At 67.5% G+C, this 83,007-nt stretch carries 93 protein-coding genes and 2 pseudogenes; 40 read left to right on the forward strand and 55 right to left on the reverse strand.

Annotation, left to right across the window (positions count from 1 at the left end):
- Together ACZYZ5_RS16025 and ACZYZ5_RS16030 are read right to left on the reverse strand one after the other, a co-directional pair.
- A partial coding sequence (locus tag ACZYZ5_RS16025; RefSeq protein ID WP_463903139.1) for a DUF7402 domain-containing protein occupies positions 1 to 468 on the reverse strand: 468 nt, incomplete at its 3' end.
- Positions 350 to 1,510 (reverse strand): PIG-L family deacetylase, encoded by a 1,161-nt coding sequence (locus ACZYZ5_RS16030; protein WP_463902999.1) that lies wholly within the window; start codon positions 1,508 to 1,510, stop codon positions 350 to 352. The genes ACZYZ5_RS16030 and ACZYZ5_RS16025, both read right to left, overlap by 119 nt.
- 261 nt (positions 1,511 to 1,771) lie before the next feature.
- Between ACZYZ5_RS16030 and ACZYZ5_RS16035 the strand changes: the two genes are divergently transcribed.
- Entirely contained in the window at positions 1,772 to 2,179 is a 408-nt protein-coding gene (locus ACZYZ5_RS16035) for a sterol carrier family protein (RefSeq protein WP_463903000.1), read from the forward strand.
- 16 nt (positions 2,180 to 2,195) lie between these two features.
- Here the strand turns inward: ACZYZ5_RS16035 and ACZYZ5_RS16040 are convergent, their stop codons facing one another.
- The 5 genes from ACZYZ5_RS16040 to ACZYZ5_RS16060 all read right to left on the reverse strand — a co-directional run bounded on the left by ACZYZ5_RS16040 (position 2,196) and on the right by ACZYZ5_RS16060 (position 6,412).
- Positions 2,196 to 2,957: an SDR family oxidoreductase gene (locus ACZYZ5_RS16040; RefSeq protein ID WP_463903002.1), complete on the reverse strand. Its 762-nt coding sequence runs from the start codon at positions 2,955 to 2,957 to the stop codon at positions 2,196 to 2,198.
- A gap of 94 nt (positions 2,958 to 3,051) precedes the next feature.
- Positions 3,052 to 3,360 (reverse strand): hypothetical protein, encoded by a 309-nt coding sequence (locus ACZYZ5_RS16045; RefSeq protein ID WP_463903004.1) that lies wholly within the window; start codon positions 3,358 to 3,360, stop codon positions 3,052 to 3,054.
- A gap of 72 nt (positions 3,361 to 3,432) precedes the next feature.
- Positions 3,433 to 4,143 carry an HAD family hydrolase gene (locus ACZYZ5_RS16050; RefSeq protein ID WP_463903005.1) on the reverse strand — a complete coding sequence of 237 codons (711 nt, stop codon included), beginning with the start codon at positions 4,141 to 4,143 and terminating at the stop codon, positions 3,433 to 3,435.
- Positions 4,144 to 4,186: 43 nt separating this feature from the next.
- Positions 4,187 to 4,495, reverse strand: coding sequence for a YegP family protein (locus ACZYZ5_RS16055; RefSeq protein WP_463903007.1), 309 nt, complete (start codon positions 4,493 to 4,495; stop codon positions 4,187 to 4,189).
- 123 nt (positions 4,496 to 4,618) lie between these two features.
- Positions 4,619 to 6,412: a glycoside hydrolase family 15 protein gene (locus ACZYZ5_RS16060; protein WP_463903008.1), complete on the reverse strand. Its 1,794-nt coding sequence runs from the start codon at positions 6,410 to 6,412 to the stop codon at positions 4,619 to 4,621.
- Positions 6,413 to 6,546: 134 nt separating this feature from the next.
- Here ACZYZ5_RS16060 and ACZYZ5_RS16065 point away from each other — a divergent pair, with 134 nt between their 5' ends.
- Both ACZYZ5_RS16065 and ACZYZ5_RS16070 read left to right on the forward strand, forming a co-directional pair.
- Positions 6,547 to 7,302: a DUF72 domain-containing protein gene (locus ACZYZ5_RS16065; protein ID WP_463903009.1), complete on the forward strand. Its 756-nt coding sequence runs from the start codon at positions 6,547 to 6,549 to the stop codon at positions 7,300 to 7,302.
- A 59-nt stretch (positions 7,303 to 7,361) separates the two neighbouring features.
- Entirely contained in the window at positions 7,362 to 8,432 is a 1,071-nt protein-coding gene (locus tag ACZYZ5_RS16070; RefSeq protein WP_463903011.1) for an App1 family protein phosphatidate phosphatase, read from the forward strand.
- Here ACZYZ5_RS16070 and ACZYZ5_RS16075 read toward each other — a convergent pair.
- The 4 genes from ACZYZ5_RS16075 to ACZYZ5_RS16090 all read right to left on the reverse strand — a co-directional run bounded on the left by ACZYZ5_RS16075 (position 8,429) and on the right by ACZYZ5_RS16090 (position 12,140).
- Positions 8,429 to 9,250, reverse strand: a complete 822-nt coding sequence (locus tag ACZYZ5_RS16075) for a hypothetical protein (protein WP_463903013.1) — start codon at positions 9,248 to 9,250, stop codon at positions 8,429 to 8,431. The genes ACZYZ5_RS16070 and ACZYZ5_RS16075 overlap by 4 nt on opposite strands.
- A gap of 87 nt (positions 9,251 to 9,337) precedes the next feature.
- Positions 9,338 to 10,885, reverse strand: coding sequence for a glycoside hydrolase family 1 protein (locus ACZYZ5_RS16080; protein WP_463903015.1), 1,548 nt, complete (start codon positions 10,883 to 10,885; stop codon positions 9,338 to 9,340).
- A 121-nt stretch (positions 10,886 to 11,006) separates the two neighbouring features.
- Positions 11,007 to 11,396: a hypothetical protein gene (locus ACZYZ5_RS16085; RefSeq protein WP_463903017.1), complete on the reverse strand. Its 390-nt coding sequence runs from the start codon at positions 11,394 to 11,396 to the stop codon at positions 11,007 to 11,009.
- 318 nt (positions 11,397 to 11,714) lie between these two features.
- Entirely contained in the window at positions 11,715 to 12,140 is a 426-nt protein-coding gene (locus ACZYZ5_RS16090; RefSeq protein ID WP_463903140.1) for an Hsp20/alpha crystallin family protein, read from the reverse strand.
- A 167-nt stretch (positions 12,141 to 12,307) separates the two neighbouring features.
- Between ACZYZ5_RS16090 and ACZYZ5_RS16095 the strand changes: the two genes are divergently transcribed.
- Positions 12,308 to 12,631 carry a MerR family transcriptional regulator gene (locus ACZYZ5_RS16095; RefSeq protein WP_463903019.1) on the forward strand — a complete coding sequence of 108 codons (324 nt, stop codon included), beginning with the start codon at positions 12,308 to 12,310 and terminating at the stop codon, positions 12,629 to 12,631.
- A 3-nt stretch (positions 12,632 to 12,634) separates the two neighbouring features.
- On the opposite strand, the gene ACZYZ5_RS16100 is transcribed toward ACZYZ5_RS16095, so the two are convergent.
- A complete protein-coding gene (locus ACZYZ5_RS16100) occupies positions 12,635 to 12,949 on the reverse strand; it encodes an MmcQ/YjbR family DNA-binding protein (protein WP_463903021.1) in 315 nt (104 codons plus the stop codon).
- A gap of 51 nt (positions 12,950 to 13,000) precedes the next feature.
- The gene (locus ACZYZ5_RS16105; protein ID WP_463903023.1) at positions 13,001 to 13,783 is read right to left on the reverse strand and encodes a phosphatase PAP2 family protein; all 783 of its coding nucleotides are present in this window, start codon (positions 13,781 to 13,783) and stop codon (positions 13,001 to 13,003) included.
- 121 nt (positions 13,784 to 13,904) lie between these two features.
- On the opposite strand from ACZYZ5_RS16105, the gene ACZYZ5_RS16110 reads away from it, so the two are divergent.
- Positions 13,905 to 15,011 carry a DNA alkylation repair protein gene (locus ACZYZ5_RS16110; RefSeq protein WP_463903025.1) on the forward strand — a complete coding sequence of 369 codons (1,107 nt, stop codon included), beginning with the start codon at positions 13,905 to 13,907 and terminating at the stop codon, positions 15,009 to 15,011.
- Between the two features lie 93 nt (positions 15,012 to 15,104).
- On the forward strand, positions 15,105 to 15,314 hold the full coding sequence (locus ACZYZ5_RS16115; protein WP_463903027.1) for a hypothetical protein: 210 nt from the start codon (positions 15,105 to 15,107) through the stop codon (positions 15,312 to 15,314).
- 126 nt (positions 15,315 to 15,440) lie between these two features.
- On the opposite strand, the gene manD is transcribed toward ACZYZ5_RS16115, so the two are convergent.
- From manD to ACZYZ5_RS16150, 7 genes are all read right to left on the reverse strand, one after another.
- Positions 15,441 to 16,670 (reverse strand): D-mannonate dehydratase ManD, encoded by a 1,230-nt coding sequence (manD, locus tag ACZYZ5_RS16120; protein WP_463903028.1) that lies wholly within the window; start codon positions 16,668 to 16,670, stop codon positions 15,441 to 15,443.
- A 110-nt stretch (positions 16,671 to 16,780) separates the two neighbouring features.
- Entirely contained in the window at positions 16,781 to 17,791 is a 1,011-nt protein-coding gene (locus ACZYZ5_RS16125) for a sugar kinase (protein WP_463903030.1), read from the reverse strand.
- The gene (locus tag ACZYZ5_RS16130; RefSeq protein ID WP_463903032.1) at positions 17,788 to 18,474 is read right to left on the reverse strand and encodes a bifunctional 4-hydroxy-2-oxoglutarate aldolase/2-dehydro-3-deoxy-phosphogluconate aldolase; all 687 of its coding nucleotides are present in this window, start codon (positions 18,472 to 18,474) and stop codon (positions 17,788 to 17,790) included. Before ACZYZ5_RS16130 ends, ACZYZ5_RS16125 begins: the two co-directional genes overlap by 4 nt.
- A gap of 5 nt (positions 18,475 to 18,479) precedes the next feature.
- Positions 18,480 to 19,628: a galactonate dehydratase gene (gene dgoD, locus ACZYZ5_RS16135; protein WP_056430100.1), complete on the reverse strand. Its 1,149-nt coding sequence runs from the start codon at positions 19,626 to 19,628 to the stop codon at positions 18,480 to 18,482.
- Positions 19,629 to 19,635: 7 nt separating this feature from the next.
- Positions 19,636 to 20,556: a carbohydrate ABC transporter permease gene (locus tag ACZYZ5_RS16140; RefSeq protein ID WP_463903034.1), complete on the reverse strand. Its 921-nt coding sequence runs from the start codon at positions 20,554 to 20,556 to the stop codon at positions 19,636 to 19,638.
- Complete coding sequence (locus ACZYZ5_RS16145) at positions 20,553 to 21,521, reverse strand: carbohydrate ABC transporter permease (protein WP_463903036.1); 969 nt, start codon at positions 21,519 to 21,521, stop codon at positions 20,553 to 20,555. The genes ACZYZ5_RS16140 and ACZYZ5_RS16145 overlap by 4 nt, the downstream gene beginning before the upstream one ends.
- A gap of 111 nt (positions 21,522 to 21,632) precedes the next feature.
- The gene (locus ACZYZ5_RS16150; RefSeq protein ID WP_463903038.1) at positions 21,633 to 22,928 is read right to left on the reverse strand and encodes an ABC transporter substrate-binding protein; all 1,296 of its coding nucleotides are present in this window, start codon (positions 22,926 to 22,928) and stop codon (positions 21,633 to 21,635) included.
- 140 nt (positions 22,929 to 23,068) lie between these two features.
- Between ACZYZ5_RS16150 and ACZYZ5_RS16155 the strand changes: the two genes are divergently transcribed.
- Complete coding sequence (locus ACZYZ5_RS16155) at positions 23,069 to 23,869, forward strand: FadR/GntR family transcriptional regulator (protein ID WP_463903040.1); 801 nt, start codon at positions 23,069 to 23,071, stop codon at positions 23,867 to 23,869.
- A 34-nt stretch (positions 23,870 to 23,903) separates the two neighbouring features.
- Here the strand turns inward: ACZYZ5_RS16155 and ACZYZ5_RS16160 are convergent, their stop codons facing one another.
- Both ACZYZ5_RS16160 and ACZYZ5_RS16165 read right to left on the reverse strand, forming a co-directional pair.
- A complete protein-coding gene (locus tag ACZYZ5_RS16160; protein WP_463903042.1) occupies positions 23,904 to 24,935 on the reverse strand; it encodes an aldo/keto reductase in 1,032 nt (343 codons plus the stop codon).
- Positions 24,936 to 24,946: 11 nt separating this feature from the next.
- Positions 24,947 to 25,819: an NAD-dependent epimerase/dehydratase family protein gene (locus tag ACZYZ5_RS16165; RefSeq protein WP_463903044.1), complete on the reverse strand. Its 873-nt coding sequence runs from the start codon at positions 25,817 to 25,819 to the stop codon at positions 24,947 to 24,949.
- Between the two features lie 202 nt (positions 25,820 to 26,021).
- On the opposite strand from ACZYZ5_RS16165, the gene ACZYZ5_RS16170 reads away from it, so the two are divergent.
- The 4 genes from ACZYZ5_RS16170 (at position 26,022) to ACZYZ5_RS16185 (ending at position 28,609) form a co-directional block, all read left to right on the forward strand.
- Positions 26,022 to 26,153 (forward strand): hypothetical protein, encoded by a 132-nt coding sequence (locus ACZYZ5_RS16170; protein WP_463903046.1) that lies wholly within the window; start codon positions 26,022 to 26,024, stop codon positions 26,151 to 26,153.
- Positions 26,150 to 27,058 carry a hypothetical protein gene (locus ACZYZ5_RS16175; protein ID WP_463903048.1) on the forward strand — a complete coding sequence of 303 codons (909 nt, stop codon included), beginning with the start codon at positions 26,150 to 26,152 and terminating at the stop codon, positions 27,056 to 27,058. Before ACZYZ5_RS16170 ends, ACZYZ5_RS16175 begins: the two co-directional genes overlap by 4 nt.
- Positions 27,055 to 27,753: an SRPBCC family protein gene (locus ACZYZ5_RS16180; protein WP_463903050.1), complete on the forward strand. Its 699-nt coding sequence runs from the start codon at positions 27,055 to 27,057 to the stop codon at positions 27,751 to 27,753. The genes ACZYZ5_RS16175 and ACZYZ5_RS16180 overlap by 4 nt, the downstream gene beginning before the upstream one ends.
- 124 nt (positions 27,754 to 27,877) lie before the next feature.
- On the forward strand, positions 27,878 to 28,609 hold the full coding sequence (locus ACZYZ5_RS16185; RefSeq protein WP_463903051.1) for a hypothetical protein: 732 nt from the start codon (positions 27,878 to 27,880) through the stop codon (positions 28,607 to 28,609).
- Positions 28,610 to 28,717: 108 nt separating this feature from the next.
- On the opposite strand, the gene ACZYZ5_RS16190 is transcribed toward ACZYZ5_RS16185, so the two are convergent.
- From ACZYZ5_RS16190 to ACZYZ5_RS16210, 5 genes are all read right to left on the reverse strand, one after another.
- Positions 28,718 to 30,073 carry a phosphoribosyltransferase family protein gene (locus tag ACZYZ5_RS16190; protein WP_463903052.1) on the reverse strand — a complete coding sequence of 452 codons (1,356 nt, stop codon included), beginning with the start codon at positions 30,071 to 30,073 and terminating at the stop codon, positions 28,718 to 28,720.
- A 222-nt stretch (positions 30,074 to 30,295) separates the two neighbouring features.
- A complete protein-coding gene (gene efeB / locus ACZYZ5_RS16195) occupies positions 30,296 to 31,576 on the reverse strand; it encodes an iron uptake transporter deferrochelatase/peroxidase subunit (RefSeq protein WP_463903054.1) in 1,281 nt (426 codons plus the stop codon).
- Positions 31,573 to 32,760: an iron uptake system protein EfeO gene (efeO, locus tag ACZYZ5_RS16200; protein ID WP_463903055.1), complete on the reverse strand. Its 1,188-nt coding sequence runs from the start codon at positions 32,758 to 32,760 to the stop codon at positions 31,573 to 31,575. Before efeO ends, efeB begins: the two co-directional genes overlap by 4 nt.
- A 46-nt stretch (positions 32,761 to 32,806) precedes the next feature.
- Complete coding sequence (gene efeU, locus ACZYZ5_RS16205) at positions 32,807 to 33,673, reverse strand: iron uptake transporter permease EfeU (protein ID WP_463903057.1); 867 nt, start codon at positions 33,671 to 33,673, stop codon at positions 32,807 to 32,809.
- Positions 33,674 to 34,086: 413 nt separating this feature from the next.
- The gene (locus tag ACZYZ5_RS16210; protein ID WP_463903058.1) at positions 34,087 to 34,326 is read right to left on the reverse strand and encodes a hypothetical protein; all 240 of its coding nucleotides are present in this window, start codon (positions 34,324 to 34,326) and stop codon (positions 34,087 to 34,089) included.
- Between the two features lie 151 nt (positions 34,327 to 34,477).
- On the opposite strand from ACZYZ5_RS16210, the gene ACZYZ5_RS16215 reads away from it, so the two are divergent.
- The gene (locus tag ACZYZ5_RS16215) at positions 34,478 to 34,750 is read left to right on the forward strand and encodes a hypothetical protein (protein WP_463903059.1); all 273 of its coding nucleotides are present in this window, start codon (positions 34,478 to 34,480) and stop codon (positions 34,748 to 34,750) included.
- Positions 34,751 to 35,075: 325 nt separating this feature from the next.
- Here ACZYZ5_RS16215 and ACZYZ5_RS16220 read toward each other — a convergent pair whose 3' ends face one another.
- Complete coding sequence (locus tag ACZYZ5_RS16220; protein ID WP_463903060.1) at positions 35,076 to 35,846, reverse strand: potassium channel family protein; 771 nt, start codon at positions 35,844 to 35,846, stop codon at positions 35,076 to 35,078.
- 244 nt (positions 35,847 to 36,090) lie between these two features.
- On the opposite strand from ACZYZ5_RS16220, the gene ACZYZ5_RS16225 reads away from it, so the two are divergent.
- The 4 genes and pseudogenes from ACZYZ5_RS16225 to ACZYZ5_RS16240 all read left to right on the forward strand — a co-directional run.
- Complete coding sequence (locus ACZYZ5_RS16225; protein ID WP_463903062.1) at positions 36,091 to 36,411, forward strand: carboxymuconolactone decarboxylase; 321 nt, start codon at positions 36,091 to 36,093, stop codon at positions 36,409 to 36,411.
- Between the two features lie 63 nt (positions 36,412 to 36,474).
- Positions 36,475 to 36,930: an LURP-one-related/scramblase family protein gene (locus ACZYZ5_RS16230; RefSeq protein WP_463903063.1), complete on the forward strand. Its 456-nt coding sequence runs from the start codon at positions 36,475 to 36,477 to the stop codon at positions 36,928 to 36,930.
- Positions 36,931 to 37,134: 204 nt separating this feature from the next.
- Positions 37,135 to 37,278, forward strand: coding sequence for an SRPBCC family protein (locus ACZYZ5_RS16235; RefSeq protein ID WP_463903064.1), 144 nt, complete (start codon positions 37,135 to 37,137; stop codon positions 37,276 to 37,278).
- Between the two features lie 359 nt (positions 37,279 to 37,637).
- Positions 37,638 to 38,087 (forward strand): annotated as a pseudogene (locus ACZYZ5_RS16240) (CoA transferase); the annotation flags it as partial.
- Between the two features lie 120 nt (positions 38,088 to 38,207).
- Here ACZYZ5_RS16240 and ACZYZ5_RS16245 read toward each other — a convergent pair.
- Entirely contained in the window at positions 38,208 to 39,830 is a 1,623-nt protein-coding gene (locus tag ACZYZ5_RS16245) for an MFS transporter (protein ID WP_463903066.1), read from the reverse strand.
- Positions 39,831 to 40,046: 216 nt separating this feature from the next.
- Entirely contained in the window at positions 40,047 to 40,565 is a 519-nt protein-coding gene (locus ACZYZ5_RS16250; RefSeq protein ID WP_463903068.1) for a DUF1269 domain-containing protein, read from the reverse strand.
- 536 nt (positions 40,566 to 41,101) lie between these two features.
- On the opposite strand from ACZYZ5_RS16250, the gene ACZYZ5_RS16255 reads away from it, so the two are divergent.
- Positions 41,102 to 41,347, forward strand: a complete 246-nt coding sequence (locus tag ACZYZ5_RS16255) for a DUF1214 domain-containing protein (RefSeq protein ID WP_463903069.1) — start codon at positions 41,102 to 41,104, stop codon at positions 41,345 to 41,347.
- A 48-nt stretch (positions 41,348 to 41,395) separates the two neighbouring features.
- On the opposite strand, the gene ACZYZ5_RS16260 is transcribed toward ACZYZ5_RS16255, so the two are convergent.
- The 7 genes from ACZYZ5_RS16260 to ACZYZ5_RS16290 all read right to left on the reverse strand — a co-directional run bounded on the left by ACZYZ5_RS16260 (position 41,396) and on the right by ACZYZ5_RS16290 (position 45,956).
- Complete coding sequence (locus ACZYZ5_RS16260; RefSeq protein WP_463903071.1) at positions 41,396 to 42,247, reverse strand: YhjD/YihY/BrkB family envelope integrity protein; 852 nt, start codon at positions 42,245 to 42,247, stop codon at positions 41,396 to 41,398.
- A gap of 20 nt (positions 42,248 to 42,267) precedes the next feature.
- On the reverse strand, positions 42,268 to 42,690 hold the full coding sequence (locus ACZYZ5_RS16265) for a hypothetical protein (protein ID WP_463903073.1): 423 nt from the start codon (positions 42,688 to 42,690) through the stop codon (positions 42,268 to 42,270).
- Positions 42,691 to 42,911: 221 nt separating this feature from the next.
- Positions 42,912 to 43,142 (reverse strand): hypothetical protein, encoded by a 231-nt coding sequence (locus ACZYZ5_RS16270; protein ID WP_463903074.1) that lies wholly within the window; start codon positions 43,140 to 43,142, stop codon positions 42,912 to 42,914.
- Between the two features lie 610 nt (positions 43,143 to 43,752).
- Positions 43,753 to 44,037, reverse strand: coding sequence for a DUF1540 domain-containing protein (locus tag ACZYZ5_RS16275; protein ID WP_463903075.1), 285 nt, complete (start codon positions 44,035 to 44,037; stop codon positions 43,753 to 43,755).
- Positions 44,038 to 44,179: 142 nt separating this feature from the next.
- Positions 44,180 to 44,863, reverse strand: coding sequence for an esterase/lipase family protein (locus tag ACZYZ5_RS16280; protein ID WP_463903076.1), 684 nt, complete (start codon positions 44,861 to 44,863; stop codon positions 44,180 to 44,182).
- Entirely contained in the window at positions 44,860 to 45,669 is an 810-nt protein-coding gene (locus ACZYZ5_RS16285) for an alpha/beta fold hydrolase (protein WP_463903077.1), read from the reverse strand. The genes ACZYZ5_RS16280 and ACZYZ5_RS16285 overlap by 4 nt, the downstream gene beginning before the upstream one ends.
- Before the next feature lie 77 nt (positions 45,670 to 45,746).
- Positions 45,747 to 45,956, reverse strand: a complete 210-nt coding sequence (locus ACZYZ5_RS16290; protein ID WP_463903078.1) for a hypothetical protein — start codon at positions 45,954 to 45,956, stop codon at positions 45,747 to 45,749.
- A 181-nt stretch (positions 45,957 to 46,137) separates the two neighbouring features.
- Here ACZYZ5_RS16290 and ACZYZ5_RS16295 point away from each other — a divergent pair, with 181 nt between their 5' ends.
- A complete protein-coding gene (locus ACZYZ5_RS16295) occupies positions 46,138 to 46,383 on the forward strand; it encodes a hypothetical protein (protein ID WP_463903079.1) in 246 nt (81 codons plus the stop codon).
- A gap of 81 nt (positions 46,384 to 46,464) precedes the next feature.
- Here the strand turns inward: ACZYZ5_RS16295 and ACZYZ5_RS16300 are convergent, their stop codons facing one another.
- Together ACZYZ5_RS16300 and ACZYZ5_RS16305 are read right to left on the reverse strand one after the other, a co-directional pair.
- A complete protein-coding gene (locus ACZYZ5_RS16300) occupies positions 46,465 to 46,872 on the reverse strand; it encodes a VOC family protein (RefSeq protein ID WP_463903080.1) in 408 nt (135 codons plus the stop codon).
- A 141-nt stretch (positions 46,873 to 47,013) separates the two neighbouring features.
- Positions 47,014 to 47,580 carry a type 1 glutamine amidotransferase domain-containing protein gene (locus tag ACZYZ5_RS16305; RefSeq protein WP_463903081.1) on the reverse strand — a complete coding sequence of 189 codons (567 nt, stop codon included), beginning with the start codon at positions 47,578 to 47,580 and terminating at the stop codon, positions 47,014 to 47,016.
- A gap of 285 nt (positions 47,581 to 47,865) precedes the next feature.
- On the opposite strand from ACZYZ5_RS16305, the gene ACZYZ5_RS16310 reads away from it, so the two are divergent.
- The 3 genes from ACZYZ5_RS16310 to ACZYZ5_RS16320 all read left to right on the forward strand — a co-directional run bounded on the left by ACZYZ5_RS16310 (position 47,866) and on the right by ACZYZ5_RS16320 (position 49,991).
- A complete protein-coding gene (locus ACZYZ5_RS16310; protein ID WP_463903083.1) occupies positions 47,866 to 48,117 on the forward strand; it encodes a DUF2630 family protein in 252 nt (83 codons plus the stop codon).
- 18 nt (positions 48,118 to 48,135) lie between these two features.
- Positions 48,136 to 49,113, forward strand: coding sequence for a CapA family protein (locus tag ACZYZ5_RS16315; protein WP_463903085.1), 978 nt, complete (start codon positions 48,136 to 48,138; stop codon positions 49,111 to 49,113).
- A gap of 143 nt (positions 49,114 to 49,256) precedes the next feature.
- Positions 49,257 to 49,991 carry a GAF and ANTAR domain-containing protein gene (locus tag ACZYZ5_RS16320; protein ID WP_463903086.1) on the forward strand — a complete coding sequence of 245 codons (735 nt, stop codon included), beginning with the start codon at positions 49,257 to 49,259 and terminating at the stop codon, positions 49,989 to 49,991.
- A gap of 31 nt (positions 49,992 to 50,022) precedes the next feature.
- Here the strand turns inward: ACZYZ5_RS16320 and ACZYZ5_RS16325 are convergent, their stop codons facing one another.
- Positions 50,023 to 50,775: a GAF and ANTAR domain-containing protein gene (locus tag ACZYZ5_RS16325; RefSeq protein ID WP_463903088.1), complete on the reverse strand. Its 753-nt coding sequence runs from the start codon at positions 50,773 to 50,775 to the stop codon at positions 50,023 to 50,025.
- A 199-nt stretch (positions 50,776 to 50,974) separates the two neighbouring features.
- Here ACZYZ5_RS16325 and ACZYZ5_RS16330 point away from each other — a divergent pair, with 199 nt between their 5' ends.
- From ACZYZ5_RS16330 to ACZYZ5_RS16340, 3 genes are all read left to right on the forward strand, one after another.
- The gene (locus ACZYZ5_RS16330; protein ID WP_463903090.1) at positions 50,975 to 51,199 is read left to right on the forward strand and encodes a hypothetical protein; all 225 of its coding nucleotides are present in this window, start codon (positions 50,975 to 50,977) and stop codon (positions 51,197 to 51,199) included.
- A 64-nt stretch (positions 51,200 to 51,263) separates the two neighbouring features.
- Positions 51,264 to 51,581 carry a DUF6221 family protein gene (locus tag ACZYZ5_RS16335; protein WP_463903091.1) on the forward strand — a complete coding sequence of 106 codons (318 nt, stop codon included), beginning with the start codon at positions 51,264 to 51,266 and terminating at the stop codon, positions 51,579 to 51,581.
- Positions 51,582 to 51,820: 239 nt separating this feature from the next.
- On the forward strand, positions 51,821 to 53,146 hold the full coding sequence (locus ACZYZ5_RS16340) for a S8 family peptidase (protein ID WP_463903093.1): 1,326 nt from the start codon (positions 51,821 to 51,823) through the stop codon (positions 53,144 to 53,146).
- Positions 53,147 to 53,166: 20 nt separating this feature from the next.
- On the opposite strand, the gene ACZYZ5_RS16345 is transcribed toward ACZYZ5_RS16340, so the two are convergent.
- The 3 genes from ACZYZ5_RS16345 to ACZYZ5_RS16355 all read right to left on the reverse strand — a co-directional run bounded on the left by ACZYZ5_RS16345 (position 53,167) and on the right by ACZYZ5_RS16355 (position 56,562).
- Positions 53,167 to 53,775: a DnaJ family domain-containing protein gene (locus ACZYZ5_RS16345; protein WP_463903095.1), complete on the reverse strand. Its 609-nt coding sequence runs from the start codon at positions 53,773 to 53,775 to the stop codon at positions 53,167 to 53,169.
- 189 nt (positions 53,776 to 53,964) lie between these two features.
- On the reverse strand, positions 53,965 to 55,653 hold the full coding sequence (locus tag ACZYZ5_RS16350; RefSeq protein ID WP_463903096.1) for a long-chain-fatty-acid--CoA ligase: 1,689 nt from the start codon (positions 55,651 to 55,653) through the stop codon (positions 53,965 to 53,967).
- A gap of 129 nt (positions 55,654 to 55,782) precedes the next feature.
- Positions 55,783 to 56,562: an SDR family NAD(P)-dependent oxidoreductase gene (locus ACZYZ5_RS16355; RefSeq protein ID WP_463903097.1), complete on the reverse strand. Its 780-nt coding sequence runs from the start codon at positions 56,560 to 56,562 to the stop codon at positions 55,783 to 55,785.
- 83 nt (positions 56,563 to 56,645) lie between these two features.
- On the opposite strand from ACZYZ5_RS16355, the gene ACZYZ5_RS16360 reads away from it, so the two are divergent.
- From ACZYZ5_RS16360 to ACZYZ5_RS16375, 4 genes are all read left to right on the forward strand, one after another.
- On the forward strand, positions 56,646 to 57,251 hold the full coding sequence (locus ACZYZ5_RS16360; RefSeq protein WP_463903099.1) for a TetR/AcrR family transcriptional regulator: 606 nt from the start codon (positions 56,646 to 56,648) through the stop codon (positions 57,249 to 57,251).
- Positions 57,252 to 57,384: 133 nt separating this feature from the next.
- Positions 57,385 to 57,846, forward strand: a complete 462-nt coding sequence (locus ACZYZ5_RS16365; RefSeq protein WP_463903100.1) for a TspO/MBR family protein — start codon at positions 57,385 to 57,387, stop codon at positions 57,844 to 57,846.
- A gap of 55 nt (positions 57,847 to 57,901) precedes the next feature.
- Complete coding sequence (locus tag ACZYZ5_RS16370) at positions 57,902 to 58,393, forward strand: YidH family protein (RefSeq protein WP_463903101.1); 492 nt, start codon at positions 57,902 to 57,904, stop codon at positions 58,391 to 58,393.
- Between the two features lie 2 nt (positions 58,394 to 58,395).
- The gene (locus ACZYZ5_RS16375) at positions 58,396 to 58,740 is read left to right on the forward strand and encodes a DUF202 domain-containing protein (protein ID WP_463903102.1); all 345 of its coding nucleotides are present in this window, start codon (positions 58,396 to 58,398) and stop codon (positions 58,738 to 58,740) included.
- A gap of 116 nt (positions 58,741 to 58,856) precedes the next feature.
- Here ACZYZ5_RS16375 and ACZYZ5_RS16380 read toward each other — a convergent pair whose 3' ends face one another.
- From ACZYZ5_RS16380 to ACZYZ5_RS16395, 4 genes are all read right to left on the reverse strand, one after another.
- A complete protein-coding gene (locus tag ACZYZ5_RS16380; RefSeq protein WP_463903104.1) occupies positions 58,857 to 61,064 on the reverse strand; it encodes an alpha-galactosidase in 2,208 nt (735 codons plus the stop codon).
- 139 nt (positions 61,065 to 61,203) lie between these two features.
- On the reverse strand, positions 61,204 to 62,544 hold the full coding sequence (locus ACZYZ5_RS16385) for an ABC transporter substrate-binding protein (protein WP_463903105.1): 1,341 nt from the start codon (positions 62,542 to 62,544) through the stop codon (positions 61,204 to 61,206).
- 47 nt (positions 62,545 to 62,591) lie between these two features.
- The gene (locus tag ACZYZ5_RS16390) at positions 62,592 to 63,518 is read right to left on the reverse strand and encodes a carbohydrate ABC transporter permease (protein WP_463903106.1); all 927 of its coding nucleotides are present in this window, start codon (positions 63,516 to 63,518) and stop codon (positions 62,592 to 62,594) included.
- 10 nt (positions 63,519 to 63,528) lie between these two features.
- Complete coding sequence (locus ACZYZ5_RS16395; RefSeq protein ID WP_463903107.1) at positions 63,529 to 64,485, reverse strand: carbohydrate ABC transporter permease; 957 nt, start codon at positions 64,483 to 64,485, stop codon at positions 63,529 to 63,531.
- Positions 64,486 to 64,696: 211 nt separating this feature from the next.
- On the opposite strand from ACZYZ5_RS16395, the gene ACZYZ5_RS16400 reads away from it, so the two are divergent.
- Together ACZYZ5_RS16400 and ACZYZ5_RS16405 are read left to right on the forward strand one after the other, a co-directional pair.
- Positions 64,697 to 65,902, forward strand: coding sequence for a Gfo/Idh/MocA family protein (locus ACZYZ5_RS16400; protein WP_463903109.1), 1,206 nt, complete (start codon positions 64,697 to 64,699; stop codon positions 65,900 to 65,902).
- 1 nt (position 65,903) lies between these two features.
- Positions 65,904 to 66,941, forward strand: a complete 1,038-nt coding sequence (locus ACZYZ5_RS16405; protein WP_463903111.1) for a LacI family DNA-binding transcriptional regulator — start codon at positions 65,904 to 65,906, stop codon at positions 66,939 to 66,941.
- Between the two features lie 66 nt (positions 66,942 to 67,007).
- Here ACZYZ5_RS16405 and galK read toward each other — a convergent pair whose 3' ends face one another.
- Together galK and galT are read right to left on the reverse strand one after the other, a co-directional pair.
- A complete protein-coding gene (galK, locus tag ACZYZ5_RS16410) occupies positions 67,008 to 68,192 on the reverse strand; it encodes a galactokinase (protein ID WP_463903112.1) in 1,185 nt (394 codons plus the stop codon).
- A complete protein-coding gene (galT, locus tag ACZYZ5_RS16415) occupies positions 68,189 to 69,364 on the reverse strand; it encodes a galactose-1-phosphate uridylyltransferase (protein ID WP_463903113.1) in 1,176 nt (391 codons plus the stop codon). Before galT ends, galK begins: the two co-directional genes overlap by 4 nt.
- Positions 69,365 to 69,527: 163 nt before the next feature.
- On the opposite strand from galT, the gene ACZYZ5_RS16420 reads away from it, so the two are divergent.
- The 3 genes from ACZYZ5_RS16420 to ACZYZ5_RS16430 all read left to right on the forward strand — a co-directional run bounded on the left by ACZYZ5_RS16420 (position 69,528) and on the right by ACZYZ5_RS16430 (position 71,554).
- Positions 69,528 to 70,319 carry a DeoR/GlpR family DNA-binding transcription regulator gene (locus ACZYZ5_RS16420; protein ID WP_463903115.1) on the forward strand — a complete coding sequence of 264 codons (792 nt, stop codon included), beginning with the start codon at positions 69,528 to 69,530 and terminating at the stop codon, positions 70,317 to 70,319.
- A gap of 161 nt (positions 70,320 to 70,480) precedes the next feature.
- Positions 70,481 to 70,828, forward strand: coding sequence for a hypothetical protein (locus ACZYZ5_RS16425; protein ID WP_463903117.1), 348 nt, complete (start codon positions 70,481 to 70,483; stop codon positions 70,826 to 70,828).
- Between the two features lie 81 nt (positions 70,829 to 70,909).
- Positions 70,910 to 71,554 (forward strand): 4a-hydroxytetrahydrobiopterin dehydratase, encoded by a 645-nt coding sequence (locus ACZYZ5_RS16430; RefSeq protein ID WP_463903119.1) that lies wholly within the window; start codon positions 70,910 to 70,912, stop codon positions 71,552 to 71,554.
- 107 nt (positions 71,555 to 71,661) lie between these two features.
- On the opposite strand, the gene ACZYZ5_RS16435 is transcribed toward ACZYZ5_RS16430, so the two are convergent.
- Positions 71,662 to 72,093, reverse strand: coding sequence for an SRPBCC domain-containing protein (locus tag ACZYZ5_RS16435; RefSeq protein WP_463903120.1), 432 nt, complete (start codon positions 72,091 to 72,093; stop codon positions 71,662 to 71,664).
- A 204-nt stretch (positions 72,094 to 72,297) separates the two neighbouring features.
- On the opposite strand from ACZYZ5_RS16435, the gene ACZYZ5_RS16440 reads away from it, so the two are divergent.
- Positions 72,298 to 74,970: a PEP/pyruvate-binding domain-containing protein gene (locus ACZYZ5_RS16440; RefSeq protein WP_463903122.1), complete on the forward strand. Its 2,673-nt coding sequence runs from the start codon at positions 72,298 to 72,300 to the stop codon at positions 74,968 to 74,970.
- Between the two features lie 9 nt (positions 74,971 to 74,979).
- Entirely contained in the window at positions 74,980 to 75,747 is a 768-nt protein-coding gene (locus ACZYZ5_RS16445; RefSeq protein WP_463903123.1) for an SDR family NAD(P)-dependent oxidoreductase, read from the forward strand.
- 49 nt (positions 75,748 to 75,796) lie between these two features.
- Here the strand turns inward: ACZYZ5_RS16445 and ACZYZ5_RS16450 are convergent, their stop codons facing one another.
- From ACZYZ5_RS16450 to ACZYZ5_RS16460, 3 genes are all read right to left on the reverse strand, one after another.
- Positions 75,797 to 76,141: a YqfO family protein gene (locus ACZYZ5_RS16450; protein WP_463903125.1), complete on the reverse strand. Its 345-nt coding sequence runs from the start codon at positions 76,139 to 76,141 to the stop codon at positions 75,797 to 75,799.
- Positions 76,142 to 76,234: 93 nt separating this feature from the next.
- Positions 76,235 to 76,486 carry a hypothetical protein gene (locus ACZYZ5_RS16455; protein WP_463903127.1) on the reverse strand — a complete coding sequence of 84 codons (252 nt, stop codon included), beginning with the start codon at positions 76,484 to 76,486 and terminating at the stop codon, positions 76,235 to 76,237.
- Between the two features lie 50 nt (positions 76,487 to 76,536).
- On the reverse strand, positions 76,537 to 76,950 hold the full coding sequence (locus ACZYZ5_RS16460; protein ID WP_463903129.1) for a nuclear transport factor 2 family protein: 414 nt from the start codon (positions 76,948 to 76,950) through the stop codon (positions 76,537 to 76,539).
- A 159-nt stretch (positions 76,951 to 77,109) separates the two neighbouring features.
- Here ACZYZ5_RS16460 and ACZYZ5_RS16465 point away from each other — a divergent pair, with 159 nt between their 5' ends.
- From ACZYZ5_RS16465 to ACZYZ5_RS16485, 5 genes are all read left to right on the forward strand, one after another.
- Positions 77,110 to 77,682 (forward strand): MOSC domain-containing protein, encoded by a 573-nt coding sequence (locus ACZYZ5_RS16465; RefSeq protein ID WP_463903130.1) that lies wholly within the window; start codon positions 77,110 to 77,112, stop codon positions 77,680 to 77,682.
- Between the two features lie 253 nt (positions 77,683 to 77,935).
- Positions 77,936 to 78,139 carry a three-helix bundle dimerization domain-containing protein gene (locus ACZYZ5_RS16470; protein WP_463903131.1) on the forward strand — a complete coding sequence of 68 codons (204 nt, stop codon included), beginning with the start codon at positions 77,936 to 77,938 and terminating at the stop codon, positions 78,137 to 78,139.
- 343 nt (positions 78,140 to 78,482) lie between these two features.
- Positions 78,483 to 78,755, forward strand: coding sequence for a hypothetical protein (locus ACZYZ5_RS16475; protein WP_463903133.1), 273 nt, complete (start codon positions 78,483 to 78,485; stop codon positions 78,753 to 78,755).
- 130 nt (positions 78,756 to 78,885) lie between these two features.
- Complete coding sequence (locus tag ACZYZ5_RS16480) at positions 78,886 to 80,820, forward strand: pyruvate kinase (protein ID WP_463903134.1); 1,935 nt, start codon at positions 78,886 to 78,888, stop codon at positions 80,818 to 80,820.
- Positions 80,811 to 82,106, forward strand: coding sequence for a cation:proton antiporter domain-containing protein (locus ACZYZ5_RS16485; RefSeq protein WP_463903135.1), 1,296 nt, complete (start codon positions 80,811 to 80,813; stop codon positions 82,104 to 82,106). Before ACZYZ5_RS16480 ends, ACZYZ5_RS16485 begins: the two co-directional genes overlap by 10 nt.
- Positions 82,107 to 82,128: 22 nt before the next feature.
- Here ACZYZ5_RS16485 and ACZYZ5_RS16490 read toward each other — a convergent pair whose 3' ends face one another.
- The gene (locus tag ACZYZ5_RS16490; RefSeq protein ID WP_463903137.1) at positions 82,129 to 82,512 is read right to left on the reverse strand and encodes a hypothetical protein; all 384 of its coding nucleotides are present in this window, start codon (positions 82,510 to 82,512) and stop codon (positions 82,129 to 82,131) included.
- Between the two features lie 274 nt (positions 82,513 to 82,786).
- A pseudogene (locus ACZYZ5_RS16495) lies at positions 82,787 to 83,007 on the reverse strand (DUF3618 domain-containing protein); the annotation flags it as partial.

Raw genomic sequence — 83,007 nt, forward strand, 5'->3', positions numbered from 1 at the left:
GACCGGGTGGCCGGCGATCACGCCGTCGACGGCCTTCGCGGCGGTCTGGCCCGAGGTCGTGTTCTGGGAACTGGCGGTGACCGACGCCGTGGCCGCGACGTTGGCGGCGGTGGGGACTGGGGCTGGCGCGGGGGCCGCCGTGCCGGGGTAGGCCTGGAGTTCGGCGAGTCCGACGTTTCTGGTGGTGCCGCTGACGGTGGTGACGGTCAGCCGCAGGCTGGTGGTGGCGCGGTCGGGGAAGCTGATGCTGGTCGCCTTGCCGGCGTTGTCCAGGGCAGGGACCGGGACGGTGGTTCCGTCGGAGAAGGTCAGGGTTGCCCCGGTGACCTGGTCGCTGCTGTTGGGCCGGTCATAGAGCACGACCCTGTTGAGGGTGACGGCGGCGGGGAAGGTGAGGTTGAGGTAGCTTCCGGCCCGGCCGCCGACGGTGGCCCATTCCCGGGTGGCGTCGACCGGGTGACCGGCGATCACCCCGTCGACGGCCTTCGCGGCGGNCGGTCGTGTTCTGGGAACTGGCGGTGACCGCCGCCGAGGCCGCAATATTGGCGGAGTCGCCCGCGACGTTGGTGGTTTCCGTGCCGGCCGCCGGCGGCACTGCGGGCGGCGCGACGGTGTAGGACCGGGACAGCCATTTGCCGACCGAGTTGTCGGAACATTCAAGGGCTGTGGTGCAGGTCTTGGAATCATGCTGGGCGTAGGCCAGGAAGGCATCGGTCTTGGCCGTCAGATCGGGATCGACCACATTGGACGGGCGCTGGGAGATTGGGTAGCCCTGGTAGCCGGTGATCGTGTGGGGCACGGTGTAGAGCTGCTGCGCGGCGAGCACGAGGTAGGCGACGGTGTGGTGGTCGCTGTGGTCTCCGTCGCCGTAGCTGCCGGCGAAGTCCAGCGTGGCAATCTGGTCCGGCCGGTAGCTGTTCATCAACGCCAGCAAAGTGCCCCGGAGCTCCGGGAGGGTGTATGAGGAGGACCGGTTGACCGCGGTGATCGTGCTGATCGCGCCACTGTAGAGCTTCTGCAGGCTCTGGTAACCGGAGACGGACCCGCCCCTTCCATCGCGGTATCCGTCCGGCAACCGCATGAAGGCCAGCGAGAGTTGTTTTGCCCCGTCCAGGGTGGCCACCGGAATCGGGTGCCCAGCGATACCGGCATCCGAAGTTGTCCAGGAGTCGGCGACCCCGGCGAGGTGGGCATAGGCAGCCTTCACCCCGTCCTCCCGCGAGCCCCAGTAGTCCGCGTCGTCGTTGGCGTCGCCGGCCGTCAGATAGACGGTGCGCACGCACAGCCCGTCGCGGATGGCCGAGAGGAGCCCGGGGCCCTGGAACAGCAGGTCATCATCCTGGTGGGCGACGACGTTCAACGCCGTGCCCGCGCGGCACCCGGCGTCAGCGGAGGCGTCCGGTGCGGTCGCCATGCTCCCGGTGAGCGCTGCGACTAGCGCTACCGCCAGCAGAACCAGGGACCCTCTACGCGGCCGGGAAAACGGCATCTGGCTCATCCTTACTGTCATGGCGTCGCCCTGTCGGTCATGACAACACGCGCGGATTCCGCTGGGGCCACCCGCAATAGGGCAACCCGCAAAGCAAAACTACATCCCTTTTACTTAATATTCAAGCTACATGCTTTTCGACATAGTTAATCGGCCCGGACGCCGCGGGCGGCCGGGCTCCGGCGGAAGGGGGAGGGTAAAAGGGGAGGGTAAAGTGGATGAAAACGCGGCCTGACGAGCGCCTTGCCGCTAACGCTTTTTGATCAGCCGGGAGGCAAAATAGTGGTGGTTGCGCGACGTCGAATCGCCCTCGACGAGGGGCGCGCAGCCCTTACCGCCTGGCAGGCAGCCAACGCCCCCGGGCCGGATGCCGCGAATGCCGCCAGCCCCGGGGCGGGCACGCAGGTCCCCCGCAGCACGCTGGCGACGGCGGTGCGTTACTCCCTGGAGGAGGTCACCGCCCGGGCACCCGGGAATTCAGTGGAGGTCCGCGTCCCGCCGTTCGGCGTCACGCAGTGCGTGGAGGGTCCGCGGCATACCCGCGGCACCCCTCCGAACGTCATTGAGTGCGACGCCGCCACCTGGCTGGCGATGGTCAGCGGCCAGTTGAGCTGGGCGGACGCCGTCGATGCCGGACGGGTGGCCGCCTCCGGGCTGCGCGCCGACCTGTCCAGCCTGCTGCCGCTCTAAGCGGACTGCGCCCGGGCTACCCGCGTCCGATGAACGGCATCCCGGCGGCGGTAATCACGATGGATCCGACGCTGGCGGAGGGCGGCATCCCGGCCATCAGCAGAACCGCACGCGCGGCGTCCTCGACCGGGAACATTGGCTCCACGCGGCTGCTGCCGTCGGCCTGGACGGCCCCGGAGCCGACGCCGATCGTGTCCATCAGCTCCGTGGCCGTGTTGCCGATGTCGATCTGGCCGCAGCTGATGCCGAAGCCGCGGCCGTCGAGTTCGATGCTCTTGGTCAGCCCGGTCATGGCGTGTTTCGTGACGGTGTAGGCGACCGTCCGGGGCCGGGGCGAGTGGGCGGCGATCGAGCCGTTGTTGATGATCCGCCCGCCCTGGGGTGACTGCGACTTCATCGCCCGGACAGCGGCAGCTGCGCACAGCATGGAGCCGGTCAGGTTCACCGCCACGGTGGCGTCCCAGTCCGCGAGGCTAATCTCGTCCACGGAAGCCGCCGGCCCGAACACGCCAGCATTGTTGAACAGCACGTCCACGCGTCCCCATTGCTCCAGGGCGGCGGCGAAGAGCCGCTCGACGTCGTCGCGCACGGTGACATCGCAGGCAACGGCGAGCGCCTGGGCATGCCCGGCCCCGGTCTCCAGCAACTGAGCCTCCCGCCGGCCGGCCAGTACCACCCGGTACCCGTCCGCGAGCATGAGCCGGGCGACCGCCCGGCCGATCCCTGAGCCTGCGCCGGTGACCACGGCCACTCGGCCGGGCAGGTGATGTCGTGTCATCCGGCTAGCGTATGCCGAGATCCCGCACCAGGACAGTGTTCCGCGCCAACATTGCGGCGAAGTGTCGCCGGGCGAAGTGCCGGCCCTCCCCGCATCAGTGGGGGTGTCGGCGGGAGCGCCTGCCCGCGAGGACGCCGGACCAGAAAGCGAGCGTCAACAGTCCGAGGCCAACCAGCACGACGCCCGCCCATTTCTCCGCATCCATGACCAACAGGCCCGGGAGGGCAACGGTCTGCTGGGACAGCGGTGCATAGGCAAACCAGCCGAACTCCTCCTGCCGCACCGGCAGCGACAGGAGGACCGCCCCCGCCGCCAGCAGGACCGCGCCCAGCAGCGGCACCGCGAGCCAGATCAGCCGCCTCTGCGGGGACGGTCCGGGTTCCTTCGCCCCGAATGGCTTCATGGACACACTGTAACCGCTGGTCAAGGCGGTGGACGCGGCCGGAATTCGCGGCCTGCGGCCCGCTCCCGGCTCCTAGCCCGGACGGACCCGGGCGGCGAGCCGCCCGATCGCGCTATCCCCGAGGTTCTGCAGCAGCTCCCGGGGGCTGGTATAGATTTCGACGGCGCCGGCCTCCCGGAGTTCCGCTTCACTGGTGCCGCCGCACGTCAGTCCGATGGCCGGGATGGCGAGCTTCCCGGCGGCGTAGATGTCCCAGACGGCGTCGCCCACGTAGACGGCGTCGGATGCCTGCACACCCACTGCGTTGAGGGCAGCGACCAGGATGTCCGGCGCCGGCTTGCTCTCCTTCGCGTCAGCCGAGCTCGTGGCCGCGTCAATAAAGGGGTCGGCGCCGATCGCGGCCCGCAACACTTCAAGGTCGCGCTTCCGGGCCGAGGAGGCGAGCGCAACGGCGAACCCGCCCTCGTGGCATCGCGCCAGCAGCTCGCGGGCGCCATCCAGCGGGCGCAGGGCGGGCCAGAAGGTGGCGAACACGGCGGCGTGCGAGGCCATGATGGTGCCGTCCTCGTTCCGGTCCCGGTCGTCCGGCAGCAGCCTGGCGAGGACCCTGTCCCCGCCCATGCCGACACTGCGGTGGATGCTCGCCATCGGAACGTCATGACCGGCCTGCCGGAACGCCTGCCACCAGGCGAGGGTGTGAAGGTAGGCGGAGTCGACCAGGGTGCCGTCGACGTCGAACAGGACAGCGGCACGGCGCCGGTCAGGGAGCGGGGCGGCGGTCATGCGGTCTGCGGGGCGGGGGCGGGGGTGGCTGACGGGATTCTCATCAGTGGTGGGCGCGTGATCGTTTTCCGGCGGCCAGCGCTCCGCCGGACAGGGAGCTTCCTCGGCCGGCGCCTCCGGCGGTCCTCCTGGAGGCCCTGGAGAGTGGTCCCACCGGCGCGGCCTGCCCGCCGGCGCTGCGGTCCCGGATGAGCCCGGTGCCGGCAATTTCGCGGGCCTGGGCAATACCGGCCACAGCTGCCCGCTTTGTGGGAAACGTGACCGAAATAGCCATCAGGCTTCCTGCTCCGTCAAGCATCCGAATCCGGTAGCCGCCGTCGGGCGCGTCCACGAGCTCGAAGTATCCAGCCATCGCTCACTCCTTATGTTTTTCACCCCCACACCGGGGTATTAGTAAGTATACTTATCTAAGGTCTGGACGAAAACCTTGGCCCGCGGTAACTGAGAGACGGCTTCGCCCTTGCCGCGTTGTTGATCAGCGCCCCGGGGGCGCCGAGTCGCTGCGCCGCACACCGTCCTCGTGCAGTTCCAGGGCGCTCATTACGAGGGCGAAATGGCTGAACGCCTGCGGCGTATTTCCCAGCTGCCGCCCGGCCTCGATGCTCCATTCCTCGCTGAGGAGTCCGACGTCGTTGCGCAGCGCGAGCAGCCGCTCGAACAGTTCCCGCGCCTCGCGGTGCCTCCCTGCCCCCAGGAGTGCCTCGACCAGCCAGAACGAACAGGCCAGGAACACTCCCTCCCCGCCCGGCAGCCCGTCGTCGCATTCTTCCGGCTTATAGCGGCGCAGGAAGCCGTCATGGGTCAGTTCCCGCTGGACGGCATCGATCGTTCCGATCACCCGCGGGTCATCCGGGGCCAGGAACCCGACGCGCGGGATGAGCAGCAGGCTCGCGTCGAGCTCCGGCCGCCCGTAGGACTGCAGGAAGGTGTTTCTGTCGGCGTCGAACCCTTTGGCCATGACGTCGGCGCGGATCGTGTCCCGGAGCTCCTCCCAGCGGTCCGCGGGGCCGGTCAGGCCGAAGTCGCGGACGCCCTTCACCATACGGTCCGCCGCAACCCACGCCATCACCTTGGAGTGGGTGAAGTGCCTTCGGGGCCCGCGCATCTCCCAGAGCCCGTTGTCGGGCCGGTCCCACGCGGTCTCGAGGTGTTCCATCAGGGCGAGCTGCACGTCCCAGGATTCGTCGGTGCTGGTGAGCAGCGAGTTCCGGGTCAGGGACAGGCAGTCCAGCACCTCGCCCCAGACGTCGAGCTGAAGTTGCCCGGCCGCGTCGTTGCCAGTCCGGACCGGGGCGGAATTCTCGTACCCCCTCAACCAGGGGAGTTCCACTTCGGGAAGGCGGCGCTCGCCATGGATGCCGTACATGATCTGCAGGTCCTTGGGGTCACCCGCGACTGCCCGGAGCAGCCAGTCGCGCCAGGAGGCGGCCTCCTCCGTGTACCCGGCCGCGAGCAGCGCCTGGAGCGTCAGGGTGGCATCACGGAGCCAGCAGAACCGGTAGTCCCAGTTCCGTTCGCCACCGAGCTGCTCCGGCAGGGAGGTCGTCACGGCCGCCACGATCCCTCCGGTAGGGGCGAATGTGAGTGCTTTCAAGGTGATCAGCGAACGCTGCACGGCCGAGCGGTAGGGCCCGGTGACCGTGCACTTGGCAGACCAGTGCCGCCAGAAATCCTCAGTCGAAGCGAGGACCGGCTCCGGGTCCACGGCGCGGGGTCGGCCCAGATGGCTCGGCGCCCAGGTCAGCACAAACGGCACCCGCTCCCCTGCCGTGACGGTGAAGTCGCTGATGGTACGCAGGCGCTCGCCCCGGAGCGGCGCCTCGGTCACGAGGTACGCGGCATCGGGACCGGCGATCGCGTGGATGCCCTGATCGTCGTGGCGGACCCACGGCACAATGTGGCCGTAGTCGAAACGCAGGACCAGCTCACCGCGCATCCTGACCGTTCCGCGGATGCCCACGACGATCCGCACGATATCCGCTACCGCGTCGCGGGGCGGCATGAAGTCGATGACCTTGACCTTTCCCGAGGGGGTCTCCCATTCGGTTTCCAGGATGAGAGTGCCCTTGCGGTAGTGCCTTCGGGTGCATTCACCGCCGTCCTCCGGCGCCAGCAGCCAGCGCCCCGCCCGGGGAGTGTCGAGCAGGGCGTTGAAGCAGGCCGGCGAGTCGAAGCGCGGCAGGCAGAGCCAATCGATCGAACCCTCGGTGCTGATCAGGGCGGCAGTGTGCAGATCGCCGACCAGTGCGTAATCCTCAATGCGAGCCATGGACTCACAGTGCCACAGCGGTTTCCCCGGGACTAGGATCCATAGATGCTGTAACGGAACTTCGGAATAACGTCCCCGCAGGCCGCCGAGCGGGCGGGGGAAGCCTAGGAAGGGCCGGGAAAGGGGATTGCTGGATGGACCACGGCGCGACCCAGTATGGACCAGCGCACATCGGCACCAGCGGCTGGAGCTATGACCACTGGGAGAACGTGCTCTACCCGCCGGGGCTGCCGGCGCGGGAGCGGCTGGCGCACTACGCGGCGCGCTTCACGACGGTGGAGCTCAACGCCAGCTTCTACCGGTGGCCCCGGGACACGTCCTTCGCCAGCTGGCGCCGGCGGCTTCCGCCGGGCTTCCTGCTGACCGTCAAGGCCCCCCGTGGGTTGACCCACGGCAAGAAGCTCTACGCCCCAGAGGTCTGGATCGAGCGGATCGCCCGCTGCTGGCACGAACTCGGGGAGAAACGCGCAGTGCTGCTGGTCCAGCTGCCGCCGGATTTCGCCCGGGACGACGCGCGGCTCGAGTACTTCCTGGCGGCGCTGCCCGACTGGATCCGGGTCAGCGTGGAATTCCGCCACCCGAGCTGGGATGCGCCGGAGGTTTACACGCTGCTGGAACGGCATGGCGCGGCCTACTGCGTCATGAGCGGAGCCGGACTGCCGTGCATCCTCCGTGCCACCGCGGCATTCGTCTACGTCCGGCTGCATGGCCCGGACTGGGAGCACCTCTACGGCGGCTCCTACTCGGACGATGAGCTGCGCTGGTGGGCGGACCGGATCCGCGAATGGCAGGCGGCCGGCAAGGAGGTCTTTGTGTATTTCAACAACGACGGCGGCGGGAACGCCGTGCGTAACGCCACGGTCCTGAGGGATGTGCTGGGCGTCGACTGAAACGTGGCGTTTCCGGACACGGTCCGCGGCGGGACTGACCCTTGTGGGAGAGTGGAGGCATGGAATTGGCGTCACAGGAATCTCCCCGGCAGCAACCAATCACCGGCAACCGGGCGTTTCGCCTGGCGCACCTGGTCTCGGACACCGTTAACCGTGCCCGTCTGAAAGCGGCCCGGCGCTGGGACTTTGTCCCGACGACCGTTGCCTATCAAGGCTACGGATCCACCACGTGGGTCCGGGTCCTCGGCCGGGTGGTTCTGACCACCAGGCCCAACCCCGGCAGCCGAGGTGAGCGGGCAGCGCAAAACGGCAACCAAAACATCCGCGGCTGGCGGGCGTTCACGTCCGTCCCGATCCAGTACTCCGAGGTGGAGATCGAGATCGGCGGTGTGACCGCGCGGGTGCATGCGGACCGCGGCGGACTCGTGGACACCGTCGTGCAGGTGGAGCTCACCCCGGGCTGGCACACCGCGGTGCTGCGCGCCGAGGGGACAGAGCCGGCTTCGGCAAAGATTTTCATCATCGCCCCCGACACGAAGCTCGGGATCGTGTCCGACATCGATGACACGATCATGGTCACGGCGCTCCCCCGGCCGTTCCTTGCGCTCTGGAATACCTTCGTGCTGAACGAGCGCGCCCGGATGGCGACGCCCGGGATGGCCGTGCTGATGGACCGGATCATGGTGGAGTACCCGGAGGCCCCGGTTATTTACCTGTCCACCGGGCCGTGGAACGCCGCCCCCACCCTGGCGCGCTTCATCACCCGCAACATGTATCCCTCCGGCGCCCTGCTACTCACCGACTGGGGCCTCACCCACGACCGCTGGTTCCGCAGCGGTCAGGAGCACAAGCGCCGCAACCTGGAACTGCTCGCCGAGGAGTTCCCGAACATGCGCTGGTTGCTCTTCGGGGACAACGGCCAGCACGATGAAGCGATCTACTCACACTTCGCCCAGCAGCATGGCGACCTGGTGGCCGCCATCGGCATCCGGCAGCTCTCCGCCAGCGAAGCTGTCCTGGCCGGCGGGCACTCCGAGACCGGGGACCATACAGGCTCCAACGTTCCGTGGATCTACTCCCCGGACGGTGCAGGCATGGCAAAAAGCCTGCAGGAGCTGGAGATTCTCTAAGCGCCGGCCGTCACCCGCGCGTCAGCCGGTGCCGGCTCCGCCTGCCAACACGTTTCATAATTGATGTCGGTGGCTCGTGATGAGATGTTCTTATGGATCTCGGAAGAGTCTGGAGTGTGGAGAGCAGGGAGGCGCTGGCGGGCGTCGCGGCTTCCGTTGCTGAGCTGGCTGCAATCAGCAGCGCCGGGGATGACCCAGTTGATCAGTCTGGCATTGATCCGTCCGGCATTGATCCCTTCCGGGACCATGCCGGTCCGTCCCGGGAGTCCGAGGCTGATCCACGGGCTCGGGAAGTTAGCCCGGAAGGAGGCCCGGTCCGCGGCGCTGAAGGTGCGGCTGACCGCGGAGTACGCGGCGGCGACGAGGGCCCTGGCGTCCCCGACGGCATCCCTGCGGGACCGCACCGTCCGGGAGATGGCGATTGTCGCCGAGCTCGCGTGTGTCCTGACGGTCAGCGAACACGCCGCCGGAGCCCTGCTCGGCAACAGCCAAGCGATGACAAGTTCGCTGCCGCTGACCCTGGACGCGTTGCAGGCCAGGACGATCTCCTGGGCCCACGCCCGGATCATGGTCGACGAAACCGGTGACCTGGACCCGGCCGGGGCGGCGGCACTGGAGGCGCACTTCCTGGACCCCACGCGCCCAACCCGGCCCGCGGATGCCCGGCCGGGGAACTCGTCCCGGGACGCTTCCGCGCCAAGGCCCGCACCTGGCGCGAACGCCACCACCCGGTCAGCATCGAAGCACGCCACACCAAGAGCGCCGCGGACCGGCGGGTCGAGTTCGGGGCGATCAGGGCCCGGGCCATGGACGGCCACCCCACCTCCCGGCCCCGAACACGAACACGGAGCCCGAAAGCCTCCCGCTCCTTTCTGCGTGATCAGCTACGAATTCTGCATGATCGACTACGAGCCTGCGGGCTGGGGGTCGGCGGTGTCGGGCGCAACCGTTACAGCACCGGACGCGACCTGCTCGGAATCGGCGCCAGAATCGGGGGTCTCCGGGACGGCGTCCCGGTGCCGGGCCGCGAGGACTTCCTGGAGCCAGTAATACGAGGACTTCTTGGTGCGCTCCTGTGTTTTGCGGTTCACGTGCAGCAGTCCGAATTGCTGCTTGTAGCCGCCCGACCATTCGAAATTGTCCATCAGGGACCACACGTAGTACCCGCGCAGCTCGACCGACTCTGCAGCGCCCCCGGGCAACGTCGCTTCGATGGCGGTGGCAATGTGGTCCGCCAAGTAGCGCACGCGGCGTTCGTCCGGGATGATCAGTCGGCCGTCCGGGTCCCGGATCTCAAGGTCTTCGAAGCTCGCCCCGCCCTCGGTAATGTAAACCGGCGGAAGGGTCGGGTAGCGCTCAGCCATTTCCGCGAGCGCGACAGACATGTACTCCGGTTTGATGGGCCAGCCGTACGCTGTGGTCTCGGTGTCCGGGAACTCGACAATGTGGAACGGGGAGCCGGGTGCGGTGCCGCTCAGGTCATCGCCCATGGCCTCGGCCATCCCCTTGGGCACCGCTCCCTCGCCCGGGCCGGACGCCACCCGCGTTGGCATGTAGTAATTGAGCCCGTAGAAGTCCAGGGGCTGCGAGATCAGCTTCATGTCTTCGCTGGACGGGCTGAAGGAGGAGAAGAAGGTGGCGGCCCGGATGGCATCGGGGTACTTGCCTAGCAGGACGGGGTCTGCGTAGAGCCGGTTCTGCGCCATGTCCATGAGACCGGCGCTGAGCTTGTCCAGCGGGTTGATCGAGGCCGGCACCATCGGCGAATAGACATTCGTGATCCCGATGTCGCCCGGCACATTTGCGGCCCGGAGCGCCTGCAGCGACAACCCGTGGCCCAGCAGTTGGTGGTGGACGCTAGGCAGGGCCTTCAGCATGAGCGCTTCGCCCGGCGCGTGCATCCCCAGCATGTAGCCGTTGGTGCTGACCGTGGCGGGTTCGTTGACCGTCACCCAGCGGGTTACCCGGTCCCCGTACGCGGCCGCTGCGATCGCGGCGAACTCTCCAAGCCGGTAGGCCGTGTCCCGGTTCATCCAGCCGCCAGCCTCATCCAGCTCCAGCGGCGTGTCCCAGTGATACAGCGTGGCCATCGGTGCGATCCCGTTGGCCAGCAGCAGGTCGATCAGCCGGTCATAGAAGTCGAGGCCCGCGGGATTGACCGGACCGCTGCCGCCGGGCTGAATGCGTGACCAGGACAGGGAGAACCGGTAGGAGTCGACCCCGAGTTCCTTCATCAGGGCCACGTCTTCGGGCATCCGGTGGTAGTGGTCGCAGGCAACTGCGGGGCTGTGGTCCCCCACGATCGCACCTGGCCTGGCGGCGAAGTGGTCCCAGCCCGAGGGGCCGCGTCCGTCCTCATCCAGGGCACCTTCGATCTGGAAGGCTGCAGTCGCCACGCCGAGGGTGAAACGCGGCGGGAGCAGGGCGGCCAGGTCCTGGGCTGATGCTTTCATCAGTGGAATCCCCTATGTAGTTTCGGGCAGTTGACTGATTTTAGGCCGCGGCGCAGCCCCGCGCCACGACCGGCGCCCGCGTGCCCGGCCGGACCGCTGTCGGACCAGCTCCCGCGGAACCTCAGTACGCCGCGGCCTCCGGCCCGAACAGGAATTCCTTGGCGTGCGCCACGGCCTTTGTGAACGCATCGTTCCGCAGCGCGAGCAGCGGTTCGGTCTCACCCACGGTGGGCTCCAGATAACTCGTGTACCCCGGCCGCAGCACCCAGATATCGTCCCCGGGCGGCAGGTAGAAGACACCGAAAGAGCGGTGCTGGCTGTCATCGGCGGTCCAGATCGGGACGACGGCGAGCGCGGCCCCGGTGTCGATGTTGATCCACTGGGCCCGCGGCAGCGGTGCTTCGTGGGCTTCCGGGTCAAGGAACGGGGCTGTGCCCTTGCCCCAGCGCACCTCGAAACGCTCGTGGAAGACTGGCATCAGGTGCGAATCGTAACGGCGCCATGCGCTCATGGCCGCCCTCCTTCTCTTGTGGTGCTTGGCCTGGTGCCGGCAGTGCCTGACGCGGCAGCCGCTGCCGCTGTCGCTGGATAATTTGCGGCCGCTTCGACGTCGGGATGGCGGAGGCGCATCAGCGCCGGAAGCGTGCTGGATCTCGGCCACCGTCGCAACCGGCGTCACGTGCAGGACCGCGTAGTAGCCACGGGGGTCGCGATTCGTCGATTCAGGGCATGGACGGACCGGACGGGGACCAGAGGACGCCGGCTGCGGCCGGTGCCCTCTGGTCCCCGCGCTAATCGACGGCTCGACGGTGTGCGTCCGCCGCCGCCGCTACGTCCCGATCTCCTGCATCTTGTCCTGTGTGTGCGTGATTTCAATCTTCCGCGGCTTGGCCTGCTCCCGCACCGGAATGCGGAGCGTCAGGACGCCGTCGGCGTAGGACGCCTTGACCTTCTGGGTGTCCAGGGTGTCGCCCAGGATGAGCTGGCGGCTGAAGACGCCGCGCGGCCGCTCCGAGGCAATCAGCTCTACGTTGGGCTGGGTCGGGTCGCGCCGTTCAGCCCGGACGGTCAGGACGTTGCGCTCAATGTCGAGGTCCACCGAGTCAACGTTGACGCCGGGTAGATCGAAGGCGACGACGAATTCGCCGTCTTCCTGCCATGCGTCCATCGGCATGGCAGCGGGCCGTGCCGCCGTTCCGAAGACCTGCTGGGTCAGCCGGTCCAGTTCACGGAACGGGTCCGTACGCATCAACATCATTTCCCACTCCTTCATGCGAGAGTTCTGTCCTTTTCATGTATCCAGCCAGCCTGATTATCTGTTGTGATGGATATAGATTTTTTATAACACCGGTGCGACACTGATGCAAGAGGAAAAGTCTCGGCACGCCGGAACCGGCGTCTGGAGTCTGCGAAGGGAGCACTGTGACGGAACGTGGACAGGAGCTGGGCTTGTACGCGATCTCCGTGGTGGCGCAATTGGTCGGGACCGGGCAGCAGAACATCAGACTTTATGAGCGGAAGGGCCTGCTGACGCCGGACCGCACCGCCGGGGGAACGCGGCAGTACAGCAACGCGGATTTGGCTGTGCTGCGGCGGATCAGCGAACTGCTGGAGGAGGGGCTGAACCTGGCCGGAGTCGCCAAGGTGCTGGAGCTGGAGGCGGTCAACGCCCGGCTGCAGGGCGAGCTGACCCGCCTCCGCTCGCGCCGGAGCCAGGGACTACGGAGCCAGAGACTACGGGGCTAGGAACTACACCTGGGGCTTCCGGCCCCCGGCGAGACGGTGGGATTCCTCGAGGAGTTCGGCCAGTTCCTCGGTATCGATCCGGTCCAGCCGCACCAGCACAAGCTGCGGTGAACGCTCGTGGTGCGGGGTCCAGAAGAAGGTGTCCGAGTCCGTTCCGGCGAGGGCTTCGCGTTCCTCGGTCTTGACCGTGAGCACGCCTTCTTCCCAGATCCTGGCCATCAGGGTGGCCGCGAACCAGGCCGGCTGGCCCCAGCTGGGCCGTTCGACCACGCCCGGCAGGGCCAGGGCAGCGCGGCGGACATCATCTTCGGTGGCCATGGCCCCACTGTGGCACCGGCGCCCGGGCGGGACAAGAGGCGGCCGGGGGTTCTAGGTCTGGCTGGTGTCGGATTTGGAAAGCATTCCGGTGATCTGCTCACCGCGGATGCGGGCGGTCCGCCAGGTGTCCAGGGCGATGACGCCGCCAAGGATCACGAACGAGATGGACAGTGCGGCCAGCGCGTCGGTCAGCCAGTGGTAGCCCAGGTAGAGCCGGCTCACCGCGGCGAAGAAGATCCCGACGCCGGCCAGCAGGAACCCCGCGACGGCGGCCAGGCGGTTGTTCCGGCGGGAGAAGATCAGGAAGGTGCTGACCAGCAGGAAGTCGCAGGCGCCGAGGACGTGACCGGACGGGAAGGAGAAGGTGTAGTCGGCGCCGAAGAGCATCAGGTCCACGGGCGGGCGCTGGCGCCCGATGGTGCGCCCGATGATCTGGGCGAGGATCACCCCGGTGAGCATGGCGCCGGCCAGGAGCATCGGCCGCCAGGCGTGCTTTGCCAGCAGGCCCCAGGCCACCGTCACCACGAGGATGATGATCGGCAGGGCAACGGGGCCGAAGACGATCGCGAGGATGATCATGCTCGTCGTGAGCGGTTCGGAGCGGAGGGTCAGGAGCCAGGAACGGACCGGTTCGTCGCCCGCCGTGAGGCCGTCGTGCTGGAGGACCCCGGCAAGGATCGAGAAGAACAGCACGGCGCCCAGAATCACAAGGCCGACGGCGATCCGGTACAGGTTCTTCCGGTCCCGCTCGCTCATGTAGCGTTCCTCCACCACGAACTTGTCGTGGAACACCCGCCACCGGCCGGGCGATTTCCCGGTATTTTCCTCTGCCATTCCCGTCCCCGCCCTTGCGCCGTGTGGTTAGTCCCTTCCTGAAGAATATCCCGGTTCCGGTGCCGCCGGGGCTGGGGCTTCCCGGCCGCCCCCGTGCCGGGCGCCCCGGTAGCCTGAAGCCATGGGCGTTATGAATGAACTGATCAACCCGGGTGCGGTCCGTTCGCTGGAGCGGATCCTCACCGCGGCCGCTCCCGGCCGCAGCTTGACCCGCCTCGCTGCAACGGCCGGGGAACTCGACGAACTGAGCCTGCGGGAACGCACCGACCTCCTGAGCCGCGCCCTGCTGGCTGACCTGCCGGGAAACTACTCCGGCACCGCAGTCATCTTCCGCCGGGCGCTGGATGATCCGGACTTCACCGGCTGGATGATCTGGCCCGTGACCGAGACGGCGGCCACCCTCGCCTTGGCCCGCAAGGAAACCGGCGATTTCGAGGATTGCCTGGCGCTCCTCGCTGAGCTGACGCCGCGGCTCACCTCGGAATTCGCGATCCGGCGGCTCCTCGCGGCCGATCTGGACCGCGCACTGGCCGTCATCCAGGGCTGGAGCTCCCACCCGGACTGGCAGGTCCGCCGGCTCGCCAGCGAGGGCACCCGGGCCTACCTGCCGTGGGCGATCCGCGTCCCGGAGATCACCGACCGGCCCGCCGCGACCCTGCCGATCCTCGATGCCCTGTACCGGGACCCGGTCGAAGATGTCCGGCGCTCGGTGGCCAACCATCTCAACGATCTGGCCCGCCACGCCCCGGACGAGGTCGTCGCCACGGCGGCCCGATGGCTGGCTGCCCCGGACGCGAACACGCCCAGGGTGGTCCGGCACGGGCTGCGGACCCTGCTCAAGAAGGCCCACCCGGGCGCACTGGAGCTGCTGGGGTTCCCGCCGGCGTCGCTCGCCGTGACGCCGCCGCGGCTGGACCGCACCGTCGTCGAGCTTCCCGGAGAGCTTGCCTTCGATTTCGAGGTGTCCAATATCGGGCCCGCGGAGGCCCGGCTCGCCGTCGACTACGTGGTGCACTATGCCAAGGCGAACGGCACCCGCGCGGAGAAGGTATTCAAGCTCGGAACGTCCGTCCTCGGGCCGGGCGAGTCAAGGCAATTCTCGAAGCGCCATGCCTTCCGCCAGATGACGACGCGGCGCCATCATCCGGGCGCGCATGTACTGGAACTGCAGGTCAACGGCGTGCGGTACGCGTCGACCGAATTTTTGGTGCGGACCGACACCGTTTAGGGCCAGAGCGGTGATTTGACGGGCCGATAAATATGACGTTATTGTCGCTTCAATCATTGGGGCCGACGAGTAAAACCCAAGAAGGACAGAGCGATGACCATAGCAACCGAGTGCATTGAGATCCAGGTCGACAGCCGTCAGGTCCTTGACGAACGGCTCGACGACGCCGTCCGCGGGCTCCAGCAGATCGCCATGGGAACCGGGACGCAGGGCATCCTGCTCACCCGGCACAAGGCCGGCCACTACACGGCGGCGCTATCCGACCAGGTGCCATTCGGCATGACCCGGGAACTCATTAACTGAACCTGGCTGAGCCTAGGTGCCTGACGTAGGCGCCTGCCTGCAGCACAAATAGCCAGGTCCCGGGCGGCGGAGCATCGACTCCCGCCCGGGACCTTTTTGGTGCCAGCCCGGTTCAGGCGGGGCGGGTCACCAGTCGTGGACCGTTCCGTCGACGAGGCGGTTGTAGGGCAGGTAGGCCTGCTGGTAGGGGTAGGCCGCGGCGGCTTCCTCGTTGAATTCCACGCCGATGCCGGGCGCCTCGCCCGGGTGCAGGTAGCCGTCGACGAACGTCATGGACTGCTCGAACACCGTGTTCGTCGCGTCGGAGTGCTGCATGTATTCCTGGATCCCGTAGTTGTGGATCGCCAGGCCCACGTGCAGCTGCGCGGCGAACCCGACCGGGGAAATGTCCGTAGGGCCGTGGAAACCGGACTTGATCTGGTACTGCGCGGCGAAATCCATCACCTTCTTCAACGGCGAGATCCCGCCGAAGTGCGTCGACGCGGCCCGGACATAGTCGATCAGCTGTTCCTTGATCAGGGTCTGGAAGTCATAGACGGTGTTGAAGATCTCCCCGATCGCCAGCGGCGTGGTGGTGTGCTGGCGGACCAGGCGCAGCGCGTCCTGATTCTCCGCCGGGGTGCAGTCCTCCAGCCAGAACAGGTCGTACGGTTCCAGCGCCTTGCCCAGCTTCGCGGCCTGGATCGGGGTCATCCGGTGGTGCCCGTCATGCAGCAGCGGCAGCTCCGGGCCGAACTCGTTCCGCACCGCCTCAAAGACCGAAGGCAGGTGCCGCAGGTACGCCCGGGTGTCCCAGTCCTCCTCCGCCGGGAACGCCCCCCGGCCGGCCGGCTCATAGTCATACCGCTCCCCCGAGGCCTGGGCCTGCGCCGCGACCCCGTACACGGCCTTGATCCCGGGCACCGCGGTCTGGATCCGCACCGACTTGTACCCGAGTTCCAGGTGCTCCCGGACCGAATCAAACAACGACTCCAGGTCCGCGCCCGAGGCGTGCCCGTAGGCCCGCAGCCCGTTCCGCGAGGCACCGCCCAGCAGCTGGTACACCGGCATCCCGGCCATCTTGCCCTTGATATCCCACAACGCCATATCCACCGCCGCGATCGCGGCCATCGTCACCGGACCCCGGCGCCAGTACGAGGACCGGTAGAGGAACTGCCAGGTGTCCTCGATCCGGTGCGGGTCCTTCCCGATCAGCAGCTGCGCGACGTGTTCCTTCAAATACGCGGCCACCGCGAGCTCACGCCCGTTCAGGGTCGCATCCCCGATCCCGGTCACCCCGTCCTCCGTGGTAATCCGCAGGGTCACAAAGTTACGGGACGGACTGGTCACAAAGACTTCCGCGGCAATGATTTTCACTTTTGGTCCAGGCTTTCCGTGTTGGTCTATGTTTGGTCAAGAATCGGTCAAAGTTTGTTCAAGATTCGGTCGAAGTCGGCCGAAGGCGGGGAGCGCTGCCGGACGGGGCCCTAGCGCTGGGTGGTTCCGCTGGGTGTGGCCCCGAGGAGGGCGAGCTCGCCCCGGCGGGGCAGGCCTTCCCAGTCGCCGGCAGTGCTGACGGCAAAAGCTCCCGCGAGGGCGCCGCGCTGCAGGCGGCCGGCCACGTCCTCACCGTCGAGGAGGGCGGAGAGGTAGCCGGCGGTGAAGGCATCGCCGGCGCCGACGGTGTCGATGCTGGTGACCGGCACGGCGGGGGTTTCCCACCGGCCGGAGGCGGTGTGGACCCCGGCGCCGGCCGCGCCGCGCTTGACCACGACTTCCCGGACCCCCCGGTCCAGGAGTTCGGCGGCCATGGCCGTTTCGGCGTCGTCGGCCGGACCGGCCCCGGCGGAACCGGCAGGGCCGCCGGCGGCAACCAGCCCGAGTTCGTCGTCCGAGGCGATCAGGATGCTGGCGTACCGGGCCAGCGGGGTGAGGACGGCCCGGGCCTCGTCCCTGGACCAGAGCTTGCTGCGGTAGTTGACGTCGAGGGATACCTCCAGGCCTTCGCCGGCCGCCCGGGCGGCCGCATACTCGACGGCCCGCCGCGCCTCCTGGCTGAGGGCTGCGGTGATCCCGGTGAGGTGCAGGACGCGGGCGCCGTTCCGGAAGGCAGCGTCGACGTCGTCCCGGTCCAGGGTGGATCCGGCGGAACCGGCGCGGTAGTAGAAGGCGCGGGTGACGTCGGCGGTGCGCTGCTCGAGGAACATCACGCCGGTGCCGCGGCCGGCGTCCTCACGGTGGTGCACCGCGATGCCCTCGCTGCGCAGCTGCCGCAGGATGAATTCGCCATGCGGGTCGGCGCCCACGACCCCGGCCCAGCCCACCCGGTGCCCGAGCCGTGCGACGCCGACGGCCACGTTGGACTCCGCCCCGGCCACGTGCATGCCCAGGGAGCCGCCGGCGGACAGCGGTCCGGCGGAACGCAGCGAGACCATCGTTTCCCCGAAGGTCAGGAGCTCAGGAATCCCCGGGACGGGAAGCACAGGGTCGGGCGTCACGGCCGGCGCTCCGCGGCGAGCCGGCGGTCGAAGTCCGCGGCGAGCGCCACGAACCGGCGGGCACGTTCCCGCACGGGATCCAGGTCGCCGCCGGAGCCGGCGTCCCCGAAGAGCGGTCCGCCCAGGCCGACGGCGACGGCCCCCGCCTGCCAGTAGCCGGCCGCCTCGTCGAGCCCGACGCCGCCGACGGCGATGAAGGGGATCCCGGGGAACGGGTCGCGCAGCGCCTTGAGGTACCCCGGGCCGCCGATGGACGCGGGGAAGAGCTTGACCGCGGTGGCGCCGCGGGTCATGGCCTCGTAGGCCTCGGTGGGCGTCAGCGCCCCGGCCAGGACCGGGATGCCGCGGGCTGCGGAAGCCTCGATCGATTCGGCCAGCGCCGGCGTGACCATGAACTGCCCGCCGGCCTCGGCCACTTGCTCGACGTCCTGCGCGGTGAGCACGGTCCCGGCGCCGACGAAACAGCCGGCCGGGGCGGCCGCGCGGACGTCGCGGATCGCAGCGAGGGCATCGGGGGTGGTCAGGGCGATTTCGACGTAGCGGAAGCCCTCCTCCATGGCCGCGAGGGCCGCTTTCGCGGCGGCGCCGCCGTCGGTGCCGCGCACAATGGCGACCAGCCGGGTCTCCCGGATTCCGGCCAGCAGGGCTTCCGGTGTCAGGTCTGTGGTCAGCTCGTCCGTCATGTCATTCACCATTCTGCGAAGGCTCCGTCGGGGTGCCGCCAGACGGGCCCGCGCCAGGCGTGGCCGCGCTTGTCCGCGGCGCGGACCACGGCCTCGTCGATTTCGATGCCGAGACCCGGGCCGGTCAGGCGTTCGATGTGGCCGTCCACGAACTTCAGCGGGGACTTGTCCACCACGTAGTCCAGGACTTCGGCGCCCTGGTTGTAGTGGATGCCGATGCTTTGCTCCTGGATCAGGAAGTTCGGCGTCGCGAAGCCGACCTGCAGGCAGGCGGCCAGGGCCAGCGGTCCCAGCGGGCAGTGCGGGGCGAGCTGGACCTCGTAGATCTCGGCGAGCGAGGCGATCTTGCGGACCTCGGTGATGCCGCCGGCGTGCGAGAGGTCCGGCTGGGCCACGGCGATGCCGGCCTGCAGCGCGGGCAGGAATTCCTGCCGGCTGTAGAGCCGCTCACCCGTCGAGACCGGCGTCGTGGTGGAGGAAGTGAATTCGCGCAGCAGGTGGGTGTTTTCCGGGACCACGGGTTCTTCCAGGAAGAAGGGCCGGTACGGTTCCAGCAGCGGCGCCACCCGCCGGGCGTTGGCCAGGCTGAAGCGGCCGTGGAAGTCGACCGCGACGTCGCGGTGGTCCCCGAGGACCTCGCGGGCGGCGGCGACGCGGCGGACGACGCCGTCGAGCTCCGCCACGGAGGCGATGGGGCTCATCCGGCCGCTGGCGTTCATCTTGACGGCGGTGAGCCCGACCTCGAGCTGCGCACTGATCTGGTCGGCGACCTCGTTGGGCTCGTCACCGCCCACCCAGCCGTACATCCGGATCCGGTCCCGTACGTGGCCGCCCAGGAGCTGGTGCACGGGGGTGTTGAAGTGCTTGCCGGCGATGTCCCAGAGGGCCTGGTCGAGCCCGGACACGGCGCTGGCCAGGATAGGACCGCCGCGGTAGAAGGAGCCCTTGGTCATCACCTGCCAGTGGTCCTCGATCCGCAGCGCATCGTTGCCGATGAGCAGCTCGGAGAGCTGGTCGACCGCGGTGCGGACGGTTTCGCTGCGGCCCTCGCAGCTGGCCTCGCCCCAGCCGACGATCCCGCTGTCGGTCTCGATCCGGACGAAGAGCCAGCGCGGCGCGACGAGGAACGTTTCAATCCTGCTGATCAGTGTCATCTGTTGCCTAGCCCTTGGTCGCGCCGGCGGTCATGCCGGAGACGATGTACTTCTGCGTGAAGAGCGCAATGATCATGATCGGGATGGTAACCACGGTGGCGGCCGCCATCAGTCCGCCCCAGTCGATGCTGGCGTAGGAGACGAAGTCGAAGATCGCAACCGGGAGGGTCTTGGTCTTGGAGCCGGAGAGGACCAGGGCGAACATGAAGTTGTTCCACGAGAAGATGAAGGACAGGATGCCCGCGGTGGCCATGCCGGCCACGGAGAGCGGCAGGGTGATGCGGCGGAAGGCGCCGATCGGGGTGAGCCCGTCCACCTGCGCGGATTCCTCCAGCTCCAGCGGCAGCGAGTCGAAGTAGCTCATCATGATGTAGACGATCAGCGGCAGCGAGACGAACATGTGGCTGAGGATCAGCACCTCGAAGCCGCCCACCATCTTCAGGTTGGAGAAGACGTAGTACCAGGGCACCAGCAGCGAGACACCGGGAATGACGCGCGCCATGAGCACGACGAGGGCCGAGCGGTGCATGGTGAAGCGGCTCATCGCGTAGGCCGCCGGAACGCCGAGGACCAGGGACAGCGCCGTGGAGACGAAGGCGACCCAGAAGCTGTTGAGGATGAAGACGAAGTAGTTGTTGCGCTGCAGCACGTTCGCGTAGTTCTCGCCCGTGGGGGTGAAGAAGAACGACTTGCCGGAGTCGTAGATGTCCACGTTGGTTTTGAAGGATGCCAGCAGCATCCAGAACAGCGGGGCCACCAGGAAGACCACGACGGCGATCAGCGCGGCGATGCGGAAAGCTTTGTAGGCGCGGACGCCCAGGGGCTTGCGGCGGCGCGGGGCCGGCGCGGGCCGGCCGGTCGCGGCGGTCTGGGGTTCGGTGTCTTCAGTGTTTTCGGTGTTTTCTGCTTCTTTTGTCAGGCCGGTCATTTGCTTACCGCTTTCTTGCGCATGGTCAGCAGCCACATGGAGCCGATGATGATCATGAAGAACAGGATCAGCACCGCGGAGGACAGCCCGTACTGGTTGTAGTCGAAGCTCAGGCCGTAGGCGTAGACGTTGAGGGTCTCCACCTCGTGGAAGGACCCGCCGCCCTTGCCCTTGGTGGCGTAGAGGATGTCGAAGGTTTTGAGGGCATCGATGCCGCGGAGCAGGATGGCCACGATCACGGTCGGCATCATGAGCGGCAGCGTGATGAGGAAGAAGCGCTGGAAGGCGTTGGCGCCGTCCATCCGGGCCGCCTCGTCGGGCTCCTCGGACAGCGAGGTCAAACCGGCGAGCAGGATCAGCACGACCATCGGGGTCCACTGCCACACGTCCATGAAGATCGTGGTGCCCAGCGCGGTGTCCTGGCCGGAGAGCCACGGCTGCGGCGGAATGCCGACCATGCCGAGCAGTTGGTTGACGAAGCCGATGTTCGGATCGAAGATCAGCCGCCACATCATGCCTACGGCCACCGGGGTGGCGACGAGCGGCAGGAGGATGGCCACGCGGACCCACTTTTCACCGCGGAACGGGCGCCACAGCAGCAGCGCGATGCACATGCCCAGCACGACCTCGCAGACCAGGGCAACGCCGGTGAAGGACAGCGTGCGTCCGACGGCGGGCCAGAAGCGTTCCCCGTCGGACAGGACCGTGAGGTAGTTTTCCAGGCCGACGAACTCGGAGGCGGCCCGGACGGAGCCCTGCGAATCGGTCAGGCTCAGGTACAGGGTCCAGGCCAGCGGGAAGATGATCAGCACGCCGACGAAGATCATCGCGGGGGCGGCGAACAGCCACTTGCGGTGCCGGTTGGCCCAGGCGGAGAAGTTCTCACGGGCGCCCGGGGCGCGGCCGGCGTTGCGGCCGGACGGCGGCTCGGACTGCGCGCTGCGGGGAGGGGTCAGTACAGACATGGTTCACCTAAGGAGTCGGGGGTGAAGTGAAGAGCTTGCCGGGCGGGGCGACGGACGGGCCGACGCCCCACCGGGCGGTTGAGTACTCAGGCGCAGGGTGCGCCGGGCGTGCTACTTCTTTTCGCTGTCCAGGAATTTCTGGAAGGCCTCGTGGGCCGTGTCGGCGGCGGAGGAAGCGTCCTCGCCGGTGATGGTCGCAACGATCGGGGCACCCACGATTTCGCGGGCCTTGCCGACCGTGACAACCTCGGGACGGTCGTGGCCGACGCCGTTCTTGGCACTGGCGGCGATGGCCTCGGCCAGGTCCGCCGGGTAGGTGGACGTGCCGGCAGGGTCAGACCAGACGGAGGCGCGGGGTCCGGGGACGCCGGCCTTCTGGGCTTCCAGCGTGCGTTCCTTGCTGGTGGCCCACTGGATGAACTTCCAGGCGTTGTCCTGGTTGCCGGAGGCCTCGTTGACGGCCAGGCCCCACGACGGGATGTTGTACGGCTTGGAGCCGGCCGGGCCGGCGGGCAGTGCGGCGAAGCCGACGGTGTCGGCGACCTTGGACTTGGCCGGGTCGGTGGCGTTCTTGTAGAGCGAGTCGGCCTCGGTGTAGAAGGCGGCCTTGCCCTGGGTGAAGATTGCCATCGCCTCGGGCCAGCTCATGTCGGTGCTGACGTTGGCCGGGCCGTAGTTCCGGATCAGGCCGCCGTAGTAGGCGTAAGCCTCCTTGGCCGCGTCGGAGTTGACGGCGGACTTGCCGTCGGCATCCGTGAAGTCGCCGCCGAAGCTGTACAGGAAGCTGGAGAACTGGGTGACGGCGGCGGACTTGCCGGTGCGGGCCACGAAGCCTGCGGTGTCCGGGGAGGAAGCCTTGATGGCCTTGGCTGCCGCTTCGAGCTCTTCCATCGTCTTGGGAACTTCGAGGCCGGCGGCCTTCAGCAGGTCCTTGCGGTAGTAGAGCACTTCACGTTCGGTGATGATCGGGACGCCGACCACTTTGCCGTCGGCCGTGGTGGCCTTGACCGGGCCGTCCTGGTAGTCCTTCCAGTCCCAGCCGGAGTCCGAAGACACCTTGGACGTCAGGTCGGCGAGGTAGCCGTTCTTGGCGAACGATTTGCCTTCCTGCAGCGGGCGGTACATCATGACGTCGATCTCGTCGCTGCCGGCGTTGAGCTTGACGTTGTACTGGTCCGAGAGCTGGTCCTCGCCGAGTTGGGTCAGTTCGACCTTGAGGCCGCTGGACTTCTCGAATTCCGGAATGGCGGCCTTGATGCCTTCGGTCCAGACGTGGTTCGCGAGGGTGACCCGGACCGTGCCGGCGGCTTTGGCGTCGCTGCTGCCGCTGGCGCCGCCGCAGGCGGTGAGGCCCAGCGACAGGACCGCGGCGACAGCCGCGTACTGCATGATCGAACGTCGCTTCATTACGACTCCCTTGTTCTTTGAGGGGCTGGGCGCACTGTCCAGCCAGCCGCAAATGCATCTTTACATCTGCTCTGGAAGCGATCATAGGTAAATAAAGCAGACTTAAACAACCCCTTGTGCCACACCCGTATGATTTATTTATGAAAACCCCAAAGGCGGAGTCCGCAGCCGACCTGCATTCCGTGCTGGTCCACAACCTGGGACTCGCCATTGCCGAGGGGACGCTGGCGCCGCACACAATCCTCCGCCTGGACGAACTCGAGGCGCAGCACGGGGTATCCCGCTCGGTGGTCCGGGAGGCCACCCGGGTGCTCTCCTCCAAGGGCATGCTGGAATCACGACGCCGGCTGGGGACGGTAGTGCAGCGGGAGGAGTCCTGGAACGCCTACGACCCGCAGGTGATCCGCTGGCGGCTTGCCTCCTCCAGACGGCTTGAGCAGCTGCAGGCGCTCAACGAACTCCGCGGCGCGATCGAACCACAGGCAGCCCGTCTCGCCGCCGAGCGCGCCTCCTGGGATGCCGGCAGCGATCTCGTCTCCCAGGCCGCGCGGCTCTGGGCGGCGGGCCAGCGCGGGGAGCGCGACGAATTCCTCCGGCTGGACATCCAATTCCATGCCGCGGTGCTCAAGGCCTCCGGGAATCCCATGTTTGCCCAGCTGCACAACCTCGTCACCGAGGTGTTGACCGGGCGCACCGAGCACGGCCTGATGCCGCACCTGCCGGACCACGAGGCACTTCAGCTGCACGTGGATGTGGCCAGCGCCATCCAGCGCGGCGAGGCGAACGCGGCACGCGCCGCGATGAGCCGGATCGTGGAGCAGTCCACGGAGGAGATGGGCGACATCTGGTCCCGCCACCAGCAGCCCCCCGCCCCCGCACCCGCGTCCGCCCCCGGGACTCAACGCGGGGATCCTCCGCGCCCATCCCCGGCGGTGGGATAGGCGCGGAGTGACTGTGAGGATTGGGGTGGATTGGCTAGCGGCCGCCGGTGAGCTTCCGGCTCCGCTGTTCCTGGGCCATCGGCCCGTACGGGTAGGCCCCGACGCGCGGCCGGCTTACTTCGCTCAGCCGCATCAGCTCCCCCTCGGTCAGTAGGAGGTCCGCGGCGGCGAGATTGTCGGCGAGCTGTTCCGTGCTGCGGACCCCCAGGATCACCGAGGTCACGGCCGGCTGTTCCGCCAGCCAGGCCAGGGACACCTGGGCGGCGCTTGCCTCGTGCCGCCCGGCGATGTCATGCACCGCCTCCACGATCTCCCAGGTGCGCGGGTCCGCGTTCCTGGCCTGCCACGCCTCCATGCCGCGCTCTGGGTTTTCGCCCAGCCGGGTGGCGCCGTCTGGCCGCTGGTCCCGCTTGTATTTGCCGGAGAGCCAGCCACCGCCCAGCGGCGACCAGGGCAGCAGCCCGATCCCGGCGTCGAGCGAGGCCGGAACGATCTCGGACTCGATCTCGCGGACCAGCAGGCTGTACTGCGGCTGCAGCGTCACAGGTCCGCTCCAGCCGTGGGCGCGGGCCACGTGGACGGCCTTCGTCAGCTGCCAGCCCAGGAAATTCGAGAAGCCGTAGTAGGCGATCTTGCCACTGCAGACGGCGTCGTGCAGGAACCGCAGGGATTCCTCCAGCGGCGTGACCGGATCCCAGGCATGCAGCTGGTACAGGTCGATCTGCTCCACGCCGAGGCGGCGCAGCGAGTCGTCGAGCGCGCGGTTCAGGTGCCGGCGGGAGGTGCCGACGTCGTTCGGGGCCTTGCCGGTCGGGAAGCGGCCCTTGGTGGCGAGCACCACGCGGTCCCGGGCCTCCGGACGCGCGGCGAGCCAGCGGCCGATGATCTCCTCCGAGACTCCCGCCGCGTAGACATCGGCGGTGTCGATGAAGTTGCCGCCTGCCGCGAGGTAGTCATCGAGGATCGCGTGGGATTGGTCCTCGGTGGCTTCGGCGCCGAAGGTCATGGTGCCCAGCGCGTAGCTGGAGACGACGGCGCCGCTGGTGCCCAGGGTGCGGTATTGCATGGGACTCCTCTTCAGTCTTCGGTGGGAGTGGTGCGCAGCGGGTGGTAGTTTCGCCAGCTGTGCTCAGGCGCGTAGCCCAGCAGCCGTTTGGCCTTGTCGATCGAGAGCAGGGTTTCGTGCTCGCCGAGCTCCTTGACTACAGGCGCGTTGGGGAACACCTCCGCGGCGAGGCTGGCGCTGGAGCGGCTCATCACCGTGTCCGCGTTGGCGATGATGAACGCCTCGAACCCCGGGGTGCCGTGCTCGAGGGCGCGGGCCACGGCCTGCGCGCCGTCCCGGCCGTCGATGTACCCCCAGAGGTTCCATTTGCGCAGCCTGGCGTCGGCGTCGAAGCCGGGGAACTGCTCATAGTCTTCCGGGTCCATCACGTTGGAGAAGCGCAGGCCGGTGATGCTCAGTTCCGGATCCCATCGGGTGAGCTGGATGGCCATCTGTTCCTCGAGGTGCTTCACCAGGGAGTACGTGCTTTCCGGCCGGGCCGGGTATTCCTCGTCCACCGGGATATAGGGCGGGTCGACGTCGAACGGCAGTCCCAGCACCGTCTCGCTGGATGCGTAGACGATTTTCTTAATCCCGGCGCGGCGGGCCGCCTGGAATACGTTGTAGGTGGCCTGCATGTTGTTCTCGAAGGTTGCAGCATCCGGGGCATGGCCGGGGGCAGGAATCGCGGCCAGGTGCACCACCGCGTCGAACCCCGCGTGCCGGTCCTCCAGGCCCAGGAGCACGTCCACCACTTGGCCGTAGTCGCGCAGATCCACTTCGGTAAAACCGAGCCCGCGCGTGCCGGTGCGGTCCAGGTTGGTGACCTCGTGCCCATCCTCGCCCAGCCGCCGGACGACGCTCCGGCCCAGCTTTCCGCTTCCTCCGGTAACAGCAACTCTCATCAGTACTCCTCGCATCGTGGGGTGTGTGGGGTGTGTTCCACCCTAGAGGGGGCCGGTGACGGTGCACACCCCCGGGCCGGCCCGCCCTCGAAACCGGAGCCCCGGGACAGGGCTCCCCTTCGGCGGCGAGTCCAGCTGCGGGCGGCTCCGCGCGTGACTTTCGGCCCTAGGCTCGGCCGGGCGGACCGGTCAGGCTGGGGCCATGAACGCTGATCAGCGGTTAGTCGTGGGCGTGGACGGTTCCGTCTTCCCGACGAAGGCGCTCCACCTCGCCGGCCGCGTGGCGGGCAGACTGGACGCTCCGCTGGAAGAAAAACGCCAGGCGGGGGAATGAACCGCGGCCGGTGGCCGGTGCGGGCTCTCTGGACGCTCACCGGTGTGCTGACCATCCCCGCCGCCGTGGCGGGGCTGCTGTTCCCGGAGATCTACCGGGGCGTCGTGGCAGCGGAACTCCTGCCCGGCGCGGTGTCCCAGGACCTGATGTCCGCCGTCGCCGGCGTCGCCCTGCCGGTCCTGGCCCTCGCCGACCGGCGGGGGTCTCCCAAGGTGCAGCTCGTGGCGCTGGGAATCCTGGGCTACCTGTTTTACGCCTACGGCATCTACTCCATCGAGCGGACCTACAACGGCTTTTACCTCGTCTACCTGGCCGTCTTTGCCCTGTCCTTCTGGGGAATGGTCTACACGGCTTTGGAGCTCCGGGCGGACGGGCCGCGGCGGGCGCGGCTTCCCAAAGGAATCCGGGTGCTGTCCGCCTCGGGCGCGCTCCTGCAGCCGCTCATCTTCTATCCGCTGTGGATCGCCATGCTGCTGCCGCTGATGCGGACCGGCGATCAGATCGATTCCCTCTACTCCGTCTTCGTCCTGGACCTGTGCTTCATCATGCCGGCGTTCCTCATCCTCGCCGTCCTGACGTTCCGGGGCCGCTGGCCCGGGCTGGTGTTCCTGCCCGCGCTGTATCTGCTCGGCTTCACGCTGATCTTTTCCCTGACCCTGGGGGAATTGTTCAAGCCGCTTTTCCACATCCCCGTGTCCGCGTTGTCCCTGTGGTCCTCCGTACTGCTCTCGGCCTTGTTCCTGGTGCTGGGCGGGCTGCACATCTGGAAGCTGGACCTGAATCCCGGCGGCGGCGCGGCGCGCCGCACCCGGACTCCCCGACCCCAAGCAGCGGATGCCGACGCCGTTCCCGGCCCGGGCATGGGCGCGGGCACGGGCGCGGGCGAAGGAAGCCGATTCCGATGACCCGGCCCCCTGCCTCCCTCCGGCTCCGCGGACCGTTGGCTGCCCTGGCAGCGGCAGCGGTTGCCGCCGGCTACGTCCTCGCCGTCCGTCCCCGGATCCTGCACTGGGGTGCGACCGCCCAGGAGACCGCCGCCCCGCTCCCGGGCGATGAGTTCGTGCGGACTCCCCGGATGCAGAGCACACGGGCCGTCACGATCAACGCGCCGGCCGCGAGCGTCTGGCCCTGGCTGGTCCAGCTGGGGGCCGGACGCGGCGGCATGTACAGCTACGACCTGCTGGAGAACGCCGCGGGCCTCGGCATGCACAGCGCCGACCGGATCCTTCCCGAATACCAGCAGCTCGACGTCGGCGATGTCATCCCGCTAGTGTCCGGGAAGGGCCCGGATCTGGGAATTCCGGTCCGGCGCGTGGAGACCGGGTCGGTGCTGGGTCTCGGCGGCACGATGGATCCGCGCACCGGGCAGATCAGGCCGTCCGGCGGTGCTCCCGCGGGGCCGCGGGTGGAGCTTGGCTGGACCTTTGTGCTGAAGCCTGTCAACGGGCGCAGCACGCGACTGCTCTCCCGGACACGCTACGACTATTCCCCGCTGCCCGTGGGGCTGATCCTTCGGCCGGTGCTGGAACCCCTGCAGTTCATCATGGAACGGCGCATGCTCCTGAGCATCAAGTCCCGGGCGGAGGGCCTTGGCCGGTAGCTGGGCGCTGGCTGGTCGACCGACGGCCTCCATGACCTTGTGCCCTACGCCGGCTGCCCGCGCAGGAATAGCCTGAGAGTCCAGTGGCGGTGTGCGGCCGCCGCCGAGTTCCGGGAGGCAAACGGTGAAATCGGCAAATACCACCATCATCGCCGGCATCGTCTTGGTGGCGGCCGGTGTCCTGCTGCTGCTGGATCTGCTCGGGATCCTGGACAGCTCGGCCATCGTGTGGCCGCTGATTTTTGCTGCGGTCGGGACCGCTTTCGTGGTTCTGTTCGTCCGCAGCCGCGACAACTGGTGGGCCGCCATCCCCGGCTCGGTGTTCCTGGGCCTGGCGGCGGTCATTCTGATCACCCAGGTCTGGCCTGGGCCGGCGGCGTATTGGGCCGGCGCCTTCCTGTTCCTGTTCATGGGTGCAGGCTTCGGTGCGGTGTTTGTGCGCGAACGCTCCAACTGGTGGGCCTTAATCCCCTGCGGGGTGATGCTGACGCTGGCCCTCGTGGTTGCCCTCCCTCCGGCCTGGGAAGGTATGCCGGTTGCCGCCGTGCTGTTCCTGGGCCTGGCTGCCACGTTCGCGGTGCTTTCACTGGTTCCCGTCCTGCCCGAACACCGCCCCGGCCAGCCGGCCGCCGTCGCCGGCCAGCCTGGGGATTCGGAACCGGCCAGGATGAAGTGGCCCCTGATTCCGGCCGCGGTCCTGGCCATGCTGGGGCTGATCTTCGCTGTGCAGGCCTCGGTCTGGCTCACCGCGGGCGAGTACTTCGTCCCGGTGCTCCTGGTGCTCGCCGGCGTGGCGCTGCTGGTCTACGCCTACCGCCACCGCACCGGCGGCCACCACAATGTGCACCGGGCCTGAGGGATCACGGACCTGACGGATCAGTTGCCCCCGGCCAGTCCGGCCGCCGCACGCGCCTTATCGACGGCGTCCACCCAACTCAGCGGGACGACGCCGTGTAGGTGTGGCTCATGCTGTTGCACCCGGAGCGGTCCTGGCCGGCAGGAGGTAGTCGACAAACCAGTCCCTGGCGAGGATGGCGGCCGCGGCCAGCGTACCCGGTTCCTCGAAGAGATGCGTGGCGCCCTGGACCACGGCCAACTGGTTGGGGCAGCGCATCATGGACTTCGCCTTGCGGTTGAGTTCCAGCACATCGTGGTCGTAGCTGCCCACGATGAGGAGCGTGGGCGCCCGGACGGCGGACAGCCTGGGGCCGGCCAGGTCGGGGCGGCCGCCGCGGGAGACGACGGCGTCGATCCTGGCGGTTGGCTCGGAGGCGGCCCAGAGCGCGGCGCCGGCACCGGTACTGGCCCCGAAATAGCCGATCGAGCAGTCGGCCGTGTCCTGCCGGATGGCGAGCCAGTCCGTGGCAGCGGACAGCCGGCGGGCCAGCAGTTCGATGTCGAAGACGTTGGCCCGGTTTCGCTCCTCCGCCGGGGTCAGCAGGTCCAGCAGCAGGGTGCCTAGCCCGGCCTGCTGGAGCACTCCGGCCACATACCGGTTCCGCGGGCTGTGCCGGCCGCTGCCACTGCCGTGCGCGAACAACACCACGCCGCGGGCCGGGACCGGCAGGTGCAGCTGGCCCTGGAGCCGGACTCCGCGCGACGGGATCTCAACTTCATTATCGAGCTCCGCAGCGACCTGTGCGGCCGTGGCAGGCGACCGGGACGCCGGCTGCGAGTTCTGCAGGCGCTTGGCCGCGGCGTCGAGCAGCTGGACCACCTCGTCGTCTTCGGTGGGCGAGAAATCGCGGTAGTGGTAGCCGACCGCGGAGAACGGGTGCGGCGTGGCGAGGCAGACCACCTCGTCGGGCTCGGTGAGGCTCCTGAGGGTGTCGGCGGGGGCGACCGGAACGGCCAGGATGACCCTCGCGGCACCGAGCTTCCGGGCGGTCCGGCAGGCGACCCGGGCGGTGGATCCGGTGGCGATCCCGTCGTCGACAATGACGGCGATGCGCCCGGTCAGGTCCTGCCGGGTCCGGCCCTTCCTGAACCGGATCACCCGGTTCTCCAGTACGGCGCGTTCATGGTCTTCGACGGCCTGCAGCTCGGCGTCACTGACCCGGGCATGGGCCAGGACATGTGATTCCAGCACGCGGGCGCCGCCCTCCCCGATCGCTCCCATGGCAAGCTCCGGCTGGTACGGAAGGCCAAGCTTTCGCACCACGATCACGTCCAGCGGCGCGTCCAGGGCGGCGGCGACTTCGAAGGCCACAGGGACGCCGCCGCGGGGCAGGCCCAGGACCACGATGTCCTGGCCCCGCAACTCCGCGAGCCGCCTTCCCAGCTGCCGGCCGGCGTCGACCCTGTCTTCGAAAATGGTCATCGGTATGGCTTTCCAATCGGGATCTCGGCCATGGCATCATCCAGGCGTGCGCTCCGCAGGCTGGGAAATTGACCAGTTGGCCGCTCCCTCCCACTATCTGTCAGGAGGCCCTGGGATGTGAGGGCCTTTGTGCCCGGATTCGCCGGCGCCCCATCCCGGTCGGGGGCCGGATGGGGCGCCCGCCAAGGAAGCGGCACCATGGCGGAGGATGCAGGAGTCCGTTCAGGCTGTGAACAGCCCTTCGCCGATGTATCCTCCGGGCTTCACCCCGGGGGGGACGGCGAACAGGCCCGATCCGGTGTGCTCGAGATATTCCACGGACAGGGTGTCTTGCCGGGCCATGGCCGTCTGCATGGGAACGTAGTGCGTCCGCGGATCTTTGACGAAGGCAATGAAGAAGAGGCCCGCGTCGAGGTGCCCAAGGCCGTCCGAGCCGTCCGTGAAGTTGTAGCCGCGCCGGAGCATGTGAACGCCGTTGTTGTGCGAGGGGTGTGCGATCCGGACGTGGGCGTCGGCGGCGATGAGCGGTTCGCTGGCAAGTCCGCTGGCTTCGAAGTCGGGGTCGGTGAATTCGGTGCCGCCTGAGAGCGGAGCGCCTTCGGATTTGGTTCTGCCGATCAGGGCTTCCTGCTCCCGCAGCGAGGTCCGGTCCCAGATTTCGATGTGCATGCGGATACGCCGTGCCACGAGGTAACTTCCGCCCTCCATCCAGGTTTCTGCGGGTGAGGCGCCGGCCGCAACCCAGACATGGTCGTCCAGCAGGGTCGTGTCTTCGGCCTTGACGTTGCGGGTGCCGTCTTTGAAGCCGAAGAGATTCCGGGGGGTCTGTTGCGCCCGGGAGGTGGAGGACGTGCGTCCGAACCCGAGCTGGGACCAGCGGATGTGCGCCCGGCCGAAGGCAATCCGCGAGAGGTTGCGGATGGCGTGCACGGCCACCTGCGGGTCGTCCGAACACGCCTGCACCACGAGATCCCCGCCGGTCCGCCGCTCCTGCAGCTGGTCTCCCGGGAAGTGCGGCAGGTCGATTAGGGCGACAGGCCTCCGGCCTTCGAGCCCGAACCTGGCTGCGCCGTTCTTTTCGAAGAGGCTCGGACCGAAACCGAAGGTCAGTGTCAGGCGTCCCGCACTCAGTCCGAGAGCCTCACCGGTGTCTTCCGGGGGTGCGTCATAAGGCCCGTTTACGGCTCCGGTGGCGCCGGCCTCACGCCCCGCCGTCATCGCTGCGGCTGCCTCGGTCCAGTCCTTGAGGAGGCGGATGAGCTCCTCCCGGTTTTCGGTGGTCACGTCGAAAGCGGCCATGTGGAGCCTGTCCTGGGCCGGTGTGGTGATGCCGGCCTGGCGCTCACCGTAAAACGGCACCGTTTCAGGGCCCGGCTGGTTCTGGTCGGACGCGGCGACGATCGCATCGTGACCGAGGAGCCCCGCTGTCAGGCCGGCGGCCGCACCTACACCCCCGGCCCCTGCCAGCGAAAGCAGCCGCCGACGGGAAACCGTGGAGCTCATAGCACCACGGCTGCCGTCAGCTTGGACAGCGGTTCACCCAGGGCATCCACCAGCATGGCCAGGTCTTGGACCTGCTGCGGGGTGAGCTCGTCGTAGTAGATGAACGCGTCTCCCTTGACGTATCTCGTCAGCTCCGCCTGCAACGCTTCGAACCTCGTGTCAAGCTCCGCGGCAAGCGCCGGGTCCTTTTGGTCCAGGATCGGGCGAAGGCTCTCGAAGGCGATTCGCGCGCCGTCCACGTTGGCCTGAAAGTCCCAGAGATCGGTGTGGGACCAGGCTTCTTCCTCACCTGTCACTTTTCCGGTGGCCACTTCATCGAGCAGTTCCTTGGCGCCGTTGCCGAGCTTGTCCGCGGTCAGGGTCACGGTCCGGGTGCGCTGGTAGAGCTCTTCGGTGTCCGCGACCAGCTGGCCGGAGAGCTCGGCGCGCTCGGCTGCCGTCAGGGGCGTGTAGCCCTCCGGGGGGAAGAGGTCCTTTTCGGCGCGGTGCCAGCCGGTCCAAGCCTCATCCGGCTGCAGATCCGCCTCGCGGAGGTCCAGCTTCGGGTCAAGGTCGCCGAAGGATTCCGCCACCGGTTCAATCCGTTCCCAGTGCATCCGCGTGGCGGCATACAGGCTGCGGGCCTTTTCGGCGTCCCCGGCTGCGAAGGCCTCGGCGAAGGTCTTTGTACCTGCGAGGAGCTGTTCGGTTTGATCCTTGACGTAGGCCGTGTATTGCGCGGTGGCCGTGTCCACGAGCTTCTGCTGGTCCGCGTCAACAGCTGCTGTCGTTCCGGATTCCGTGACGGTGAACCCGGCCCGGATGCCCTCCCCCACCATGCCCGGCTTGCACGCGGTGAAGTACTTTCCGGTGGGGGCCGTCACCACCAGGTTGCGGGTGATGCCCGGGCCGATGTTCTCGACTTCACCCACGATCCTCAGCCCGTCTTCGGCCAAAAGGTAGAACTCGGTGACCTGGTCGCCGTCGTTCTTGACGGAAAAAGTGAGGTTTCCGCTGGACGCTTCCGCCGCCGAGACCTTGCATTCGCTGTTCGTGCTGGCGACGGCGATCGGTCCCCCGGTTTCGGAGGTGGTTGGAGGGGCGTTGTCAGTGCAGGCCGAGAGCGTCAGCGGAAGCAGAGCCACCGCGGCCACGGCACCAAGCTTGTAGGAAAACCTGCGAGAGGAGGAGTGGGAGGGTTTCATGGTGGTCCTTGCGGGTTCGGGCCGGATAGTACGGCAGTGAAAAGTGTCAGGCCTTGGCGGACGGGGCGGGTGTGCCCGACGCTGCGGCGGCCTCCCTGGCGGCCCGGCGCTGACCGCGCCGGTACGACAGGAGGTACACCGACATCGTTGGCACGACGTAGAGGACCCAGGCGCCGGCTTCCAGCCAGGTTGTGGCCGGGGAGAAGTTCAGCGTCCCCTTCAGTAAGGTGCCGTACCAGGACGACGGCGGGACGGCGGCTGAGGCGTCGAAGGCGAGGGAGTGCAGCCCCGGAAGAATGCCGGCTTCCTGGAGGTCGTGGATGCCGTAGGCGAGGACTCCTCCCGCCACGACAATGAGGGCGGCACCCGTCCAGGTGAAGAACCGGGACAGGTTCACGTGCAGGATTCCCCGGTGGAGGAGATACCCGAGCCCGGCGGCCACGGCCAGCCCGAGGAACGCACCGAGCAGCGGGGCCGTGCTTTCCCCGGTGGCGCGCGCGGCGGCCCAGAGGAAGAGCGCCGTTTCCAGGCCCTCCCTCCCCACTGCCAGGGCCGCCACGGCGACGAGACCCCATGCCGCACCGTCCGCCACCCTGTCGATCCGGCCCTTAAGGTCCTGGCCGAGGCTGCGCGCCGTGCGGGCCATCCAGAAGACCATCCAGGTCACCACCGCGACGGCGGCAATGGATAGGCCGCCGCCAATCGCTTCCTGGGCCTCAAACGTGAGCCCGCGGGGTCCGAATGTCAGGAGGGCCCCGAACCCGATCGAGACTGCGATCGCCGCGCCGACCCCGGCCCAGATCCGCGGTGCGAGATACTGGCGCCCTGTTCGGTTGAGGTAGGCCAGCAGGAGGACGACGATCAGCGAGGCTTCCAGGCCCTCGCGGAGGCCGATCAGGAAATTGGCGGTCATTTTGGTGCTCTCGGGTCACGGATAGCCAAGTAAGGATAACCTTAGGAAGGTTAGCCCAACCCGACAATTAAGTGAAGTATTTGTGCCCTAATTAGGACAATATGACGAGACGACCCCTGGCACCGATGCGCTTAGGGCTACCCGGGGCCATGACACACTCGGGCACCCGTGCCTGCCGCAACTGAAGCCATGAACCGCGTCCCGCCGGGGCACCGCCTCTAGAGTGACAAGCCGTTGAGCAATGTGGACATCAGTGCGTTGGTACTGCCAAGAAATCCAAAGGCCTGGTCCGGAATTCGATCCGGACCGGGCCTTTGCCGACTGAATGACAGATTCCCATGTCGTGCGTGTGCTGCGCGAGCCCGCCTTTGGGGGCAATCCAAGTGCGGGGCGGCTGGGTGTCGGTTCGGCGCTCACGCGTTGACCTCCGGGGATTCTGCGACGGCGATGCGCCGGGCCACTTCCATGGCCACTGCGTGGAGGTCTTCGGCCACGCTGGAGGCCGACTTAGGCTCGGCATTGCCGGCCTTCGCCTCACCGCGCAGGACCTCCCACCATTTCGGTCCCTTGCTGAGCTCCCGTTCGAGCTCGTGCGCCAGCAATCCACGCTCTCGGCACGCCTGGGCCGTGGCCTCCGCGTGGCGGATGCTCATCGGGAACAACACTTCGTCTGTGTGCCGAAACCGGCGGTGAGGTGGTCGCGTTCCTCTCCGGCGGACAGCTCGGCCCCACCGTCGTTGCGCTCTTCAGGCCAAGCCGGCGCCAGCGGTTGATCTCACGGACAGCGCCCCGCAACCAGACCAGATGGCGGACCTTCACCACCAGCCAAGCAAAGAAGGCGTCCGCGCCCTTCTCGATGCAGAGGACCTGACCCACTACAACTGGTTTGAGGATCGATACCAGGATGAGTTTGAAGCCGGTATTCAGGAAGTGGAATCCGGGTGGTGCGTCTACTACGCCGACGAGAAGGCAGGCACGATCTCTGACGAAGAATATCCGGACGAGGAAGAGGCGCTGACCAAGTTCCTGGACCTAGCCCGCCACAACAGTAAGACGTGGAAAAAGCGCTGCGCCTGAAACCACCAACTACCTGCAGCAACTACGAGCAGCTGGGCATGACTTTTACCTTTGAGCTGGAGCAGTTTGCGCCGGCTGTTGCGACACACTTGATCGGGTGGCAGACCGGTAACGCAACGAGTCACGTGGTGACGGTATGCCCGATCGGGCAAAGTGCCGCCAGCTGCTTCTTTGCGTAGATTGCGGACACGGTTCTTGAGACTCAGTTCGCCGAGTCCTGCAGACCGACCGCCTCGTAACGGCGAACGCCTACGCCATCGAGACAAAGTCGTGCGTGGTCCAACGAAACGAGAAAGATGCCGCGCTTATCGAGAGCTTTATTCCTTTAACCTGATTCCTTGTGTGGTTTGCCTCCGGCGTGGCCACTCTCGTTTTCGCTCAGTCCCGGGGCCAGCCGGTCCTGGAGCCTCTCGATCTGGGCCGTGAGGCGGGCGAGCTCCTCGCTCCCTGAGGTTTCTGCAAATTGCTTCCCTTCATCGGTGGCGGCGGCCACGCTTTCAACGAGCCAGGAAGACAGTGTCGCGGTGACCATGCCCAAGGCGGCAAACCCGCCGATCATCAGCGCGACCGCAGCCCATCGGCCAGGAACGGTGACGGGGTAATAGTCGCCGTAGCCGATCGTTGTGGTGGTGACCGTCGCCCACCACAACGAGTCGCTCATCGTGGTGATATTCGCGGTCGGGGCGCTCCTTTCGAAATGGCGGACGCTCAGGGCGACGGAGTAGATCAGCAGGATGGCGGAGACAACGACGTAGGCCATGACACGGGTCCTGATGGCATTGCCCGGGGCCCTGCCCATGACTTGACGCAGCTTGAATGGCCGCAGCAGCCGCAATGGCCGCGCCACCGGGAACACCACCATGAACAGGTCCATAGGGTGGCGAATGAACCATCGGCCCGGCTGGGGCGCCAGGAGCAATTTCACGATGTAGTCGACGCCGAAGGCAAGCCACGTTAATCCCATGACGAATGCCAGAACGGCGGCATATGGGTCCGGCGGTTCGACAATGACCAGGACGGAGTCGGCCGCCAGAAAGAGAAAAGCCGCACCGACGAGGGGTAACTCGGAATGCTTTTGCCAGGTTTCTTGCCTCATAGCTGAATGCTAGGACTTTGCCCCCTGATGTCCCCACCAAATCGGCGCGGCCGCAACGGCTGCCAAGGCTGCACCAGTGGCGTGGAGCGAGCTCAAGAGGAGCCAGGTGACAGAGGAAAAGGGTCACCCCCTTCGGGTGATGCCGTCCTCCGCTGTGGCGGATTAGGTTACAGGTAGAGTCGTGGCGATCCGGTCTCATCGCGCCCTCGGCCCTCAACCCCCGCAACGAGATGGAGACATAGTCATGGCCGATGAAGAAGACGTGGTCGGTGACACCCTCGCCGACATCACCGCGGTATCGCTCGAACGCTCCACCCTCGGACCTCGCGAGCTGATGCTGGCCCGAATTGCGGCACTCGTGGCAGTCGACGCCCCGCCCACCTCTTACCTGCTCAACGCCGGCACCGCAGTGGACGTCGGCATCACCCTGGAGGATGTCCAGGGAATCCTCGTCTCCATTGCACCCATCGTCGGCACCACCCGGGTCGTGGCGGCCACCGTCAACCTCGGCAAGGCGCTGGGCTACGCCCTCGAGCTCGAGGCCGAAGCCGAAGCCGAAGGCTGAACGGGTCAGGACATGGGACTCTTACGGCACCACCCTGACGAACCCGCAGGCGCACGCTTTCAGATGCGCGAGAAACTGCTGTCCATCGGGGACGACTTCTGGATCGAGGACGACCAGGGCCAACGCGCCTACAAGGTCAATGGAAAGGCGGTCCGGATCCGGGACACGTTCGTTCTGGAGGACGCCTCGGGAAACGAGGTGGCGAGCATCCAGGAGCGCAAGCTCTCGGTCCGGGACAAGGTCGCCATCGAGCGCGGCGGCGACACCGCCGCAACGGTCCACAAGGCGCTGATCGGGTTCCGGGACCGCTTCGCCATCGATGTGAAGGACGGCGACGACATGAAGGCGCACGGGAACATCGTCGACCACGAGTACGAGATCGAGCGCGACGGCCACACGGTCGCCACGATCTCCAAGAAGTGGTTCCGCGTGCGTGAGTCCTACGGCGTCGAAATCGTGCAGGGCGAGGACGTCCCGCTCCTCCTCGCGATCACCGTCGCCATCGACTCGTTGACCTGACCTTTCCAGAAAATGGCGTCCAGGAAAGGTACTGGATCCCGTCTGCCCGTGACCTTTTGCGGCTCTTCGGCTTCTTGACGACGAGCCCGTTCTCAGGCGGTCTGGCCGCCAGCCTCCTGGTCCCTAAGGTGGCAGCAGACGGCGTTGCCGTCCTGCGTGCGCGCCCTCACGCTTTAACTCCGACGGCGGGATGCCGCAACGCGCGTGAAGGAAGAGTTCACAGGCCCGCTGCGGCGGCTGCTCTGGAAGGCCATGCCCGACACGCAGCAGGCGTTCATCAACTACGTCAACGCCGCCAAGAAGCACGCCGAAATCCTCGGCTGTCACACTCAACACCGGTGTCAGTGAGGAACTCAACCGGCATAAACCCCAACATAGAGCCAAGATCGGACAGACTTCACAGAACGGCAGAACTGTTACAGGCGTTCCAGGCATCGCCCGGCGAGGTTCGCCGCCGCTGTCCTTGCGGCCAGGCCAACAAGTCCGAGCCCGTTAGCGCCGGATCCTGTTCCATTGTTCGTGATGGGCGAGAATCACGCACCAAACCGGCCTGTCACAAGGGAAAGCGAACGGCGCCCAAAAATCCACGATCCTCGGAAACTCAGGCTAGCGGCGCCCGAGGCCCTTGCCAGCGCGGGGGCGAATGAGTAGACCAAAGTCCATGGGATGGGACACGGCAGGCCAATGCCGAATCGGCAGGTCCGTGGGCGGACTGGCTCGGGTTTGACTTCAGTGCCGGCGCTTTCACGGGGCTCTTCGCCGCTGAAGGGACCATGGAACAGCCGAGGACTCCGGGTGGCGTCAACGTGGTGGTTGACTTCCTGTGCGGCATGCTGGCCACTGCCGGGGATCAGGCGGCCCTGATCCGCCGGGCGAAGGAAGGCGGCAGTTACCGCGTCACCTGCACGCTCGCGCAGGCGACGATGTTCGAATTGAGTCTGGGGCTCAACGACAAGGCGCAGTTGGCTCATATTGCCGACCTTGGGCCGGAGCATCAGATCCAGAAGCCGAACCTGATTACCAGGATGACGCCGTTTGGCGAATTCACGCGACGCGGTTCGCAGGTGGAGATGTCCGAGACGCCCGAATCCTGGGCCGATCCAATTCTCGTGCCACTCGGCTCGTCCCGGGCCGAGTGGCTACCGAAGACGCCATGAGGCCGTCGCCTGCGGACTCGTTCACGTCGCCGCCACGATCTACGCCGGGAGCTATATCACCGGATTCATCGACCCGGCACCGTTCACCGGCGCTCTGGTGTGCTTGCGTTCCGTTGAGGATCATGGCGCCCGTTGGGAGTCTTGCTTGGTTTGGGTTCCGGGTTGAATGGTTGGTATGCCGCGGGTGAAGGCCAGGGAGAGCAATGTGATCAGGGCAAGGATGGAGATGGCGGTGCGTAGCCCTTGGACCTGGCTGTCCGCGTTCGCCTCCGCGACCGCGTCGATAGTCGCGGGGGGAACGTTCGCGGCGGTGAGTGCGGCCTTCAGGTTCGCGTCGGAAACGAACGGGACCCCGCCGGCGAGCTGTGTTTGCGCTTGCGACTCGAGGGTGGCCGGGATTTGCGGATTGTCGTGGATGATCGCGAAGAACGAGGCACTGAGCGCGGAGATGAGCACAGCGCCGGCTAGTGCGGTTCCGATCGAGGCGCCGAGCTGGGTGCCGGTGTTCTGCAGACCGCCGACCTCACCGCTTTGTTCGTCGGGCACGGCGGACACGGTGACGCTGCCGAGCTGGGAGGCCATCGCTCCCAGTCCGGAACCTGCGAGCAGCAGCGGCCAGGTCACGATCTCTGGACCCGCACCGACCTCGAGCAGTGCGACCAGGAGCACCAGACCGGTGAACAGGGCGACGAAGCCGGCGTTGACGACACGTCGTGGCGATGCGTTCGGGCGCAGTTTCGGTATGCCTATGGCGAAGAGCAGCAGAGTCAGGGAAAGGGGCAACAGGCGCACGCCGGTCTCGATCGCCGAAAGCCCGAGTGCCACGGACAAGAACAGTGGGACGACGAAGAAGAGGCCTGCTTGGACGAGGTACATGAAGAGGAAGGAGGTGACGCCGCTGCGCAGCTGGAGGTTGCGGAGTATCGCGGGGTCGATGAGCGCGCCCTCACCGCGTGCGATGCGCCGGTTCTCCCACGCGATGAATAGGGCCAGCACCGTGCCGCCGCCGATGATGAGCCAGATGACCGGAGACAGCCCGAGCCACTCAGGCGCGTCGGGCTTGGGCTGCACGAACCCCCACGACCCCGAGAGGAGGATGCCCATGACGATCAAAGTGAGACCGAGCGCTGACAGCCCCGTGCCCGCGAGGTCGAGGCGGACACCCTCCGCAGCGGGCGTGTCGTTCACGCGCCGCGCGAGCAGCAGGATGACGACGACGATGAGGACCTCGCCCGCGAACACCCAGCGCCACGAGGCGTAGGTGGTGAACGCGCCGCCGATCAGCGGCCCGAGCGCCGCCGCGATGGCGCCGGCGGCGGCGACCAGCCCGTAGGCTCGCGGCCGTTCGGGCTTGCCGAAGTTCGACGCGACGAGCGCCACGATCGCCGGCATGATCAGCACGGCTCCCAGACCCTCCAGGAATGACCAGCCGATGATCAGCACGGTCAGGTTCGGGGCCAGTGCCGTCGTCATCGATCCGACGGAATAGACGACGCACCCGATCGTGAACGCCCGTTTCCGGCCGATGATCTCGCCGATCTTGCCGCCTGTAATCATCAACGACGCCATTACCAGCGTGTAGAGCGTGATCGCCGTCTGAATGCCGGTCACCGTGGTCCCGAGGTCGTTGGCCACCGTCGCGATCGCCGTGTTCATCACGGTGGTGTCCAGGGCCATCACGAACTGCCCCATCGCCAACGTCAACAGCACGACCCCGGTCGCACCCACTCGCTGCTCAGTCACGTCGCTCACAGCCCCTCACTCTCCGTCGGACGAACCGCATCCAGGACTTGATGTTGCCCGCCACTGCCACTGGTGCCACAAGGATGCGAGGCCCGCGCATCGGCCCAACACCGCGTCGGTCATGCGGGACGATGAGGATAAACAGGGCCAGTGCCAGATAGCCGACACGGCGACGACTTGCGAACAGCCGTGTGCGTAGACCGTGTCCACGGCCGATCAGGACGAAGCGGCCTCGATGATCTTCTCGTCGCCCTCGTTCACGGCCTTGACCACGGCGTCGTAGTCACCACTGTCGACGGCCTTGTTGACCTTCTTGGTGGCCTTGTCCACGGCCTTGTCGACGCGGTCGAGGTAGAGGTCGTCGACGACGGCAACGAGCGCCGAGGAGCCCGGCGGCAGCCACTCGTCCGCGTTCACGCCGATGGACTTCTCCTCGTGACGCTTCGCGATGGCGCCAGCACCTGCGCCGATCCCGGCACCGATCACGCCGGACAACAGGAGCGGCGGAGCGAACAGTCCGACCACCAGCCCGCCGATGGCGCCGGCCGTGGTGCCGCCGGCGACCAGCCCGCCACCGTGTTCTTTGACCTCGGTCTGGCCCGAGGCGTCACGTGTCAGGACGACCGCAGCCGCCACGGCCGCGTCGTCCAGGCTCTTGATTGCCTTGAAATCCTCTGCCGCCGAGCCCGTGTCGGTGTACGACGACACGAACAAGGTGTAGTTGTGATCTGACATGGTGTGCCTCCACTCGGTTCCGGCCGCGTAGCGGCCACTCCGCTTCTTTACTCGACGCTGTCGGTCCGTACGGTGCTGGACATAACGGCGGGCGGCCTGTCCCGGCCTGTGGCGGTACGTACAGCGGTCGTCGTGTAGGTCCAACTCTTGCCACAACAGGCACGCACCGGCAGGGCCGTATGACACTGTTTCGGGGAAGAGCCCTGGCGGGCAGCCGCGCCGGGGATGCCCTCCGGTGAACTTCGACTCCTATGCGTACAAAGACCGCACCGTGCTTGATCGCTGCGCGATCATGCGTTTCGTTGTACGAAAGCACGGTGAGCACGTCCTGGCGCCCGCTCACGCCGTCGTAGCCCACCCCGAGAACCTGTCCTTCGAAGAGGCCGCGTCGGTGTGGATGATGTTCATTACCGCCTACGGGGGCCCTAATCAATATTGCCCTCCTTGGCAGGGATGACGCTGTCCTGATCTCCGCCGCCTCCAGCAGCGTCGGACTCGCTGCCATCCCGATCGACCTGTCCCGGGCAGATCCGGTCATGATCCGGGACCGTCGCATCCGGCGCGGTGCGTTCTGCCGCCAGAACGCCGGAGACGACGAGCTCGCGAACAACAGCGACGGTCCGCTCGATGTGTACTTTGGCCCTGAACCGATAGGAGATTCCACGAGGAACTGGATCGAGACAGCGCCGGGCCGAGGCTTCGATCCGATGTTCCGCTGCTACAGCCCCACCGCTCCGTTGTTCGACGGCACCTGGATCCTGCCAGACGTAGGGCCGGTCTGACAGGACGACCCAGCAACCTTAGAGCGTCAGCTGGCGCGATCAGCCGTCTCAGCGCAGGCTTCTCGGTGGGGTTGGAGCTGCGGCGGTCCCGCCTGAGCGGCTCCACAGCTGCCCGATCACCGTGAGGTGGATGACGCGGCCGATGGTCACTGCGACGAGGAGCACGGACATCATCACGAACAGCCACCCGATGTACGAGAAGGCGAGCCCGAGGACGCCGAATTGATCGGCGGAGGAGGCGAACGCCCGCGGGAGATACACGCGCCCCACCACCGTGCCCACGGCGAATCCGAGTCCGGCGAGCACTGATCCCGGGAGCAGTGCCCGCAGGCTGACGGTCCGGTTGATCACCATCCAAGTCGCGACCCACCACAGTGCGGACCAGATCGCCGCCTCGATGATGAACTCGAGCACCGACAAGGCACCGGTGCCGCGCACGATGTAGCGGGTCATGACCACGAGGGCGAACCCGATGAGGATCGCAACAATCGTGACGACCCAGCGCCACGCGAAGCGGATGGGGGCCTTCGGTGTCTTCCAGATCTTGCGGAAGCACCGCTCGAGCGCGCGGGCGAAGGCGGTCGCGGCGAGGATGAGCAGCAGCGCGCCGATGACGTGCGCGAACGTCACCCCGTCGGTCTCTTGGGGAATCGACTGCTTCACAAGTTCCGCGGTGTGATCATCGAGGCTGAGGTTCTCAGCGAAAAGCGAGTCCGCCTCGGGGTTCAGGCTCCCCCGCACGGAACTGGCGACGATGAGGATCGGCAGGATCGAGGTGAACGCCTGCGCGGCGAGTGTCATCGCTCGATCGAACAGCTCGAGGTCACGAATGTCGCGGAGAGCACGCAGCACCAACCGTCCGGCGGCCGAGCGCACGGTGGCCCGCATCAATCGGTTCACCGGCGGCTGAACCATCGGCATCACACATGCCCAGCTTCGGCAGGTCGGAATGGTCCAGTCACCCGATCCGGGTCGTCGCTGTGCGCGGCGATCTCGACGGTGGCGGTGCCGGCTTTCAGGACGGCGATGATGGGATCAGAGCCGAGGCGCTTGACATGCCCGGGCGCAGCGGACCGAGGTTCGCCGACGCTGTTGATGGGGATGAGCTCGTTCCTGAAGAGGACTGGGGCCTTGGTCCAGACGAGGACGTCGCGCACCCAACGACGGTAGCCTCGCGTCCACTTCGGCCGGAACCTGTCGACCGCGCCATTGGTGACGCGAATCCCACCGTGGGACACGCCCGGCTGGCGGGTGACCCACCGCTTCCGCCCCAACACGAAAGCGAGGGAAACCACGAGGACGATGAGGTCGACGCCGAGGATGACCAACAGCGCTATGACCATCAAGCACCTCCGAATTCCGGTTGGTACACATCACTCGCACCGTTCGCAGCGGGCAACGCCGGACGCTAGTCTCTGGCCCCCAGCATCCCGGACCACCCGACGCCGTCGCATCATGCGAACCGCGTGATGTTCGTCGCCGACACCTCAACGAAGCGGCCATTTCCCTCATACGCCCGCTTCAAACCGGGCCGCCCAACGAAACCTGGTAGTCCGACTTCAACTCATTGACGCGATGACTCCGCCAACCGCGCCGGACTAACTTCTAGGCGCTGGCCACCGATTCTGAGTTTGGAGCACATCCTGGAGCCCTGGTACCCGAAGAGGTCGTAGTACGAGCTGTTCCTGCGGCTCATCGCCTCCGCGGCGACAACCTGCCCGTCCGAGTTGTTGAACGCGACCAGGGGGTCCGAGGGCTCCCAGTTGCGCGGGTAGAGCGGATGTACTTCGACCATGATGGCAGTATGAGCCGACGGGCTGACATTCCTCGCGTCATTGCATGATGAGGGTGATGCTTGTCCATTCGTCTTTCACCGTCGTTCCGGAATCTGCAATCCGACTGATTTTAGACCAGGGCGACGTCGCAGTTCCTTGGAACCGGGCCACTCGGCGTGGGACGCTCCCCCTCTGCAAGAATCCGCGGAGTGCGGCGTAACCTGACTGTCCCGCAAGTTGTTCCACAAGTCCCGTTCCCATGACCCGTCACGGTTGGAGCATTTGGTGCACCGTTGGCCGCTATTTTGCGGGGCCTTCCGCCGTGGCGGTTGTTGGCCGCTGCCGCAGCGGGGCCGGCCCCTGGTGCGTTCGATCATCGTGTCGCGCTTTAGCTGAGCGAACGCGGCCGTAATCGTCAGTTTCGCCGTGCCCATAGGCCCGTGTCCCGCCCTTCGGTCACGGACCGGAAACCCGCTGGCGAATCCTCCGGGGACAACGCCCCATGATGTGCAGGTCCAGCCCTCAAACCGGAAGCCGATCGTGCACGTCTAAGGCTTCGTTGTTCTGGCGGTCCTGATGTGCTCCGCCGCCGCGACGTGGCATAACGCGTCCCGGGAGGTTGCGGCCGCTTTACCGGTGGGCGTAGGTGAGGCAGTCTGCATTGTCGGCGCCGGGGCCCACGTGAACCTCAGAGGCATTGCACATCAGGTGCTCGTTGTGGACGCATTCGGTGCGCTGGCAGGCCCCGACATCGGCCAGGACCTTGGGCAGGCCGCCGTGGACACCGATATCGATGAAGGTAGCGCAGGATGCGTGGTCTTCTGTTCCGCCCACAGTGATGGCGGCGGCGTTGCAGTGGGAGTGGTCGTTGAAGGAACAATTGGCGACACTGCAGTCTGCGACATGTGTGCTCATGGGAAAGATCCTCCGTGGTTCGGCTGCCCGGACGGGGCTGCTCCTTGTGTCCAAGGTAGGCCCGAATTACGCAATGAAAAAGACCCAATTGTGTGACCTAATTCCCGGTTCTCGGACGTCTAGGCCGGGCTGGCGGGGGCGACTATTGGCGCGGAGGCGCGGCCGCTACGTCCAGGATGGTGCGGATCGTGTCCTCGTGGGCCAGGATCCGGAAGTGGCCGGCAGTCTCGAGCTGGATGTTCCGAGCGCCGGGGAGGATGCTCCCCTCGGGGATGTGCGGGTCAAAGCGCCCGTAGACCGAGGTGATGCGCTCGTTGATGCGTTCTTCACGGGAGAGCTGCATGGTGACGGCATTCCGTGGCGAGAAGGCGCGCAGGCTCGGCAGCAGCATGAACAAGGCATAACGTGAGCCGGAGAACGGTGAGCAGACCGCCACCATGCCGGCGATCCGGCGATCCGGATCCAGCTGCATCATCACGAATTTGCCGATCAGTCCGCCTTTGCTGTGGGCCACGATCACCGCGTCCGAGAGGTCCCGGTCCCGGATGTATCCGGCAATCAGGTCCGCAGCTTTGGGCACCGCGAGCAGGTTCCGGCGCAGCAGGGTCAGCACGTGCACCGGATGGCCGGCCTCATGAAGCCGCTTAACCAGCGGCAGCATAAAGCGCCAATCCTCGTAAACCCCGGGAATTACCACCACGGGACGTCCGGTCCCGCCGAGGAAATCCTCCGGCTTGGTCCGGGACACGGCGCTGAGGACCTGCCGGCCGGCGGCATATAGGTAGTCCTGGGCCCACCACCGGGCGGCCTGCAGGACCCCGCTCATGCCGGGCGCCCCTGGGGAGCCTCTCCGGCCATCCGGCGGAGCCCTGCGAAGTCCAGGATGGCGCCCGCCACTTCCCCGGAGCTGTTGTGCTGCACGACGTGTCCGGTGCCTGCGATTTCGAGCAGTTGCCCCTGGCCCGCGTGAGCGGCGAGCCGGCGGCACCAGTCGGCGGAGGCCACGGGGTCGTTGGCGCCTCGCACCACGAGGACCGGGGCAGACACCCCGGTGATCTTTTGCTCCGTGGGGTAACCCATCATGACGCGCAGGGTCTTCAGATACCAGGTGGGCCCGCAGCGCAAATAGTCCGTGAAGACGAGGGCATTCGAGGACGGGCTTTCGAAGAAGATGGTGTCCCGGCCCAACGCCAGGGCCTGCTGCACCACGGTGCGGCGCTTCGCATCGACCACCGGTCCCATCAGGACCAGCTGGGAGATCCGGCCTGGCTGCTGAAGCGCGGCCTCGATGGCGAACTGGGTGCCCATCGAGTGCCCGACCAGAACGAACTCCAGGACCCCCAACTGTTCGAGGGCGCCGAGGATGTAGGTGGCGTGGTCGGCGACCGTGAGGGTGCGCTCCGGGCGTGGCGTGGCACCGAAGCCGGGCAGGTCGATCGAGTAGGTGTCAACAGATTCCGCCAGCAGCCCGTGGAGCCGGCTGAGATAGCGGTGCGAGACGCCGATCCCGTGGATCAGCACGACGGCCGGACGGGCCTCCCCGGCGCCGGGTGGGCCGGCGGGCCGTGTGGAGGCGAACACGTGGCCCAGATGACCTGCAGCCTCGATCTCGATACGGTCGGGGCTGCTCATGGTGTGCTCTTTTCTGTTCAGCGCTTGGTCCGCTGCACTCGTCAGCGTCTAGTAAGCATACTGACAGAACCCGCCAGTCAGTCTTTCCGCTTGTCGCGCTCGCCGAACTCCTCATCGAGGTCGAAGTGCCTGAATTCGGTCTCTGGGTTCGGTTCGCCATCTGCCACGTATTCGTAGTCCAGCTGCCGCTGGACCTGGCTGTCGAGGACCTGCAGATCCTTGTCCTCCACCTTGGTGAGGTCCTCCGGGAATTCATCCTCCGGCGTGAGGTGCAACTTCTCGGTCATGTCAATGCCTCTCTGGGCAGGGGAAGTGGACTCGAATTTCTGCGTCCCGGCCGCCTACAGAATAGCCGTGGCCAGCGAAGAGTGGAATACGGCGGCCCCGGTCGCGGTGTATCTTGGGCATTCAGGGCCCACTGCCGGGCCCAGTCAATCGGACCGGAGTAACCGGAGCGGGGAGGACCCGATGGGCAGCGAACGCAAGGACCCAGAGGAAATCATCAAGGACGGCGTTGAGGACGCCAGCCAGGCGGGTGCAGCACCGGTGGCCCGCGAGGAGGGCCAGGACGTGAATCCGGTGGGGTCGGGTTCCACCGAGGCCCAGGCAGCAGCCGGGGCCAGGGACGGCAACAAGGCCAGCGGCCCGGCGGAGGAACAGGACGAGCAGTCCGCCGACGACCGAGGACTCACCACGGATTCCAGCCCGGACTAGGACCTAGTCAGCCCCCTAGCCGCCCGGCCCGTCAGCCGGGCGGCCAAGCAGAAGTCGGCCTCCGCGCAGCCGGAGCCCGGCCTACGCGGGGCCGACGTTGACGAGCCAGTCGGTCCCGAACCGGTCCGTGCACATGCCGAAGACGTCTCCCCAGGGTGCTTTCTCCATGGGGACGGCCACCTGTCCGCCGTCAGCGAGTTTGTCGAAGTAGCCGCGCAGTTCGGCCTCGTCGGAGCCGCTGAGCGACACCGAAATGCTGCTGCCGGGCTTGTAGTCCATGCCGTTGGGTGTGTCCGCGCCCATCAGCACCATTCCCTTGGCCGTGCTCAGCATGGCGTGCATGATCTTGTCCTGCTCGGCAGGATCCTCGCTGGCGTGGTATTCGCCGAAGGTGCTCATGGTCAGTTCTCCGCCAAAGACCGACTGGTAGAACGTCATGGCTTCCTTCGCGTTGTCGCGGAAACTCAGGTACGGGTTGAGCGTGGTCATGTCCGGGGCTCCTTGCGGCTGGGGTGCTGGCCAGGGTGCCGTGTGGCGGCCGCGGCGGTGCACGTTACACCGCATATCCTGCCCCAGATCACCCCCAAGAGGGTAGGTGTCTCCGCGCGCCCTGTCCCAGCGGCGCGCGTCTTAGGCGGTCTGGCCGGCGTGCTCGCCCTCCTCGATTTCCTCCAGCAGTTTGTCGTTGAAGGCGGGAAGGTCGTGCGGATTGCGGCTGGTCACGAGACCCTGGTCGACCACGACCTCCTGGTCATTCCAGTTGGCGCCGGCGTTCTTCAGGTCGGTCTGGAGCGTGTGGTAGGAAGTGACCTTCCGGCCGCTGATGACGCCGGCGTCGATGAGCAGCCAGGGGCCATGGCAAATCGAGGCCACCGGTTTGTGCTGCTCGAAGAAGGCCCGGGTGAAGGCCTGGGCGCCCTTGTCGGCCCGGAGATGGTCCGCGTTGACGACGCCGCCGGGGATCACCAGCGCATGGAAATCGGAGGCGTTCGCCTCCGCGACGGTGAGGTCGACGTCGAACTTCTGCCCCTTCTCGGTGCCGTCGTAGCCCTGGAGCTTCCCGGCCTTGGGGGCCACCAGGGTGGGCACGCCGCCGGCCTCCTTCACCGCCCTCCAGGGACTGGTCAGTTCCACCTGCTCCACACCGTCCGTGAGCAGGAAGGCGACTTTCTTACCGGCAATGTTGTGCTCTGACATGGGTCCTCCTCTGGTGCCCGGGGAGGCTCACGCAGCCGGTGGACCGGCCGGGATCCTCCGCACGGAGAGCTTGATGCCTTACAGGATCCACTCTAGGAAGCGGAAAACTCATAAGCAAGCTGATTATGTTGCGGTTTTGGTCCTCGGTAAAAGAGGGCGTTTTTTTCGCCGCGGCCTCCCCGCGCTCGTCCGAATTGAGAGCCGCCTCCGGTCAACGGTCCTCTGGCCAGTGCATCACGGCCTCGCTACTCTGGCGGAAGAACTGCTACCCGAGAGAAGGCCGTCATGGACGAACAACACATCCTGGAACGCATTTCAGCGCTGGTGGAAGAAGAACAGGCGCTCCGCGAGAAGGCCCCGTCCTCCTCGCCGGACTACGAGCACAGCCCCGAGCACACCCGGCTGAAGCGCATCGAAGAGGACCTGGACCAGTGCTGGGACCTCCTGCGGCAGCGCCGGGCGAAGCTGCAGTACGGCGAAAATCCTGACGAGGCGGAGCCCCGCCCCGTCAAGCAGGTGGAAAACTACGAGTCCTGAGCACCGGGTGGGTGTCCGATGTTGATTGGGCTGCTGGGTGATGTCATGCTGGGCCGGCTCGTGAACGAGCGGCTGAGACGGGTCGGCGCCGACTACCCCTGGGGAGACACGGACTCCGTGCTGCGCCAGGCGGACCTCACGATCGCCAACCTCGAATGCGTCCTGGCATCCGGCGGGGAGCCGGCGGCCGGGAAGGTCTTCCATTTCCGTTCGGACCCGAAGAACGTCGCAAGCCTCCGGTCCGCGGGGATTGGGATGGTGTCGCTGGCCAACAACCACGTCCTGGACTTCGGGGCCGGCGCATTCGGCGAAACGCTGCCGGCGCTCGACTCGGCCGGCGTGCTGCATGCCGGCGCCGGCCTGGACCGGGACGCCGCACGCCGCCCTGCAGTGCGCCGCGTGGCGGGGACCGCCGTCGGCCTCATTGCCTTCACCGACAACCAGCCGGACTGGGAGGCCGACGTCGGCCCCGGGGTCTTCTACGTGCCGGTGGTGGACAGCGACCGCAGAGTGGCTGAACTGCTGGCCCTGGTCCGGCGGACAAAGGCCCGCGTCGAGCTCCTGATCGTCTCCGCCCATTGGGGGCCAAACTGGGGCTCCGGGGCACCGTCCGAGCACCGCGAGCTCGCGCGCGCACTCATCGAGGCGGGGGCCGACGTCGTCTACGGGCATTCGCCGCACATCTTCCGTGGCATCGAGGTGTTCCGGAACCGGCCGATCATCTACAGCGCCGGGGACTTTGTGGACGACTACGCCGTGGATCCGCTGGAGCGCAATGACGAGTCGTTCATCTTCCTGCTCGCCACGGATGGTGGCACACCGCTGGGTCTGCGCCTGTACCCGACGCTGATCACCGACTTCCAGGCCCGGATGGCAGGCCCTAGTTCCCGGCAGATCGCGGAACGGATGCAGCGGCTCAGCCGGCACCTAGGGACGGCGAGCAGCTGGGACGCCGCCGGCGGGTACCTGGAAATTCCGCTGGCCGCCGCGGGTTGACCATCATCCGTGGCTTACCCACCGGCGTTTACCCACCGCACAGCGGAGCGGGTTATGCTTGGAGTGGACCGCCATTCATGGCGTCCCGGCTCAGCAGGGGGCACACACAGGGTAATAGTGCCCTCACGCCGTAAGGCCCGCAAGTGCTCAACCAGCCATTCAATCCGCTCCCGCTCGATGAACTCACCGCCGTCTTCGCGCGCATCAAAGGCCTGCTCCTGACCGAGGACAAGGTAGACCGTGCGCTGCAGCTGCTCGTCCAGGCCGTCCGGGATGCCATTCCGGGATCAGCCGGGGCCGGAATCTCACTCTTCGACGAGCAAGGGCGCGGAAGCAGCACCGCGTCGACAGCAGAGCTCGTGGGACAGGCGGACGCCGCCCAACACGATCTGGGGCAGGGGCCGTGCGTCGATGCGTGGACGGAGGGGACAACGGTCCTGGTCCACGACACCGCCGCGGATGACCGGTGGCCGCTCTGGAGCGAGGCCGTCGCGCCGCTGCCCGTCCGCTCCGTCGTCAGCACGCCGCTGGCCGCCGCCGGCGGGCCCATCGGAACGCTGAAGATCTACGCCGCCCTGCCAGCGGCCTATACCGCCGCCACCGGGCATCTGCTCGAGAAATTCGCGGTTCCCGCGGCGACCTTGCTCGCCCATGTCCAAGACTCCGACACACCCCGGCACCTGAGCGGCCCGCTCAAGGGCGCCCTCGCCGGCCGGGACAACACCAACCGCGCCTGCGGGATCCTGATGGAACGCCACGGACTGTCGGCGGAGCAGGCCCTGAGGGAGTTACTGCGCCGCGCCCGGGCTGATGCTACACCGCTGTCCGTGGTGTGCTCCGTGCTCATCGCTGCCGCGCAGATACCTGCCGGCAGCTGAGAACCCGAGCCGAGCGCGAGCCCGGCCGGCGTCAGCGCTTCTTGGTCATTTCCCCGCTGACGGTCAGCTGCTCCGCCACGTCGTGCAGCTTGATATTCAGCTCTGAGCTGGCCCGGGAGAGCAGCAGGAACGCCTCTTGGGCCGTGATCTTGAAGCGCTCCATCAGGATTCCCTTGGCCTGTCCGATCAGGTCCCGCGTGTCCAGTGCGTGGGTGAGCTGGCTGACCTGCTTGCTGCCGGCGACGGCGACGGCGGCGTGGGCCGCCACCATGGCCCCGATCCGCTCGGATTCGGCGTCGAAGGCCCCCGCCTCCCTACCGAACAGATTCAAAGCTCCAAAGTGGGTACCGTCCACAAAGAGCTGGAAGGAGAGCATGCTCCGTGCTCCGAGTTTGAAGGCCTCCCGCGAGAAATCCGGCCAGCGCTGGTCCGAGCTGAGGTCGGGAACGCTGACAACGCGCTTTTCATAGGAGGCTTCCAGGCACGGCCCCTGCCCGGTCTCGCTCTGCAGGGCGTCCACCCGGCGCGGAAGATCACTGGAAGCAGCCCGCGAGTCGATCGTCCGGCGGCCCGTGACCAGGCTGACGGAGGCGTCAGCCGCATGCGGGACCAGCTCCAGGGCGGCGTGCACGATCCCGGCCAGCACGGAGTCAGGGTCGTCCTCGTGCTGGAGTTCCCGGGCGATGTCACCCAGCCGGGTGGCAAGAGCGTCTGCGGTGATCGGTGTCTCGCCGTGCGCGCCCTGTGTCCGGTCACCGATGTCCGCTGAATTTGGCACCATCATGGCGCACCCCTTTTTGCGTGGTTGAATCGTTGCTCTCTCCTTCGAAATATACCTCGGCGAAGGCCACCGGTACCGGGCCCGAGTCAACTATCTAGCGGGGCGGTAACCCGGTATTAACATCCCCGTGTGAGACTGGGGCATCGGACTCAATCGAGACTGGCACTTCCCTGCATAGCAGATCCTCCAAGGAGCAGCAGACATGAACAGTCCAGACCAGAATTTCCCCGGCCCCCGGCAAATCCACGAGGAAAGCCAGGGCCGCCCCGACCTGAGCAGCCTGCACGTCCGCGAGGACGTGGCCATCACCGGGCTCTGCGGCAACGTCCACCTGCCCACCGGCCGGACCTGCGATGTGCCCGAGCGGCACGAGGGCTCCTGCCACTTCGTCGGTCCCGAGGAAGCGGAAAACCTGACAGTGCACTAAGCACCGGGGCGGCTGCACCGGCGGGGGCTGGTTGCCGGCCAAGCACCGCGCGTACGCTCGCGGTGTGGACATTGTCGATTTCCTGTCCGAGCGGATCACCGAGGACGAGGCCGTGGCGCGGACCCTCCTCGCCGACCGGACTGTCTCGCAATCCGGCGCCTGGTACGAACAACGCCTGTTGCTCGAATGCGAGGCCAAGCGGCGCCTGATCCGCATCGTGGAATCCGCCCGGCAGGCGGCCCTCGCGTCTCTGGTCAGCGACACGGTCCAGGACGCCGGCTGGATCCCGCAATCGCTGGAATGGCTTGAGCAGTCGCTGAATGCCCTGGCCCTGCCCTATTACGACCACCCGGACTTCGATCAGGACTGGCTCCGCGCCTAGGGACCTGCCGCTGTCCTTTTCCAACTAATGCCAAAGGTCCGTGTCCAAGAGACAATCGCGGGCCTAAGCTAAGACCGGGGGGCGTTCAGCAGCGTAGACGCTCTAGGGAGGCCACTATGTTCAGCCACGTCCGCCGTCCAGGATCATCACGGGGACCAGTGCGTGTAGCCGCGGGGGCACACCGGAATACCGGGACCGCCGCGCCACCGCCGAAAATGACGTCAAGGTTCCGGCGAATCGTGGGCGGCCTCGCAGCGCTGAGCCTGGCCATGGCCGGAGGCCTTGTCGCAGCCGCCCCTTCAGCCGGGGCCGAGAAGGAACAACGCTACATCGTGGTGTTGAAGGACGGCGTCGTTGACCCCGGCACAGCGGCCGCGACACAGCGGGGCAGCTACGGTCTTTCCGTTTCCACGGTTTATCGGGCCGCCGTGAGCGGGTACGCCGCCACGATGACGGCGTCCGTCGCGGCCCGCCTCGCTGCCGACCCGGGCGTTGACTTCGTCACCGTGGCCCGGGTTTTCGAGGAGCCCCAGGCCCTCGAGCCGAGTACCCAGCTGGCGCCGTTCTGGTGGCTGAGGATCGGCGGCACTGCCTCCGCTGACACGGAGCCCGGGGAGTCGGACTCCGGGGGCGTCAATGTGGCCGTGATCGACAGCGGCATCGACGGAAGCCATCCGGACCTCAACGTGCGCGGAGGCATCGACTGCTCCACCGGGTCGCCGGTGAAGGTTGACCCCACGGATGGGGTTGGGCACGGGACTTTCGTGGCCGGTGTCATCGGAGCAAAGGACAACAACGAAGGCGTCATCGGGGCGGCACCGGGAACCCCGCTGTGGTCCGTCCGCGTCGTCAACGACGCCGGTGTCATCACGGAGGAAATGCTGATCTGCGCCATTGACTGGGTGACGGCGACGCGCCAGGACGACGACCCGAATAATGACATTCAGGTGGCGAACATCAGCATCGGCGGCCCCGGCACCGAAACCGGCGACTGCGGCAAGGGCACGGATCCGATGCACTACGCCATCTGTCGCTCGATCGAGGCCGGAGTCGTGTACGCCGTCGCGGCCGGAAACTCCGGTCAGGACATTGCCACTACCGTGCCTGCCACGTACGACGAGGTGCTGACCGCCACGGCGATGGCGGACTTCGACGGCAAGCCTGCTGGCCTCGAGGCCCCGGTGTGCGGGGCCGAGGACTGGTCTGCGGTGGGGCAGCTGGATGACCGTCCGGCGTTCTTCTCCAATTACGCCAGCGAGTCCGGGGACCAGGCCCACACCATCGCTGGCCCCGGCGTCTGCGTGACCTCCACGGCGCCGGGCGGCTATTCCGTGGCCCACGGAACCAGCTTCGCCAGCCCTGCCGTTGCCGGATCCGTGGCGCTATGCATCGGCACCGGGGTGTGCGAGGGATCGGGTGCGGCAGTGATGTCCCAGTTCCTGGACATCACCGCCTCGTACAACGAGGAAAACCGCGGGTTCGGCTTCGAGGGCGACCCGCTCCGGCCGCTGGATGGGAAGTACTACGGTTATCTGACCCAGATTGAGCGCTCCGGAACCGAGTAGGGGCCAAGCCCCGCTGCCCGCTAGGTACCGGGCCAGATCCGCCGCCACCACCGGCGGCGGATCTGGCCCGGTTCCTGCGCTTCCAGTTCAGCGGCGACGGCGGCGCGGGCCGCGCGGCGTTCCACCCAGCACCGCACCTCGGACTCGACGTCGCGGGTCTTGGTGACGACCGGCGGCCCGCCTTGCAGCTGCCGCCTGGCATCAATCACGCGGGCGTTGAAATCTTCCAGGAGCTGGCGAACCTGTTTTTCGGAGGGCTGCTCGTCGATCCGGGCGTCGAGCCCGGCGTCCTCTGCGCGGAGCATGATGGCCTTGGGCCCCATCCCGGTGAGATTCTCGCGCTGGATCAGGCCCTTGACCCACCAATCGGGGTCGTATTTCTCCCCCAGCCCGGGGATGGGTTTTCCGGCGTATTTAAGGTGGTCGAATTTGCCCTGCGCCATGGCATCGCGGATCAGGTATTCGGCCCTGGCGGCGTCGTCGAATTTTGCGCGCAGCTCCCGTTCCTTCTCCTCGGCAGCGGCGAGCTCCTCCTCTTCCCGGACCGTCATTCCGCTGGCCCGGAGGGAGCGGAGTTCCGCTGCACGCTCCACCCGTCGCCGGAACGACCCGCCTGACCCGCCGCTCATGGCTCCCCGCCCTTTCTTGGTTGCGCGACATAAATGCACCCTGTTTCCAGTATGCGAAGCAAAGTACCGGCGGCCAAGGACGTTAGGACGGACGTGACAGCAATCGGAATCGTCGCCGTGCAGCAGAACCCTGGGCAGCCCCGTTTCGTCGAGAGAGGTAATGCTACTCGCGCCGGCGCCCCGGGAAGGTCAGAGCGTCGGCAGCACCTGCTCGCGCACCTGCTTGCGGAGGATCTTCCCGAGCATGGAGCGCGGCATGTCAGGGATGGCAACCACCCGTTTGGGGATCTTGTAGCCGGCCAGGTGCTCGCGGCAGTGCCCGCGGAGGGCATTCTCGTGCAGGGTGGCGCCCGGTTCCAGCTCGACGGCGGCGACCACCAGTTCGCCGCCGCGCTCGAGCGGCTTGCCGACGACGGCGGCGTCCCTGACGTCCGGGTGCAGGCGCAGCACCGACTCCACTTCGGTGGGAGAGACGTTGAAACCGCCGGTGATGATGAGCTCCTTGGCCCGGTCAACGATCGTGGTGAACCCGTCCTCGTCCACGGTCACCACGTCCCCGGTCCTCAGCCAGCCGTCGGCGGTGAGGGTGTTCGCGGTTTCCTCCGGGTTGTTCCAGTAGCCCTGGAACACCTGCGGGCCCTTAACCAGCAGCTCCCCCGGCCGGCCCGGCGGCACTTCGACGGCCGGGTCGTCCAGGTCGACAACCTTCATCAGGGTCGAGGGGAACGGCACACCGATCGTGCCGTTGCGGCGCGTGGGGTGGAAGGGGTTACCCAGCGCGACCGGGGAGGACTCGGTCATGCCGTAACCTTCCACCAGCAGACCGCCGGAGACCGATTCCCACAGTTCCACCACGTGGTCCGGCAGGTTCATGGCGCCGGAGATGCAGTATTTGCAGGACCGGAGCGAGATGCCCTTCTCCTTCGCGGCCATCGCGGTGCGCTCGTAGATCGGCGGCACCGCGCAGTAGACCGTGGCGGGCGACTTCTTCATGGCGTCCAGCACCAGGTCCGGGTCGAACCTGGGGAAAAGCACCAGCAGGCCCTGCTTGCGGATGCCGTAGGTGAGGTAGAGCGTCAGGCCGAAGGCATGGAACATGGGCAGGATGGCGTAGAGAATTTCCTTGCGGTACTCGGCCCCCTGCATCCAGGCCTCACCCTGCAGGGCGTTGGAGTACAGGTTGAAATGGCTGAGCATGGCGCCTTTGGGACGGCCGGTGGTTCCCGAGGTGTATTGGATGGCGGCGAGGTCATCCACCGCGGGGCGGGGGTGTTCCGGATCGATGCGCCCGCGGCTGAGGAGGTCCTTCCACGGCGTGGTGCCCGGCGCCGGGGCCGTCAGCGCCTCGCGGGACTCACGCAGTTTCTTCAAGGGCAGGCGCAGGGCCAGGCGCTTGACGGCGGGGAACGCCGCCAGGAGGTTGACCGAAACGACATGGTCGATCTCGATGTCCGCCGGGAAGTCGCGGACGGCAGCGGCGGCCTTGTCCCAGGTGATGACGACCCTGGCCTGGTGGTCCTCGAACTGGTGGCGGAGTTCCCGGGAGGTGTACATCGGGTTGTGTTCGACCACGACGGCGCCGAGGCGCAGCACCGCGTAGAACGCGACCACGTGTTGCGGGCAGTTCGGCAGGATCAGCGCCACGCGGTCGCCGGCCCGGACGCCGAGCCGGCGCAGGCCCTCGGCTGCCCGGTCGACCTGTTCTCCGAGTTCGGTGTAACTGGTACGGCGGCCGAAGAACTCCAGCGCGGGGGCGGCGCCGGCCTCGGCCACGGACCGCTCCAGCATCGCAACAAGCGACTCCGTCGGCAGTTCGATGTCGGCCGGGACCCCCGGCTGGTAGTTCTTCACCCAGGGCTGCTGGTCAGTGTGCTCCATGCTCACATCTTGCCGTGAACCGCCTGCCCCAGCGAATTTCCGGGCGCAACCGCCCGAGCGGCCGGCCCGAGCACCGGGAGGCACCGGACTGGCAGGTCGCCGAACGAGCCGGCGTGTGCCCGACTGCGGTCAGACTGCGGACCACCCGCCGTCGGAGGCCAGGATCGCGCCGTTGACGTTCGTGCCGTCGTCGCTGAGCAGGAACGTGATCGAGGCCGCCAACTGGGCCGCGGTGGCAGGGGCCGGAATGTTCGCCCCCATCAGCGGGCCGAGGCGCTCGGCGGCGAGCTGGGAACCCCATGTGGCCTCGATGTTGGTGATGGTGGCGCCGGGGGCCACGGCGTTGAAGCGCAGGCCCTTGGGCCCGTACATCACCGAGGAGTTCTTGGTCAGGCCGACGACGGCGTGCTTGGACGCGGTGTACGCTGCGCCGGCGGCGGAACCGCGGAGGCCGGCCTCGGAGGCGACGTTGACCACGGATCCGGACCCGGCCTCGAGCATCAGCGGCACCACGGCGCGGGTCAGGCGCATGAGGGCGGTGACGTTGATCCTGAAAACCCTCTCCCAGGTGGCGTCGTCGACCTCGTGGATCGGGGCGAAGTGGTCCATGATGCCGGCGACGTTCGCGAGTGCATCGACCCTGCCGCCCGCGGCGGCGACGACGGCGGCGACCGTGTCTTCGTCGGAGATGTCACCAGCCACGGGGACCACGTCCAGGCCGCTGTAACCGGCAACCAGAGCGTCCAGCCGCTCGGGGCTGATGTCTGCGGCGATGACCCGGCCGCCTTCCTTGGCAACGCGCAGGGCCGTCGCCAGGCCGATGCCCGAACCGGCACCCGTGACGATGACGGTCTTGCCGGCGAAGCGGCCCGCCGTGATGGATCCCTGCCATAAAGCTTCGTTGCCCATGATGTCCTTCCGAACGTTTCCAGTGCTGACATTTTCCAGCTTATGACACGCTGTGTCATTATGAAAGGGTGAATACTGGTGGGATGCCCCCGCAAGATCCCAAGCCCCCAGGCGTGCGTTCCGCCGGGCGCCCAGTGACCATCGATCCGGACGCCGTCGCCAGCCTCGCGCTGCGGCTCTTCGCCGAGAACGGCTACGAGCGGACCTCGATGGAGGACATCGCCCGCGGGGCAGGCATCGGGCGCAAGAGCCTGTACCGGTATTTTTCCAGCAAGGCCGATCTCATCTGGGGCGGCATGGAACCGGTGGTTGCGGCCTCGGGGCGGGCCCTGGAAGCGGCCCTCGACGCTCGAGAAGACAGCGAGGACCTCTTGGCGGGGCTGCGCGCCGCGGCCGTCGCCGGAGTGGCCGTCATTCCCGATCTTTCGGTCTCGCGGGGGCGGCTGCGGCTGATCGCCGTGCATCCCGAGCTCGCCAGCCGGAGCTACGAGTCCCTGGCACCCCAGCGCGAGCGTGCCCGGCGGCACCTGATTGCCCTCGGCGTTCCCGAGGAAACAGCCGGCTACCTGAGCGCGGCCTATCTGGCTGCGACCTTTGAAGCGTGGATGCGGTGGGCCGCGGGCTCGGACCCGGATCCGGTGCCGTATCTGCTGGCTGCCGTCGAGGTACTGCGCGTGCCGGGGGCCTGAGCGGCTCCGCGGTCACGGTTTGACGGACCGGCCCTCAACTGTCCACAGTGAGTCAGTGCCCACCAACGCTGAAACAGGTCCCCCGCGCCCCGCGCCAACGGGCGGTCGTCCCTGGCGGCGGCAGGCCGCGGCATTGACCGGCTTTCTCGCGGTGTCCTGGGTCGTGTCGCTGCTGGGCTCCGTGCCGATCCGGATGAACGCCGGCTGGTACGCCCTGGCCGACAAAGCACCGTGGACACCGCCGGGGTGGGTCTTCAGCTCGGTGTGGCTGAGCCTCTACGCGGCCATGGCGGTAGCCGCGTGGCTGGTGTGGCGGCAGCGGCGGCTCCCCCGCAGGGCTGCGCTCAGGGTTTATGGGGTACTCCTGTTGCTGAACTTGGCCTGGCCGGTGACGTTCTTCGGCATGTACCCGATGATGGGAACCGCCGCACTGTGGCTGGCGCTGCTCGTTATTGGAGCCCACGCCGTGGCGGCCACGCTGACCGTGCTCCGCTTCGGGCCCATCAGCAGGCCTGCCGGATTGCTGATGCTGCCCTACGTTTCCTGGCTCGTGTTCTCGGCGAGCCTGAACCTGTACGCCGCTGTGAACAACTGACGGGCACGCAATGAGTGTGCGGAATACTCCCGCGGGATGGCATCCTGAGAGCATCATGACCGCACACGAAGAGGCACCCGGCACGTCACACACCGGCAGCGAGGCACCGGCCAGCGAGGTTCCGGCCGCGGGCGGCACCGGAACGGCGGTGACCCGGGCAGCCGCGGGCGCAACCCGGAGCCGCCGCGGGATCTCGGCCTGGGCCCTGGGCGGCGGGACCGAACCGGATCCGCGGTTCACGTTGGCCAACGAGCGCACGTTCCTGGCCTGGATCCGCACGTCGCTGGCGATGGTGGCCGGCGGCATCGCCGTCGAAGCCTTCACGTCGGGGCTCTTCGTCCCGGAAGTCCGCAAGACCGTCGCCGTGCTGCTGCTCCTGCTGGGGCTGGTGACCGCGGGCGGCTCGTTCTTCCGCTGGCTCAATGTGGAACGGGCCATGCGCCGCCAGGCTCCGCTGCCGCTGCCCCTGATCGCGCCGATCCTGGCAGCCGGCGGCGCCGTCGTTGCGGCCGTGCTGATCGTTTTCGTGATCGGGCGGCCGGCCTAGCCGTGGCAAAAACCAGGGCGGCGGCGCACGGCGACCCCGGACTCCAGCCCGAACGCACGGACCTCGCCTGGCGCCGGACCGCCCTGACGCTGATCACGGCGGCCTGCATCTTCCTGCGCTGGATGCCCCACTACGGCTGGTTTGTCGGCACCCTGGTGGCGGCTTCACTGCTGGTCGCCCTCGGCATCGCCCTCACCCAGCGGCGCCGCTACCACCGCGCCGCCAGCGGCATCGGCGGAGCGGCGATGCCCGCGAACGTCAGGGCGACGGCGGCCATCGCCGGCAGCGTGGTGGTGCTGGCCGGACTGGGCATCTTCACGGTGCTGTTCCTGCCGCTGCAGCATTAGGACACGCCCCCGCGGGCTCCGCTCTTGAGGTCCCGGACTGCATCGACTGCTCCGCAACGGCCGTTTTGAGGGTTCAAAAGGGCCGTTGCGGAGCAGTCGACGGGTGCGGAGGGGGGTCAGGCGGCGGTGACCTTCAGCAGCAGGGCGTGCTCCGGGTTGAGGACCGGCATGGGCAGGCCCACCTCGGCGAGGAAGCGGCCGCTGGCCGTGGCCCCGGACTCCAGCCACACCGGGGGTTGGACCTGCGTGAACGTGCGGGCGTAGTCGGCATCGCCCGGGGCCGGGAAAACCGCCTCCACCCGGTAGTCGACGTCGGCGGCGAGGCCGGGAATGCCGATCCGGCCGGGCTGCTCCGCGGGCGAGGTCCGCGTGCTGACCAGGGTGAACAGCGCCGCCGTCGAACCGGCTGCGGAGACGTCACCGGCAGCCACCACACCGTGTAGCATCAGGGACTGGTCGGCCAGGTCCGCGCGGACCATCCGGCCCGAGTGGATCAGGTCCCGGTGCTCCTTGTAGATGCCGATGAACCGCTTGAGCTCCTCGCGCTGCACGCCCTGGACCTGGCGGACGTCCCATTCCATCCCGAAGTGCCCGAACAGGGCGGTGATGGCGCGGAAGGACAGGTCATGGGTGCGGGCCGTGGTGTGCGAGGTAGTGGGCCCGACATGGCCGCCCACCAGTTCCGGCGGAACCACCAGCCCGGTCCAGCGCTGGATGCTCTGCCGCTCCAGGGCGTCGTTGCAGTCCGAGGCCCAGATGCGGTCGGTCCGTTCCAGGATGCCGAGGTCCACGCGGGCACCGCCGGAGGAACAGCTTTCAATCTCGACGCCGGGGTGCGCGGCCTTGAGCGCGTCGAAGAGCCGGTAGGCGGCGAGGGTCTGTTCGTGCACGGAGGCACGGCCGGCATGGCCGTGTTCGAGCAGGTCCCGGTTCTGGTCCCACTTGAGGTAGCTGATGTTGTTCTCGCGCAGGAGCGCATCCACGCGGTCGTAAATGTACTGCCAGGCGTCGGGGTTGACCAGGTCAATGATGTGCTGGTGCCGCCATTCCAGCGGCAGCCGCCCGCCGTCCTTGTAGCTCGCCACGGACGGACCAACAATCCACTCCGGGTGCGCCCGGACCACGTCGGAGTCCAGGTTGACCATCTCCGGCTCGACCCACAGCCCGAATTCCATCCCGCGCGAGGTCACAGCCTCGATCAGCGGGGTGAGCCCGGACGGCCACAGCGCTTCGTCCACGTACCAGTCGCCGAGTCCGGCGTGGTCGTCCCGGCGGCCGCGGAACCAGCCGTCGTCGAGCACGAAGCGCTCCACGCCGAGCTCGGCGGCGGAGTCGGCAAGTTCGATCAGCGTGGTGAGGTTGTGGTCGAAGTAGACGGCCTCCCAGGTGTTCAGCACCACCGGGCGGGGTTTGCCCGTGCCGGACAGGCCGGCGCGCGCTGCCGCGGAGGGCAGCACGTGGTGCGGCCGGTTCCGGAACCAGGCGTAGAAGGCTTCACTGATGCCGTCCAGGCCGCGGTCAGAATAGGCGGCGAACAGCGCGGGCGTTGTGTAGCTGCCGCCGGGGGCCAGGATCACCTCGGCGGCGCCGAGCAGTTCGGACCCGCCGATCATGGTGCGGCCGTCCGCGGCGCTGTCGGCGAACTGTTCATGGTTGCCGCTCCAGGCCAGGTGGGTTGCCCAGACCTTGCCGTGGCGGTTGCCGAAGCCGGCGGTTCCCGCGGCGAACAGCAGTGAGGAGTCGTGGCCGGTGCGGCCGTGCCGGCCGGTGCGCACCCACGTTCCCTGTTCGATGGCGCGCCGCTGCGGGTGCCGCTCCCGGCACCAGCGCCCGGTCAGGTCCAGGAGCTCGACGGCGTCCGGCGCGACCGGGAGCACCGTGGCCAGTTCGTCGAGCTGGTACGGCGAGGTGCCGGTGTTGGTGACAGTATGGCGCAGTTCCAGCAGGCCGCCGTCGTGCAGGGTGAGCACGGATGAAACGCGGATGCCGGCGTCGGCGTCGGCCTGGATGATGACGACGGCGCCGTCACCGTCGGGCGTTACCTCCGCCACCCGGAGCCGGACGGAGAAGTCGTAGCCGGGAACGCCGTCGGCGATCCGGTGCCCGCGCAGGGCGGGCCGGCCGCGCCAGCTGGAGGAGGCCTGCGGCAGGAGCCCGGCGGGCACGTCGGCGTCGACGGCGGAGTGCGGGACGGGGGCGCCGAGGATGGCCAGGTCGGGAAGGGAGGCGCCCAGATCGGCGCCCCAGTGGATGACCTCGGCCTCTCCGCTGTCAAAGCTGATCACCAGGCTGGTGCTGGCGGAGCGGAGGTACAGGGGTTCCATGGCGGTCTCTTTCGGTGGTTCGGGGCGCGTCCGGGACGCTCGGTATGTGGTGCGGAGGTGCGGTGGTGCGGAGCTGCAAAGGGAAATACCGGATGCCGCCGCCGCGAGGAGGTAGCGGCGGCATCCGGGGCGGACGGGCCTACTTGAAGAGGGCGTTGACCTGTTCGTTGGCCTGGGTCAGGGAGCTGGCAGGCGCCTTGCCGGACACGATGGCGTCCATGGCGGGCTCCATGATGCCCTTGACCTTCGCAGTGTTGTCCGTGATGGGGTACAGGAACGTGGTCTTGTTCTTGACGTGCTCGGTGAACGCGGTGACATCCACACCCTTGGCCTTGAAGGCCTCCGCAGCTTTGTCGGACGAGGCCTTGAGTGCGGGGAACACAACAGCCTTCGAGGCCACAACGTCCTGGCAATCGGCAGAGGCGAGGTATTCAACCCACTTGATGGCGGCGTCCTTCTTCTTGGTTCCGGCCCAGATCGAGTCGGCCAGGCCGTTGAACATAGAGGCGCGCTTGCCTTCCGGGCCCACCGGGGTGGGAGCGATGCCCACGTCGAGGCCCTTGTAGCCGGTGTACTGACCGGTCATCCACGAACCGTGGGCGTTGATCGCTGACTTGCCCGCTGCGAAGGTGTCCGCCATGCTGGCGCCCACGGTGGTTTCGAGCTTGGGCATGTAACCCTTCGCGGCCAGTCCTGCGAACCAATTCATGCTCGCCTGGAACTTGGGGTCGTCGTAGTTGTAGTGCGTGCCCCACGGGTTCTTGTCCGTGTGGGACCATCCGGTGGTGTTGGTGACGTAGCTCCATTCCGTCTGGCCGGAGGAGTCGCCGCCGCCGTTGAGGCCCAGGCCGTAGACGTCCACGTTGTTCTTGTCGAAGCCGGCCTCGTCCCCGCGCTTGCCGTTCTTGTCGACGGTCAGGTGGGCGATGACTTCCTCGTAGGTTCCGCCGTCCTCGGGGTTCCAGCTGAGGGTCTTCATCTTCTCCTCGGAGACGCCGGCGCTTGCGAGCATGGCCTTGTTGTAGAACAGCCCGATGGTGTCCCAGTCCTTCGGCAGGCCGTAGCGCTTGCCGTCCGGGCCGACCCAGAGGTCGGCGAGGCCTTCGTTGTACGCGGCCAGGTCCACGTTGTCCTTCTCGACGGCGTCGTCGATTGCCAGCAGCTGCTTGTTCTCTGCGAGCTCGCCGTAGCGTCCGAGGTGGTTGGTGAAGACGTCCGGGGCGGTGCCGCCAACAAAGCCGTTGGTGAGCGTGCTCCAGTAGTCGTCCCACCCGCGCTGCGTGATCTTGACCGTGATGTCGGCGTTGGCCTTCTGGAAGTCGTCGGCGCACTGCTGGTAGGCGGGAAGCTGGTTGGCGTCCCAGAGCCAGTAGCTGATCTCGCCCTTCGAGGACTCTGCGGAGGTGGATGAGCCGCCACAGGCGGACAGGGAGAGCGCCACAGCAGCGGCGACGGCGACGGCGCCGAGGGATTTCTTCATGGTTCTACTTTCCGTTCAGGAGGGGATGGTGCAGGAGGGATGGGTGCTTATTTGATGCCGGAGAAGCCGATGGAGTTGACGATCTTCTTGCCGAAGGCGGCGAAGAGGATGAGGACGGGCAGTGCCGAGATCAGGGTCGCGGCCATGAGGCCGGACCAGTCCGGGGCTCCCTGCGGGGACTGCGACTTGAAGACGCCGAGGCCCACCTGGAGGACGCGCACGTCATCCTGGGACCCGACGAGCAGCGGCCAGAAGTATTCGTTCCACTGGCCGATGAAGGTGAGCAGGGCCAGGGTGGCGAGGGGTGCGGCGGCGTTGGGGAGGACGATCTGGAAGAAGATCCGCAGGTGCTTGGCGCCGTCCAGCATGGCTGCTTCTTCGACCTCGCGGGACATGTTCAGGAAGAACTGGCGCAGGAAGAAGATGGCGAACGGCGTCATGAAGACGTACGGCAGGACCATGCCGAGCATCGTGTTGAGCAGGTCCAGGTTCTTGATCAGCAGGAAGTTGGGCAGGGCGGTGAAGATCGGCGGGACCAGCATGGTGCCCAGGAACAGGCTGAACACGGCGTTGCGGCCCCTCCAGCGCAGCCGGGCAAAGGCGTAGGCAGCCATCGCGCTGAAGAACACGGCACCGGCGGTGGTGATGGAGGAGAAGACGATGGAGTTCCGCAGGTACAGCCAGAAGTCGATGGCGGCACCGGAACCGCCTTCGGCGACGGCGTCGGCCGGGCTCTGCAGCCCGAAGACACGCATGAAGGCGCCGAAGGTGAAGTCCGCGGGGAGCAGGCTGGCGGATTGGGAAGCCAGGGACGAGTTGGTGGACAGCGCCGTGCGCAGTACCCAGAGGAACGGGAGGACCGAGACTGCGATGGCGAGGACCAGGAGGGCCCATGCACCCGCACGGCGGGGGTTGAAAGGACGACGGCGGCGGGCTGGGGCCGGCAGCGGTGCGCGGCTGGAGGTGGTGGTCATGCGGGACTCCTTAGTCCAGGTCCGACTCGCTGCCCTTGAGGAACTTCATCTGGATGAAGGCCACGAGAGCGAGGATGAGGAAAAGAATGACGGCGATGGCGGACCCGTACCCGAAGTCCGACTCGGTGAAGGCGCGCTGGTAGATGTAGTACTGGATGACGCGGGTGGCGTTGACCGGTCCGCCCTGGGTGGTAACGGCGACGGTGTCGAAGACCTGGAAGGAGCCGATCACGGTCACTACGAGGACCAGGACCAGGACTGGGCGCAGCAGCGGGACGGTGATCTTGCGAAAGGTCTGGAACGGTGAGGCGCCGTCCAGTTTGGCCACTTCATAGATGTGACCCGGGATGGCCTGCAGGCCGGCAAAAATCAGCAGCGCCGTGTAGCCCATGTGGCGCCAGGTGTTGATCACGGCCTGGGTGGGGATGGCCCACTCTTCACTGCCGAAGAACGCGACGCGGGGCAGGCCGGCCCACTCGATGAACTGGTTGACGACGCCGATCTGGTAGTCGAGCATCCAGAACCAGAGCAGCGCCGCGATGACGTTGGACATCAGGTACGGCAGCAGCAGGGCGCCGCGGATAAGCGTGGATTTCGCGACCTGGTGCATCAGGAGGGCCAGGCCCAGTGCCAGTGCCGTCTGCAGGGCGATGTTGATGAGGACGTACTGGCCCGTGACGGCCAGGGAGTTCCAGAAGAGCGGGTCCTTGGCGATCGCCGTGTAGTTGTCCATCCCCACCCATTCCGGGTCCCCGAGGATGTTGTACTCAGTGAAGCTCAGGTACACGCCGCGGATGGTCGGGACGACGTAGAAAAAGACGAAGCCGATCATGGCCGGGAGGATGAACAGCAGCGCGATCCGGAGGTCGCCGAGGCGACGGCCCCGGCCGGGCCGGGGCGCTTTCCCGCGGTGCAAGGGCTTGGATCCGCCAGCCACGGGATCCGGAAGTTTGGTGATGGTAGTCATCGTTGACTCTTCCTGATGGTGTGATGTGGGTAACAGCTGCAGATGAATCTACACGAGTAGATTTAGACTGGCAAGACGTAGTTCAAGCAATTACAGGGTTTTTCTTGTACCCATCAGTAACCATTGACTCGAGTAGATACACGTGGGACGCTGTTGCCGAACGCCCGCGCGGGCGCAGGCCCGGCTGTCCGGGCAGATCGGGAAGGTAACAATGACGTTTTCCATCGGAGTCGTCGGCGTCGGCCAGTTCGGCGGCCACTTCGCCCACCTCTTCAAGCTCCACCCCGGTGTCAGCAAGGTGTTCGCCGTCGACGAACGTCCCGAACGTGCCGCAGCCGCCCGCGAGCAGTGGGAGCTGGACGGCACCCTGGACAGCTTCGAGGAACTCCTGGCGTCCGACGTCGACGCCGTTTCCATCTTCACGCAGCGCTGGACCCACGGCCCACTGGTGCTGCAGGCCCTGCGGGCCGGAAAGCACGTCTATTCGGCGGTGCCCATGGCAGTCACCGAGGAGGAGATTGCCCTCATCATTGAGGCGGTCCGTGAGACCGGGCTGGTGTACGCGATGGGCGAGACCAGCTTCTACAACCCGGCCACCGTGTACGCACGGGACCAGCATGCGGCCGGCAGGTTCGGGCGGATCTTCTACGCCGAGGGCGACTACGTCCATGACATGGACCTCGGCTTCTACGAGGCGTACCAGTACAGCGGCGGCGAGCGCTGGAAGGAAACGGCCAGCTATCCGCCCATGCTCTACCCCACGCACGCCATCGGCGGTGTCCTGGGCGCCGTGCCGGCGCACGCCGTCAGCGTCAGCTGCGTCGGCGTCAAGGACGACCGCCCGGACGGAGTCTTCGACAAGGACGTCAGCATGTTCGGAAACGATCTCTCCAACGCCACGGCGCTCTTCGAGCTGAACGACGGCGGTGTTATGCGCACAAACGAGATGCGCCGCGTGGGCTATCCCTCGCACATCCGCGAATCCCGCTTCCGCTTTTTCGGGACCGAGGCGAGCTTCGAACAGCTCGCCACCGTCAGCGTGTGGCAGGACAAAAAGGACGTCCACGACATCTCGGCCCAGCTGGAAACGCGGCCCAGCATTCCGCTGGACGATCCGTCCCTGGCCGACGTCGCCCCCGAACTCCGGGACGCCTTTGTCTCCGGGCTGGCGCCGGTGCACCACAGCGGCAGGCTCCCGGAGGAGTTTCGCGGCGCGCCGAACGGGCACGACGGGAGCCACCAGTTCCTCGTGGACGACTTCGTCACCGCGGTCAACAGCGGGTCCATCCCGCCGGTCAACGCTTGGGTGGCGGCACGCTTCACGCTGCCCGGAATCGTGGCGCATGCTTCGGCCCAGCGCAACGGAGAACGCCTGCCCATCCGCGATTTCGGCGATGCGCCGTCCGCAGCTAGCTAGCATGTACTCCATGACGACTTCGGCAGTGCACACCCCCCGCGGCCCGGTGACCCGCAAGGACGTCGCCCGCTACGCCGGCGTGAGCACCGCCGTCGTCAGTTATGTAGTCAACGGCGGGCCCAAGAAAGTGGCCCCCGCGACCGAGGCCAAGGTCCAGGACGCCATCCGCATCCTGGGCTACCGCCCCAATGCGGCTGCCCGGGCGCTGAAGCTGGGGTCCAGCGAAACCATCGGCCTGGTCATTCCGGACAACTCCAACCCGTTCTTCTCGCTGCTGGCACACGCCGTGGAGGACGCCGCCGCGGAGCTCGGCTATGCGCTGCTGCTGACCAATTCGGACGGCAACCTGGCGAAGGAACGCCGCAACATCCGCAACCTCGCCTCGCGCCAGGTGGACGGCGTGGTGCTCGCCAGCGTGCTCTTTGAACCGGACCTCGAGGCCCTCGAATCGGCCGACATCCCCGCGGTGCTCCTGAACCACGGGGGCCAGGCGCCCGGCTTCAACAGCGTGGGGGTGGACCTGGCCTCCGGCGCCACCACCGCGGTGGAGCACCTGATCGGCCACGGGCACACCAACATTGCCCTGGCCATGGGCACAAACGTGGGCAATGACTTCGACCTCCGCGAGCAGGGCTGGCTGCAGGCACTCACCACTGCCGGGCTGCCGGAGGGTCAGATTTTCCGGGGGGCGTTCAGCCGCGAGGGCGGCTACACCGTGGGACGCCGGCTGGTGGCCGCGGCGAACCGGCCCACGGCCATCTTTGCCAGTTCGGATATGCAGGCCATCGGCATCCTGCGCGCCATCCACGAAGCGGGGCTCACCGTGCCCGGCGATATCGCCCTGACGTCCTTCGACGGCGCCGCGGAGGCTGAATACAGCTGGCCTGCGCTGACCACGGTGGAGCAGCCGGTCCGGGTAATGGCCGAGGCGGCGGTCAATGCCCTGGTGGGTGCGGCCCGCGGCCACGCCCCGGAACACCGGATCTTCCCCACGGAACTGCGGATCCGGCAGTCCTGCGGCTGCGAAGTTCCCGCCTAACCCTCATCGACTGCTCCGCAACGGCCGTTTTGAGGGGTCAAAAGGGCCGTTGCGGAGCAATCGATGTCAGGAAACCCGTTCCGCCCCGGCGGCCGGCGTGACCGTGAAGATGTCCGGTGCGGTGAAGCCGGCATCCGCGAAGGCGCGGACGACGGCGTCGCGGACCCGTTGCTCGTCCTGCACCGGGGTGAGGGCGATCGCCGAGCCGCCGAAGCCGCCGCCGGTCATGCGCGCGCCGATGGCGCCGTGGCGGCGGGCGGTGTCCACGGCGAGGTCCAGCTCGGGACAGGAGATCTCGAAATCGTCCCGCATGGAGGCGTGGCTGGCATCGAGCAGGGGCCCGATGTGCGCCGGGCCCTGGGACCGGAGAGTGTCCACGGCCTGCAATACCCGGTCGTTTTCCGTGACGATGTGCCGGACCCGGCGGAAGGTCACCGGATCGAGCAGCCGGGCGGCTTCCCCGAGGTCCGCGACGGCGACATCCCGCAGCGCCGTGGCGCCCAGTACCCCGGCGCCGAGCTCGCAGGACGCCCGGCGGGAGGCGTAGCCGCCGTCGGCGTGCGAATGCGAGACCTTCGTGTCGATGACCAGCAGCACGAGTCCGGCCTTCAGCGCCTCGAACGGGACGAGTTGAACGGACTGGTCCCGGCAGTCGAGGAAGACCGCATGGCCGCCGGCCCCGCGCAGCGACGCCGACTGGTCCATGATGCCCGTCGGGGCGCCGACGAAGCCGTTTTCTGCATGCTGGGTGAGCGTGACCATCTCCTCGGCGGTCAGTCCGGCGCCGGTGAGGTCGTTCAGGGCTGTCACGACGGCGCATTCGATGGCGTGCGAGGAGGACAGCCCCGCCCCGAGCGGGACGTCGGAGTCGAGGAGAAGATCGAAGCCCGGGACCTCGATGCCGCGCTGCTGCAGCGCCCAGACCACACCCAGCGGGTACTTGGCCCAGCCGGTCACGCCGCCCGGGGCCAGGGCCGCGGAGTCGGCCTGCACGATGCCCTCGCCGCCGGAGGTGGACAGCAGCCGGACGGTGGAGTCCCCGCGCGGCCGGACCGCCGTCGTCGCCCGCTTGTCGATGGCGAAGGGCAGGACGAAGCCCTCGTTGTAGTCGGTGTGCTCCCCGATCAGGTTCACCCGGCCGGGGGCGGCCCAGACGCCGGCCGGGGCCGCGCCGAAGGTGGCCTCGAAAAGGCTGATCAGGCTGTCCGCCAGGCCGCCGGTCCCGGCGTCGGTGCGGGTGGTGGTGTTCATGCGGGGGCGCCTTCCGGGCTCAGCGTGGGGCGGTTTGCGGCGCCGGCCGGTGCAGCGGCGCGTTCACCGGCGCCGTCACTGGCCACTTCCCGCAGCCTGGCCGCGACGGATTCGGGTGTGGTGTCGTTGATGAACGCGCCCATGGCCGCTTCGGAGCCGGCCAGGTACTTGAGCTTGTCCGCGGCGCGGCGGGGCGAGGTCAGCTGCAGGTGCAGGTGGCCGGCCCGGCGCAGGGCCGGCTCCAGCGGGGCCTGGTGCCAGGCCGCGATGTAGGGGGTGGGCGTGGGGTACAGGGCGTCGAAGCGCTTCAGGAGTTCGGGGTAGAGCTGTGCCAGTTCGTCGCGCTCGGCCCCGTTCAGCGCGGCGAGGTCCGGGACCTGGCGGTGCGGGACGAGGTGGACTTCCAGTGGCCAGCGTGACGCGAAGGGGACGTAGGCGCTGAAGTGTTCGCCCTCGAGCACCATGCGGCTGCCGTCGCCGCGCTCGGCCCGGAGCAGGGAGGACGTGAGGGTCGCCGTGCCGTCCGAGGTCTCGAAGTGGTCGCCGGCCGCGGCGGCCAGGACCGCGGCGCGGGGCGTGACGTACGGGTAGGCGTAGATCTGGCCGTGCGGGTGGTGCAGGGTGACGCCGATGTCCGCGCCCCGGTTTTCGAACGGGAAGACCTGCTGGATGCCGGGCAGCGCGCTGAGCGCCTCCGTGCGGTGGGCCCAGGCGTCGATCACCGTGCGGGTGCGGCGCCAGCCCAGTTCGGCGAAGGATCCGGTGTGCTGCGGGGTGAAGGCGACCACTTCGCAGCGGCCGACGGCGGGCGCGGTGGTCCCCCAGCCCGGCGCGGCGGGGATGTCCTTCGCGTCCGGTCCGAGGGAGGGGAAGCGGTTCTCGAAGACCGCGACGTCGTAGTCCGGCGCCGGGATTTCGGTCTGGTTGGCCGGCGTCGTCGGGCAGATCGGGCACTGGTCCGCCGGCGGTAGGTGCGTTCGGGACTGCCGGTGCGCCGCGACGGCCACCCATTCGCGACTGAGCGCGTCGAAGCGCAGCTGGCCCGGTTCCGGGCGGGCGGGCAGCTCGCGGTGGTCCACGAGGGATGCCGCGGGCCGCTCGGCGGAGCCGGCGTCGTCAAAGTAGAGGATCTCGCGGCCGTCGGCCAGCCGGGTCATCGTGGTTCGCGTCATGGTTCCAGTTGTACACGAGAAAACATTTTCAAACAATAGAGAACAAAATGAAGCAGAAAGTATGTGCTTTTGCCGTGCGTGGACGTTAGGATATGCAGGAGGAAGCCTGCGCAGGCGCCGTCCACTCCCCGTTTTCCGACCGGCCCACCCCGAAGGACGCAGAATGCTAGCCGCAGCCCGCCACTCCGCCATCATCGCTGAGGTCCAGCGCGAGCGGATTGTCCGCGTCGCGGACCTTGCACAGATGCTGGGCGTGTCCCTCATGACCGTCCGGCGGGACATCGAGGCGCTGGATGCGGCGGGTGCTGTGGAGAAGATCCACGGCGGGGCCAAGCTGCCCGGTGGCGTGAGCACGCACGAGCCCGGCTTCGAGCTGAAGGTGACCCAGCTGCAGGACGAGAAGATGGCGATCGCCCACGAGGCCGCCGCCCAGGTGCGCGAGGGCATGGCGGTGGGGCTCAGCGCGGGCACTACCACCTGGGCGCTGGCGCAGCTGCTGTCCGCGGGGCCCCGGATCACCGTGGTGACCAATTCGGTGCGCGTCGCCGATGTCTTCCACCAGAGCTCGTCCCCGTCCACCGTGATCCTGACGGGCGGCGAACGCACGCCCTCGGATGCCCTGGTGGGGCCGCTGGCCACCTCGGCCCTCAAACAGCTGCACCTGGACGTCCTGTTTCTGGGCGTCCACGGCGTCGATGCCGACGCGGGGTTTACCACGCCCAACGTGCTGGAAGCCGAGACGGACCGGGCCTTCGTGGCCGCGGCCCGCCGGGTGGTGGTGCTGGCCGACCACACGAAGTGGGGCACCTTCGGCATCAGCACCATTGCCGGACTGGAGGAGGCGGACGAGCTCATCAGCGATCAGGGCCTGCCCGGCGAGGCCCGCCGGATCCTGGGTGAGCGCGTGGGCCGGCTGCGGCTGGCGGGCGGCGGGGCCGCGGGCAAGGCCCCGTAACCGGCCCGTCAGGACTGACCCGCGCTACAGGCTAGGCTTGACATCATGACGTTGGGGGACGCTATGAACGAACCGCTGCCCGGGCACTTAAGCCCGATCACCAGGCCGCGAGGCCGCGCTCCGGCGCCGGTACCACCGCGACACCGGTCTTGAACCCTCTGGTGCTGCAGGCTCTGATCGAACACGTCGGGAGTACTGCCGCAGCCAGGTTCGCGCATGATTACCTCAACCTGCTCGGGGACCGCCTCACCCAGGTGAACGCAGCCCTGGGCCTGGCTGATCCGGTGTCCGCCCTGAATGCCGTTCTCATCCTCAAGGCAAGCTCGGCCATGCTCGGAGCGGAGCAGATGACCCTTTATTGCGAAGGTCTTGAGGTGGAACTCCGCGGACATCGGATTCCCCGTGCCGGTGCACTCCCCCGGCTCGCTGGCGATTTCACGGCAGCCCTGGCGGGCGCGATAGCGGAGCCGTTTCCCAGCGAACCTATGGGTTCGACGCCCGTACCCTAGACGGCGGATGCGGTCACCCGCGTTCCCGGTGTCAGCCAGGGAGCCTTGACGGCTGGCGCATGGATCCGAATAGTTTGGGGCATGGCAACTAGGATCTCGGATACCCAGTTCTCATCGGACGACGGCGTGGCGGACTGGCGGGTGCTCTTCTGGGGTGCGAAGACGCTATTTGAAACCGGAGACTTCGGCACAGGCGCAAGGCTGGTTGCCGCGATCGCGGAGATCGCGCAATCCCTCGGCCACGCCCCACTCGTGGATCTGCGGCCGGACACCGTCACCGTTCAGGTGATCACGCCGGGGGTGGGCCTCAGCGACGTCGACCTCGAGCTGGCCCGCCGCATCTCCAGCGCCGCTGCCCAGCTCGGATTGACGGCGGACCCCTCCGCGGTCCAACATGTACAACTCGCCTTCGACGCGGCCGACCGCCCGGCCGTCATGGACTTCTGGCGTGCGGCGCTTGGCTACGTCCCCATCGGTGACGAGGACCTCGTCGAGCCCAATCTCATCGGACCGCCGGCATGGTTCCAGGACAAGGAGCACGTGCCGCCGCGCAACCGCATCCACATCGATGTGTCTGTCCCGCACGACCAGGCCCAGGGCCGCATCGATGCGGTCATCGCGGCGGGTGGCCGGGTCCTGGGCGACCGGTACGCGCCGGCCTGGGTATCACTCATCGACCCCGAGGGGAACGTCGTCGACATCGCGACCTGGCAGGGGCGGGACTGACCCCGCGGGGACACCGGGATCAGTGCGAGGCGAGTTCGCCGTAGACCGCCCGAAGCGGCTGAGCCCTCCTGCTGATATTTGGTGGACTGGAAGGTTGCTGCGGCGTTCTATTCCCGCTCGGCAATCGCCTTCACGCCCGCCACAAGGCTGTCCCACATGCCCTTCGAGTGCTGAGCTGCCTCGGCACTTGCGTTGTTGTCCTGCGAGAGCGTCAGTATTGTCGCACCGGGCCGGTCCTCGAGGATCCACCTGAGCGTGTGGTAATTCTCGGGCGCATCCTCCTGGCCGCTCAGCGGACTGAAGTGGGTGACCACGAGCCGCCGTCCGGGTTCAAACTCGAGGATCCTGCCCTTGTCCTCGTACTCTTTCCCTTCCCAGATGCCCCGCCAGACTATGGGGCCGCCGACCGTCCAATCGGTGACGACATCCGTGCCGAACATGAACTCCTTGATGCCATCAGGGTCGGTGAGCACGGACCACACGCGACGCGCGGGCGCCTCGATGGTGATCGTCGACGTCGAGACATACTTTCCAGTCATGGCCTTCTCCCTTTCGCTCCGAATCGGTAATCTCCAGCACGGCCTGGCACCGACACTACTCCGTTGCTCGAAACGTCTGGGAGCCGTGTCCCCGGCCGCGCAATGCAACTACGGCAGCTCTGGCCTCTGGCCTGCGGCAGTGCCAGTATGTTGGGCATCAGCTCAAGGAACACGCCCCAGCTCCAGGCAGAAGGAAGCACTGTGATGACCTACATCAACAACCTCGGCGATGTGGGACCAGGCGACGTCGCCCTCGCCGGCGGCAAGGGGATCGGACTGGGCGGCCTCGTTCGAGCAGGGCTCCCGGTCCCGCCCGGGTTCGTGCTGAACACCGCAGCCTACGCCGACTTCGTGGAAGCCAATCACCTTGAGGCCGGCATCCAGGAGCTGGCCGCGCTGGCACCGCAGGCGTCACCGCAGGACTACGAGGAGGCCGCGACGCGGATCCGCGCCCTCTTCACCGGCGGCGCCATGCCGGCCGCGATCGCGGCGGAACTCGGCGCCGCCTACAGGCTTCTCGGCACCGGGGATCCAGCCGTGGCGGTCCGTTCCTCCGCCACGGCCGAGGACCTCCCCTCGGCCAGCTTCGCCGGGCAACAGGAAACCTACCTCAACGTCGCCGGGAAGGAGGCCCTCGCCGCGGCCGTGACAGAGTGCTGGGCTTCGCTGTGGACGGCGCGCGCCATGGCCTACCGGGCGCGCGAGGGCATCGGGCCCGGCACGGTCCGTCTCGCCGTCGTGGTTCAACGGATGATCGAGGCCGAGGCCGCCGGGGTGATGTTCACCGCCAACCCGGCCAACGGGCGCCGCGACCAGCTGGTGATCAGTGCCGCGTGGGGCTTGGGCGAGTCCGTGGTCAGCGGAACGGTCAGCACCGATGACGTCGTCGTCGACTCACGAACAGGCCGGGTGCTCTCGCGCAGAACAGCGGACAAGGAGGTCATGACGGTCTACGCGGACCACGGCACACGGGAGCAGCCGGTGCCGGCGGCGCGCCGTCACCAGCCCGTGTTGGACGACCGGACGGCGGCCGAGCTGGCTGGCTACGGTACCCGGATCATGGAACGTTTCGGGTCGCCGCAGGACATCGAATGGGCGCGGGCCGGCAGCGAGTTCTTTATCCTGCAATCCCGTCCCATCACGGCCCTGCCCGAACCCGCGGCCGACACCCCGGATACCTGGCCGGTGCCCTACCCGAAGGGGCTCTACTTCCGGGCGAGCATCGTGGAACAGCTGCCCGACCCGCTCTCGCCGCTGTTCGCGGACCTCATTGACGGCTCGGTGTCCCGGTCACTGCGAGCCTTGCTGGCCGAGGCCGTGGGGAAGAACGTCATCCGGCAGGACGACGTCGGGCTGCCCACCATCAACGGCTACGCCTATTACTACTACCGCACTTCGGGAATGTGGCGGGTGATGGGCAAGTCGCTGACCGCGGTCCGCGCGCTGATCCGCGGCCAGGCGCACATGGGTGTGGCCGGCTGGCGGGAATTTTCGCATCCCCGCTACGAGCTGGTGATCAAGGAGTGGTCGGCGAAGCCCGTCGGGGAGCGCTCCGGGGAGGAACTGCTGGCGGGTGTACAGGCGTTGCTGGATGCCGGCACCGTGTATTACACGGCCGTGCAGTCCATCATTCCGGTCGCCGCCACCAGTGAGATGTCCTTCCGGGCGTATTACGACAAGCTCGTCCGCCGAGACGGGGATCCCCCCGCCCAGACGTTCCTCCTCGGCTACGACAGCGAACCCATCCGGGCGGAGAAGTCGCTGTACGACCTCGCCGCGTGGGCCCGGGGACTTCCGGGGCTGGCCGAGGCGCTCGTCAACGAACCGACGGCCGCCCTGGTCGAGTCGCAGCTCACCGGGTTCCCGCCTGCCGGAGTGGACCCGGCCCTCTGGCAGCAATGGCATGCCCGCTTCCAGGACCACCTCGGCCGGTTCGGCCATGCGGTTTACAATCTGGACTTCGTCAGCCCGGTGCCGGCCGATGATCCCTCGGCACTGCTGGAGACGGTGAAGTTCTACCTTCAGGGACAAGGCAATGACCCGTACGAGCGGCAGCGGCTGTCGGCCGCCCGCAGGGAGGAGCTAACCAGCCGGATGACCGCCCGGCTCGCACCAAAACGCCGGGCCGTGTTCCTCCGGCTGCTGCGGTGGGCACAAAACGCCAACCCGATCCGCGAGGATGCCCTGGCCGACGTCGGCCTGGCCTGGCCGCTGCTGCGGCGGATGCTGTTCGAGCTCGGACGCCGGCTGGTCGAATCCGGCGTCATCGCCGCGCCCGGTGACGTGTTCTGGCTGCGCCACGGGGAGCTGCGCAGCGCCGTCGCGTTCGGCCTCGCGGGGCCCGGCGCACCGGCGGCAGTGGCGATCACCGGAGCAGACCGGCCAGTCCGCGCCGGCGCCGTCGAGGAGCGCAAGATGCTGTGGCGGGGCCAGGCCAAGGCTGCCGCCCCGCAACTGCTGCCGGAGAGCCGGTGGATGGAGCGGGCCTTCGGGTCCATGATGCCGGCAGGCCCGATGGACCAGCCCGGCGACGTCATCAAAGGCGTCGGCGCCAGCTCGGGCCGGGTCAGTGCTCCCGCCCGCGTCCTGAGAGGGCCCCAGGATTTCGCCCAGATGATGCCCGGAGACGTCCTGGTCGCCCGCATCACCACTCCGGCGTGGACGTCGCTGTTTACGATGGCCTCCGCCGTGGTCACCGACGTCGGCGGCCCGCTGAGCCACAGCTCCATCGTGGCCCGTGAATACGGCATCCCGGCCGTGCTCGGCACCGGTGTGGCCACCCAGCGGCTCAGCAGCGGCCAGCAGATCCGGGTCGACGGCGATGCCGGCACGGTCACGATCGAGCGGGGGTCTCGCCTGGTCACGGGATCCGGCTAGGTTCAGCCCATGGCTCGCGTCTTTATCACCGGTTCGACCGACGGGCTCGGCCTCGTCAACGCCCGGGCCCTGCTGGAGGATGGCCACGAGGTCCTGCTGCACGCCCGAACCAGGGAACGCGCGGCCTCGCTCGATGAACTCGCCCCGCAGGCGGCCGGCATCGTGGTTGGTGACCTCAGCAGCGCCGCCGAAACCCGGGACCTCGCCGGGCAGGTCAACGCGCACGGGCGGATGGACGCGATCATCCACAACGCCGGCGTCTACCTCTCGCCGGGGCGCGTCGCGACCCCGGAGGGACATTCCCGCACCCTGGCCGTCAACGTGCTCGCCCCGTACATCCTGACCGCCCTGATCGAGCGGCCCGGCCGGCTGATCTACCTCAGCAGCGGTATGCACCGCGGTGCCAGCGGCAACCTCCACGACATCGACTGGACCGCACGGCGGTGGGATGCCGTCGCGGCCTACTCCGAAAGCAAACTCCACGTCTCGGCGCTCTCCGCCTCCGTCGCCCGCCACTGGCCCGACGTGCTCAGCAACTCCGTTGACCCCGGCTGGGTGCCCACCAAAATGGGCGGCGCCAGCGCCCCCGGCGACCTAACACTCGGCGGCGACACCCAGACTTGGCTCGCCGTCAGCAAGGAACCCACCGCCCTGGTCTCCGGAAGGTACTGGCACCACCGCCGGCCGCAGACGCCGGCCTCGGCGGCCACGGATACCACCTTCCAGGACAGGCTCACCGACACCCTCGCCGAGCTCACCGGCGTCGCGCTTTTCTGAGGCGGCGCGCCCCGGGGCGGGCCGCGGAGGACCGGCGGGCGGCATCCGGTTACAGCGGGCCCGTTCCGTCCGGCAGACTGCCATCGACCGGGAAGGTCATGAACGCCGGCGTTTCATACGGATGCGCCGACAGTGCCGCGCCGACGACGGCGTCGCGCCGGGAGCGGGGGACGATTGCCTCGATCCGGGTTTCCGGCACCGCTTCGGGTGAGTTCGCGGCGCCCACTGCCGGGTTCGCCCCCTCCAGCGGGGTGAAGCGCCCGGTGCCTTCGGCGCTGAACGAGCAGTGCGAGTAATTGCCCAGCCTGCCCGCCCCGGCGTCGCCAATGGCCTGCCGGACCGCGTGCGCCGCTTCGGTGGGAACGTAGATGACCAAACAATCCATGGGCTCCATGGCCGAAAGTCTGTCACGGAACGCCGGTGAATAACGGGCGCAGACGCCTACGGGCGGCCAACCCCGCCGCTGGTTCCAGGCTGGCGCCAATGTTCAGATCGAAGTGACAATCTCATTGACCAGGGGCAGCACCAGTCCGGCTTTGGCCGCCGCGGTATAGCCGAACACGGCGTAGAGGACTATTGACATTGCACTGCCGATCCTCAGCCCGGTCGGCAGGATCTCATGTTGACCGCCCCACGCCAGCCGTCCCAGCGGCGCTCCGCCGATCAGAGCGCCCTGAAACACGGCCAGGCCGGCCAGAACCGTGCAGGCGGCCAGCGCGGCATACTGGTCCAGCGTCATAACGATCCCCAACTTTCGTCCCTGTCAGAATCTCCGCGGCTGGAATCAGGCTACGCCGTGGATTGCTCGCTGGGTTTCTCCACCCACTGGGCGCGCCAGGCCGGCGCGTCGAAGGCCTCACTCCAGTACGCCGTTTCCTTGGCGATTTTGCCGTCCCGGAATTCGAAGATGAAGACCGTTTCATACTTCGGGCCGCCATAATCCAAGGACGCCTCGGCGACGACCAGGTTCCCGCCACTGACCCGTCTGCGGAGCGTGATGGTCGGCAGCTGCGGGAAGGCGTTGTAGATTCCCCTCCGGTTCTCGGCGCCGCGCACGAGTTCCCCGGACTGCGGCCAGTGCATGACCGCGTCGTCATGAAACAGCTCATCCATGAGCTCAACCCGACGGTCGTTGATGCAGGCGATCAGTCGGTTGACCACATTCTCGTTGGCCTTTGATTCATCCACAGTCGTTGGTTCCATGCCATGCATTGTGCTCCCGCACAGTGGTTTCCGCCACAGTTTCCGGCTGCGGGCGCCGTCCCGGGGCGGCACCCCGTCGTGGGCGCCCCACAGGGTCAGCCTGTGCTGAGCCTGAGATTCCGGACCTCGGATTCCATGAGCTCAGGGTAGTTTGAGGGCATGACTGCGAGCTACAGGTACGACGTCGAGATTCTGCACCTCCTCGTGTCCCCGGCACACGCGTACTTCGGCCGCGCCCGCGAGGGGGCAGCCGATGTCCCGACGACGGACGCCGAGAGAGTGCAACTGGTGGCCGGCAAGGGCATCGTCGGCGACCGGTTCTTCGGCAAGGCCGCGCACATGGATGCCGCTGTCACCCTGCTCGCGGTCGAGGCCCTCGAGGCGATGGCCGCGGAGCTCGGAGCCGGACCATTTGACCCGCTCCTGACCCGCCGCAATGTGGTCATCAGAGGCGCCCAGCTGGCTCCCCTCCTTGGCGGAGACTTCGCGCTCGAATCGCGCGGGGACCTGGTACGTCTCCGGGCCGGCCGGCCGGCCCACCCCTGCGCCTGGATGGACCGGATGCTCGCCCCGGGGGCGCACGCAGCCATGCGCGGGCGGGGCGGGGTGCGCTGCCAGCCGCTCTCGGACGGCCTGCTGCACCGCGGTCCGGCCGTGCTGATCAGCCCTGTGCGGCTGGATCCCGAGCAGGCCGGCAGGCCAACTCTGCTCCGGCCGTCCCGGCTGCCGTAGATCCCTCCTTCAATGCCATGGATGACAGCCCGTCCTCCTGGGTTCCAGGGCGCTGAATTTCAACCGGCTGCGGCAAGGGTCTCCTCCGCAAAGCGGGGCTTCGGACTCCAGCACGGTGAATTCGGCCGAGGCGTGGTCGCTCGGGATGCGGCGCGGCCCGGGGAGGTAACAGGGTTCGGGCAACCGCGGCCAACGCCCACCGCGAGGCGAAAGTTGCTTGACGCCGAAATCGGCCCTGAATCACAATAAATATGTGAGCGACGCCGAGAGGGAACCGACCATCCGCAAGGTTGCGGACCGCCTCGCCCACCGCTTCCCCGCAACGCCACGGCACCGCATTGAAGGAATCGTCGCGGAGGAATACGAATCGCTGGAAACCGGGCGGATCAGAATCTACATTCCGACGCTGATCGAAAACAGCGCCCGGACCAGGCTCCACCGCGAACTCAAGAATTAGGCAGTCGAAGACCAAAACCGGGTGACCGGCCCCGCGTGGACGACATCGTCATCGACGTCATCGTGACCCCGCGCGCCACCGGCCCGACCTCAGCGAACCTTCAGAGCCGCCTCGCCGACGCCGAATCGTGTACTGACAGGACCTCCCACCCGCAGGGAGACGAACGCCGGTCCGGTGGCCTTAGGCTGGAGCGACGGAAACGTTTTCTGATTGGGGACCAGATATGAACCGACTTACAGTGGGCACTGCCACAGCCATCATCGCTCTCACTTTGGCGTCATGTTCCACTTCCGATGTCACGCCTCCGCCGGCGGATGGCGGAACGTTTGAGACAATTGACGACTTGAAGAAAGCAGTGGAATCCGCTGGCCTGGTATGCCCGGAGCTGGTCTTGGACACACCTCCCTCCAAGTTCTCCTCCTCCTCGGGAAGCTGCGGCGAGTTCTTATTCCTTGCTACGTATAGCAACGACATGTACTTGCAGTCGCAGCTTGATTTCGCGGGGTCGGCTGGGCAGAGTGTGATCAATGTCGGCAAGAACTGGACCGTAGTAAGCGAAGACCCGAAACTGATCCAGAAGAACCTGGGCGGCACCGTCCTTCACACAGGGCCGTAGCCCCCTTTTTGATCAGTGTCCCTAGGGACTTTGGGCACAGGCCCGGGCAGGCCCGCCCCGCCTAAAATTGACTATGGCCAGTTCCGCCACGCCCATAGTGGACCGCGACGACGCACGGGAGTAAGTGCTCGTGTCCGATGCGGAGATCGAAGATCTGCGCGCATTGCTTGAAGAAGTCATCAGGCTTCGGCGCAGCATCAAGCATGCCGAAACACGTAGCGGCGGCCGGATTGACGCCGTGAGGCCCCGGCACCGCGAGAGTGCCCTCAACCTCGTCCACTACACCGAGCTGCGCCACCACGACATCCGCGATCTCCAGGCCCGGCTCTCCAAGTACGGTCTGTCCTCGCTCGGACGCACGGAATCACATGTGCTTCCCAGTATCGAAACGCTGATCTGGACGCTGGCCCGGTTGGTCAACCCTGATGCCGAGCGCAAGGCGGCCCCTGCCGGGTTTCCGGACGGCGGCGAGATGCTCGCCCGGAATGCTGTCAACCTCCTCGGGCCCAGACCGGAAGACCGCTCCACGCGCATCATGGTCACGCTGCCGAGCGAGGCGGCGACGGACGCGTCGCTCGTGCGCGGCATGGTCGAGCGGGGGATGGACCTGGCCCGCATCAACTGCGCCCACGACGGGCCCGAAGCGTGGCGGCACATGGTCGACCATATCCGCGCCGCAGAAAACGCCACCGGGAAGCGCTGCCTGATCGCCATGGATCTCGCCGGACCCAAGCTGCGCACCGGCCCGGTCCGCCCTGGACCCCGAGTGCTCCGGGTTAAGCCGGTACGCAGCAAGACGGGCACGGTCCTGAAACCGGGACGCGTGTGGCTCGGTGCCGCACCTGAAACAGCGCCCGGGGCGGAATTGCCGGTGATTCCGCTGGAGAACAACGCCTGGGCCGGCTCCCGGAGGCTGGGCCAGAAGATCAGGCTGGAAGATGCCCGCGGAGCCCGCCGCACCCTCGTCGTTGAGCAAGCGACCCCCACCGGGTGCCTCGTGACGCTGGCCAAGACGGCCTACTTCACGCCCGGGACGAAACTCACGGCCGTCATGGACCCGGCGGTAGGCAGGAAGGGCCACGATTCGCGCCGACCGTCCGTCAGGGTTGGGGAACTCCCGGGGCAGCAGGAGGGCTTGCTGATCCATCAAGGGGACAGCCTCGTGCTGAGCAGCGACCTGGAGCCCGCAGACAGCACTTCCACGGGCAAACACCGCATCGGGTGCACGCTCGCCAGCGCCCTGGCGGATGCCCGCGCGGGGGAACGGATCTGGTTCGACGACGGCAAGATCGGCGGGGTGATCACCGCCGTCGGGCCGGGAGAGCTCACGGCCAGGATCACCTCCGCCGCGCCGCAGGGCACGCGGCTCCGCGCAGGCAAGGGCATCAACCTCCCGGACTCGCGGCTCACCGTCTCGGCCCTGACCGAGCAGGACACCGCCGATCTGGAGCACGCCAGGGAACTGGCCGACATCGTAAGCATGTCCTTTGTCCGCAGCGCAACGGATGTGGGGGAACTCCTGGCCCGCCTCGACCCGGAGCGGGACCGGAACCTGGATATCTTGCTCAAGATCGAGACTGTCGCGGCTTTCAAAGCGCTGCCCGACATCCTCCTTGAACTCATGAAGTGGGCCGATGTCGGTGTCATGATCGCGCGCGGTGACCTCGCCGTGGAAGCCGGCTTCGAACGGCTCGCAGAGATCCAGGAGGAAATCCTGTGGCTCTGCGAGGCTGCCCACGTCCCGGTCATCTGGGCCACCCAGGTGCTCGACACCCTTGCCCGGACCGGCATGCCGTCCAGGGCCGAAGTTACGGACGCCGCCATGGCCCAGCGCGCCGAGTGCGTCATGCTCAACAAGGGACCCTTCATCAACGAGGCCATCAGCATGCTCGCGGACATTCTCGGCCGGATGCAGGACCATACGCAGAAGAAAAGCAGTCTCCTCCGACGGCTCCGCGCCTGGGACGAGAACGGCGTCGGCGCCCCTGACGCGCGGTCGGAATCGGGCCCGGGAACGGGCACAGCAACGGACACGGAAGCGGGCCCGGAGTCGTCATGGAGCTGACGGCCATAGTCCTGATCACTGCCCTCCTGTTCGCGTGGGCACTGGTTTCGGCGCGGCTGGAGCAGGCGGACCTGACCGCTCCGATTGTGTTCACCGCGGTCGGCGGGGCCCTGGCCTGGTCCGGGCTGGTCGACGGCGCCTCGCCTCCGGAGGGTCTCACGCCGATGCTCGAGCTCACGCTGGTATGGGTGCTCTTCTCCGACGCCGCCCGCCTGCCCCTCCAGCAGCTCCGCCGGGACGTGGGCCGGTATGTGCGGCTGCTGGGTGTCGGCCTGCCGCTGACAATCGTGTTCGGGTGGGCCCTGGCTATCTGGTTCTTCCCCCAGTTCGGGCTGTGGCTGGCCCTCCTTGTCGGCGCGGCACTGGCCCCCACCGATGCCGCCCTCGGGGTCCCCGTGGTGACGAATCCGGCGGTGCCGTCGCGGATCCGCCAGCTGATCACGGTCGAGAGCGGCCTCAACGACGGCATCGCCACCCCAGTCGTGATGGTCGCGATCGCCGGCGCCGCCGCCGCAGCAGGCCTGGAAAGCGCCGCCGGCCCCGGCAGCGCCGCCGTCGAGCTGCTCGTCGGCGCCGGTGTCGGCGCAGCGGCCGGCGCCCTGGGCGGGTGGCTGCTGGGGCGGGCCCGCCAGCGCGGGACCGCCGTCGAGGACTTCGCCGGCATCGGAGTCCTCGCCCTGAGCCTGCTCGCCTACACCGCCGCCCTCGCCGTGGGCGGCAACGGGTTCGTCGCCGCGTTCTGCGGCGGGCTGGCGTTCGGCACGTGCGCCGGCCAGCGGGGTCCGGCCGAACTGGTCTTCGTCGAGCAGATGAGCGGACTGGTCTCACTGCTCGTGTGGCTGGCCTTCGGAGCCTTCGCCGTTCCCACGATGCTGGCGAACTTTGTCCCCCTGACTCTCGTGTACGCCGTCCTTAGCCTCACGGTGGTGCGCATGCTGCCGGTGGCACTGGCCACGATTGGTGCCGGCCTCGACCGGACCACCGTCCTGTTCATCGGGTGGTTCGGTCCGCGCGGCCTGGCATCGCTCGTGTTCGCGCTGCTTGCGCTGGAAGCCCTCGGGTCCGTGTCCGACGAGGCGGTGGCCGTCATCACGGCCACCGTCCTGCTCAGCGTCCTGGCCCACGGCTTCAGCTCCGCACCGCTGGCCGCCCGCTACGGACGGGCCGCTGCCGCAGCGGGTCCCGAGCCCGGCGGACCGGTGCCGGTCACGCCCGCGCCCGCCCGGGGCCTGAGCCGAAAGCACATGCCCCTCCCCCGTTTCGGGCCCAGGCGGTCCCGGCCGTAGTCCCATCCGGGCCGCGGACGCGTCAGGCGGCAGGTACGGAGCCGCGGGCTCCCCCGCCCAGCCGGCCGGGAAGCGACGCAACGAGTTCGGGGACCGGCGGCGAGGTCAGGCGCTGACGTCCGGCTGGTGCGTCCAGCACGACGAGCGGGAGCTCGCGGTGGACAAGGTAATCACACGCTGCCGGGCCGGCCATCCTCAGGCCCGGGCACCGGTCTCCACGGTGGTCGGTGCGGATGTTGGCTGCACGCAGTCCGGCTCTGAACGCCCTGCCACCCACGGGGGTAAGACCTTCAAGCCCGCACCAGCTCAGGTACAGACCATACAGTTCCTCCATGCTGAGACCGTCCCCGTCCGGATCTGGGGCAACGCACTCATTGAGGAAATCTTCCAGTGGTGGCTTCGCCATTGTGGCCTCCTGCATGCTGGCGGCATAACCGCGCAACTGAAACAGCAACAGCATTGAATGTGACGCAAGACCAGCGCCGAAACGTTCCTAAACACTAAAAATGTAGAAGCGGACGTTCCCACTGTCAACCTAATATTCAGAGGGCCCAAGCCCCCTCCGGTCCATGCCGGGCCCCGTTCCGGAAAGGCCGTCTTGACACGACCCAGTGGCACATCGTTCGGCGGCCGGCCGCCCGGCGCGGGAGCGCGGGACGGCCGGCCGGGTGCCAGCGGGGTCAGGCCTGCTGGACGTTGTCCTTGGCCTCGGCGGTGCGGTCCTTGACGTCCGCGACGGCGCCCTGGCCTTCGGCCTTGACGTGTTCGGTCGCGTCAGCGGCGGTGGCCTTGACGTTGTCCATCGCGGCCTGGGCGGGCTCCTTGAGCCCCTCCGCGACGTGCTTGGCGGCCTCGGTGAGTTCCGTGGTGAGCGGTTCGGCCGCGGTCTTCAGGGCGTCCG

This window comes from Pseudarthrobacter ribosi (assembly GCF_055412865.1).

Bases quoted from the DNA above. Each gene is read 5' to 3' on its own strand.
- ACZYZ5_RS16490 (WP_463903137.1), bottom strand. From the start codon at position 82,512: ATGGCGAAGCCACCACTGGAAGATTTCCTCAATGAGTGCGTTGCCCCA.
- ACZYZ5_RS16115 (WP_463903027.1), top strand. From the start codon at position 15,105: ATGACCATAGCAACCGAGTGCATTGAGATCCAGGTCGACAGCCGTCAG.
- ACZYZ5_RS16155 (WP_463903040.1), top strand. From the start codon at position 23,069: ATGAAAACCCCAAAGGCGGAGTCCGCAGCCGACCTGCATTCCGTGCTG.
- ACZYZ5_RS16370 (WP_463903101.1), top strand. From the start codon at position 57,902: ATGACCGCACACGAAGAGGCACCCGGCACGTCACACACCGGCAGCGAG.
- ACZYZ5_RS16045 (WP_463903004.1), bottom strand. From the start codon at position 3,360: ATGAAGCCATTCGGGGCGAAGGAACCCGGACCGTCCCCGCAGAGGCGG.
- ACZYZ5_RS16275 (WP_463903075.1), bottom strand. From the start codon at position 44,037: ATGAGCACACATGTCGCAGACTGCAGTGTCGCCAATTGTTCCTTCAAC.
- ACZYZ5_RS16220 (WP_463903060.1), bottom strand. From the start codon at position 35,846: ATGAGGCAAGAAACCTGGCAAAAGCATTCCGAGTTACCCCTCGTCGGT.
- ACZYZ5_RS16345 (WP_463903095.1), bottom strand. From the start codon at position 53,775: ATGAGCGGCGGGTCAGGCGGGTCGTTCCGGCGACGGGTGGAGCGTGCA.
- ACZYZ5_RS16145 (WP_463903036.1), bottom strand. From the start codon at position 21,521: ATGTCTGTACTGACCCCTCCCCGCAGCGCGCAGTCCGAGCCGCCGTCC.
- ACZYZ5_RS16070 (WP_463903011.1), top strand. From the start codon at position 7,362: ATGGAATTGGCGTCACAGGAATCTCCCCGGCAGCAACCAATCACCGGC.
- ACZYZ5_RS16250 (WP_463903068.1), bottom strand. From the start codon at position 40,565: ATGTCAGATCACAACTACACCTTGTTCGTGTCGTCGTACACCGACACG.
- ACZYZ5_RS16450 (WP_463903125.1), bottom strand. From the start codon at position 76,141: ATGGAGCCCATGGATTGTTTGGTCATCTACGTTCCCACCGAAGCGGCG.
- ACZYZ5_RS16385 (WP_463903105.1), bottom strand. From the start codon at position 62,544: ATGAAGAAATCCCTCGGCGCCGTCGCCGTCGCCGCTGCTGTGGCGCTC.
- ACZYZ5_RS16290 (WP_463903078.1), bottom strand. From the start codon at position 45,956: ATGACCGAGAAGTTGCACCTCACGCCGGAGGATGAATTCCCGGAGGAC.
- ACZYZ5_RS16105 (WP_463903023.1), bottom strand. From the start codon at position 13,783: ATGGCAGAGGAAAATACCGGGAAATCGCCCGGCCGGTGGCGGGTGTTC.
- ACZYZ5_RS16305 (WP_463903081.1), bottom strand. From the start codon at position 47,580: ATGTCAGAGCACAACATTGCCGGTAAGAAAGTCGCCTTCCTGCTCACG.
- ACZYZ5_RS16110 (WP_463903025.1), top strand. From the start codon at position 13,905: ATGGGCGTTATGAATGAACTGATCAACCCGGGTGCGGTCCGTTCGCTG.
- ACZYZ5_RS16295 (WP_463903079.1), top strand. From the start codon at position 46,138: ATGGGCAGCGAACGCAAGGACCCAGAGGAAATCATCAAGGACGGCGTT.
- efeO (WP_463903055.1), bottom strand. From the start codon at position 32,760: ATGAAACCCTCCCACTCCTCCTCTCGCAGGTTTTCCTACAAGCTTGGT.
- ACZYZ5_RS16420 (WP_463903115.1), top strand. From the start codon at position 69,528: ATGCTAGCCGCAGCCCGCCACTCCGCCATCATCGCTGAGGTCCAGCGC.
- ACZYZ5_RS16160 (WP_463903042.1), bottom strand. From the start codon at position 24,935: ATGCAATACCGCACCCTGGGCACCAGCGGCGCCGTCGTCTCCAGCTAC.
- ACZYZ5_RS16180 (WP_463903050.1), top strand. From the start codon at position 27,055: ATGACCCGGCCCCCTGCCTCCCTCCGGCTCCGCGGACCGTTGGCTGCC.
- ACZYZ5_RS16390 (WP_463903106.1), bottom strand. From the start codon at position 63,518: ATGACCACCACCTCCAGCCGCGCACCGCTGCCGGCCCCAGCCCGCCGC.
- ACZYZ5_RS16300 (WP_463903080.1), bottom strand. From the start codon at position 46,872: ATGACCACGCTCAACCCGTACCTGAGTTTCCGCGACAACGCGAAGGAA.
- ACZYZ5_RS16255 (WP_463903069.1), top strand. From the start codon at position 41,102: ATGATCCGGGACCGTCGCATCCGGCGCGGTGCGTTCTGCCGCCAGAAC.
- ACZYZ5_RS16460 (WP_463903129.1), bottom strand. From the start codon at position 76,950: ATGGAACCAACGACTGTGGATGAATCAAAGGCCAACGAGAATGTGGTC.
- ACZYZ5_RS16310 (WP_463903083.1), top strand. From the start codon at position 47,866: ATGGACGAACAACACATCCTGGAACGCATTTCAGCGCTGGTGGAAGAA.
- ACZYZ5_RS16170 (WP_463903046.1), top strand. From the start codon at position 26,022: ATGAACGCTGATCAGCGGTTAGTCGTGGGCGTGGACGGTTCCGTCTTC.
- ACZYZ5_RS16435 (WP_463903120.1), bottom strand. From the start codon at position 72,093: ATGACTGGAAAGTATGTCTCGACGTCGACGATCACCATCGAGGCGCCC.
- ACZYZ5_RS16395 (WP_463903107.1), bottom strand. From the start codon at position 64,485: ATGACTACCATCACCAAACTTCCGGATCCCGTGGCTGGCGGATCCAAG.
- galT (WP_463903113.1), bottom strand. From the start codon at position 69,364: ATGACGCGAACCACGATGACCCGGCTGGCCGACGGCCGCGAGATCCTC.
- ACZYZ5_RS16090 (WP_463903140.1), bottom strand. From the start codon at position 12,140: ATGTTGATGCGTACGGACCCGTTCCGTGAACTGGACCGGCTGACCCAG.
- galK (WP_463903112.1), bottom strand. From the start codon at position 68,192: ATGAACACCACCACCCGCACCGACGCCGGGACCGGCGGCCTGGCGGAC.
- ACZYZ5_RS16225 (WP_463903062.1), top strand. From the start codon at position 36,091: ATGGCCGATGAAGAAGACGTGGTCGGTGACACCCTCGCCGACATCACC.
- ACZYZ5_RS16465 (WP_463903130.1), top strand. From the start codon at position 77,110: ATGACTGCGAGCTACAGGTACGACGTCGAGATTCTGCACCTCCTCGTG.
- ACZYZ5_RS16455 (WP_463903127.1), bottom strand. From the start codon at position 76,486: ATGACGCTGGACCAGTATGCCGCGCTGGCCGCCTGCACGGTTCTGGCC.
- ACZYZ5_RS16050 (WP_463903005.1), bottom strand. From the start codon at position 4,143: ATGACCGCCGCCCCGCTCCCTGACCGGCGCCGTGCCGCTGTCCTGTTC.
- ACZYZ5_RS16100 (WP_463903021.1), bottom strand. From the start codon at position 12,949: ATGGCCACCGAAGATGATGTCCGCCGCGCTGCCCTGGCCCTGCCGGGC.
- ACZYZ5_RS16285 (WP_463903077.1), bottom strand. From the start codon at position 45,669: ATGAGCAGCCCCGACCGTATCGAGATCGAGGCTGCAGGTCATCTGGGC.
- ACZYZ5_RS16270 (WP_463903074.1), bottom strand. From the start codon at position 43,142: ATGGTCGAAGTACATCCGCTCTACCCGCGCAACTGGGAGCCCTCGGAC.
- ACZYZ5_RS16085 (WP_463903017.1), bottom strand. From the start codon at position 11,396: ATGAGCGCATGGCGCCGTTACGATTCGCACCTGATGCCAGTCTTCCAC.
- ACZYZ5_RS16190 (WP_463903052.1), bottom strand. From the start codon at position 30,073: ATGACCATTTTCGAAGACAGGGTCGACGCCGGCCGGCAGCTGGGAAGG.
- ACZYZ5_RS16215 (WP_463903059.1), top strand. From the start codon at position 34,478: ATGGCGGACCTTCACCACCAGCCAAGCAAAGAAGGCGTCCGCGCCCTT.
- ACZYZ5_RS16440 (WP_463903122.1), top strand. From the start codon at position 72,298: ATGACCTACATCAACAACCTCGGCGATGTGGGACCAGGCGACGTCGCC.
- ACZYZ5_RS16445 (WP_463903123.1), top strand. From the start codon at position 74,980: ATGGCTCGCGTCTTTATCACCGGTTCGACCGACGGGCTCGGCCTCGTC.
- ACZYZ5_RS16060 (WP_463903008.1), bottom strand. From the start codon at position 6,412: ATGGCTCGCATTGAGGATTACGCACTGGTCGGCGATCTGCACACTGCC.
- ACZYZ5_RS16325 (WP_463903088.1), bottom strand. From the start codon at position 50,775: ATGATGGTGCCAAATTCAGCGGACATCGGTGACCGGACACAGGGCGCG.
- ACZYZ5_RS16165 (WP_463903044.1), bottom strand. From the start codon at position 25,819: ATGAGAGTTGCTGTTACCGGAGGAAGCGGAAAGCTGGGCCGGAGCGTC.
- ACZYZ5_RS16130 (WP_463903032.1), bottom strand. From the start codon at position 18,474: ATGACGGACGAGCTGACCACAGACCTGACACCGGAAGCCCTGCTGGCC.
- ACZYZ5_RS16210 (WP_463903058.1), bottom strand. From the start codon at position 34,326: ATGAGCATCCGCCACGCGGAGGCCACGGCCCAGGCGTGCCGAGAGCGT.
- ACZYZ5_RS16430 (WP_463903119.1), top strand. From the start codon at position 70,910: ATGGCAACTAGGATCTCGGATACCCAGTTCTCATCGGACGACGGCGTG.
- ACZYZ5_RS16350 (WP_463903096.1), bottom strand. From the start codon at position 55,653: ATGGAGCACACTGACCAGCAGCCCTGGGTGAAGAACTACCAGCCGGGG.
- ACZYZ5_RS16380 (WP_463903104.1), bottom strand. From the start codon at position 61,064: ATGGAACCCCTGTACCTCCGCTCCGCCAGCACCAGCCTGGTGATCAGC.
- ACZYZ5_RS16065 (WP_463903009.1), top strand. From the start codon at position 6,547: ATGGACCACGGCGCGACCCAGTATGGACCAGCGCACATCGGCACCAGC.
- ACZYZ5_RS16355 (WP_463903097.1), bottom strand. From the start codon at position 56,562: ATGGGCAACGAAGCTTTATGGCAGGGATCCATCACGGCGGGCCGCTTC.
- ACZYZ5_RS16360 (WP_463903099.1), top strand. From the start codon at position 56,646: ATGCCCCCGCAAGATCCCAAGCCCCCAGGCGTGCGTTCCGCCGGGCGC.
- ACZYZ5_RS16230 (WP_463903063.1), top strand. From the start codon at position 36,475: ATGCGCGAGAAACTGCTGTCCATCGGGGACGACTTCTGGATCGAGGAC.
- ACZYZ5_RS16400 (WP_463903109.1), top strand. From the start codon at position 64,697: ATGACGTTTTCCATCGGAGTCGTCGGCGTCGGCCAGTTCGGCGGCCAC.
- ACZYZ5_RS16330 (WP_463903090.1), top strand. From the start codon at position 50,975: ATGAACAGTCCAGACCAGAATTTCCCCGGCCCCCGGCAAATCCACGAG.
- ACZYZ5_RS16055 (WP_463903007.1), bottom strand. From the start codon at position 4,495: ATGGCTGGATACTTCGAGCTCGTGGACGCGCCCGACGGCGGCTACCGG.
- ACZYZ5_RS16140 (WP_463903034.1), bottom strand. From the start codon at position 20,556: ATGACCGGCCTGACAAAAGAAGCAGAAAACACCGAAAACACTGAAGAC.
- ACZYZ5_RS16315 (WP_463903085.1), top strand. From the start codon at position 48,136: ATGTTGATTGGGCTGCTGGGTGATGTCATGCTGGGCCGGCTCGTGAAC.
- efeB (WP_463903054.1), bottom strand. From the start codon at position 31,576: ATGAGCTCCACGGTTTCCCGTCGGCGGCTGCTTTCGCTGGCAGGGGCC.
- ACZYZ5_RS16040 (WP_463903002.1), bottom strand. From the start codon at position 2,957: ATGACACGACATCACCTGCCCGGCCGAGTGGCCGTGGTCACCGGCGCA.
- ACZYZ5_RS16080 (WP_463903015.1), bottom strand. From the start codon at position 10,885: ATGAAAGCATCAGCCCAGGACCTGGCCGCCCTGCTCCCGCCGCGTTTC.
- dgoD (WP_056430100.1), bottom strand. From the start codon at position 19,628: ATGACACTGATCAGCAGGATTGAAACGTTCCTCGTCGCGCCGCGCTGG.
- ACZYZ5_RS16175 (WP_463903048.1), top strand. From the start codon at position 26,150: ATGAACCGCGGCCGGTGGCCGGTGCGGGCTCTCTGGACGCTCACCGGT.
- ACZYZ5_RS16150 (WP_463903038.1), bottom strand. From the start codon at position 22,928: ATGAAGCGACGTTCGATCATGCAGTACGCGGCTGTCGCCGCGGTCCTG.
- ACZYZ5_RS16280 (WP_463903076.1), bottom strand. From the start codon at position 44,863: ATGAGCGGGGTCCTGCAGGCCGCCCGGTGGTGGGCCCAGGACTACCTA.
- efeU (WP_463903057.1), bottom strand. From the start codon at position 33,673: ATGACCGCCAATTTCCTGATCGGCCTCCGCGAGGGCCTGGAAGCCTCG.
- ACZYZ5_RS16485 (WP_463903135.1), top strand. From the start codon at position 80,811: ATGGAGCTGACGGCCATAGTCCTGATCACTGCCCTCCTGTTCGCGTGG.
- ACZYZ5_RS16265 (WP_463903073.1), bottom strand. From the start codon at position 42,690: ATGGTCATAGCGCTGTTGGTCATCCTCGGCGTCGACCTCATCGTCCTC.
- ACZYZ5_RS16405 (WP_463903111.1), top strand. From the start codon at position 65,904: ATGTACTCCATGACGACTTCGGCAGTGCACACCCCCCGCGGCCCGGTG.